Source organism: Prevotellamassilia timonensis (genome assembly GCF_900106785.1).
In the GTDB taxonomy this organism is placed as follows: domain Bacteria; phylum Bacteroidota; class Bacteroidia; order Bacteroidales; family Bacteroidaceae; genus Alloprevotella; species Alloprevotella timonensis.
On sequence record NZ_LT629844.1, the window covers coordinates 294,728 to 407,773 of the forward strand.

Here is a 113,046-nt window from a genome sequence, read left to right on the forward strand (position 1 = left end):
CAAGATGCAATCAGGCAAGCGTCCGGCTGGCAATCCTGGCGACTTTGACTATGCGCACTACCTGTTGACGCATGGATTAAGTGGTAGTTGCTACGTATGGCGTGGCAAGTGTGAACTGTTAGGTGATGATGCACAAGCAAGCATAAGTTGGCAATCTCGCCTGTTGCGCTGGCGTCACAAGTTGGCAGTAGCTTACGAACCTTATTTTGACAAGGGACAACAAAGTCTGTTAGCTGCATTAACTTTGGGCGATAAGACTATGCTTGATGAAGACACACGTCAATTATTCTCAAATTTGGGCGTGAGCCATGTGCTTGCGTTATCGGGACTGCACCTCGGCATATTACTGAGTTTGTTCAATATGTTGTGCTTGCGTCACTTGCGTCGTACCCACTTGCGCATAATAGCGTCCATTTTCATCGTATTTGCCATGTGGGCATTCGCCTTCTTGACCGGAGCCCCCTTATCGCTGTTGCGTGCAGTGTGCATGTTCACTTGTATGCAAATAAGCATTTGCTTGCAGCGGTCGAGTGCTTCCACCCTCAACAGTTTGTCCTTAGCCGCCATCATATTGCTTTTGGCAGACCCCATGTCGCTGTTCGATGTTGGTTTTCAATTATCCTTTATGGCGGTAGCCGGTATTGTGTTTGTTGGGCGTTATGTTTGGCAGCGTTATCCTTTGTCGCTTTATAATGTGGGCACAATGCTGCAAGTTTATCAGCAACCGCGTCCCAAGGGCATGTCATACGCCACGTATGCAAAACAATACTGTTTGCCTTGGTTGCAGTTGCAGAGCACCAAAGTATGTTGGAATTTCTTTCGCCACATACTCGTGCCGTTTGTTTGTGTCTCGTTAAGTGCACAATGGGCCACAGCGCCACTTGTGCTTTATTACTTCCATACCCTTTCCCCCTATGCCTGGTTAGCCAACTTTGTAGTCATACCATCAGCCTATGTGCTGCTTGGCGGAGCATTGTTATTCTTCGCCCTTCCCTTCGCGGTTGTACAGCACGTATTAGCTTCGATCATGTCGTGTACAATCAACGCCATGACGTCAGCCCTGACCAGTATGCAGGTATGGCCTTTTTCCACACTCACATTCTATCCCACACCATATACACTGTTGGCAATATGGCTCGTGCCCGTATTAGTCTACGCGTTTGCCGCGGCACGTCGTCGGCGGTTGAGGTTGCGTGTGTTGTGCAGCGTGTTCCTTGTCCTAACGTTAAGTGTCGTTACCGAAGTGTACAGAGTAGGCACCGACAAGCGTGTGTCACCCCAAATATGGGTATATGCCAATAAGCAAGCCACCTTGGTGCATTTCATAGTTTCGGCGCAAGAGTCATATCTTGTGTCAACCCTGCCGCCGCAGGCCATTAGCAAAATGGTTGGGCAATTAAATCGCAATTACTGGCAACCACATCACATTGCGCCACCCGAACAGATAGTGAGTTCAGATGCGCGTACCAAGTTTTTTCAGAAAAAAGGCAACAGCTGTCTGTTGGGCAGCAAACGTATTATGCTTTGTGCCACATCAGTAGCGTTAACATGCAGCCGTCCGGCCAATCCATACCCACTTGACCTGTTAATCGTATCGCGTGGTTGTATCGACAGTTTCGAAGCCATGCAGTCCTATTTTACGCCAGGCCAAGTCGTGTTAGCCTCCTCCCTGCCGTTGTGGCAACGCAGTGCATGGCGCACAGCCTGTCAGCGCGCGGGCGTACCCTGTCATGATGTGGCCGAGAGCGGAGCGTACAATTTCGTTGTACGGTAGCGAACTGCAAATACAGCATAGCACGCCCCTTGTCAGATGCCCAATTCACATTCCAGCATGGTACGATAAAAAGCCGTTTTCTTCTCCAAGGCCAGAGGATAGGCCCGGCTGCTGCTTGGCATGCGGTAGAGCCGCATATTCCTCCCTTCAAATTCAAAATCGACGTATTGTCCCACCTTGGGCTCCGCCACCGCAAAGTGCGCTCGTAGCGTGTCCGTAGCCTTTTGTCCTGTAGTCACGATGGCATGGCAGTGTGGCAACTGGTGTAAAAGTCCGTCAATGTCGGTATGTTCCACCACCTCCAGAAATTTGTCCGAAGCATTGTCTTGCAAACGGTTAACGGCGCATGCAGTATCATAAAGAGCCACGCCCTTTTCGCGCAAGAAAGTCTCAAGCAGCGGTTTATTAAAGCGCTTGTGCGCTGTGTCAACAAAGTAATCCTTATTGTCAAAGAAAACGAGTCCGAATATGCGCCACATGTCATTCTGCATATTCGGGTAGAAGAAGTCTATTGACCAGCGTTTCTTAGGCGGTGGAAAACTGCCCAACATCAGAATGTGAGCGTTCTCAGGCAAAAAAGGTTGAAGAGGGTGACGTTCCACTGATTGAAAAAATTAAAGTATAAAGCACCCGAGCAACGTATAGTAAGTTGCACACAGGTACTTTATACTCATTGTTGTATAAATATAAGTAAGCCGGTTAATTAGTCGTTCTCCTTCAGGTAACGATCCACCTCGATGCCCGCTTTGCAGCCACTTGCGGCTGCGGTGATAGCCTGTCGGTAGTGAGGGTCAGCCACATCGCCAGCTGCAAACACACCCGGAATGCCTGTGCGTGGCGAGTCACCCTCAGTCATGATATAACCAGTTTCGTCAGTTTTAACCCAAGGCTTGAACAAGTCGCTGTTAGGCTTGTGCCCGATGGCCAGGAAGAAACCATCAATGTTGATGTCATACGTGCGCTCATCAGCCTCGCCTTTACGGTAAACCACGTGTGCGCCTTCTACGCCATCTTCGCCAAAAAGACCGAGCGTGTTAGTCTCAAACAACACCTCAATTTTGGGATTGTTCAGTACACGGTCCTGCATGGCTTTAGACGCACGCAGGTAAGGCTTGCGCACAATGAGGTAAACTTTGCTGGCCAGTCCGGCAAGGTAAGTAGCCTCCTCGCACGCCGTATCGCCGCCGCCCACTACGGCCACCACCTTTTTGCGGTAGAAAAAGCCGTCGCACGTAGCACATGCGCTCACCCCCTGTCCTTGATATTTCTTTTCGTCGCTCAAGCCAAGGTATTTGGCCGAAGCACCGGTAGCAATAACCAGTGTGCGGCATTTAACCACCGTGTCATCGTCGAACCACAAAGTGTAGGGCGATTGGCTGAGGTCCACTTTGGTAGCTGTGGCAGTGCGTATGTCAGCGCCAAATCGTTCAGCCTGTTTGCGCATGCTGTCCATCAGTTCGTTAGCGTCAATGCCATCGGCAAATCCCGGAAAGTTCTCCACTTCCGTGGTAATAGTAAGTTGTCCGCCCGGCTGCAGTCCTTCATAAATGATAGGTTGCAGTCCGGCTCTTCCGGTATAAATGGCTGCTGTATAGCCCGCGGGGCCAGAGCCTAAAATAATACACTGCTCTATTTTAGCGTTCTCAGTGTTAGTAGTCATTGTGGTTATTATAATGAATTGTTTCGAGTAAAAGTTTGTGCGTTATCTCAAATCTACCACTTCAATGCCAGGGTGATCCTTACTGTTAAATCGGAAGGTAGCATCGCCCCAGTGCTTGTGTGTCCTCAGGCTTCCCACCCGAATGCGAGTCCATTCGCCGTGGTTGTCCTTCATACGTATGGAGTAGGGCAGTTGCGTATGTTTGTCAATGACGGCAATGATCAGTTGAATGCCCATACCCTTGTTTTGTGCAATCATGCGCACCTCGTGGCAAGCCTTGCCGTGGTAGGTCGTGTTGGCCAGTTTAAGGTTATAGCCATGTTTGTAAAGGTTGACAAAGGTATACGGATTAACCTGCTGCAGTTCAGCTGCGGTAGGGTTACTCACGTTCACCTCGTCGCTGCCGTGCAGCAAAGTCCACTGCGTGCGGCCGTCAAACCACGTAGTCAGTGCGTTCGAAGCAATTTTGAATTTATTGCCCTGCACCAAAATGTGTCCGTTAGCCGTGCCAGCCTCATGTTGTCCTTTGAATTGTGTGCCTTCAAATGTAGTCTCAATGCCGCCACTATTCTTAAGTTTATTAGCTGTTTGGTCAAGCACTTGTCGTGCTGTCTGTGCAAAGCTTGTAGCGCCGATGGCACATGCGGCGCATATAGTCATGAATACGCGTTTAATCTTCATCATGTATGTTCGTATTAAGGTTGACAGGCGCCCCTCTGTATAAAATACGTGCAGCCTATCTTTTGCAAAGATAGTGCAAGGTGAGTGCAAAGATGCAAGTTTACTTGCGATCTTTGCCGAGGTGCAGCCTATCTTCTGCAAAGATAGTGCAAACAGAGAGCAGAACGTCAAGCTTGCTTGAACGTTATGCCGAGGTGCAGCCTATCTTCTGCAAATATAATGTTTTATTTGTAAATAGCCCTCCATTTGCCATTCTATAACAAAGCTCCAAAGTTTTCTTTGGTGTATTTGTATTTAATAATATCAAATTGTATTAAATTATACCTTAATATTACATTTAGCTAACCAAACAAAGTGGGTCTTAGGATAAAAGTGTTATCTTTGTAGCGTCTATACCTATGCCGGAAGCCCTAATGGGCAGAGGTCGGGCAGACATATATACATATAAGGCGTAACTGTACGCTTTGGTTTTGACTTGTTAGAACTTCGCAAACTCTTAACTGTTCGTCAAAGACAAAGCAACGGGAACGCCTCATGGGGTGTATTATATACAACTCTCATTGGCTTCGGACAATTCTGTTGTTCGTTGTCAAGAGTGTTTTCTGTATACTTACACTGGCGTGGGGCTTTCGGCGTTGTATCAGCGTTGTACATTGAAAGACGATATTTCTTATTTGTTACCTACTTGATTATCAGCAGGTACAGGAAAACTCAAACGTAAGCATCATTTTATTGGGTGACAAGAAAGAACCAACAAAATGAAAAACAAATCTTGTGCAACAAATTTTGCTACCCAACAACCATTTTCCCTGTTACTTTTACTTCAAGAACCATTTTTACTGGCGGAAAGAAAAAAGATGTGTTACTTGTCTATGGCTACCAACCAAAGCCAATACACAAATATAAATTCATTCATCTTAGGATATATATACTAATGGATTGGATGAACTGAACGAATTGCGGAGCGATAGCCCAATCGTGCCATGTGCAGTATTGGGTTGTCGCTCTCTTTCTTTCCGCCAGTAAGAACTCTTGTATGATTTCTGTTACTTTCCACTTGTAATCGCTTGTTTCAAGTCGTTCTTGTCTCTTTTTATCCTCATATCTCAACTTTTCTAATTGTTACTCCGTTACCTGAATCTTCATCACCATTTCTGGGCTTTGATAAATTTGGTTGCAAAGGTAATGTCTGTACCCATATTCCTTGCAAGGTCAGTGCCTATGGTCTCTTGCTAAAATCTCCACCTTGCAGGTTGTATTTTAGCAGAGAACCTTGCAGGAAAAGCACAGACACCTTTTGAGGCAACAAAATTTAAATCAATCCCGAAATTGCAGATGCAAAATTAGGGAATAAAAAAATGAAGACTTATGGCAAACATTTGTGACACTCAGTACAAGGTGATGGGCGAACGCAAGGCGGTAGCCGACCTTTGGAACACGCTCCAAACAATGGAGGTGAACACCAAGAACGTACATCTCTACAAGTTGGCGGAACACTATGGCATCGACTATGAGAAGATGGGCATATCGGTAAGAGGATATATCTATTGGGCAGAGTTTGAGGCAGACGAGGACATCTGCTTGTTGTCCTTTGACACCGAAAGTGCATGGTCTGCCTGTGAGGAGTTCTTTGATGAATTGAACAAAGTTCTTGGTGGAGAACTTTCCGTCAGTTATCGTGAGATAGAATGTGGATGCGACATTTTCTATGTCCATGACGAGCAAGGCTTCTTCCCAGAGGAATGCTGTGTGAGTTCTTCGGGTGAGCCTTTCGAGGATGCTTGTGAGGATATCTTTAACACTTGCCAAGATGCTATTGCCAAGTGGTGTGAGAAGATGGGTATCTCGCAAGGTGACAGAACCGAAGATGAAATGATGGACTTCATCAACGGCTATGAGTATGAGAACGAGGACACCTATTATTATATAAACAAGTTCACGTTTGACTGATGGAAAGATTTGAGACGATAGAGAAAATCCCCACATGGGCATTATGCTACATCATCAATGGCGACCCTACGGGATTGAGTGATGAAGACATCAAGATGGTTGATGGCTTCATGCAGAAATGGCAAGTGGAGATTGTTTCTCCACTCAGCCAAGATGGAAACGCATCATTCTCACACTATCCTGCCTTTGGACTACCTGCCGAGGTTGAGGATTGCAAGGTGATTTATCATTCGGAGAACCCACAAACTTTATAGAGCTATGTTTGAATACGAAGAATTGACCGACATTATCGGTTGCAGTTGCACACTGCTGATACCCTACAGAGGACGCACAGAAGGTTTCGTGGTTGCAGACTATGGTGAGGACATCGTAGTGAAATTGCGCAATGGCAAGGAAATTGTAGAAAGACGTGATGACGTTCTTGTCTATGACTGACGAAAAGGATGCTTGGTGAAGGTTATACTCGCCAGGCATCTTTTTTCTTTCCGCCAGTAAAAGCCCTTTTGTATGTAACGGCAAACTCCCTTCATCGTTTGCCGATAAACTTTTATATGGCTATGCTTTGATGGTTGTATTCGCCAAATGGCGACCTGCCTCTTTGTATGAGATAAAATCTGCGACTACGCCTTTCTTGGAGCTTTTCGTGCAATGAAGCCTTTTGTCTGAGGATGGATCTTGTTTGCAGCATTGCGATTGTAGTTGGTTGCTCATGCTTACCTTCCTCTACAAATAGGAGTAGCCTTCGAAGCTGGTTCTCCTTCTGCTTGTCTTTGTCAATATGCTCATGCGACCACCCTCCATGCAGAAAAGTGTATTGCCTGTTGGTTTACCATTGTTTATGACGGCACACGACATGGAAACGTGTTTTGCATTGGTGATGGTTACTGCAAATGATTGAGCCATACGATGCTGTTACGGTATTCTTGCGTCCTTTTTTGAATTACCGATTTTTTGAAGCCACTATTTTTCCTATGCAAAGGTAGCGTGATGCTTCGACAGATGGAATCCGTCTTGTGCGGTCGCTTCGCTGTGACCAATAAAATAGCCGATAATCTTCCTTTTTCTCCTCACCGCCAACAGAAAACGAGTATTATAGTCGATTTTCATGGTGCTGCCCTCATGTGCCACATCCCTGCTCTTGGATTGCATGTAAAAATTAAGTTTCACTTCAAAAAGTAATTCAATATGAAAAAGATCGAGAACACTTTCGTTGTAACAGGATTCGTAGGCAACAACGCAGAAATCCGTCAGTTCACCAACGCTTCTGTAGCACGTTTCTCATTGGCAGTCAGCCGTCAGGAGAAGAATGGTGAGGAAACCAACAGAGTATCAGCTTTCATGAACATGGAGGCATGGCGCAAGAACGAGCATGTTGATTCTTTCGACAAGCTGCAGAAGGGAACCATGCTCACCGTCGAGGGCTACTTCAAGCCAGACGAGTGGGTTGATCAGCAAGGCACCAAGCACAACCGCATCGTCTTCATCGCAAACAAGTTCTATCCTACACCAGACAAGGAGGAAGCTCCAGCGGCAGAGCCTGAAAAGCCTACCAAGAAAGGCAAGAAATAGGATTTCTTCATTCTCTCCAATAAACAAAGCGGCTTCGGTCGCTTTTGTTTTGCTCATACAACCATGTTTACTTTTATAGCCACTATTAGCAAGTTTACTCTTATAACCGCATGCGTACTGCTATTATAAGCGTCAAGCCGTCTTCCCTTTTTATTACTTTTCCCCACCCATCTGCGAAACCGCACCAACAGTTCGTCAAAGCGACATTCTTTATTTATCGGGAGTAAGATCCCGAAAGATGAAGAATGACCATTTGCCGAAGGACAAGCACGAACAGAATGGCATTGGCGAACGGCATCCGTAACGCAACCGTCACTTACATGCTGTCTACCAATGCCATCCCTTTCGTTAAGTTGCTTGTCTGGCTATTGCGCAGTTTCACTCCCACCCATATCTTTTATATTCGCTTCTTGTCTTCCTTTTATAATCCATGGTTTACCCTTTTATAGCCGTCACAAAGATTTTATGCCAAAAGGCTCCTTGACTGTGGCGACCAACTGTCGCTACTGCAATAAGCCACATGGCATGAAGGCAGGAGCGGAAACACACTCGGCATGGATGCCAAGAGAGTTTCCCAATTACTCCTGCCGCATCTTTGTTCCGTCCTTCTGTTATAATCGGCAAGCCATTCTCTCTTTATAGCACTTCGTCCCTCCCTTGCGGAATTGCACCAATGGCGCAGTTCCACACCCACCCTTTTCTAGTTGTAATCTTATGTAGTAGCACTTATAGCCATTTCATTTCGTCCATCGTCTTTGCCGCTTCGGATATTTTCCGCAAAGGTACCAGTTGCATGGCAAATGCCAAATTGGGCCTCATGGATGCTTTTCAAAAAATCTTCCTCTATGTGCCTTGCATATAGAGCGTATTTTTCGCTTCCGATTTGTCTTTTTGCCTTCCAACTCCTTTGCGTGGCGGAAAAATATCCCTTGGGCAAGCCGAAAGGCTTCCGAAAATAGGGAAAATAAATAATCGAGTTTAACGCAAATAATTTTCCGACTATGGCAAGAATGATAGACGACAACACCAAGAGACAGCTGAGCAAGAGGATGGATTTCTTCTTGAAGTATTTTCCTGTGAGGGTTCGCAATGTGGGCGAGGACGCAGTGGCTGCACGCCAACTGATTTGGGCGTTCAAGGATGCAAGGGACAACGCTTTTGAGAAGGTGGCGCAAATGACCGCAGCACATCTTATCAAAGTTTGTGGTGAGAAGATAAAGGACATCGTGTTTGTATGTGTGCCAGCCAGCACCCAAGCCAAGAACGAGAGTCGATACATGGCTTTCTGTAATCGTGTGAGCGAGCTTTGCGGCATCATCAACGGCTATTCGCACATATCCGTTTCAGGCGACCGCTTGGCAGTACACGAGCACCGCCATGACAAGGAAAAGAGCATCACTAAGACACAAGTGATTGAGTTTGATGAAGCCTACTTCAAAGGCAAGGACATCTATGTTTTTGATGATGTGGTAACGACCGGCGCAAGCTATGCCATTTTTGCCAATCAGTTGGAAATGTTTGGCGGAAACGTATTAGGCGGTCTTTTCTTGGGACGCACACACTATAAATATGCAAAGTGATATGGATAAGACAAAGTACATCAAAGCCAATTCCGTGGCTTTTTCGGGACATCGCACGATAGCGGAAGACCGCAAGGACGAGATAAGGAAGAAACTGAGGGGCAAGATAAGGCTGCTCTATGCTATGGGCATCACCAATTTCTATTGTGGCATGGCACTCGGTTTCGATATGTTGGCAGCCGAGGAGGTGATTTCATTGAAAGTGGAACTTCCCAATCTGAAACTTATTGCCGTCATTCCCTATGACGGTCAGAACGAGAGGTGGAGCGCAAGGGAGCAAGACCGCTATTGGGATATTCTTGACAAAGCGGACGATGCTATCCTTTTGAGTAAGTACTATTTCAATGGATGCTTGCTCAGACGAAATGATTATATGCTTTCTCATTCGTGCGGACTGATTGCTTTCTTCGACGGCAAGCCCAAGGGTGGCACGTTCTACACTTGCCGAAAAGCCAAGTCGATGGGGATGGACATCATCAATCTGTACAAGTCACAAGTATAACAAACGAAAACTATAGCGTATGGACGACATCGTATCTTTGTTCGTGGTGTTCTTCGTGTTCAAGGCTTTAGGCGGAACGCTTAAAAGCCTTTTTCACGGAGACAAACGGAATGATTTCAGAAGAGACAGATAAGGAATTGCCTTATCTGCCAAGTATTATGGGCAAGCCATACTGCAAGCATCAGTTGCAGTATGGCTCATCATTTATCTATATTGCACAAAAATCTAATTCGTTCAATAAGGTTTTGTATGTTTTGCGGAACTTACTAATGGTAATATTTTTGATATTGCCTGGCTTGTTGCTTGTTATCAATTCATTCAGTAAAGCCGTGTCAGCTATGGCTGATTTCATTGCATCTATGCTCTTCTTATATCCGCATACCAATTTTGCGCCTGTAATAGACTTGAAGTGCTCAACTTCAGAGGTGTTAGCGAGTGTTTTACAGCAACTAAAGTGAACTATTTTATCACGGAAGAAATCCCCGGCTATATCTGCCAATTCTTGTAAATCAACATTTCCATTCTCTCCCTCTAAACTTATAGAATGAAACCAACCATGACAAGCTATATAAACAATGTCTATTTTATTCCATTCACGTTTGTTCCTGTTGAAATACTCTATGTAGAGTTTCAAATCCTCTTTTGTCAAAATGTGCCTATAAATAGCATCGCATTTATGATATTCTTTCAACATTCTAAGAATAGGCTCGCTATTCAAATCAAAGCGTTCAGGCTTTTTGTGGGTATTGAATTTCCATTCTCCCTCAAAACAAAGTATATTCTTCATAAAATCACCTTTTATATTTCACTTTCATTCTTTGGCTTCCTCTTGCCGAGCGGTCCGCTGAATTTTCCACGGTTCAGCTTCACCCCATACTTGTTGAGTATGCGGAACACCGAGCTGCGGCTCCTGAAGCCGCTGACCTTCCAGATGTCATCGATAGTGTAGTTGTTGTTATACATATTGACGATATTCCTCTCACGGTCAATGCCTTTCTTTGGAGTTGAACTCTTGGCAGGTTTGATACCCGACTTTATATATTCCACATGGGTAGCAGCCTTGCGCAAGGCAACTATCTCTTCGGACAACGAACCGAACATGAAAAGCACATCGGCGATTGATGTACTTGGAAACAACTCCCCCTTTGAGTCAATCTTATCCTGAATGGATATTATCCTTATCACCTTCACCCTGCAAAACTCCAGGAACATCGCTAATTCCCGAACACCACGCAGCGCATTACTGAACTTCGAGATGACCAGTTCGTCACCTCGTTCCAGACAATCCATGAGCTGCTTCCATTCCGGGCGTGTCTTCTCTTGGCTTGCACTATCTTCTATGATACGGCAGCAGCCATACTTCTCCATCCAAGCCCGGTCAAAGGTGAATGTGTCATACTGCTCCGAGTTAAATATGTAACCTACTTTTGCCATAGCTATTATACACTGATTTGTAATTTGCCGACAAAGATACTTATATTCCATCAAAGTATAATCATACTCTGATAATTATTATAGTTAATTAAAGATTGATGTACTGCACTTTCTTGGATATATTATCATTTCATATCATGCTATAAAGTATGAATGAAAATAAAACATAAAGTTTGATTTAGTTTGAATGAATACCCGATAAATAGTCGTAAATTCGCACTGCAAATTTCAAACAAAGTCCGAAATGGAAAGTATAAATATTATCATATCTGCGGCAAAAAGCCGATTGAGGGTGAAGTGCAAACAATCTTGCACTTCAAGTTTTCGCATATCATACTTTGAAGGTAGAAAGCATATGTCCATGTTGTCTGCCATCATACTTGCCATTCTTTTGCTGGCATCCTGTTCAAAAAATGCCAGTGAATCATCTTTCCATGATGCAAGGGAGGCATTGGATGCGCAAAAGGAGTTCCTTTCAAGGATGAAATCAGACAAGGATTTGTCTATGGAACACCTTGCCGACAAAATATCCAAATGGCGTACTTTAGAAGACTCGGTTTCTGTTTGTCTGATGCGAGACACCATCAAAAAGGCACATTCGTTTCCGATGGAAGAATTTTCCAATGTCCATGACTCCATCCGTGACGAGTTTATGCGCATAGCTACCGCCAAGCGAAGGACATTTAAGGATGTGCTCCTGTTGAAGATGAACGCCTCCCCTTATAAAAGTAAGAAGGAAACGGACAGCCTTTCCTTGGTGGCTTCAAAGTTTTTTGAGAGTATGGACACCATACCATTATATAATAAAGGTGACAAGACAAGGATCTTGACCACCTATCATTTCTTCTTGGAGAAGGTGAAGAAGGAAGGCATTGCCAACCAATCACAGTTCCTCGCCTTTCTGAAAACGGAGGATAGGCTGTTCAGGACATTTCTATCTCATCTATACGAGATGAGCGACGTGTCGGTTTCGCATATAACAAGTGGAACAGAAGATGTGTGCAAGATGATTGCTCAATCTTCAAGGAAAGGAAACTTACCGGCAAGGGATGCCGTGGCATATATGGCGGTTCGTACCAATCGAAGAATCATCGCCAATGCGCAGACTTGCGTTGCTGATATTAAGAGTGGAAAGGTTACTTCCGCTGAACAACGGACTGCCTATTTTTGGATGATACTGCAACCATTCCTGTCCATTGATGACTTCGGAATGGCGATGCTTTCAGAGAATCAGCGAAAGGATTTGGTGCAACTGTCAATAGATGCCTTAGGCACAATCGCCTGTCTTAGCCGTTCCTTGCAGATGGACAAGAATATGACAGACGGGTTACCAGATATGTTCATCAAGCTATACATTTCTTCATTATAAACACAATAGTTATGCTGCATAAATTTCTCAACGACTTCCTGGCACTTGCACCATTGCAGTTGCCAGAGCTTATCAACCAGGAGCGCATGGAACAGCCAGTCTATGAAGACGGCTATGTCCTGCTTGACTTCAAATTGGAAAAGCCTTGTCCTCTCGAAGAGGTGATGAACCTGTTCGAAGACCAGATGGAACTGGTCATCCTTTACCACAAGGTGACTTCCATACATACAGAGTTCGGACAGTTCTGCTGTGCCTTCTCCAACCCTAATTTCGGGCGGATGTACAAGATGAATGCCAGTACGGATGCCAATGGAAATGTCCACTCCGTCATGGTGACAATCTATGAGTCCTTGGAGTTCATGTACGGTGACTTGTGCCACGAAATGGAACTGCAAGCGAGGACAGGCTTCTTCAAGTACAAGCGTGACAAGGCGGACATGCTGATGTGTTTCATGTGACATTACGTTCCATTTATGAGCGACATGCAGCTTCAGAACATCGTGGACATCATCCACAAATGCCACACATGGATAGACGTTGGCAGTTCGTTCCATTGGAAAGACACCGCAGTTTCACGGCATGGCATGGTGCTGACCGTCTGCTGTCGGTGTATTACCCTTCGGGCCTGTCATTCCAACAATGATTATGTCCGTGGGCAAGAGTGGCATATTCCCCTGCTTGACATTGACCGAAGTGCCAAGATTCTTATGAGAAAGGATGCTGGTTTCAAGAAACGCCTTGCTTCAAATGCTTTGACAATGGCGGATGTCGAGCGACTTTTCATGGAAGTCACCTATGGAATTATTGAGTTGGAGCTATTCGAAGGTTATTGACCGTTTTACATTACAATTTGATCTATGATATTCAAGATTATCTTTCTTTTCTTCCCTATGTTTCTTCTCTTGGCATCAACGATGTGCTACAGGAAGAACAATCGGATGATGCAGGGATTTTATCTCCGCATGGTGTTTTCGCATAATTTTCGAAAACTGTACACATTGCTGTTGCTGATGGCAATATTGATGTTCAGTTTCGTGGCATATCAAGTACAGCCCAACGAGATTGGTGCTCATGTAACGGCACTGTTGGCATTGTTGCTGTTCAAGTTCTCTTATGCAGACAATCTGCTGCATAGGTTGCATGACAACAGAAAATCACGTGCCATCGCTTTTACAGCCTCATTGGTGTTCATGTTCACTCCCCATTTGTACACATTGGGGGTGATGGTAGGCTTGCTCTTGGTGGCATCCATCTACTATCCGTCCTCAAAGGTCATCTTCAAGGCACAGTGTCCTGACAGTGGCAGACACTTGGCGCAATGTCATGAGGACATCGTAAACTTCTACTTTTAGTCCATTCTTGGAAAATGCCACTTGGTACTGGCACATTCTACAACACTCAGTCTAAAATGAGAATCATTATTTCACAATATCAACAAGACATTTTCAATGAAACATATACCAAAGGAAAATATAAAGGTAAGTCTCTCTGTCGGCTTCCTGGCATCTCTCCAGGACCGACATAACGAGCGGTATTCCAAACACGAAGCGTTCTGCTATCTGCTGGACAAGGCTTGTGAGCACTACATGCCGAAAGCCGTAAGCAAGGAAGTGGCAGACGAATTGAAAGATTTTCAGTTTATCACAACCAAAACTCAACTTGCGGAGGACTGGCATTGGCATCGTGCCACCGTGCGTCAGTTCCTCGAAAAATTAACGGAACATGGGCTGATACACTGCAAGGAGTTTGAAACGAAATACACCATCATCACGATGATTGGCATGAAGGACGGTAACGTTCCAACAATGCGAAATAACATATTGGAACCAATCATCCGTTTCACAATGGACAGTTGGTTCAATGGCACTTCCACCACAGAAGAGACAGCCGTTGTATGTAGGCAGATTATAAAGGGTGCGGTAGCATTATCGCAAGAAAACAACTCTGCTTCTACATCATCTGACAACCAACTTTCATCTGATGATATTGCCACTTGTATGATTGGCAGACTCGTGGATAGCATCTCACTCATAGGTGAGAAAGAACGCAGCAAACACCAGTTGTGTAAAGCAATCTTTAACTTCTTTGCTCATGTCCTCAATCGAGACTGGCTCCAGTTGTTCCTTCTGATAAAGGAACTGCCCGACATCGCCAGTCATGGAAAGGCTGCTTCCGTCAAATTGAACACAGCTGAAGACATGAGCCTTTTCCAATCCCTGTGTTCCGCTTATAAGGTTTGCTGTCCTACCTCAACAGTTGAGACAGCTGCTAAGCCAGTTGTAACCGCCAAGGCGGACAACCATAAGTAGAGTTCATTCTGTTCCATTATAGCTGCCTTACGGACATTCTCCTTTTAAGACCTCACGGTTCGGTACTGGCATATCGCACTCATCGTGGCTTGCCTTTTTTAGCGCATCGGGCTTGCCCGCTGTTCACGAATTTAGGGAGTGTGGTAACTCATTACCCCTACGACCTAAAAGTCTTCGGGAGAGTGTCCGCCAAGGCAGCAAGCTGGGACACTGTTTTTACTGACACATATAAGCATATCAGAGATATGGAAAGAATAGCAAAGCAGGTTTTGAACGTCAGGGGACGTAAGGGATGCGCCGCCGCTCTCAGCCGCGAATATCAGCGCAACTGGAGCGACCGGGCTTGGCAGGTAGCTATTGCCAAAGGTAACTATGACCTCGGCAGACAGCATCTGAACTTTCAGATTTCCAAGGGAGGCAAGATAGCACCTATCGACAAGAGCAAGTCCATCCCACAGATGATGGCTGAGAACTTGGCTGTTCGTGGCATCAAGGACAAAAATGAGGGATTGGCTGAGCCACGTTTCAGAACGGTGGCGGACTTCATCTTCAGCGGTTCACAATGGAAGATGCGTGAGCTTGCCTTCGGTGACCAAGAGGTAGTCTTCAAGCCCGGCGACAACAAGGAGAATTATGCCGTCAAGCGTATGCCTGAGATTGAGCAATGGGCGACGGACATTTATAATTTTGTCGCAGGAAAGTATGGTGAGGAGAATATCGTTGCCTTCTATGTACACTTGGACGAGACTTCACCACACATCCATTGCGTTCTTCTGCCAATCAAGGACGGCAAGTTTGCCTTCAAAGAAATCTTCGCAGGTGCCAACAATCGGGAATATAGTCAACGTACATCGAAACTTCATGACGAGTTGGCGATGGTAAATGAGCCTTGGGGACTGGTGCGTGGAACGAGCCAAACGGAGACTCGGCAACGACACAGACCTACGGAGGAATACCGCAAGCACCTGTCCGAGGAATGTTCTTCAAAGGAAGAGGAACTGGACAACCTTAGCAAGGCTGTAAGTGATCTTCGGGTGGAAATAGCACTGGCAGAACGTCGTGTGAAAGGTCTCTCTTCCATGGTGGAACATCTGGAAGAAGAGAAACATCAGAAGATGTTGGAGATTGACAAGTTGAAGATGCAGATTGCCAACAAGGAAGGAGATAGTTCCATCTTGTCGCAGAAGTTGGAAAAATTACAAAATGAGTTGGCTTCCGTTGATGAGAAACTGGCAGACAAGAAAGACAAGCTCGCTGTAGCTGACCGGCAGTTGGATGAGTTGAACAAAGACATGGAGTTTGTCAAGGAGAGGACAGAGACGCTTCGACGGGATGCCATGCAGTTCTCTCGTGAAGCTCAGACTGGTGCTGGTACACTTATCAAGACAGCTATGTTGGAAAGCATGGTCACTGACTACCGTTCCAAGATGGCATCGTTGCCACCTGAAACCAAAGTCGCATTTGACGGCTCGCCATTGGAAACCATAGCCGAGCACACTGCCGAAGTTCTGCATTGTGCCACATTGTTGTATCTTGGCTACATCGACCAAGCCACGACATTCGCCGAAGGGCAAGGTGGCGGAGGCGGTGGCAGCAATGACATGAAATGGGGGCGCAACGATGACGAGGATGACAGGCGTTGGGCGCACCGTTGCCTTGCGATGGCAAACAGGATGATGCGACCGAAAGGCAGCAAGAGTAGAAAGCGTTAATAGAAAGAATAATCGACAAATTGAAATTTATGATTAGAAAAGCAATATTTATGATGGCATTGTGCGTGTGCGGACAATTACACGCCAATGCAGAGACTATGGATGATGGCACGGATGATTTGGTACCGTCTGGCATAAATGAGGATATGCTCCGACAGATAGAGCCTACATACCTCAAAGAGGTAGCTGTACCTTCTGCATGGTCTTCCAACTGGTTCGTTGGTATGTCTGGTGGCATATCAACCTTTGTAGGAAAGCCGCATGGTACAGGGAACTTGTTCGACAGGATGAAACCTTCCCTAGCAATAGAGGCAGGAAAATGGTTCACGCCAGAGATTGGTGGTCGATTTAGTTTCCAAGGTTTTCAGTTCAAGGATGCCAGCAAGAATGTCCGTGATTACAAGATGTTTCATGCGGATTTTCTTTGGAATGTGACCAACAGTTTTGTCAAAGACCATGCCACCACACAAAGATGGGGATTCATTCCGTATGCTGGTTGCGGTATTATCCATAACGAGGATAACGGCAAGAGTCCGTTTGTCATCAACTATGGTGTGATTGGACAATATCGTTTAACAAAGCGTTTAGCGGTAAACATGGAATTGGGTGGCGCAACCACATTCCGTGACTTTGATGGTGTGGGCGCATCCAACAAGTTTGGTGACAATTTGTTCACCTTGTCTGCCGGACTGACTTTCAATATCGGGAAGGTCGGTTGGAAGAAGGTTGTAGATGCCGCTCCTTATATCAACCAGAACAAATGGCTGGCAGATTACACCAAAGATTTGTTGGCTCGCAACCAAAAGTTAAGCAAAGCTCATGCGGAGGATGCCAATGCCATCGCTGAAATGAGAAAGATCTTGGAGATTGAAGGATTGCTGAAAGCCTATGCCGACCGCCTGACATATTATGCGGATAGTACGGAGTATCGCATATACCCGAAAAACAACTACAGCGGTTTGAACTCGCTCCGTGCAAGATTGGCTCACAAGGATTGGAATGGCATGGGGAAGCCAAAAACAAGCCGCTCTCTGGAGTATAGTTTCTCCGTTTCTGATTCTGTTTCTTGGAACAAATACGTTGCAGAAATGGCAGGTGGAACCAAGTGCATCGGTTCGCCAGTGTTCTTCTTTTTCAAGATTGGAACCACGCAGTTGGCTGACGTTTCACAGATGGTAAATTTGGATGAGCTTGCTCGTGTAGCAAAGGCTTATCATCTCAAAATTTTCGTTGTTGGTGCTGCCGACAGTGCCACAGGAAACGATGGCATCAACAATCCTCTCAGCAAGTCAAGAGCGGATTATATCACGCAACAGCTTGTGGCAAGAGGCATTGACAAGTCCATGATAATATCAAAAAGTAAGGGCGGTATTGATAAGTATTCACCAATTGCAGTCAACCGTCATACGGCTGTCAGACTATTTGCACAGTAAATATGTTTTACTATCATTCATACGATAAGCGGTAATCTGCAAAACAATGATTATCAAAAGAAAGAGTCCGTTCGTGATGAATGGGCTCTTTCTGCTATTGGTTGTTTTGTTCTTTCTTCTGTCGCAATATCTTGTTTATGACAGTGATGACTTGCTCTTGTATATAAGCTTTGAACATCGTGTCATCCTTTATGGCAAAGTCCAACTGTTCATATACTACAGTATTGACAGAACTTCTGAGTTGTTTTAACTTGTCATTTACTGGTATCTGTCGATGGGCTTGCCAATAGAACGTAACTTCATCTTGCACTATCGCTTTCAACACCATTTTCTGTTCACGGCTGAGTTTCTTGAAAGTCTTGTTTTCTCGTTCTTCGTTGTTGCCATATAAAATAGTATCGATATATTCATCGGCATCAACGATCTCAAACTCATTGTCCCCGAAAGGCAAGTCCAAAATCTTCTTGTTGCTTTTCTTCATCTCACCCATGCACTCCTTACAGATGTGTTGGACATGACCTTTCCCCGAAAATGACTCGTTCGACTTGTATTCACCACAAATCTTACAGTAATGTCCTTTATGCTTCTTCTTTGCCATATCTCTTATCTTATCAAGGGTTATGCAACTGTATGAGAATGCAGGATGCATCATCTTCCAAGTATTCTATACGACTTGGCAATTTGTTTTCTACTATAACAGATTCTATGCAATCCTTGGATTGATAAAATCCATCTGTACATAAAAACAACAAGTCCATGTCTGATATTTTCGTTTCTTGAATGGATATAGGGTTGCGGAAACCTCTTCCATTCACACAACGAGTCAGAAAGGTACAATTATCACCTTCCTTCTGGTGGTCTTCAGTAAGTTGATGTATACCTTTTTCTTTTTTGTAATATAGACGAACATTTCCTTGCCATGCGTAATAGGCAGTATCATCTTTTATGTATAAGACGGTAACTGCTGCTCCCATTTTGCAACAAAGAGTCTTGCATTTATCTGCAACTGCAATGTCTGCTTGCTCAAAAGCCTTTGCTAACAGCTCTCTTATATCCACAGAATTATGTTCTGCCAATATTTTATAAATACTTTGTGCAACAGTGGCAGCTGCGATCTCACCATATTGTAAGCCACCCATACCATCGGCAAGGATAGCGATGCAACTCCCATCTTGTAATTGTTTGCACAAGATAAAATCCTGGTTTGTATCACATAAGCCTTTTTGACTACAATAATTTATATCTATCATTATAAATCCCTTTCTTCTGTAGCAGAGCGAAACACTTCTGAAATGACTTGCCATGTTCTCCTTACTTGGTCATAATTCAAACCCGATTGTGAATTGAGAGTTTGGCTTATCAAATAGCTTCTCTCCTCCAACTGCAATTCCTCGTCAATTTTGTCTGCATAATATACAAGTTGGTCTCGGTTCAATAACTTTGCCAAATCGTTTGCCAGCCAATAGCCACCAGCTACATATTCGTCAAAATCTTCCCAATCATACACTTCCATATACGCTTCTCGATCCAAGTTTGCCATAAGGTAGTTGTCCAATATGAACGACATATCCTCTGCATCCTTGTTTGTGGTTAGATGTCTGTCCATCCAAGCATTGAACTTCAGCAAGAATAATCCATGCAAAGAAGCTATCTTTACAGTGAATCTGTCATCAATACTAACTGTTATAGCATCAGAAAGCACTTCGTCAAACCCTTTTACGGACATGGCAATTGTTTCTTCGGGTGGCCAATAGATGTTGTCATCTTCCTTGGCGACATATCCGTATGGAACAACATCTATCTCATAGTCACCATAATAGAAGCGTTGGTGTTTTGCCTTGTCCTTCTCGAAACCATCCGCAATCAAACTATTTTTGATTTTGTCAAATTCCTGCCAGTTTGGAACAGCTATAGCCAGATCCAAGTCTCTTGTCTTTCTACGTGATGACGTGTTCAGCATCTGCTGCATGACTATATCTCTAGCGGTGGCTCCTATGATAAAGAAGTCGTGATCCATTCTACGGAAACTATCTGTAAGTTTCTCCAACAAATCCACAAGAAATGGATTGTTTATCTTTTCACTCGAAATCTTCAAGCTCATTCTTTAATATGCGTTGCGCAGCCTCCAAGCAGCGACTATTGCCACTACCCATCAAGTCTGCATAGATTAATATAGCAGGAACAGTTCTGTTGTCTGTTTCCCAATTCCAAAATTTGTTGTACAGATGAATTTCCCCATTTGCATCTTGCTTGACGACACCTGTTCGTATAAGATGTGCTGCAGGTATTTCCGTGTATATGTCGAAAATTCCTGGTTGTAAGTAGCCATCCGTCAAGTTTGCGGCAGGCTCTCCTCCCCATGACATGCCCTTTGGCAATGCTATGTTTTTCCACTCATTTCTATTCGCTTCTGTTCGAAATGCCATTGCGCCTACCAGCAATTTGGGTTTCAATACTTCATTGTAATTGCTAACCCATAAGTCAAGCAGTTGTTTTTTGTCTTTTATTATGCGACCGTTTTTAGTGTCACAAACAAAACCACGTCTTGCAAGTTCATCCAAAACGTTTTTCACGCTTCCCAAAGATACACCAATTTGCTCTTTTATCTCTCGATAAGGCTTCTTTATATTGTCTGCATTTTGCAACAGATAAAACACGACCTTCAATCCTGCATCTTGAAACACGGGATAGGTTTTCACCTTGGACTCTGTATTTTTCCTTCCTTGATTAAATATTTGGAAAATCAAGTTCCCTGCCTTTGTATATCTGACAAGGCAGTTTCCTGCACAGTCCAGATAGTTGATGCCTCTGTTTGCCAATTCTGTTGATACCTGTGGCGTGACATATTGCGTAACAAGCAAGATTTGCTGCTTGTCATTGTTCATAGTTTGCATAGTAGCTAATGTCGGATTTAATGTGGCCTTGGTTATGTTTTCCCTTACATGACACACAAAATCTACATTCATGATCTTAACAGTGACATCATTTTCATTGGTACAATTTACTTTGACGGCTGTTGTTGACACAACATCCCCCACAGGAAGGCTTGCTCTAAGAGCATCCAATGCTTGGTTTATTATGATATTGTTTGCCATCATTTTATATTATTTGTTCAATATATCAGTTGTGTTCAATTTGATTGAACACTGCAAAGATAATGAACAAAACTTAAACGAACGAACTTTTTGTTCAATATTTCATCTTGTTCAATACTATTTAACATAGTGCGAAGATTGAACAGAGATATTTTCAGAAATACAATTCCCGAAAAGTGACACAAATGACAAAAAACGGGAATGCCCGAACTGTATATGTCGGTTCAAATAAATCTCTATTATCAAAAAGTGGTAATTTTACCACTTTTCGTCACTAGAATATTCCCATACCCTTCATCCTCCCTTGTTTTTCCTTAGCAAATTTAGTTCAGCCCACCAGACTGTCAAGTACCGCCTTGCTATTGGCTGGTTATTTCCTTAGCAGCCTTCCGCCAATCAAAGATTTGGGTATTCCAATGAAATAATCACCCAATTCCTTGTCTTGTCTGCCTCCATGCCCGAACTCTTGATTGCACGTAAAATCAATTCCCTCGATGAAGTCGTAAAGGCTTCGAGAATAGGGAAGAAAAAGAAGTTTCACAATTTAATCCGAACAGATATGAACGATATGATTAACGAAAGAGACAAGGAGTTTGCCAATGAGTTTTCACGCTTCGTGAACGGCAAGATGTGTTCCGCATCCAAGGTGGGTGCAGAGTTTGCCAATGACCACCGCTTTCTTGTAAACGAGAAGTTCAAGGTGATGATGGCTTTCATGGAGCAGTTGGCAATAAACTATCAGAAGGGCTATTATGACCTTCGCAATGAATGGGCTTGCACTTTGGCACATGCAGCCATTGAAGCCTTGCGTGAGCAGCAGCTCTACTATCCATCTTCATCAGAGTATTCACCCAATAAATAATGCAGTTATGACAAGCAGATTGATTACACCACAGTTGGCGGAGCAGTTCAAGCAATATCCGCTTTATTCACAGGACGGCAAGAAGAAGGATGCCATTTGCCAATGCGTCTTCTTCATCGGCAAAGTCCGTTGGTATGTATTGGAAGGTCAGCCGGAAGGCAATGACTTCACGCTGTTCTCTATCGTTGTCGGTCTTGCCGATACAGAATATGGCTATGCTTCCATCAAGGAAATGGAAAGTATCAGCGTGGATGTCGGACATAACCTTCCCAAGATACCGATATTGCAGGACAAGAGCTTCAAGCCTTGCCCAATCGGAAACATTCCCGACGAGAGATTGCAGTCGTTTCTGTCTGACATATATGACAGGGAAGAAGTTTAAACCATTCATCAGCCGTAGGCTTCTTGCCTATGGCTGCTAAAAATCAAACTATATGATACAGCAAAAGATAACGGAGATAGCCGAAATATTAGGATGGAGCGTTGATTTCTCCGAGCCACAAAATGGCAAGACAGATGTAAACTTCGCCAAATATACTTCCTGTGGTCAAGATTTCAATTTCAGCGTGGAACTTGAAGACGATGATATGGAAGCCTTCATCGACAATATCCATGAGTATTATGAGAACTTTGATGTTGACGAGGAAGCGTACATTTGGATTGGCTCAGACGGTCACGGCAAAAATGGTGCACCTTACCACATTGCCGATATAGTCAAAGACATGGAGGAAGCCGAAGTAATGATGGCTGACCTTTACGAGGCATTCAAACAATATTATTCACAGTTAGAACTTCAAGCCGTATGACAATAGAACAATATCTTTACCGCTTATGTCGAAACATTCTCAAAGAGCGTTTCGACTGGCGCAAATACCTTACCACCCAAAGCTATTTCGGCAGAGACCTTTGCGTCACTCCGCTCCATGTCTCCTATGGACAAATCGGCTATACCATCCATTTCCCTTGTTCTCGTGACCCGATGCCCGAACTCGCATATGATTGGGAAATGAACGAACTCACCATCGATGAGGAAAATTGGCAGAAATGGCTTGCTGACGAAGATGAGGAAGATGATGACAGCGAAGATGCCACACCCGAATAATGAAAAAATCCAGGATGCTTACACATTGATATATATATATGTGCGCATCTTGGATTTTTGCTTTTTTGCTACAAATAGCCTTATTATCGGCGGAACACAGACCTTGCGACCTTTTCTTCTTCTGCCTCAGTTTGCTCACTATCATTTGATGATGCGGATTGCTTCATGTCCTTCGCATCCTTGTTTTCTTCCGATACTGAAGCTGCAACATCCTCACTCTGTTGTTCCTTCATTTCCAAAGACACTTCGTCTATTCTCTGCGTGAGAATAGACGTTGCCTTTTTCACATCCATCAAGGTGGTCTTGATGAAACTTGGCGACTCCTTCAGACTGCCGAGCCACGATTTCAGATAGGCGGCACTGTCTTCCTTCAGATTCTTGGTCATGCCATACTTCTGGCACACCAATGCACTGCCCAACTCTGCAACCAGTTCCTCACGTGCATATTCATCGGAACCGAAGCCCGACTGCGGTTTGAGACGGTTCAACTGATTTTCCGCTCCTGTCGAGTGAACCATCTCATGGAACGCTGTTCCATACCACGACTCACCATCCTTGAACTGTGACTTTTCAGGAATGGTTATCTGGTTGCGGGAAATGGAGTAGAACGCATTGTCCTGGTGTTCGATATTGATGGGACAAATCCATCTCTGCTCCTTGAACATCCGGTCAACAGCAGGAAACGAATACATGTCACCTTCCTTCACCAATGCCTTCTCTGGCTTGTTCTCTGCTTCCAACTTGGCATACAATTCAGGTCTTGCCGCCTTCAGATTGGTCTGTGCCACATTGAACACCTGGTACACATTCAACTTCGGATAGACATTATACTCCTTCTGCTCCTCAGCACTCATTCGCTTGTAGTCGTCATAGGGTATCTTTTCTTTTGTCTCCTTGTGTACAATGGTGAAACTTGTCAGCATCACGGGAAAACTCTTCTCTCCCTTATTGATGCCAACCTTGGGCAACGGCTCGCCATTGGCATCCACCATCTGCTTCTTGTTACCTTGCTTGTCGGTCTGATAGTTCAAACCCACTGCACGGTTAAAGGTGCAGAACACTGGCAACTCGTAGCCTTTCTTCTCGCAGAGCATGGTGAGCAACAAGGCATTCATGCCGTTATACTCTCTGCCAGACAGGTTCTTCGGCCAACTCAATGTACCTTCCGTAAACCAAGGCTTTTGCCATCCGTCCTTGCTTCCCAACGACTCGATTTTCTCTATCATCATGTTGGCGAAGGTGTCCAAGGCTCTGTCTTCAGCATTCTTTCCATCGCCATTATTCTGTGGACTCTTATTGTAATATGCCATACTTGCTAATTGTTAGGATGATACGGTTTCTTCTCCCACTGGTTCAACTCCGCCACCTTGCAGCCTAAGTTGAGTCTGTCGTTATACACCGAGATTTCCAACTCGCCCTTTGCCTCGATGGTGGCTTTCGACTGCAGCCATTCTTCCTTTTCTTCCGAGAACCGGACAAAGCGCACCCATGTAAAGGCAAATTCTTCTCCAATCTTCTCTGCACTGAAAGCAGAAAACATCAGGAAAGCCTTACCATTTTTGCCTTTCTTCATATCAATGTCCTTACCGACCTTGCCTTTGAATTCCATGTCGCCCACGATGCCATCCTTGCTTTCCGATACGGGAGACAGGTTCACTTCCGATACCTTCAAGTTGAAATACAGGTTGTCGTCTTTCTTCTTGAAGGTCAACACACCTTTCAACTCAATGCGGTTGCCCACGACAATACCTTCCGAATCGTCACCATCCATGATGCAACTGACAATCACGGTCTTGTTGATACCACTTTTGGCTGGCACCACCACATCCACGGAATATGTCGTAAAAGGCATTCCGTCCTTCCCATTGCGAACCACTGCAGCCTTGCTGACGGTTCCGCACACACTTACGTTACATTTAATCATAGCTCAAATACTTTTTTATTCGTTTTCAATCGACCAAGATGTGGAACCTCCAAGTATCTTACTTTCTTTGCATTGTCTGACTTTGACCTTCTTGCTGTTCCAGGACTTGCTCATAGTTTTGCGATGCCTGTTGCGTCAGCACGATAGTATTCACCATTCCAGCGATGCGCATTTTCTTGGCATCATTGCTCAGGTTGGTATCACCCAACACTTGCGACAATCTACAGAACTCCGCATTGGTCAGCTCTCTCGTCACTTTGGTAGTGCCATTGTCCGCTTGCAACACAGCCTTTCCATTGTCGCCAACGCTCAGCACGCACTCCTTCATAGTCGGCATCAACGGTTTCAAGTCCACCTGCCTCTTGCTTACAGCTTCTGAGATTTGCGCTTTTTGCTCTTCCTCGCTTTTACTGTCTATTTGCACAGCGAGGGCAAGCAGACTGCTATACATGGTAGTCACCAATCCCATTATCGGGTCTGCACTTGACAATCCTGTGCTTGCGTCCTCGGATGAAAGCAGTTTCTTCATCCAATCGTCAGGTGACAGACTCGTGTCCACTGCCGAACTATTTTCCTTGTATTTTGCCAACAGGTCATTGCCGTTATACAATGCTTGTTGCTTCAGATTGCCTTTCTGCGCTATCTCCGCCAAGTACGATGCAGGATCCACGTCCCTTGTCTTGCCGTCTGCCGATATGGTCTTCACCCCGAAATGCAGATGCTCACCTGTGGTTCGCGTTCCAGTATTGCCAGATACACCCAACTTCTGTCCTGCTTTTACCTCATCACCCACCTTCACGACGATACTGTCCAAGTGCATATAGGTGGTTTGCACCTTGCTTCCATCCGATCTTGCGTATTCCACTGTCACAGACTTGCCACCGCCAGTATTGGCATTGTGGTTCACAGCTACCACCTTGCCACCATTCTCGGTTGCCAACACATCATCATGCTTGGCTCTGATGTCAATGCCCTTGTGCATCTGCTGTTTGCTTTTGTCCATAGGGTCTTGACGCATACCGAATGGAGAAGTGACAAACAAGAACTCGTCCCTTTTCACAGGGAATGAGTATTTGTCGTTGGTTGTTTGAGATGCTGTTTGCTTCTTTTCGTCATTATTGGATGTCGATACCGAAGACGATACCGTTGCTGAAGTCCTTGCATTCTGTTCTACGCCGAACTTCTTGTCCTCTGCCCTCATTTCTTGCATCACCTGTTGGTCATACTTCTGTAATCCATTAATCTCGATAATCTTTTGCAAACTGGCAGCATATCCTCCATTGGTGGCATAACCGCCTCGCTCAATACCTTTTGTCCATCCCTTGTAGTCGTCGGGAGAGAGTTTGAAGCATTGGCTGTAGCGGCTGCTGTTCTTCAATATCTTGGAATGGTGTTCGTATGAGTCACCCACCGTGGCATACTTGCAGAACTTCTCATTCGGCTTGTCATCGGTATAGACAAGATAATCGCCACCGTTCTTCAGCCAACTTTTCGAAGCCTTCACGCCAAAATGGTTGTTGCCCAACTGCGACAGTTCACTCTGTCCATTACGGCTTTCTAAGATGCCTTGCGCCAAGGTGATGGAAGCAGGGATGCCATATCGCTTCATTTGTTCCATCGCCTCGGCAGCATATCTTTCTGCATATTGCTGATTCTTGCTCATGTCTTTATATCCTCATTATTATCGTTTCATACCGCCAGAACGCTGCTGTTCCTCAGTATTTTGCTCCTCTTGCTTCTGCTTGGGTGCCTCCAACTGGTCACAGATAGCCACTCGTTCTCCAACTCGGATAAGCTTGGGCAGATAGGTGTCCAAGGCATGATGTGGAAAGCCAGCCATGTAGGGACCTGCTTGGGTGTTTCTCTTTGTCAATGTAATCCCCAACACTTCCGCTCCTCGCTTGGCATCCTGTTCATACATCTCATAAAAATCACCTACACGAAACAGCAGCAAAGCATCTGGATGCTTGGCTTTCAACTCCTTCCATTGCTTCATGATGGGAGAGTCCTTGGTCTCTTCCTTCTGCTTACCCTTTGTTTCTTCCTTCTTTTCCACAGTAGCGTTATTATCTCTTTGAACAGTCGCATCCTTCTCTTCCCTAATATCTGTCTTTTCCTCAGAAGATGCTTGCTTATTCTCTTCCTCGTGATACTCTCGATGTCCTTCCTCATTCTTATCGGTGGAGACTTGCGTTTCTTGCTTCACCTCGGTTTCATCAACTTGCTTTTCAGATGCAGTCTGCTCTTGTGTCTGTCCTTTCTGCAGGATGTCAGCAAACAAGGTTGCTGCAAGATGTTTCTTATACTCGTTTTTGTCTTCGGCAATCCACATCCGTTGCCATTGGCTTGGCGATACCACACGAGGCTGCAACTTGTCTGCGCCATCAATGGTGGCTGCACACAGAATGACATCGTTCTTTGCCTTGAACACGTTCACTTTCTGTATGCGGTTCATGTCCACCTCGTTGTGCTGACCGCTGCCGAACAAGTCCACCTTCAGATCAGGCTTTGTCTCTGCCATCGCATAGTATTTCTGTGCCAGTTCCATTCTCAGACTGTCCATCGTGTCCTGCGCCTGTTTCAGCGTGGTGAAGAAGCGGTTTAAGTCCGCCTTGTCGGGATAGATGGAAAAAGCCTTCTGTCCTTCGGGCTTGATATACATCGCCCAACGCTTGTTGTCATCCTGCACCATCTGTATGCGGTCGAAGCCCACCTGCTTGCTCTGGCTCACGGCATCACTCACGTCTATCTTGGATATGTCTTCCAATTGCCAGTTCTTCAGTCTTGCAACGGTGATGTCCTTTCCTGCGAAATAACTGTCATCAGGATGGTAGCCTAATGCACCATCGGGATTGTAGAACTTGACAGACAGAAAACCTTCCTTCTGCAAGGCATGTTCAATGCGCTGCTTGCTCATACCCGACACTTCATTGTTCACTTCCAATGATGCTCCTGCTGGCAACACCACATCGGCACTCTTGTTTTCCTTGTCTCTTACAATCACCACAAACTTCTGCTCGCTGTCAGGATGCTTGGCTATCTCATCTGCCACAAAGTAGTGTTTGGGCATCTGCGCTTGCATCTCGGTGGTCTGCTGCTCGTTCTTCAAGGATGAATATTCTATTTTCTCGCCACGCTCTGCCTTGCGGATAACGTCCAAGGCATTGTTCACATCACTCTCTATGGCATCTATCAGACATGGATTTTCTTTCAGTTCACGGTTCCAGTAGTCCACCAGTCCCATATTCTCCTTGGAAATCTTGGCTGGCATACCCATTTTCATCATCTTGATGCCCGAAGCCAGTTCCACAACCAGTTTCTCTTGCTTCACGGCATCCTCCGATGGCGCAATGCCGTTTTTCATCACCATGCCTTCCCTTGCCAGTCGCTGTTGATGTCCTGTAGCACTCACCACTTGGCGCAGCATTTCCTGCACATAATCGCTATAATGCTCAAAGTTTTCTTGCTTTGGCATATACACAGCATCTTTTTCTGTGTCATAGTGTGCCACTCCGCTTCCGTCTTTGCGCACCGCCATCAGGTTTTCCTTCATCTTCTGGATGAAGTCATTTACTTGGCTACGCAATGCCTTGTCTTCATTCGCACCGACATTTTCCTTCACCACCTCTTCATATTTTTCTTTGTCTTTCAATAGCAACATGGTTTGGTCGATGTTGAACAGCACTCGTATCTCCCGATTATGGATGCCCTTGTACTGTGTCTGATCGGTAGCCGACAATTCCTGGTAGTCCTTTCTACTGATGATGTCCTCTGGATTATGTCGGTTCACATACTTGTTCCACGCATACCAGTTGAACGGCACACCTCTCTCATGCGCCATCACAGACTCGTCTCGCTTCTTGGCTTCGCTAAATAACGTGTAAAGATTTGTAGAAAATCCGTTCTTGTCGGAGTTCAATCCCATCACGAGGGCATTGAACGGACTCACTGCCGCTCCCTTTGGGTAAAACCGTGGATATTGCTTTCCTTGCTCATTCAGCCAGACACCCTTGTTGTCGGCTGCTTTCGACAGGGCCTCGGTAATCAGTGACACTTGACGCTCTGCCGCATTCTTCTCTTGTGGACTTTTCTCTTTCATTGTATGATTGTTTTACGTTTTCTTTTATTATCTTGAACGTTGAATAACTTCTCGCTGCTCTGCGTTTTCCATCGCCTCGTTTCTCACACTTCTCACTTCTTGCTCGCCATAGTTGTGTTCTGCCATCTGTCTCATCTGGTCACTCTTGGCAAGCACGGCATTGGCAAGGGTGTTGAGTGGTAAGGCTCCTGCTTGATATGCTCCAACCACATGCTCTGGCAGTTGGATGGTGTATGGCACTCGGTCGATGGTTGCCACCAAGCAATTGCCTTGCAGCACAGGGTTGGCTATTCGGGGATTCAACGGTTCGTCTGGATAGGACTTATATTGCACTGCTTGTGATGTTGTATTATCGTATGATACAGCATTTCCATCATTGCTTTCCCGTTTGTTTGCCAATGCTTCATGTCCAGCCTTGTTCAGCAGATTGGCACCGCCCATACCGATGAGCGTCATCTTCAGCAATGGATTTTTCACAAACATTCCTGCAAGAATGGCGGCTATCGGCATCATGTTGTCCTTCAAGCCTAATGATTGCGTCTTGCCAGTGAACAGTCCAACAAGGATGTCGGGCAACATGGCTATCACATAGCCGAGGTTATTGCCGATGTCGCTGAAACCATTCAGTCCGAAGTTCTTCAACAGCCCTTCCCAACCGTTGCTGTTATCATTTTCAGGTTGGTCTTGAAGTTCTTCCTCTGATTGCGCTTGCTGTTGTTCATCAGTTTCTGTTTGTTGCGCCTCTGCCTCTTTCTTTTCTTGGATGATGCGCTCTGCCTCTGCAACCTTGGCTGCGTCGTGCTTGGCTTTCTCTTCCAGATAGGCATCTTCCTTGCCGGGTGCCACTATCAGCGGTACATTCTTGTATTTCGGATCGTTCCGTTTCTCTTGCTCTTTTTGGAAAGGAAACTTAAAACTGTTGTCTGTCCATGCCATAGGCGTAAATGCTTTTTGTGGAATATGTATCTTATTATGGAGTTTGCTGTTGAGCGTCTTGAAATAGCCATTGTCGGTGGCATTCACTTTCTTGGCTTGTGAGCGAAAACCAGTGAAGGCATTGCCGTTTTGTCCGAACACACCCTTGCTGATGCTCAGTTCCATCACTTGCTCTTTCCGCTGTTCTGCGTTTCCCTTCTTGGAATCGAGGATATAGCCCAATGCCATGTCGCTCCCCACCAAAGTTGCCAATGACTTCCAACTACCGATACCGCCCATAGTCACGGCATCCACTACCGAGGCGGTAGCCCTTCCAGCAAACTTCTCCGTCTTGCTTGGCTTATAGGCTTTCTCGCCACGAGCTTCTATCTCTGCCGTCAATGGTGACTTCATCAGTTCTTCTTGCAGTCCCCAGATGCTGTTTTGTGCTGCCTTTCGCAAGATGTAGTCCATCGTTGACTTGGGTGTATTGTCCTTGACGAGCTTCCCAATCATCAGGTCTTCCATCCTTTGTGCAACGTATGCGTATGCCAAATCCTCGCCACAGGCTTTCGACAAAGCGTCATATTTGCTTCGTCCAATTTCCTTCACCACGGCATTGCGCCACTCGCCAGCAAGAAGAGCCAAATCCTTCACGATGTTTTTGTCCTTCCATATCTTCTGGTTGCACATCGCTAGATAGTCCTCCGTGGTTTTGCTGTTCCATTTGCCTGTTTGCTTTAGAACAAACTCGGTGTTGTCGGCATACGGATTGGCAGAAGCAAGCACTCCTGCCAAACTGCTCTGGTATCTGCCTCTTTCCTCCAGTTGCTTGTGAGTCAAGTCATCTCGCACCTGTTTCATCACAGGTGCCAGCTTGCCGTCAAAATATCCTTGAAGGCAATACTCCAGTTCGGCAAAGCGTGTAGGGTTCTTGATAGTACTCATTATAGCGTTACGTTTAGTTGACCTAATATCTGTTCTCTTGTCTGCTCGATGGCTTGGTGATACACTTCCATCTGTTTTGGAAAGTATTCCTCCAGCCAAGAGTCCTTCTCTATTCTGTCATGGATGAAGAGGATGGCTTGCTGCAGTTCTATCTCCACGGAGCATTCTCCTTCCTCTCGGTTATTGAACCACGCCTTTGTCCACCATCTCACTCCTGCACGGTCGGGATAGACGCTCACCAACCTTGGAATATCAAAGCTCTGCACATCGATGTCCAGTTCAGCAAGCGGGTCGATGATGCCACTCGTCCTTATGGCTTCGTCATGGAGTTTTTTTTTAGAACTTCGCTCAATGTGGACAGATAGATGCCATGCCGCAATGCCAGATAGTTCAAGAAATCCGCAATCAGCAAGTTCTGCACCTTGCAAGCCAAGGGCATAGCTCTCTGCCCGATGCCTAACGGATTGCTGATGGATGGCATAGCTTCATAGAAATAGTGTTTCGCCGCTGACAAGGTAAAGATGTTCCTTAGCGACTGCTCTGCATGTTGCGGTGTCACATACATACCTTTATACAGGTCTTCCATATACGATGGCATGAAGCGCAGCATCAATTCTTCTATCTCTTTCTGGTCTTTGTCATACTGTGTGGCTATATTCATGTCGTAGGTCTCAAACTCAGGAAAACCTGTCTTACCGGTCTGTTCCATTGCCTTCACATTGCCATATAGCATGGTCAGAAAATCAATCGGATTGATTTCCTTGCCGTCAAACTTCACCTCGAAATGCAGTCTGTCACCGCTCAATGCCACGATGTTTCCTGCCTTCACGGTTTGTCCGAAGTTCACGAACACGTTGGCAAGGTGGGCGTAGGTCACTTCATATTTGCCGTAGCGTACCACTTGGTAGATGCCGTGTGTCGCATCATTGCCAATGCCCGATACCGTTCCGCTTGCCAAGGCTGACAGCAGATAGTGATTTGCCTCAAAGTCCAATCCGTGATGGAAGAACACCATTCCTGTTACAGGATGCTTCTGTTTTCCATAGCCAAGTGTCAGTTCCACATCCTTGCCTCGCTCCTCAAAGGGCATGCAAAAGCCGCTTTTTGATTGCAGCATCATTTCTTCTGTATATCTCATGTTGTTGTCGTTTTTATGTTTATCGTTTCATGCCGCCACTGCGTGTGGTCGTTTCTGCTTCGTTCGCATTTCTTCCTTGACCGCCATCACCACTGACAATGTTCTTGATATTGGAATTGTTGCCGATGAGCATCATGCCGAGCATGGCTCCTGCTATCTTGCCAAGCCATCCGAAACGTCCGAAAGTGAGGAACGCTGCTGTTACCAGTCCTGCAAGGCTCAGTCCCGACACGTTTCCTTTCACTAAGTTCTTGAAGAAGTTGCCGAACATCTCCAGTCCGTTGCCTCCGAAGATGCCACGGAAGAAGTTGCTCATTCCGCTCCACTTGCTGTTGATGTCGCCCATGGCACCATTCACAGCATCCACAGCTTCTCCAGCCTTGTTCTTCAGTCCTTTCACGTCTTCCACAGCTTCGGATATTTTCTCCGTGGTGTCTTTTCCTACCACCACATCACTGGCTATCTCCACCATGCTCTTGTCGTTGACAAGGTTCTGCCATGCCACATATCCTGCTGCGCTGCCCACAGCGGCTGTTTTCATCGCACTTCCTGCGCCTTTTAGTGCTTGGGTGGGATGCACAGCCGTATTGCTTGCAGATTTCAGTCCTTGCTTGGCGACACTACCTGCACCTTTCAAGGCACTGCCGCCATACTTTGCTATCTTTGCCCATATACTCATAGTCGTATCTTTTTATTGTTATTTGATCTTTCCGTTTCGCTTCCATCTGTTCATGCAGTCCTTCACGATGGTTTTCTTGTCAGCCTTGTCGTGGCTACCTTCCTCTATCTCTGCCCAGATGTCCGCCATCGAGGTGTACTTCACCGCCTTGGTCAGCCGTTGCAGCTTTTTGTTCATTACCTTCAGCTTGGGGCGGATGCCGAAAACGATTTCCACTCGTTCTTTCTCGGTTATCTTGTTGCCTGACAAGCATACAAGCCTGATGTCATTTACTATCTCCACGCTGCCCATAATCAACTCCCGATAGATCTTGTTGCGCTTGGCTGACAGTGTCACAGCAAGGGCATTGCTCGGATGTTTATCCAGTTGTTTGGTGAATCCTCCCAAGTTATCCACCAGTCGGTCTATCTCGTGATAGAAGCCATATACCTGTGCAGCATACACCACGATGGAGCGGAACGAGTCCAAGTAGTTGTTGAACTCTCGTTGCAGATTGGTGGTTCCTTCCACTTCCTCTTTCAACCATATATGACCAGTGGTCTGCATCAGCATCACCTTCTCCTGGTTCTTCAACTCCTTTTCAGCCTTGTCTGTATATGCGTATATCATTCCTGCCAACACAGGGTCGTTCTGGGCTTGCACCTTGCAGACGGAAAGCAACATTATGCCAAAGCAAAATATCCATGTTCTCATACTCAAATGTTTTTATATTATTATGGTGTACTGACTTTGGCAGCTCTCTGCCACCGCCCCAATGCTTGCGTAGCAATCTCACCATTACTTCTGTCTATCATCCCTGCCGTGACATTGTTCCACACATCACTCATTGTATAGTAGCGGATGCTCAGATACAGTTTGTTGAGCTTCTTTTGGAAAGCAGATAGTTTGTCGTTTAATGCCCACAAGGTCTTGGAGCGGTCTGCTCCTGTCAGCATATTCTCTGTGCCACCATTCGCCACGGCATCGTTCAATAGATTGAAAACCGATACCAATTCCGTTGCCGTCTCGATATACAGGTTATTCATACTCATGCTTGCCACAATGCCCTGCGGATTATTGGCAATAGCTGTCTTCAACTTGGCGAGCGTGATGAAAATCTTCACGCCATCATCATACAGATGGGTACATGCTTTCAGCGAAGAGGCATAGCCGTTCACTGATTTCAAGTAGCTGTTGTATTTCTTCTCCCATTTGTGTATCTGGTTAAACTCAGCAGCCATTGTATTCTGCAACAACGCCGTCTTGGTCTGTCCGTTGATTTGCTTTTCAATCTCACTGTTGATAAGTTCATTGCCTTCTGCCAATGCCATCCATTCCAAGGGATTGGATGACACCAATTGTGCCTTGGCTTCCGATGCCGTTGCTATGCCGATAATTGCCATCAACCATATCTTACCTATTTGTAATCTCATAGATGCTCCTCCTGCGTTTGCTGGTTTCTACTCGTTCTCTGATAGTTGTTACCAAGTTTTCCTTCATCGGTACTCCGATAATGTCAAGCCTTGGTGTCGTTCTGTCTCCAGAATATATGCACACGGTTTTCAATCGGAATAGTTGCTGCATGAAAGTTTGACTTTCGTTGAAATCCACCACACGGTATAGTTCCTGATAATCTACTTCACGATGAAACACGCCATGCTCAAACACTAATTGTTCGTTACTGATGATGTACCGCATCCTGCATAGATAGACCATTCGATATGCCAAACATAGGGAAAGCAAGAGCGAGAGGACAAACACCAAAGTGGAGAGAACGGCATCATCAATACCTGCATATACAAAGCCTACGCTTATAAGCACAAGCAAGTGCAGCTCGTTGATGACGAACTGCATCCAATGGGGCTTGATGATGATGTTTCTATACCGATATGTCTGCTGCATAGTTCTCCTTTTTGATAATGACACCATGCTTCATCTGCGGAAGCCCGATGTCTGTTCCTCTTTTTCCTCCTGTTTGGCTTGCTCTTGTTGCCTCTCAGCCTCTTGCGCCTTGGCGAACTCGAAATAGTCGAAGTCTATCTCTCCTTGGTCTATCAACCGTTGGTCTCGTTTGCCAAGCAAGGCATCGTTCCAGTCTTTGTATTGTCCCAAAGGATGAAAGGCTTGCACCGTGAAGTCTGTAAATCCCATTTCCTTAGCGATTGCTTTGAAGTTCTTCACAAAGCCACGTCCTGCCTCGTCTTTGTCAAAGCCCAAATAATGGTTCGCTTTTCGGGTCTCTTCCAGCATTCCCTTTATTTGCCCCTTTGTCGGTGTACCTCCGGTCGAGACATACACGTTCTTCACTGGATTGATTTGGTACTCTGCCATAGCATCGTAGGCACTCTCGAACCATAGAATATTTGTGGCTTCTTTCAATGGCTTACCGGTCAGGTTGGCTATCCACAATCCTTCACTGCTGTTGCTTCCTTCCGCCTTGCCCTTGTATGCCTTGCCGTCCTCTCGTCTCGGTCTGCCTCGCTCTTCCAATCCAACGATGCTGTCCGGCTTGGACGGCAAGGATAGTGGAAAGGCGAGATTGGCAAAGCTCAATCCGTCATTTCGACGCTTGGTCGCCAAGAAGAAATGCTTGTGAAAGGCGAACTGGGTCCCCATGTTGATGCCTCTTTCCTTGAAATAAGGATAGTGTTTCCGTTGGGTGTCCTTTTCCCTTGGGTTGAAACGCAAGATGTCATAGTCTGACAGGTTGAAGGGCTTGGCTTCTCGCTTGGGTTCTGCCACTCTGCTTTCACGCACATCAATGGGATTATTCAACAGTCTGTTGCATACCACATTCACCAGTCTGTCCAATGACATCCCTGGCTTATAGTCGTCAAACAGTGTCGGATGCTCCTTGATGAAACCTATCACGTTGTAGTTCTTCTGCTCTGGTGGCTGAAAACAGCACTTGCCATTGCCTGTGACAATAAACTTGTCGCCTCTCACTCGCTGTCCATAACTGTCCACCTTTACATACGACGGATAGCGCAAGCCATCTCGTTTGTTCAACTGATAGCCTGCGTCCACCAGCAGCTCCTGTATGTTCAGACGCTGTAAGAAATCATTATATGTCAGTTCGTTGTTTGCCATAAGCGTATTCCGTTATAGTCCTTTCCCAATGTGAGGATGCAATACTTCTTGGTTCATGGCAGCCTCAAAGTTTCTCGCCGCCACATCCATTGGCGTATCTACTCCTGGCTTGAAGTAGGGACGAGGTGGCGCAGGTGCTGCACCATGATGGTGGTCAACTATCACTACAGGTGCGCCATGTGGACGATGTAGCTCACTGCCTACTTCGGCAGCAACACCCAATCCTGCTAACAGTGCAGCTCCAATCTTGGTTCCCAAACTGGTGCGGTCTTTCATATCAACCTCACCGAATATCTTGGAAAAAAGTTTCATGCGATGGTAGTCATCCACTGCCATGAACTTGTCATACTGCTTCTGCGTTATCTCGTGGCTTACTCGCTCACCGTTGATGATGGCTGTCATGCGGAATTTGCCTTCTTGCTCCGCTGGCTCCACTCGTATCTCACCAACAGTTACTTCTCTGCCATGCATGACTTCACGGAACCACCCCTTGCTCTCGTCCAAGTCCTGCCCATCCACAATACCTACTTTATTGTTCATAGGTTCTTGCTGCACTTGCAGTGGCTCAACGGTAGATTGCAACTGCATCCTGCCGTCCAACTCCTGTTGCACCTCTGGACGCAAACCGATATGGATGCGCTCCTTGCTGTTGAGCATATCCATCGTTATCTTGTCGGTGAAATCGTCCTTGATGACATTATTCAATATATCCAGTCGTTTGGCTACAGATACTTGCTTGACAGAATTGTTGGTCAATGCCTTCAATTCATCGTCGGTCAAGTCATACACCATATCACTTTTGGTGCTTTCTGATTGGATGGTGAGTGTCTTTGCCTTCTCATCGATGATGATACCGTGTGAAGACAGGCATTCCTGCCATTGATCGTTGGAGAAATATACAGGTGAGCTTATCAGTTCCTTGTAGGGTTTGGCTGGCTCTTTGCTTCTTGGACGTGTCTCTACAGGTGTCATCACGGCTTGCAGGTTTTGTAATACATCTGCTTGTGATGCTACTTGTTGCTGTCCTTTATAGTAAAAGCCATAGCCTCCAGAGGTTAGCTCTCCTGGTTTCAGCCTTCTGTCTGGTCTTTCCGCTACCATTGGTGCTCCTGCATAGAACATCTGTCCTCCGACTCTGCGTAGATGATAGCCGTCCTGCATTCTCGGTGTCCAACCTAAAAACTCTGGACTCCATCCTAACCGTCCGTATTCTCCAGTACCAATCCTATATCCATGCAGTCCCATAGCCACTCTTCCATTGGCATTTCTTGCATGGGCAAGGTTTCTCGGCATATAGAAGTCTTTGCCGATGATGCTGGTAAAGACATTGTACGCCTTCTTGTTGGCAGAGTTGGTTCCCCAATCGGTCAATGCCAACATCTGTTTCTCGGTGAGGTTATAGGTCAGCAGTGGGGAGTCATGTCCCTGTACCACTAACTGATAACCGTCACCGTTGGCTATGATATGGGCTTGCATGCCATTGCGCATCAAGATGTCACGCATCTCTGGCTGCAAGTCCATCTGTCTTGGATTCAAGTTCTTTCTTATCGCCATAGCATGATTGTATTAAGCGTTCTCTTTTTCCATTCCTTGCTCTAACAGTTCGTCTTTGTACTTCACAAACTGTTCCGCACTCTCGTTGCCGATGCACAGGGCGTGTTCCTTGCAGTATTCCTCATACTCGTTCTGCCATTCCTCACTGAAATGGTTCACATAATCAAGCCAACCATATTCGCCGCTCTGCATCTTCTCTACGAGAATGTCTTCTGTATAATAAGGTCCTTTTCTCATTTCTTCCCTAAGTTTGATGTTTCACTTTACTTTCTTGCAACGACAGAAGCATGTCTTCCTGCTGCTTTTTTCTGCTCATTCCACAGTTCTTCGGTATATTCCTCCTCTGGAACATAGTCAAGATTACCGTCATCATCCATTACCCAACAGCCATAGATGCCGAAGGTGTATTTGTCCCACTCTCGCTTGCCCTCCTTGCGCCACTGTTCACCATCACCGTTGGCGAAGCGGATGCCAGTATCACTCTTCAGGTCGATGCCTACGGTCACAGGCTCGTCTTCTACGGCAAATGTCAGTGCCTCGCCATTTTGGATGCTCTTTAGTTCTGTTCCTCCAAGACAGAGTTCGTCAGATAGCACCTGCAAGTTTCTACCAATCACTGGTGTCGGCACTGCCATAACCTGATTGGTCTCTCTGTCAATCTGTACAAAAGCCTTGACATGTGTGCCATCTGGTATATCCACATCTGCCACCACAGCCTTGCCCTGCTTCAACAGTTCCTGCTGCTCCTTGGTGAATTTGTCCAATGGGGCATACTTCAACACAGGATAGAACATCACATCCACGTTTCCATCTGCCATTCTTACCAAGGCGAATCGGGTTCTGCTCTTGATACTGTAACCCTCGTTTACTTCCATGCTCACAGGCAATACTGGCGATGGACGACCATTGCTGATGTCATCCAAGGCATGCATCGGCAGGTCTTCTATCATCTCATGGGTAAGACCGAACTTTGCAAGTGTCTGATACGGCACTTCGCTTTCTTCAAATGAGTTTCTTTTCATATTCTGATTATATTTTGAATGATACTTTGCATATAGCCATGCAAAGATAGCCCAAGAGTAATGAATACAAGAAAGCCTACGTTCTTCTGCCCAATCTTTTCCATTTTATTATGATTATATCATCATTTCATACTCTCAATCATACTTTAATCTTATTTTATGTTATACTTTTACTGCATCGTGTATCACTCTTGATTTCTTTCCCTAACTTTGCACTATGAATAGGAAAATAATGGCATTATGGGCAATAAGTTGTCTGGCGGTATCGAGTGCGAAGGCGCAGTTCAATACCGTCAGCGATAACGCATGCCGTTACAAAGTCAAGAAAGTGGAGGAGATGTTTCTGCCTCCTGCAAATAATCAGGTAGATTTCGTCACGGCAAATCTGCCACAACAGGAAACAGATTCTGTGGATAACAAACAAAAACAGTGGACAAGTAGCTATCCAAGCTTCACTTATCCACTGAAATCAATCAAAGTCACCAGTCCTTATGGCTATCGTCGTGACCCTTTTACAGGTAAACTATCATGGCACAACGGTTTGGATCTTCGTGCGAAGAACGAACCTGCCTATGCTATGATGGATGGTATTGTCGAAAAGGTAGGGTATGACAATCGTTCTGGTAACTATGTTACATTGCGGCATGGCAATTACCACGTCAGCTATTGTCATTTGTCTTCTATCATAGTTCGTAAAGGAGAATATGTTTATCCCGGTATCATTGTTGGAGTCACTGGCAATACCGGTCGTAGTACTGGCAGTCATCTCCACCTTACATGCAAAAAGGGTGGCAGGAGTATCAATCCTACCATCCTTTTGAAAATTATTGAGAGTATATAACTTTTAAGAACGAAAAAACTTTTTTATCATTGTTGTACAATAAACCACGTATATATATGTGATAGATGGTATTTATTTTATGTAATCCATATAAATATGTAGTGCAGAAAAATTTTCTGTAGAAAGTAAAGACAGCAAAGAAAATAGTATGGTTAAAATAATTCCTATCATTGATAGGGTTAATGATTGTGTGTTGCGGTTGTTCTCTTCAGTTAACTTATTTTTTGTGATTATTATAGAATCTGCAATAATCGAGAGATGGCGAATAACAGCCTCTTGCTTTGATACGTCTAATTTTTTGGAAGAATTATGTAAAAACATGAGGGAATCTCGTTCCTTTCCTGTAACATTCATAAGATACTCAACGTCCTTTTCTTCTTCCAATATGGGCTTGACAATAGAGTAAACCTTTTGGCAACGCTCTTTTATTATCTGAGACAAATCTTGATTGTTTATTGATTCTATGCACACTTCGCAAATAACATTCAATAAATCTATAAATGTGTCTTTTTTACTTGTATAGTTTGTATAGAATCTGAATAAATCATTTCTTGTATTGTATCGTCCTTGATAGATGGCGATTATTAAATTTTGAGGTTTGTCTAATTCTTTATTCTGTGTTTTTTCATTCGAGTTTTTCGATGAAAAAGGAAATATATAGATGAAACATATGATGAAAGAAACAAAAATCGCAAGCCCAAATGCATTTATATAGGAAATCACATTAGGTTTTGTTCTTGCTAGTGTTGTGTATAAAAATAAAAACAACATTGAAATTAATATTGTTATACAAGATCTTACTATATTAGGCTGAGTATTAAAACACCAGGTTATCATAACGGAAAATATAAAAATGCCAATCCACGAACAAACAGTATATCCCAATAGAAATAAATTTACTATTCCCAATGTTTGTAAAACTGTAAATACAACAAAAGCAGCAAATGCGATAATTATCGCATTTGCAAGTGTTATGGTTCTTTCTTTTTTTATTTTATTTAATATATCGAATTTCGGTAACAGCATGGTATGTCCTTAATTTTTTTCGTATATTATTAGCTAGGGTGTCCAGTTCTACGTTCCTAAAAACGTAGTATCAAACGCCCTTGTCATTGTTAATATAACGTTCTAATATTTAACGCTTTAGCAAGCAAAATAGTTCTTTGAAAATTTGTATAAGTCGTTAGTTTTTAGTAACTTAGTAGCATAATTAAGCAACTAAAAACAATGAAAAAGTTTGATTCAAAACCCAATAAAGAAACCTTAGAAGAGGAAGTTAAACGTCTTCGTAAAGAGAATGCCAAACTTAAATCTCAAAAAGAGGCCGACAAGGCTAAACTTGAAGAGGTAAGGAAGGAACTTAAAAAAAAAGACGTAAAGACCGTGACTGTGACCGAAGAACAAAAGAAATTGTTATCGACCCTATTCCCGGACATAGATTCTCTCTTCTGATTGTTCAACTTTGCGTATTGATTTACATTCGTACCAACTGCGGCCTTCGCACTGTAGTGAAGATTCTTGAGATTTTCAATGAAGCACTTGAAGGCAAATGTGGAAAGATACCATCTTATAATACCGTAGAGAACTGGATGAAGAAGTTAGGCCTATCTACTTATGAGAATGACAGCAAACCTACTGATAAGAAGTTTGCATGTATCATTGACGAAAGCATTATGGTTAATCGAGAGAAACTTCTTCTGATTCTAGGTATTCCTGCCAATCATCTCGGACGTCCCATTAAGCATGAAGACGTTACTGTTATCGGCATGAAATCCAGTGGTGGCTTTAAAGGGGATGACATCAAGCAAGAGATTGAAAAATCCATTGAAGGAATTGGGGCTAAGCCTGAATATATCATCAGCGACCAAGCTCATAATCTTACAAATGGAATTAAGCAATCAGGTTTGCTGCACCATATCGATATCAGTCATGCCATGGGCACATGCTTTAAGCATGCTTATGGCAAACAACCTGATTTTATGAACTTTACTGCACTTCTTGGGAAAATCAGATTGCAATATCAACTTACAGATAAAGCATATCTTTTACCTCCCAATATGCGTAGTATCGCCAGATTCATGAATTTCCATTCATGGGTTGATTGGGGCAACAAAATGCTTGAAAGTTTCGATAAACTCCCAGAGAAAATGCAGGAGGCGTATGCCTTCATTCTTGATTACAAGGAGCTATTGGTTGAATTGAAAGTCGCTGTATGTGCTGTAGAGTATATAGAAGCCGTCTGTAAAACAGAGGGATTCAATCTTGCGACCTGTAACAAGTGCAAGAAATATATCATGCAGCACGTCATCGGTAATGCAAACAACCGCAGAGCTATGCTTGGAATCGAGATTTTAGAGTACCTCAAGGAGCATGAAGCGAAGTTGAATGCTTCTTATGAATCACGCAACATCTCTTCTGATATCATTGAATCAACCTTTGGTGTATTCAAGCAAAAGAAGTCGCCAAACAAATTGTATGGCATTACTCCTTTTGTCCTGTTTATACCGTTACACGCAAAACTCGAGAACAAATCTGCTACTAAATCATTTAATTTCAAAGAGCGCTTATGTAATGTTAAACTAAAGGACATTGATGCTTTTGCAAAAGAGCATATGTCCATAAACTGGGTTACAGAACGTACCAAACAGCTCAGAAAAGTGAGCTAATTTAGGAACGTAAAACTGGACACCCTAATTATTAGCTCATTTTTTGTTTGCCTAAAATAATAAGGCTATTTCTGCAAGATAGTTATTTTCTTTACTTCTCCTAAACATCCAACCTCTATCTCGCCAATTCTTTTTTGGGAGGTATTATTTTTTGTAGACTCTACGACAATCTCATCATAATTATTTCTTGAAACGATTACCCATTTAGGAAATGCAAGCAATTCCCAATCTCTATTACAAGTTATTTTTACTTTTTTATATTCACCACCTTTACTTTTAAATGAAAGGAACTTATCACTTAAAGATATTGTAGTACAAATTGTATTAGGCAATGATGAAAGTGAATCGTTAAGTGCCTCAGATTTCTTGCACAAATCTACTATAGACGACCATTCTGGTATCATTTTCTTTATTTCAGAAATTAATTTTTTGAAGTCTCCTATAATATTAGTTCTTTTATTATAACACTCTACAGACGTTGATAATTTATCACCGCAATACAAACGAAGTATAGTGTTTTCATCTGTTAAATCATAATTATAAGGTTCTACTTTTTTTAGCCTGTAATTATTGACAGTTTCCTTTAGCTTTTCAAATGAAGATTCATGATATTCGAAAGTACTTCTATATAGAATGGTATCTATATTATAGACTTTTATCTCTATCGTTTTTTTTGTAAATATAATCATATAAGATTGAGATATCGAATTGTCTATAATTTCCAAAGTAAGTTTTGTAGTAGATGAATCACATTTTACGGAATCAACGGCTGGAGCATTATTGTGATTCTGCAGATGAGTCCTTGCTACATCAAGTATCTGGTTACGATTCAATTTGTTTTGTCCCAAACAGTTAATAGACATAATAAAGCAATATACAAGTACTAACCATTTGATTCTTTTGCGATATTTCATATATAGCTGTGTCATTATTTAAGATAATTTATACTAGTTGGTTGTATTTATCCTCCAACATATATAACATCATATGAATCATTCCATATTTCTTTAATAAAATTATTTATATCAGAAGAATTAATTTGATATTTTTGCATAGGAGTTTTTGCATTAGCCAGTTTGCACATGACGCATAAGTATTCACCACCTCCATATTCAAAAGCTATAATACGGTAACCTTCGTCCCATTTTATTTTGATTTTTTCTTTTATTCCAATTGCTGGACGTTGGTTCAACGATTGCTTCAACAGACCTTCGGTTTCCATATACTTTTTAAGTAATTCCACTTGCTGTTCTTGTAGCGGAACAAGCCTTCTTTTCCGTCCCTTGCCAAATAATGACACATAATATGGCTTAACCAAATGCAGGTCTGTCGGTGTCAGATCTATGAGTTCCTGAACTCTGGCTCCACTGTCATACAGTAACGCTATCAAGGCAAGATCACGAAGTCCGTTTCTCGTATTTACTGGTATTAACGACAACAATAGTCTTATTCCGTCAATAGACAGATAACTTACTGACTGCTTTTCGCAATGTTTCGATTTTATAGATAATATGGATTGCCATTGGTCCAAATGGAAGATGTCAGTATACAGCATATACTTACAAAAAGTATGGAATGCAGCGAGCTTTTGATTGCGTGTTGATGTACCGCATCCTTTGTTTTCTTCCGTCCAATGTAAAAAATCCGAAACATTGTTTCGTGTCAGATGTTCCAGCGATATCCTGTCTGCCTTAATGCATCTTGTTTTTTCCATAAAATCTATGAATGACAAGAATGTATTTCCATATGCCCTTATGGTGTTATGGCTCAGACCTCGTTCTCCGGACAGATAACTTGTAAAAAAGCGAGTCAGATACTTTGCAAAATCATCTTTCATAGGCTACAGGATTATTGGGTAAAGCGGGGTATAAAAAACTTGTAATGGAACTTTCCAGTTTCAGTACATCCGGATACATCTCTTGTGTCAGCCGCACATAGGTTTCCGTATCGGACAGCTTCTTATGTCCAAGAAAAACGGAAAGAATAGGAAGCGTACAATATATATCCGCCCCGTTTCTTACTTGGTGCATCAACGAATGTACGGCAAATGTATGCCTTAGATCATGTACTCTGGGTCCTTTTTTAGCACAATGCGGAATACTGCATTTTCTTAATATAATTCTGAACCACGCATAAACCCTGCTCTGGTTCAGAGGCAATCCGGATGGAGAAATAAAAAATGGAGACTCCATGGCATTTACATGGGGTAAAGGCAGCCTGTTCCTCGCTTCCACATATTGGCTTAACATCTGGTGCAATGACGGATAGACAGGTATCAGGCGTTGGCGCTGGTTCTTGGTTTTCCTTATCGTGATCACTCTTTTCTCGAGATTTATATCTTGGTTCAACAATGACGTGGCTTCACTCACACGCATCCCTGTACCATACAGCAGGCGAAGAATGGCAGGTATAGAAAAAAGACGGCTGTCCATATTTCCGTGATCGCTGGCCACAAGAGAATCACACACTGTAAAAATGGAAAGCACTTGTTCGTGCGTGAAGATGTATGGTACATACGTATTGGCTTTGCTCTTTGGAATTCGAGGTACATAACAAGGAAAACCTATGTTATTCATATACTTTGCAAACTGTGCCAATATAGAATATTTGCTACAAATCGTTTTATAGCTGTTATTAATCAAAGTATGTCCCCATTTGTCTATCAGTACACTTGTGATAAAAGGAGTCCGTACCTTTTCTTCGATGAAGAACCGATCGAGTAACCCTAAAACACTTTCAAAATATTTCCTTGAAAAACCCAGAGCTTCTTTTGCATCCACAAACTTTTGCATATATGGAGCGAATACGCTCATAAATTTACATTTTTCCATAAAAGATACCTCCTTTCTGTTCGTAAAAAGCGGGATTGACAAGCGGTACGTCAAGGGCACATTTCATCAGGCTTGACAAATCTACCCTTAAATATTCCATTGTACTCAAGGAACTCTCGTGTCCCAATGATTCAGATATGACTGGCAGCGAAACACCGTTGGCAAGCAGTCTGCTGGCGAGAGAATGACGCATAGCATGAGGACCGAACTTACGTTTGGATATATCAACGCCTGATTCTCTCATAATTCTTGATATTACACCGTTTATTCCCCAACGGAACATTGGACGATAAGGTGGACGTGCCGATAAGAATATTTCCGAATGCCCGGAAATCGGTCTGCCATAACGCAGATAATTGACTATGGCTTCACCGACATCAGTAAGCAACGGAAGCTCTATCGATTTTTTTGTTTTGTATTGGATGAATGCAATGACATTGTGATCCCAATCCAAATGGTTAAACTCCAATCTGCAAATATCCGAAGCGCGTAAACCGAGCCGTGTGGCAAGAAGCAATATTGCATAATCACGTTTCCCTACCGGACCTGATTGTTCAACCGACGACTCTATTTGTTTGACTTCTTCGGCACTATATATGGAAGGCAGTTTTTCCCGTTTGGGATAACGGTTGCGAGAAAGAACATATTCAAAATCTGTCTGAATATATTCTTTACCTGCCAGGAATCGGAGAAACAGCCGTATAGAAGAATATCTGTCCCTGGCGTTTCTACTCGTACTCAGAAAGGTCACGATTTCATCTTCTCCAATATCGCAAAGTTTTGATTTTGACTTGGTTTCCAAAAATTCAATAAAATAACTCAAATTACGGCGATGTTTTAAAACCGTAATATCATTACGCCGACTATTTACCAGCTCTTCCAGAAAAAGATGTGCAGCTTCTCCAATCTCTCCGGGCAAAGGATGTTCTTCTATTGGTACTATCCTTTTTGGAATAATACCTGTATCCAAATAAGCGGAAAGGATATGCACACTACGGGTAAGTACCCGCTTGGAGAATGGGGTTAAATTCGAAAGAATTGATTTTAGGTAACATTCTCCGGCTTCAGTCGAGTAGAACACGATGTCTTTTTCCTGTAGATAAGGCAACAGGTATTCCGACCATTTCTTCTGGTGTAAAGTAATGCAGGCTTCCGAATACCCAAGAAACCGCAAGTGTTCTGTACATTCTTGTATCAGAACATGAATGTTTTTCTTTTTGTTGTTGGACATATTTATTGATTTTAACGGGTGGTTTGTTCCAGCCCTATGCGAAATTACCATTATATTATCCAAACAACATTATCAAAAGTAATATTGAAAATCAATTTATTGGAAATTAAGATGAGAATTTCCAATCACATGCCCACGAGATAAAAAAGGGACCGCAGCAAAACATAAATCAAGCCCGCTTCAGTTTCCTATATTGGCAAATGTTGCCAAAATCCCGTATATTTGTGGGAAAACAGGCTCTAACGCCTAATTAAATTAAAAGCTTATGAAAACTGTAGCAGGGCTTGATGTGCACAAAGATAGTGTATATCTCTGTATTTTGCGAGAAAACGGGGAGAAAATAGAACGCGTATACGGCGTTTTGACTCCACAACTCGATTCCATGCGCGATTTTATGGCAGAAAACGAAGTCAGCGAAGTCGCAATGGAAAGCACAAGTGTGTATTGGATTCCCATCTGGCGCGTACTTGTTGATTCATTTGAACTCAAGTTGGTTAATCCTTACTTTATTAAGCAACTTCCTGGGCGTAAAAGTGATGTCAAGGATGCTCAATGGATTGCGGAATGCGTCATGAAGGAACTAATTCGTGGAAGCTTTATTCCACCTCCTTTAATCCAACAACTCCGCTTGTACGACAGACGAATATTCGAGTTGAATGCGGAATTAGTAAGAAAGTATTCCAAGATTGATGCGATATTGCAGCGCTGTAATATTCGTTTGAGTAACTATGTGTCCAATACAGATTGCAAGAGTTACAAAAATGTTGTCAAGCGTATATCTGAAGGTGTAACTTCACCGCAAGAACTACTTATGCTCGTACACAAACGCATTATAAACAAGCATGGCGAGGATACGATACTGGCAGCACTTACAGGTGTCGTTTCCGAAGCTGAAATAGACATGCTTGCACAATATGTTGCAGAATCAGCCTTATTGGAGGATAACAAGAACAAATGCATTGAAAAAATGCGGGAAATCTGCAACAGGGAGTTTGAGGAACAGATGAAGAACCTTCAGACAATCCCAGGTGTAAGCGAGCGTTCCGCCCTGACAGTCCTTGCCGAGATAGGTCCAGACGTAAATGCGTTCCCGAGTGCCAAACATCTCGTCTCTTGGTGCGGTTTCAACCCAAGAAATGACGAAAGTAACAAGAAAATCAAATCGAACAAGATTACTCACGGGAACAGATTCATCAGAATTGCCAGTGTTCAATGCGCATGGGCTGCATCAAGAACGAAAGATTGTTACTTCTCTAAGTTTTACGCATTTCACACACAAGTGAGGAAGAAATTCAAGTTGAAAGTAGTGGTAGCTGTGGCCAGAAAAATACTTGTGTGCATTTGGCACATTCTGAAATTCAATGTTTCATACAAGGACTTTGAACCCCAAAAGTCTGTTGCTAAAGATTGTACTCAGCTTGCTTAGTGCAAGCTGTAACAATAAGTTTCCATTGCAAGGCTATTAAGTTTCTGGTAGTTCGACTCCGTCCTTGTAAATTAGCCAAAGCCTTGGATACTTGTGGATGCCCACGTATAGCTTCGAGCTAGAAGAGAAAAATACCTTTTTACATACGTGTCGTCTCTTCAATTTTGGAGAGACTGGATATTTGCGCTGTATAGAAAACGAATATTGGGATTTCGTGTGTTACTTAGGATACTCATAATCCTTTTTTAGAGAAAACTTATAGTTGTTATTGCTTTGGATAATCTTTTACTTTGGATAATCGCGCCCGCTGTCGCAAGCATTGATAATCTCGGTAACGTCGCTGCGGTGCATAAGGTCTTTGAGAATGGAAAACTGCTGCTCCTTGCCGCTGGCAACAATAAACTGCCACTCCTGCGGGACAATGGGAAGATCGTCGTACTTCCATTTACGGAATTGTTCATTGTAGGTCGCCGCGTCTGCAAGGCTAATCAAATGCCCGATACACCACGACACAAGGTAGCCGCCGCCCTCAAAATATCCGCTGCGCTTTTCATTCGCGCCCATAACGGCGGCAATCGCCGCCCCGACGCTCGGTTTTTCTGCAATTACAAGTTTCATAGATTATCGTCCTCCTGCTCGGTCTGTTCGGTTTCGACTACTTCCGTTTCCTCGTCGTCCTCGTCAAAATCAAGGTCGTCAAGGCTGCTGCTGCCTTTCGCCGCGTCCTTTTTGGGCTTCAAAATCTTAAAGTAGTAGAACGCGCCGCCGCCCGCTGCGGCAACAAGCAGCACGACAAGCAGAATACCCATGCCGCCGCCTTTTTCTTCTTCCGGCGGCTGCTCGGTTTCTTCCGGCTCCGGCTCGGCTTCCACACCCGCGCACTCGCTCATGTTGACGCTGCAAACCGGGCAAGCGGTGTTGACGCTTCCGGCAACGCATTTATCGGTGCAGCTACAAACGGGGGCTTCGGTCTGCCCGTCCTCCATAAGGGCGGTTAAATCCGCTTCGTCCACTTGGTTAAGGAAATGGACGGTATTTTCCCCGTCCTCGGCGCGGTCAATGATGATGTAAAAATAGTTGCCACTTTTGGTAACGACGGTGATAAACTGCTTGTCGCCGGACGCTTCACCCGTTATATCGTCCACAAGGGACATATTCCCGTCCGGGGTAAGGGGCTGCGGCTCATAGCCGCCCGTCGTTTCTTCCGGCTCGGTTTCCGGCGCGGGGGTTTCCTCGGTTACGGGGGTAGGCGTGTCGTCGCTTTCATCGCCACCGCCCGCATAAGCGGTAACAGAAAAGCCGCACATGATAACCAGTGCGGCAAGCAATACGGTAAACTTTCGGATTATCTTTTTATTCTTCATTGTCGTTGTCCTCCTGTTCGGCGGGGTAAGTGGCTTCCGGCTGCGGCAAGGTGATTTCGCCGCTGGCGTAAGCGGAGAGGAACGCGGCAAGCTGCGTCCCGTCAAGGTGTACCGCCTTTACCATTTGCACGATCTGCGCGTTTTCTTCCTCGACTTTCTGCGCTTCAAGGTCTTTCAGCTTCTTTTGCTGTTCAAGGATTTTTGCCCTCGTTTTCTCAATATCCCTTTCGATACGGTCAAGTTTCGTGTTCGCCATAGTCATTTACTCCTTTCCAAACTGTTCTTTCCATGAATAGCTGCGCCCCAATCCCTTAACGGTTTTAAGATAGGGCATAGCGTTTTCTTCCAAAGTCGCCGCCCGGTTAAATAGATCGGGATAGTGTTCTTTGAGATATAAAATCTCTTGTTTCTTCATGCTCGGACAAAAGAAACAGGACGATTTACCCGGCTGCGGCAATCCTGCCGCTTTGATTTCCCGGATACAATCGTCCCTGTTCCAGCCCCATTCTTCAATGAGGGGGTAGCGGTTATGATATTTTTTGTCGGCTTCGTTGTACTTGCGGGAATGTTCATACCGTTTCACTTCTCCCGCGTCATAGCCGATATAGCGGTTGACTTTCTCGCCGCGCTGCCATACTTCGCGGCAAGGCGCATAGTGGTTGCAAAACTTTTCCTGCGGTGCGATTTTGTGTTTCTGCGAACAACGCTTATGCCCGTAGGCAATCGACGGGAGCGTATGAGAGCGCAAGCACTCGGTTTCAAGAGATAGGCGGTTGCCGTAGCGGTCAACATACTGCACAACGGTAATCTGCGGCATACCGTGTTCCGCAAGCCATTGATTGATTATCTCGATAAATTGATAGGTATGCGGGTGTTCCGCGCCCGTATCGGCAAAGGTGATAAGGTCAATCGGGATTTTGTGCTTGTATAGGCCAATAAGTAAGGCGGCACTATTCGTGCCGCCGCCAAAAGATACAATATTCATTTTTCAACTCCTTTTAATTGTAATTTAACCGCCCGTAGGCGTAAAAGTGGGATTGCCAATAGCTGGTGTCCAGCTTTGAATACTGGATAGGGTCGCCACAATGCAGCATGACGGGGCTTCCGTCCCCGTCCTCGCCCACATGAATCCCCACATGGGAAACGCCGGGGGTGTCGTATGTACCCGTAAAGAACACCAAATCCCCCGGCTGCGGGTTAGAAACAGGGGTTGAGATGTTGTAAAGCCCTTGCGCCCCAAGTCTGCCCGTATTGTATAGGCCGCTGTTCGTCAACACATAACTCACAAAGCCGCTGCAATCAAAAGAGGTTTCCGGGGTGCTGCCGCCCCACACATAGGGAAAACCGACGTATTTATCTGCTTCCTCCATGAGCCGCGCAAACTTTTCATCGGAACCCAGCAGCGCGGCGGGTACTTCATAATCGGCGGGCGGGGTTTCATAGTATTTAGACACATAGCCGGATTGCGGGAAAAGGTCGGGTCTGTTTCCCAGCGACGACATATACATAGCGTACATGGATAGCTGTTCTTCGCCCATGATGTAAACGGGGACATGGGAGAGGTTGAAGTTTTCCAAATCCACATGAAGAATGTAATAGTTATAGGGGACTTCAACCGTATAGGGGTTGCCCTCGCTGTCCGTCCTTGTTTCGGTGCGGTAGCGTACCTGTACTTCTTCCTCGACCGTCAAGATATACTGTTTCTCAAAGAGCATTTCAAGGGTGCTTTGCACTTCATCGAGTGTAAACACGCCCTCATGCCACGCGGAAAGGATAGAAATTAGCACATAGGGGTCATGCTCGATCTCGTCCGCGTTTACCCGGTATTCGTCATAGCCGGGGTATTCGCTTTCGATATTGTCCAGCATATCTTGTAACTCGGCTTCCATAGCGGCATACGCGCTTTCCGCGCCCGTTATATCCGCGTCCTCGGAGAGATAGGACGACGCAATCAAGCCGCTGCCGCTGTTGCCGCCAAAGAGGGAGCAAGAGGACAGCCCGCCGAAAAGCAGCAGCACGATAAAGGCAATCCCGCCCACAATCAAGCAGCCTTTCCAATGCCGGACAACAAAGAACGTCGCCCGTTTGGTTTCCTGCGCGGTTTTCTTCGCCGCCTTTGCGGTGGCTTCAGCGGTTTTTTTCGCTTTGCCGCCCGCTTTCAGCGTTTTTGCATACTGCTTTTTAATGCGCTGCTTCTGCCAAAAACGGGAAATGGGGTTGGAGTGCGCAAGCGCGGGGTTATCGTGCAACGCCTTTTGATAGAGAAAATCTGCGTTTGCCTTTACCGCTTGTTTTTCCGCTGCCGCCGCTGCCCGGTAGGGTTTCAGCTTATGGCGGCGTATGCCGCCCTTAACTGCCCGCGCCGCCATGCCGCCCGCTTTCTCTCCGGCAAGTTCTACCCGGTGCCCGCTTTCCACACCGACGTTTTCTTTCTCTACCTCGTAGATTTTCCCATGTACGGTACTGTTTAACTCCTGTGCCGGACGGGATAAGGGGTTATGCCGCAACTTGCCGTTTGGGGGCTTATCCGTCTTTTCAAAGGAAAGGCGCGTCTTTGCCTTGCCTTTCGCTTCGTCAAAAACGCGCTCTTTCTTGATTTTGGTCTGCTTGGGGATAGCCGCCCGCGCTGCGTCTAAACAGTCTGCCGCCTTATCCGATTTCTTGATCGCTTTTTGAAGTTCCGGCGTTGCCCGTTCCGCTTCGGAAAACTGCAAGCGGGAAGAATGGGTTTTAGGCTGCGTCGCGTCAAGGGCTTTTTTCTCCGCGCCTTTTGCTGCGTGTCGCTCAATCTCTGCGCCGATATGCTGCACAACCTTTTCCGCTGCCACCCCTGCGGGGGCTGAATAGTTTTCTTCCTGCGGCCTTTCGCTGATACTGGACGTTTCGCCCGTCGTGAGGTTTTCCGCAACCGCACCGTCGCGGGTCATTTTTTGCGTTACCTTGTCGGGGGCTTTCAGTTCCTTGCTCAATCTTCATCACCTCCAATCCGCTGTTTTGCAAGTTCGCAATAGTCGGGGTTTAACTCAATGCCGATATAGCGGCGGTTAAGCCGTTTTGCTACCATGCCCGTCGTGCCGCTGCCGAAAAAGGGGTCAAGGAGTGCCGCTGCCGAAAAAGGGGTCAAGGACAATCCCGCCGATGGGACAGCCCGCCAAAATGCACGTTTCCGCAAGTTTCGGCGGGAACGCTGCGAAATGCCCGCCATGATAGCCGACATTGTTAATCTGCCAAACGTTGCGGCGGCTGCGGACGGGAGAAATCAACTCGTCGGCGTATGCGCCCTTTTCGCGGGGGCGGTTGATTTTCTGCGGTTGGTTTTGCCCCGGAACAGTAACGTTATACTTATTTCCTTTGCTAACTCCGCTTTTCAGCCGCCCCGCCGTTGTGGGGGCTATCGGCTCGGCTACTGCTTGCCAATCGTAATAATACTTCTTTGACTTGGTAAGCAGAAACACATATTCATAGCAGCGGGTCGGCCTGTCCCGCGTGCTTTCCGGCATGGGGTTTGTTTTGTGCCAAATGATAGAACTGCGCAAATACCAACCGTCGCCCCGCAAGGCGAGGGCTACAAGCCACGGAATACCAATTAAATCTTTGGGCTTGCAGCCGGGGGCGCGGTGGTTAAACGCCACTTGCTGCCCGTTCCTGCCTTTGGGGTATTTGGGGTCTTGGTGGTCGGCTTTGCTGCCTGTGCCGCAATAAGTGTCCGCGATATTCAGCCAACAAGTACCCTCCGGCGTAAGCACCCGCTTTACCTCATGGAATACCGCCGTAATACGGGAAACATATTCCTCCGGCGTTGCTTCCCGTCCGATCTGCCCGTCTGCGCCGTAGTCCCGCAAGGCATAGTAGGGTGGGGACGTTACGCAACAATCAACTGCATTTTCCGGCAAGGTTTGAAGCACCTGCAAGCTGTCGCCGCAATAGATTTTGTCCATTTCTATCCTCATGCCGACACCTCGCCGGGTTTGGTCGTCATTACACGATAGAGTTCCGTATCTTGCGGGAAACGGTCAATAAAGGGCAAAATCACGTTGCCATAGAAGATAAGCCCCTCGCCCGCGTCGGAATGGGTTACATAGGTCATTTGCTGCTGCGAAATGTTAAGCTGCTTTGCAAGGATTTCCCTGTCGCCCTGGGCTTGGTTGAGCATATACACAAAATCGCTGTTTTCAAAAATGTTCTCCACCTCGCGGGACGATAACAAATCTTTCACGTTTTGGGTGATACCTGTCGGAATACCGCCCCATTTTCTAAAACGCTTCCAAATCTCAACGCTGTACGCTGCGGTCTGTTCCTCTTTGAGCAGCAAATGAAACTCGTCGATATAGTACCGCGTCGCCTTGCCTTCGCTGCGGTTTATGGTAACTCTGTTCCAAACTTGATCTTGGACAATGAGCATACCGAGTTTTCGTAGCTGGGTGCCGAGTTCTTTAATATCAAAGCAGACAAGGCGGTTGTGAATGTCAACGTTTGTTTGGTGGTTAAACACGTTCAAACTGCCATTTACATAGAGTTCCAATGCCGACGCGATACGCTGCGCTTCCTTTTCCGGCTGCTTCTTGATTTCATTGTAGAGGTCGCCCAAAATCGGCATATTCTCCGGCTTCGGGTCTGCAAGGTAGCTGCGGTACACGCTGATAACGGCGCGGTCAATCAAAGTCTTTTCAACCGCTTCCAGCCCGTTTTTGCCGCCCATAATCAACTCGCAAAAGGAAAGGATAAAATCGCTCTTTAAGGCTATGGGCGTGTCGCCCTCGCTGTAATTGAGGTTTATATCCATCGGGTTAATGTACTGCGTGCTGTTCTGCGAAACCTTGATAACCTGCCCTTTCAGCCGTTCCACAAGGGGGTAATATTCCGCTTCCGGGTCGCAAATGATAATATCGTCTGCGGTAATGAGAAAAGCGTTGGTGATCTCGCGCTTTGCCGAAAAACTCTTGCCGCTGCCGGGTGTGCCGAGTATCAAGCCGTTAGGGTTCTTCAGCCTTTTCCTGTCGCACAAAATCATGTTATTCGATAATGCGTTTAAGCCGTAATACAACGCTTCGCCGCTTTGGAACAGCTCTTGTACCGTAAAGGGGACGAAAATGGCGGTGCTGGAAGTCGTCAAGCCCCGCTGGATTTGGATTAGGTTTTCGCCCAATGGGATAGAGGACATAAGCCCCTGTTCCTGCCGGTAGTCAAGGCGGGTGAGCATACAGTTGTATTTCTGTGCGATACTTGCGGCCTGAAATACGTCGTTGTCCAATTTCTGCTTTGTGTCTGCCACATTCAAAACTAACAGCGTAAGCAAAAACATTCGCTCGTTCCGGCTCTGCAAATCCCGCAAAAGGTTTTTCGCTTCGCCGCCGTAGGTGGCAAGGTCGGACGGAATTATATCCATATCGTAGCCGCTGCGGATTGCCTTTTTCTGTTCCTCGATTTTCATACGGTCAAGGTCGGTGATTTTCCGCTTGATCGTCTTGATCGCTTCGTTGTGGTCGATACTCTGAATGTGCAGATTGACGACAATCCCGTTTTCCGCTTCCATGAAGTCGGCAAGCATACGGTCTGAAAGTTCCGGCGCGGCAATCTGCAAAAAGGAAACCGCGCCAAACTTCCCGCCCATTTGAAACATTCGCCCGTCGCCAAAACGGAAAGAGGACGGGGCAATAAAGTCTTTGACGGAAAGGCCGCTTACGGGTAGCCATTCCCACGCAAAGTTGAAGCGTTCCCCGTCCGGGTGGAAAAGCCCATGCAGCACTTCAAGCCGCTGCTTCCCGTCCAATACCCGCGCCGCCGCGCCGATCACCTTAAAATGGTTGAGGGTGTCCGTTTCGATACGGGCAAGCCGCGCCCGCGCCGATTTAATATCTTTTGCTTCAATGGTAAAGGTGAGAAACTTTGTCTTGATAAGCCCGTTGTTGCCGCGTTCAAGCTGTGTTTGCAGCATTTCGGTGTATTCGGCTCTGATACTGTCAAAGTCGTCATTCTGTGGGGCAATCGTGATACTGCTCTTGAAATCCTCCTTGTTCGCATGGCGGCTGATTAAGGAAAGCTGCACACTGATAGAAGCGTCAAAAGAGTTATACATATCGCAAAGGGCTTCAAAAATGGCGGTCTTGTCGTCCGGCTGCGCAAGCTGATAGTTAATATCTTCAAACTCAATGCACTTGGAATACCGCCCGTTTGCAAGGCGGCAAATCCCGTCCTTATACATTCGTTCAAACGGTATGCTGTCCTGCGCCGTATGGGGCTTCCCGTCGCCCTTTGACTGCCGGATAAGCGCGTCGATCTGTTTCTTTTCCTGCCGCGTAAGTTTACGCTTTTTGTTTTGGGTCTTTCCCTTTTCCTTTGACAATCGCCCGTACCTCCTTATCTAATCGCTCCTGCCGCGCAAGGGCGGTATAAAAATTGTTGGTCTGATAAGGTCGCTCTTTGGGGCGAAGAAACTTCACTTCCACAAATTGCCGTATAATCACTTCCAGCGGTTGCCCGTTCTTCTCGTACATAGCGAGTAGGAACATGGGCAGCATGGCAAGCACCATGCACAAAGCCGCCGTTGTCGTTCCCGCGCTGTCCTTTGTCAAAAAGAATAGCGGTAGCCCGATAGCCACCGCCGCGCCGAAACAGAGTAATTGTCTTTTGGTAAGGTTGAACATTACCTTGCTCTTGATTTTGGTTAAATCCTTTGGGACGGTTACATACGCCATTTCAAACCTCCTTTCCGGCAAACCGTATGTCGCTTTTGATTTCATTTCCCCATACGTCCCAACCAGGGGTATGCTGCCTTGCAAACAGTTCAATACGCGGTAGGTCGCCCATAAGGGCAAGTATCTTTTCCCGCGTTATATCCGGCTTTTTGCTGTGCTGCTCAACAGGGGAAATAATAAATTGATGTACCTTGTTTGATTGTCGCTTCGGGTGTCCTTTGGTAGCAAGCAAGCAGATTTCCGCATTTCCTCGCGTCCAAAAGCCCAAGCCATAAAACCAAGTGGGCGATTTCCGATTTTGCTTTAACCATACAAAGGCAACGGATTTATAGGTAAATCCCCAAGCCTTGATTAACTGCAACGCTTCTTTAAGCTGCGGGAACGTCGCCCATAGGAATAAAATACAGTCCTTATCCGCAATTTCTTTGACGGGTAAAGCGCAAAGTTCCTCAATACTCATAGTGGGATAGTGCTTTTCCGCTGCGCCCTGTACCTTGCTTCTCGCGTATCTCCAAGGGGGATCGGCGTAAATGATTTTGTATTTCTTCATCTGCACCCCCTTAATGCGCGCTGAATACGGATTTTGCAAGGCTTCCCGTTTTGAAAAGCGTAAAACACAAGAGGACGGTATAGCCCATGCAAGACCAGATCGCGCCGGATATGTCATCGGTTGCTGCGATTGTCTGTATCAAAACCGCATAAATACCGACGCACACAAGAATTAGAAAAGCCTGAAAACCGAGGGCAAGCAAGGATTTTAAGTAGTTCTGTCCCATGCCGCCCCATTCACGATTTACCATTGTCGCAACGGGGATAGGGGCGATACTCGTTACAAGGTATATTTCAATCATGCGCCCGTACACCACCAGCATGATACAGATAGACAACGCTTTCATGGTAAGCCCCACAAAGAGTGATTGAAACCATAGCCCCAAAAGCCCGCCGACGCTCATAGCGTCCAGCTTTGCTTCTATATCGGTGATAACGGTTGCAATATCTATGCTTGTGTCGGATATGATAACGCCCGCGCTGTCGTTGACGACGCTCTGTGTAATGTCAAATACGCCCATGACGATGTTCCAAGTATTTGTTACCAGCAGCACCGCAACAAAGGTTTTGAAAATCCACTTGAAGAAAATCCAAGTGTCGAGATCGTGCAGATTGTTTTTCTCAATTACAAGCTGGATTAGTTCGTAGCACATGACAAAGGTAATGATAACGCCCGCAATCGGCACAATGACGTTTTCCGATAGGCTGCGTATCATATTGAATATGCCCGCGTTCCACCCGGCGGGGGTTGTGCCGACTTGCGTTGCGATTTCTCCAACCTCTGTATTTACGCTGTCGAACAGCCCGGAGAGATTAGAGAGTATTCCGTCTGTCAAAATGCCGCGAAACCAATCTTCAATCATCTGCCATATCAAAAGCTAATCCCTCCTTTCCCGCGCCCTCCCGCGTGAAGCGGGAGAGCGCGGCGGGTAGTGTTAGTTTGTGGCATTATCCAAACAGGCCGGAGAGCAGCGGGACAAGGGTAAGGCCGATAAGGGCAACGCCGCCGCCCGCCATCAACTGTTTCATGCCCTGCGACTTCGCGCCGGGGTTATCGTTGCCGTACCCCTCCATGAGGTTAATGCCGCCCCAAATGCCAAGTCCTGCGCCAAGCGCGATTACCAAAGTCTGCAATACGTCAACTGCGCTGTTGAAAAAATCCATATAAACCTCGCTTTCTGCCGCTAAAACGGCTCAAAAAATGTTGTTGGAAATAAAAATGCCGCCGTTTTTATTCGGCGGCTGCGTCCTCGTCGGACAAATCTATTTCGTATATGTCAAAGGGTTCGTCGGGCTTTACGATTGCCGGACGGGTGGACATATACCGTTCAACGTCAAAAGCGTTTTTCTTGTCGAAGTCGGAAAGGTATTTGTAGTTCGGGTGCTGCGTTATATCGTACTTATCGCTGAAAAAGGGGCGCACGCCGCGCAACTGCAAAATACATTTTCCTCCGTCCATAACTGCGATTTCGTCCTGTGTCATCAACTCCTTTCCCAATTTCTGATAATTGAGGCCATGAGAAACCTGCGTGCCGCGATTTTCGGAAGTGTTGAAACTGTCGATTGTTTCACGTCCCAAGTTCTCCGAAATATCCTTTGCATTTTTCCCGCGCCCTCCCAAAAACAAGGTGCTGTCGGCATTGTCAAGTATGATTTCTGCCGCGTCCTTGTAAATGGCTTTTAGCTGGCTCTGCGATTGCAGAATGATAGAAGCCGAGATTTCCCGGCTGCGGATTGTGGCAATCAATTTTTCAAACTGCGGGATTTGTCCAATGTTTGCAAACTCGTCTAACAGGCAGCGAACATGAACCGGCAGCTTGCCGCCGTATTCGTCGTCGGCCTTGTCGCACAAGAGATTAAATAACTGCGATTGCAGCATAGCGATAACAAAATTAAACGTGCTGTCCGTATCGCTCATAATCAAAAACAAAGCTGTTTTTCTGTCGCCTAACGTGTCAAGTTCTAATTCGTCGTAGGACATAAGATCGCGCAATTCCTTTATATCAAAAGGAGCGAGCCTCGCACCGCAAGAAATGAGGATTGATTTTGCGGTTTTGCCCGCCGCCAATTTATATTTTCGGTACTGCTTCACCGCGAAATGGTCGGGGTCGCGTTCTTCCAAGTCGGCAAACAGCAAATCGACGGGGCTTTGATATTCCTCGTCGTCCTCGCGGGCTTCGCTGGCGTTGATAAGTTCCAACAGGGTAATAAAGTTCATTTCCTCGGCGGGGGCTTCGTACCAGATGTAGCCCACCAACGCGCAATACAAAAGCCGTTCTGCCTTTACCCAAAAATCCTCCGCGCTTTTTTCTCCCTCACCTTTGGTATTCGCTATCAACGTATTTACCAGCTTCAAAATATCTTTCTCGCTGCGGATATACACAAAGGGGTTGTAGTGCATAGATTTTTTGAAGTTAATCGTATTCAGTACCTTAATGCGGTAGCCCGCCCGTTGCAGCAGCTTCCCGCACTCAATCAAAACCGTACCTTTCGGGTCGGTTAAGACGTAAGAGGAATGAAGCTGCATTAGATTAGGTTTGACAAAAAATCTTGTTTTTCCGCTGCCGCTGCCGCCGATCACGACGACGTTCTTATTTCTCGCGTACTTCGGCTGCTTCGGGCGGCTGTTCATGGTAAGCCGTTCCGTCTGCGTCAAAATGATGTTGTTTTGGAAATCCGGGTCTATGTAGGGCTTTATATCTTCGGCGTTTCCCCATCGGGCAGAGCCGTACTCCGCGCCCTTGCGGTATTTCTTCGCGTTTTTCCCTTTGACATAGACTATCAAGCGGATAATCACCGCACCGACAATGCCGACAAGCAAATCCAACGGGTAAACGCTCGGCAAGGCGTTTTCAAAGGCTGCGGAAAATCCTTGTGTGATATTCAGTATCTTTGCAGAAATATCCGCGCCGGGGGCAAGCCGCACCGCCTGTCCGACTTTATCAAAGAGATAGACAAAGAACACATAGGGGATATTCGGAAGTATCAGCTTTTTGTAGTTGATCTGCTTCATATCTCGCGCCCCCTGTCCATTTTCTTTACCTTGTCGCGGGCGGCGTTAAGCTGCTTCGCCTTGTCCTTTGCAGCGGCAAGGGCTTTGCGGATAGAGGGCTTTTTCTCCCGGTTCAGCTTCTTTGCGGAAAACTCTTGAAACGCTGCGGTCATAACGTCCGCGTCCCGGCCTTTGAAAAACACAAGGTAACGGGTCTGCTCGCCCTTAACCTTTTTTAGCGAAAAATCTATGTTGTATTTCTTCGCCGTACTCTCAAAGGCTTTAATATTGCTGTCGGTGATCTCGATGTTGGAAACACCCGCGTTCTGCTTCATAAGCTGCCGCATGGTCTGTTTCCCATGCGCGGGTTTGCTTTTCTGCTCCAAAAACTTTTGGATTGCTTTCTGTAACGCCTGTTCGGTAAGCCGCGCCGCGCCTTTTCCCACTTTGACGTATAGGGCAATCGTTTTTTGGGTTACTTCCTCCTGCAAGGTATCAACTCCTTTCCCGGTAAAGTGCGGCTATGCTCATTCGCCGCCGTATAAGTCGTGATTGACAAGGGCGGTATAGTAGCTGTCAATGGTACTCGGCGCGTTGAACAGCACCGCTTTTAGATACTGCTTGATGTTGCGCACTTTGGTTGTGTTCTCCCTCATGCAATCCAAAACAAACTCAATATGGCTGCTGTTCAGCTTCAAAAACTTGGATTTCACCAATTCGGCGGGGTAGTCGTCCCCGGCAATACGGATTGTCTTTCGGGCTGTGCAGACGGTTTCCAGCATAAGGTCAACAATCTCGTCCAAACGGTCTTTGTCAATTTTGCAGTTTTGAATGAGATGGTCGTATTCGATATTGTCCTTGATAATCTCCCTGTAAATCTCTACTGCGCTATTGCTTTTCGCTTCCGTTCTTTTCCTTTCCGGCGGCGTAGCCGCTTCGCCATGCGCAAAGGGCAAGGGGTTTAGGGAATGGAAAGGAATGGAATCGGTACTTGATAAATCAGTAATTGATTGTTCTTTACTTAATATATCTTTATTTAATTGCGTTGGATTTTCCAACGTAGGTTTTTCCTGCGTAGGTTTTTCCAACGTTGGATTATCCAATGTTGGATTTTCCAATGTAGGTAAATCCAATATAGGCGGCTGTCCGCCGCTGGTAGCTGCTTCCGGCTCTCGCGGCTGCGGCTGCTCGTATATGACGTAATCTGCGCCCCGCAAGCGTCCCTTTTCGTCGCGCTCCCGGCTGCGCACGATATATCCGGCTTTTTCGAGTTCCTTTACCGCTTCGCGGATTGCGTCGATCTTCTCCCGGTTGATATGGGATAAGCCCGCAAGGGTATAATCCCAATCTTCGGGCAGCGAAAGCATTTGCGACAACAAGCCCTTTGCCTTTAAGGACAATTCCTTGTTTCGCAAGTGGTGGTTGCTCATAACGGTATATCCCGTATTTCGCTCCACTCTGAAAACTGCCATATTTCCTCACTTCCTCTCTTGGTATGCGTGGACAATTAGAAAGCCGTTTTCGGCTGTTTTGGTATTGCAATATGCCCTTTGCCGTTTTCGCGTCTGCAAAGCCGCATGGCACAAGGGCTTTTGCCCGTCTATTTGTCCATGCTGGCGTGCGTTTTCCGCGTCCTTTTGCCGGGGCAATAGGGACACTCTTTGAAAACGCAAAACTCATATTTCCACCCGGGGCGGTAGAAACGGCAAGTGCCGCAATCTTCATCATCTCCGGCACAACCGGATTGATAGCGGTCAAATCCCGGCTTCTGCTGCATGAGCAATTCAAACGCCCGCTGCTTGCCCTTTGTGAAATACATTCCGGCTGCACCTCCTTTCCTGCGGGCATAAAAAAACGGCGTTACTTTCTCCCCCAAAGGGGTTAAGGTAACGCCGTTTGTGTGCGTATTCAGTTTTTAACACATTCCCTGTCTATCCGCTGTCCGCAAAACCATTGATTTTATTAGCTTTTTGCCGCTATCGCTATCACACCTCATTATTTGCTGGGGTTAGATAGCGATACTTTTTACATCTACCATGTTGCGGCGGTCATGGTTGACAACTTGCGTCGGCTCCTGCTCGGTATCAACCTGTCCGACAAAGCTATAATGGATTTCGATTTTCCGGGTGTTGGTTTCCCGGTCTAATTCATGTATCAAAATACGGTCGATAAACTCATGGACGTTTTCATAGGTCAATTCCTGTATGTCGCTGTATTTCCCGACAATCTGAATAAACCTTGATATATCCCTTTTTCGCTCGGTAACGGTTGCGATCTGCTGTTGTAACTCGTCTATCCTTGCGGCAAGGGATTTCTTTTCGTCCTCATAGCCGGAAGTTAGAAACACAAACCGTTCATCTGTCAGTCTGCCTAATGCGTTGTCCTCATACAGCTTGCGGAAAAGCGTGTCAAGTTCGGTCATACGCGCCTGTGCTTTGAAAAGTTCCTTTTGCTGCTGCGCTAATGCCTTTCTCGCTTCCATGTCGCCGTACTCGGTAGCTTTACAGATAAAGTCCTGTTCGTGTTCCTTAACATACCGCAAAACCCGCCGCATATCTTCCAGCACTAAATCAAGAAGTACGTTTTTGCGGATATAATGAGAGGTACACTCGCTGCCTGTCCTTGCCCTGTTGCGCCATGCGCCGCAAGAATAGGAAAACTTGCGCGGCTCGATATTTACGCCCTGTTGGTAATACATCTTATGTCTGCAACCAGCGCAAAACAGCAAGCCGGAAAAAATATCAATCTCCGCTGCTTTTGTCGGGCGGTGGCGGGTAGCAATCCGCTTTTGCGCAAGTTCAAAGGTTTCCTCGTCAACAAGCGGCTCATGGGTGTTTGGGAAGAAATAGCGTTGTTCTTCTTCGTTCTTCCGGGTCTTTTTCGACTTGTAGGATACCTTGTGAGTTTTCGCGGTTATGGTATGCCCTAAATATTCCTGCCTTGCTAATATGTCATAGAGCGTTTTGTCCGGCCAAGTATAGGGGGCGATCATTGCCCGCTGATACCGCGCCTGTCCTGTACGCTGATAGCGCAACGCTCCAATCGTCAAGACTTTGTTTTCCGCAAGCCATTTTTGGATTTCGCACATACGCACGCCGCTAACAAACATAGCGAAAACCTGTTTGACAATCGGCGCGGTTTCCGGGTCGGGTATAAGGTGGTGGCGGTTGTTCGGGTCTGGGATATAGCCGTATGGATATTCCCCGTTGACGCGCTCGCCTTTTTGCGCCTGTGCCTGTTTAACTGCGCGGATTTTCTTGCTTGTGTCGCGGGCGTAAAACTCGTTAAACCAGTTCCGCAAGGGGGTAAACTCGTTATCCTCCCGCGCTGTGTCAACTCCGTCGTTGATCGCGATATAGCGTACTCCGTTTTCGGGAAATACAATCTCTATGAGTTCGCCCGTTTTCAGATAGTTTCTGCCAAGACGGGAAAGGTCTTTGGTAATGACCGTCGCCACTCGTCCGGCTTCCACTTCCTGCAACATCGCTTGCAGCCCCTCGCGCTCAAAACTCACGCCGGAAAATCCGTCGTCCACAAAAAACTTTGTGTTCAAAAAATGGTGTTCGTCCGCATAGCGTTGAAGTATCATTTTTTGGTGCTGTATGCTTCCGCTTTCTCCGGCTTGCATATCCTCTTGACTTAAACGGCAGTAAAGGGCGGTGATTTTATTCGACTGTAACATTAGTCCTCCTTTCCGACAGCCGAATAAACAGGTATAATGTGTTGCTATCATTATACCATATCCCGCCGCCTAATGCACTACTCGGACGCTAAAAATCCCGGATTTCCGGGCTTTTTCTGCAAATCCTTTACAATGAGTTTCTCAATCTTTTTATGGATTGTATCGGTTGCCTTTTCACTCGGCAACGCTTGAACAAGATAGGTGATTTTCCCTATTTTGCGTTCGGTTGTAATTGTCTGTTTTTTATCCATTAGAAAAACCTCCTTTTCCTGTATGGATAAACTATATTCGTCAAAAGGCAAAAACGGGCGGTTGTTAGCTGCAACCTCACGGGAGTTTCACCCCGGCCCATGCTTATGGGTGCGCCGCGCAATACTTTGAGGGTGTTCAACGCGGGAGTATCATTGTGCCGCCTTGTATGTCGTCGCCCACAAGCTGCTAAACCTGTTTTACGGCGCGGTAGTTCTCGCTCGGCTTTTCCCCTATGGGGAAAAGCTGTCATGGCGTACCCGCCGACTGGCTCGGTACAGACGGAATGTACCCGTTTGCCTGTTATGCTGCGCACCAAAGGCCGCTTTCTTTGTCAAAGAACAATAGGCTTTGTCGGCCTGCAAAAGCACATCAACAGCGGATATGCTTTTGCGGAACGACAAATAGCCCATAACGGGAAGCGTGGAAAGGGGACACGCTCCCCGCATGGGCTAAAAGATTATCCTACATGAAAAGCAAGGGTGCGGGTAATAAGGCGCACTTGCAGCCTGTTACGCATTTCCTCGTCCACATAGGAATAGGTATTGCCCGCGTCGTCTTTCAGCGTGCGGGTACAAAGTTTCGCTATGTAACCCTCGTAGTGCTTCAAGATCGCGCACATGGCGGTTGTGTCGCCGTTTGCCGCTGCGGAAATGACAGGGAACGGCAACAGATTTTCAGACTTCCTAACGGTATTCATCATCTGCTTTTCCCTCCAAATACTGTTTGATTTTCGCAAGCGCGGATTTCCTGTGCCGGAAAACCGTCGTGCGTACAACATTCAGCAGTTCGCCAATTTCCGCGTCGCTCATATCCAAGAAGTAGGACAAAAGGATAATGTCGCGTTTCCTTTCTGGCAAAGCGTTAAGGGCTTCGGCAAGCAGTTCATTTTTGACGAGTACATCAAAGCCGGACACTTGAAAACGGAAATAATCGCTTTCGTATTCGTCCGTTGTGAAAAGCTGCGCGAGTTCGCTTTCGCTCAAATCCGAAAAAGTAACTTCGCGTGCTGCGCGTTTCGCAAGAGTGCGGCGGTGGCTTTTCGCTTCGCCGACCAAAGTTTTCTTTGCTAATGCGTCGTACTGATGTTGTATTCTTTCCTTGTCGGAAGAAGATAGCTCCATAGAGTTCACCTCCTTCCCGCGTGGAGTAGAGGACGGGAGTTAAGGGCTTGTCCTCTCTGCCCCTTTCGCTCCGTACCCGTTCGGGAGATGGCTCTTGAGTGCGCTTTTCAGAAAAAAGTTGAAAAAAGCAAAATGCGCCCGTCCGCAAGACGCGGACGGGCGCAAAGGAAATGTAAGCAGTAGCTAAATGTATTGACAGTTCACATTCATAGCCGGAATATCCCGCTTGCGGAGCATAGCTTTTTTTGACCGCAAAGCATTAGGCGGGTTACAGTAAATAAAAATGGACACGGCGATACCTCCCCGATACCGCCGTATCCTTAAAAAAGGGCGACTTTAATACACTACCCGCAATCCATTCTATAATAGGGAACAGCGGCTTTTGCGCAATATTAAATTAAAAAGCCGATAACACATAGTTTTTTTGACCTAATGCGTTATCGGCTCTGCGTCTATGCGTCTGGCACTTTTAATCATTTTTTTTTGAATTTATTATATGTGTTAGCTAACTGTCCACAAGCCGCGTTAATCTTTCTGCCATGAGAAACTCTTATAGTAACTTCAAGTCCTGCTTGCTCTAATTGATGTTTGAATGCAACTATTTCCCGTTTCTGTGGTGCTTTAATTCTTGAATTGCTTGTTGGGTTGTATTGTAACACGTTAATCGGCGCACCCGACAAACCCTGTGGAGTAGGCCGTGCAGATGCTAACCCAAAACTGTTGCTAAACGATACATGAAGAATGGTATGTCTATGACTCCTTTTACTTGTGCACGAAAGCATTTGATCTTTGAGTTCAACGATTCAGCTGAAGCGTTAGTCTTACGTCCGTCAAAGTAGTTCAGGATTTCATCCTCATAGAATCTGATGGTATCGCGTACGGACTTGATTTCACGCAGAGTGCAGGAAGCCACTTTCTCATACCACCCCTTGAAATTCTGTTTGGCAGTCTCCTTTGTGAGTTTCTTGTTTCTGAATATGGCTCTAAGGGAGTTGATCAGATTGTATGCTTCTTCAAGTTTTGGGTAGAGTGCGAAAAGTATCTTCGCACGCTTTTTCTGCGTTGCGCTCCACTTCTCTCGGCTCATGGACAATTGCTTGCGACATCGTGTCTGTGCCTCTACAAGAGTCTCGCCATTTTCAAGCCTTTTGGGTTCAAAGCGAGTGTTCAGCCTCATAGGCTTTCTTCCGCGCTTGCTCTTCTTCCAGTTCTTCCCATGCCTTTTCCTCATTCGCTCGCGGTAAGCCTTTCTCTGCGCTGCCAGATTTTCGAGGTATTTGCGAAACTCTGCCTTCTGTCTGTTCGCCTCCTTTACGGCTTTTCGTTTCAGGCGCAGGCGTATCTCTTCGCAGCCCTCTCCACCGCGTTTTACGACATGGAAGCAGTCACGTATGACTGTGGCTTTAGGGAATGCCTCTCGGGCTATGACACGCATGCAATCTGAGAGATCCATCGTGATATTCTCAACCATTTCACGCTTATCTGCAGGTAGTTGCATGAGAACCTTCAGTACGTCAGCAGGATTCGTTCCCTTGACTACTGCTATGATTGCACCCTTGCGACCATGGGCATCCTTGTTGTGAACGATAGTGTACAGTTCGCCCTGGAGGGAGGTCTCGTCTATGCCTTGCTCCTTACCTACGTTTTGCGGAATAAGAATCCACTTGGATGCGTGATCCTTCTGCTCCCACGTCTCGAAGTTACTCAGGGCGTCCTTGTATCTTTTGGCAAACGTGGAGCTGTTAATCATGTACGTATAACCAATCTGACGAGCGGTTATCGTCTCAGAGTCCATTCGCCCTCTTTAAAAAAAGCGCGAAGTCCTTCGCGTATCGAGTGCCCTTATGCTTCAGTTCAAACTCCTTGTCAAGGTCAACACTTCTTGTTGTGCCATCCGGCATTGTCCAACGCCTTCTTCGTATGTGAAGTACCGCCTTCTTGTCTCGGGCTGGATAGTCAAGTAAACATGATTCTTCCCCAAAACCATTGCTCACGGAATCCTTCATGTCTGGTGTGCGATTGTCGCGCTCATCCAGATAGATGTGAAGCTCTGTTGTGTAAAGAACATCCTTGTCCAGAGTACGCTGTGTTGCAAAGTCTGTCACCTCGAAATATTTAAGAACTCCTTCGGGGAGGAAATATGAGGCGAGGCCCTCATACATATTTTTATTGCCATTCTGATTCATAGTGCAAAGGTACTACTTTTGGGCAATCATGTATCGTTTGGCAACTCAGTTTTTGGGTTAGCATCTGCACAGCCCTCCACAGGGTTTGTCGGGTGCGCCTTTTGGGCGCACCCGACAAACCCTGTGGAGTAGGCCGTGCAGATGCTAACCCAAAACTGTTGCTAAACGATACATGAAGAATGGTATGTCTATGACTCCTTTTACTTGTGCACGAAAGCATTTGATCTTTGAGTTCAACGATTCAGCTGAAGCGTTAGTCTTACGTCCGTCAAAGTAGTTCAGGATTTCATCCTCATAGAATCTGATGGTATCGCGTACGGACTTGATTTCACGCAGAGTGCAGGAAGCCACTTTCTCATACCACCCCTTGAAATTCTGTTTGGCAGTCTCCTTTGTGAGTTTCTTGTTTCTGAATATGGCTCTAAGGGAGTTGATCAGATTGTATGCTTCTTCAAGTTTTGGGTAGAGTGCGAAAAGTATCTTCGCACGCTTTTTCTGCGTTGCGCTCCACTTCTCTCGGCTCATGGACAATTGCTTGCGACATCGTGTCTGTGCCTCTACAAGAGTCTCGCCATTTTCAAGCCTTTTGGGTTCAAAGCGAGTGTTCAGCCTCATAGGCTTTCTTCCGCGCTTGCTCTTCTTCCAGTTCTTCCCATGCCTTTTCCTCATTCGCTCGCGGTAAGCCTTTCTCTGCGCTGCCAGATTTTCGAGGTATTTGCGAAACTCTGCCTTCTGTCTGTTCGCCTCCTTTACGGCTTTTCGTTTCAGGCGCAGGCGTATCTCTTCGCAGCCCTCTCCACCGCGTTTTACGACATGGAAGCAGTCACGTATGACTGTGGCTTTAGGGAATGCCTCTCGGGCTATGACACGCATGCAATCTGAGAGATCCATCGTGATATTCTCAACCATTTCACGCTTATCTGCAGGTAGTTGCATGAGAACCTTCAGTACGTCAGCAGGATTCGTTCCCTTGACTACTGCTATGATTGCACCCTTGCGACCATGGGCATCCTTGTTGTGAACGATAGTGTACAGTTCGCCCTGGAGGGAGGTCTCGTCTATGCCTTGCTCCTTACCTACGTTTTGCGGAATAAGAATCCACTTGGATGCGTGATCCTTCTGCTCCCACGTCTCGAAGTTACTCAGGGCGTCCTTGTATCTTTTGGCAAACGTGGAGCTGTTAATCATGTACGTATAACCAATCTGACGAGCGGTTATCGTCTCAGAGTCCATTCGCCCTCTTTAAAAAAAGCGCGAAGTCCTTCGCGTATCGAGTGCCCTTATGCTTCAGTTCAAACTCCTTGTCAAGGTCAACACTTCTTGTTGTGCCATCCGGCATTGTCCAACGCCTTCTTCGTATGTGAAGTACCGCCTTCTTGTCTCGGGCTGGATAGTCAAGTAAACATGATTCTTCCCCAAAACCATTGCTCACGGAATCCTTCATGTCTGGTGTGCGATTGTCGCGCTCATCCAGATAGATGTGAAGCTCTGTTGTGTAAAGAACATCCTTGTCCAGAGTACGCTGTGTTGCAAAGTCTGTCACCTCGAAATATTTAAGAACTCCTTCGGGGAGGAAATATGAGGCGAGGCCCTCATACATATTTTTATTGCCATTCTGATTCATAGTGCAAAGGTACTACTTTTGGGCAATCATGTATCGTTTGGCAACTCAGTTTTTGGGTTAGCATCTGCACAGCCCTCCACAGGGTTTGTCGGGTGCGCCTATTTTTGCTGTTTTATAATATCCCATGCTTTCTTTGCTTTATTGTAATCGTTTAGGACATTATTAAACAACTGGGTGTATTCTACTGAAGGTCTCTGTTCTATATTGGTATTATGACCATTATTATTTTGAGGAAGTTGGTTTATCACCCCAGAATTTATAGGAGAATTGTTTTGTGTTTGAGTTCCTTGATTTTGAGTTGTGTTATTTGAACTTCCTGTATTCGTTTGTCTTGCACCATGAGTTGTTGTTTGGTTTCGTCGATGATCTCTATTTCTTCCATTTTGGTGATTGTTGTTAGCCTGAGAACTGCTATGTGAGCTTGAAGAGTCATCATTGATATTGGTGTCACTTTCATCCGTTTCTTTGTTAGGAATTTCGACATTAAATTCAAAATTAGAATTCCCTTCAGTTTGTGTTTTTACAAAAGAAAAGTACAACACTATCCCTAAGACACATATAGAAACAATGCCGATAATATAGATGTAAGGAGACTTTAGAATTTTCGAACTGAGAGAATCCTTACTATTTACAATAGGAACTTTTTTGTCTCTATTCTTGCTCTGTTTTTTTACCACTCTCGGATATCCATCAGGTCTACCTTTTGCAGGTTTGCCTCCATCGGACACACATAATATATCTATAGTTACATTATCTGTCCAACCTGTAGCTTGTCCTTTTTCCCACAATGCTTCTAATGAATCTTTAGAAGAAGTACAGGTACTCTCAACAGTCTCGTTTATCTCAGAATCTGTGAGTAATCCACATAACCCATCACTGCAAAGAATAAATACATCACGTTGGTAAATATCATATACTCGCAATTCTGGAGTTGCAGTTTCACCATTATCTCCAAGTGATTTCGTTATAATATTGCCATCTGGATGATTGAACGCTTCTTCTTCTGATATTTTGCCTTCATCAACTAAAGATTGTACATAAGAGTGGTCATGAGATAGACGAACTAACTCATTATTTGGATTGAATCTGTATATTCTGCTATCACCATACCATCCGCAATATGCTTTACCATTTAATAGCCATAGTAGAACAATAGTACTACCTAGTCCTTCAGCTTCTTTGTGTTCTTTTGCATATTGCTTAATTGAATTATCTGCGTCGATGATTGACTCCTTGATAAAATCCAAAATGTCAACTTCGTTGCTTAATATTTCGTTAGGAACACTAGAAAAATGTTTCTTTATACTTTCAACGACAAGCATAGATGCGATTTCACCAGCGTTCATTCCTCCCATGCCATCTGCTACAACAAGAAGCGTTCCTTTTTCAGACAATTCTATGTCTGTATCGTTTCCTATTTTGGGACTCGAGTCTGAATTCAAAAGTGATAAGTCTGGACATATCCAATAGTTATCTTGATTTTGAGCTCGCCCTGCTCTATCACACTTTGCTGCGACATTAAATATAATTCGGCTCATATCTTTTATTTTTTTTGTTTAAAAATTCATTTACATATTGAGATATGCCAGCTTCTAACGAAGTAAACTCTTTTGTATAACCAACCGATCTTAACTTCGTCAAATTAGCCTCTGTGAAATTTTGGTAATGTTTTTTAAGTTTCTCGGGCATATCTATATAATGGATTTTACATTCTATATGACAGGCTTTTTTAATTGATTCTACGACTTCCAAAAAGCTACTTGCACATCCTGTTCCTACATTGAAGAGTCCTATAATTTCCTGATGTTCCAGCATCCAAATAATGACATCTACACAATCTCTAACGTATACAAAGTCTCTTTTTTGTTGTCCGTCTTTGAAATCTGCGCAATTAGATTTGAATAAGTTTACAGTATTGTTTTGGAGCATCTGCAAGAAAAAATGAAATATAACGCTTGCTTGTAAACCTTTGTGATATTCGTTAGGTCCATATACGTTGAAAAATTTCAATCCAACTGATAATGATTTGTTTTTATTCACATATCTATCATATGAAATATATTTGTCGACATAATTTTTACTCCATGCATATGGATTTAATGGAGATAGCTGATTTAAGTATTCTATGTCATCAGAATCTATATATCCTTTTCCCCCATCTCCATAGGTAGAAGCAGAAGATGCATATATGAATCGAATGTGATTATTTTTACAAAACTCATACAATCTAATCGTTAATTTGATGTTATTTTCAACAATAGAATCTACATTATTTTCTGTAGTAGAGGAAATACCTCCAAGATGAATAATGGCTTTTATTTTTTGAACATTAGATTCTATAAATGAATCTATATCTTGAGGGGAAACAAGATATGGGAATATACGTTTTGATATATTCCTCCATTTATCTTCAACCCCGAATGAGTCAACGGCAACAAGACCTTTATATTGTCTTAGCTCTAATTCTGCAAGCAAATTTGAACCTATAAAACCTGTAGCACCTGTTACAATAATCATAGTTTTATTTTATCTATTATTTTTGTTGATGATAGGTTATATACAAATGGGATGCTAAAAACCTGTCCTCCATTTTTTGTGACAAAATCAGCTCCTATAATCTCTTTAAATTTATAATCTCCGCCTTTTACCAACACATTTGGTTTTATTGCTTCTATAAGTTGCAATGGAGTATCATCGTCAAAGACAACTATATAGTCAATATATTGGATTGAAGACAATACTTTTATTCTTTGATTAAGTGTATTAACTGGGCGACTATTACCTTTTAATCTTCTTATGGAAGAGTCTGAGTTTAATCCTACAACAAGAATATCACCTTTTTCTTTTGCCTTTTGCAATAAGTCTATATGCCCTGCGTGAATAACATCGAAACATCCATTTGTAAAGACAACTTTCTTTCCTTTTGTCTTCTTGATAATTTCATGTACATTCAATACTTTTATGTACCCATTTAGAACTTCGTCTAATTCTACAATAGAATTTCCAAAACGCCCAACCTTAATATTCGCAGCTTTATTGGCAAAGTATAAAATTCTATCAAATGACATGTCTTTATACTTGGATAAATAAGAAATATATGCTGTTACTATATCTCCAGCTCCAGTAACATCAAAAACGAGATGCTTTTGGCAGCTATGTTTTATGATATTATTTTTTTCATCAACAGCAATGATACCTTCTTCACCACACGTCATAATTAATCGCTCTGTATTTAATACACTTCTTAATTTTTGTAAAGAACTATCACTAATCCATATTTCAGACAATTTATCTAAAAGTTTATGTATTTCCTTTTTGTTGCCTTTAACAATAGTTGCTCCTTTATATTTTTTCAAGTCATTCTCCTTGATATCTATAATGACATTAATGCCATTTCTTTGTCCATAACGGATAATGTCTTGACACATTTGCGTGGTAATAACGCCTTTATTATAATCAGATATTACAATGTTGCATATTTGGTTCCGAGTCAGATAATTCATAATTTTATATCTATCTTCGTCACTATAGGACACAAAAGTTTCTCGATCTGTACGAAACATTTGCTGATGAAGGTCATTTACGAATCTTGTTTTGCACGTGGTATCGGTATTATATGTTGATAAAAAATCGACCTCTAGACCTTCTTGCTTTAGTATTTTCTTAAACATTTTACCATTTTCATCGTTTCCAATTATTCCAAACAAAATTACATTAGCTCCTAACCTTTTTAGTTGTTTTGCAACATTTGCAGCTCCTCCTAATTGATATTCGCATGTAGTTTGTTTCAAAATAGGGCAACCTGATTCAGGCGAGACTCTTTCGACTATACCAAAAACATATTTGTCTAACATGAGATCGCCAATAACAATAGTTTTCATTTGTAATTCTCCGGTATCCATATTATTGAACAAGTATGAATTTAGCATTAATTCTATTAGCGAATAATCTATCTGCAAAGGAATCTCCAACAACAATTGTTTTTGAAAAATCAATATCAGGAAAATCTCTTTTTATGTTTTCTGCCATTCCTGTATTAGGTTTTCTTGTTTTGTCCGTATCGTCTATACCTTTACTGTAATAGACTTTATCTATAGACCCCCCAAGCTTCTTGATTTCACTCAACATACATTCATGTAATGTTAACAATTCATTCTCGGTCATAATACCTTTTCCTATTCCTGCTTGATTCGTTGTTATGAAAATCCTATCAAAACATTCCGAGAGTAATTTAATGTTAGATTTAAAGCCATCAGTAAAAACAAACTCAGAAAAAGATGAAATATAGCCATTGGGTTTTGTTATATTGACAACGCCATCACGATCAAGTATAAGGAACTTATAACCATTTTTGAATTCATTTTTTATTTGCTCCCACTCATTGACTGTTTTTAAATCTACTATTTCCTCTACCAGTTCACACACTATATGAGATATGATATCATGGCACTCTTGGATAATCTGTACATCATTGCTTGGAATCATTATTATTTCTTCTGCTAACAAATCAATATCATGTACGCATTGTCCTGTGAAAACTATTGATTTTATATTAGAATTCTTACACACATTCAATGCTTCTATGATATTCCTTGATTTACATGATGTTGTAAATGCAATAAACACATCTTTCGTTGTACCAATGCCTTCTATTTGCCGAGAGAAAATTCTTTCAAATCCAAAATCATTTCCTATACAAGTTAATAGAGATGCATTGGAACTCAACGATAATGAGGGAAAAGGTGTTCTGCTATTTTTTAAACGCCCCATCATTTCTGAGGAAAAATGTTCTGATTGAGAAGCTGAACCACCATTTCCAGCTGTGATTATTTTTCCTCCGAGTTTTAGGCATTCAGCCAAGATTTGTGCAGATTTTAATATTTTATTTTGAATTCCAACATTTTGAATGATTGTATTCAAAATAGCTCTACGTTGCTCTAACTTTTTATTTATTTTTACTAGTAATTCCATTGGAATCGAAGAAATTAAATAGACATTAGAAATGCACTCGGTATATACGCTGTAACTACAGTTACCAATTCGTCCACAACCACTCCAACTCTTTGCTGTCCCTGCCATCTTGCGACTCTGCCAATCACTCCCTTAAACGCACCATCAATAACCTTTACCAACTGTCCTTTCTCGAACTTTGGCACTTCACCTAATGACACGATGGTATTGTCCGCATCGGCTGCACAGATGATTTTTAGACTTTCCATCTGATAGTTGGGAACTATCAATGGAGTTTTAGCAATTCTACGCCCAATATGGATGTGGCGATAATAAAAACGAAGGAATGGGAGGTTTACGTTGTCGTAAACGAAAGATTTGAGTTGTTCTTCGGTACCGTAGGCGAAGAAGATGTTTGGTAAACGTGACTCGGTAACAACTTTGCGCTTACCTTTTATAAGTTTTACAGTATCTGTAGTAGGATAGAAAGCCGTGACACCTTTGGCTGTCATGTAGTCGTATGCTTTTTTCTCTCTACCATAGGTGGTGCGTAAAGCATACCAATGAGGAATCTCTTCCTCCTTTTGTACTTTAGATTTACTTAATATATGGACACTTCTGGTGGACACCCCTGTTTGTGAACTCTCAGCGGAAACAGTGCTTTGAGCTTCGGGGAGGGCGTTGGAGGTAAGTCCAGCGCAAGGAGGGAATTCACCACCTCCTGGGGTGTGCACATCTTCTGATGTCCATTCATCGACTTTCATATCGGTGCTAACTTTTTTCTAGACAGAAATCCGTTAAATTGCGACAGAAAAAAAGCGTGGAATCGTCCTGTTGTCTATTCCACGAACCGAGGCTCTAGCAATTGCCTATTATTGTCGAACAGACAACGTCAGAGCCCACGCCGATATGAAAATCGCTACCGCAAAGAGACCTATATAACACATTTGACTGCGCCCGAAAGGGTACAATCTATGCTTACAAGGTCTCCACGGGATTGATATAATCACACCCGGGACATCTACCGTTGACCACGTTCAAGACAATAATATTACCGTGAATTTGCTAGATTTCGGTCCGTCTTAAACACAGCGTCGATAAACGCCTTCCATTATGTCTGGATTGTCTTCCCACCCAAAGCCCGCTTTCGTATAGATATGTCATGGTTGACTTCACTACACTCAGCACGGCGTAGGCTGCCGACTCGGTTATCATGAAAGAACTCGTCTTACAGCGACAACTGCGGTCTGGCTATACAATCCGAGTGCAAAAATACGAAAATTTATTGAGAAAAGACAAGAAATGACAGGAAATATAAATACCACAATACAAATTTAAGACTATTTAAGTCTAATTGCTTTAATATCTCGGAATTTTTGTATATACAAATGCTGTTCTTATGCAATTTTTGTATGTTATTAGGCCAATATACTTGAAGTGCCGATGAAGTATAGCTTCGACAGGCTATGGAGTGCCACTTCGATGGTTGATGAAGTAATATTTCGTTTTTATGGGATGTATAATAGTTGAAGTTCTGTCATTCTTCGCCTTTTGATGGACGGAATGCATTTGCCTCTCCATCTGCAAAAGTCAAGGTAATCTTTTTCTATGTCACGCAATCCTCGTTCAATCTTTTGCAGGAGACGGCTCTTCGGAAATCTTTTGTTCCCTAATATTTTGTAGGGGCCGACATTATAGGCAAGTACGGCAAGGAGTAGTGAGTCCTTGCCATACTTACGAAACATGGCACATAACTTGGTGAGGTCTGAGCGTAGCAGGGAGTCGGCTTGCTGATAGGTGAGATTATTCTTGAACTTCTCATGCGGCAAAATCCGATGTCCCCATCCGATATAGGGATAGTTGCGCTTAATATCGTGCCATCCCTCATAATACTTGATGCAGCGCACGGCTCGTTCAAAGGGTGGTAATGCAAAGATGCCCAAGTCGCTTTGGCTTGGGCTATCGTTTGTAGGTGTTTTGTTCTGTGCCACTATGCTTTGGCACAGAAACAAGAGCATTAGGGTAATATATATTCTTATCTTTTTCGTCATGGATGTTGTTTTTGTTTTGCATTTGGAGTGTCATTGGCTTGTCACTTGGCATTCTTCTTGTTGAATATCTCTGCTATCATGGCTTTCACGTCCTCACCAACTTGCACGAAGTTTTTATAGAGGATGCGCTCACGCTCATCACGGCTCTTGAAGGTGTAGAACTTGGGCAGTGGCATATACTCGCTTTCCTCTTTCTTGATGTCTGCCATATTGAAGTCGGTCTTGCAATAGAACTTACTGGTCTTGAACTCGTCGCTTTCCTGTATGTTCATACTGCCATTCATGCCGGTCTTGGTTGCCACAAAGTCCCTTGCCGTCTGACCGCAGATCCATCCTGTCGGCATGTCCGAGATTTTACTGGCTGGTACAAGACTGTCCATATTCTCATTCAGGTTGATGCTCGTCTTGTCTCTATCGATGGTCACGCCTTTCTTCAGTTGCACCACCTTTCCAAAAATGTCAGAGGATAGCCATTCCAGAGTTTCCTTGCTTCGTGCCGAACCGCTCACCACATTGCCTACGGTGGTGATGATCTTTTGCATACCCACCTTTCCGTAGTCTGCTTCCAACTGTGGCAGTTCCTGGAATCCCAAGGCTACGCTCACCTTGTTGCTTCGGGCTGTACCTATCAGTCGGTCTATCTTATGGAAGTAGAGTGTAGGCAACTCGTCCACGATGATGCTCACAGGGATGTTCTTGCCTTGCCCTGTGTTCACTCGTGTCACCAGTCGGTTGAGGATTAGGGCATTCAATGCTCCGATGATGCTCTCCATTTCTGGGTCATTGGCTATCAGCAGATAGCTCGGATTCTTCGGGTCACTGACCTTCAGGTCGAAGTCATCTCCATCTTTATGAAATATCCAATAGCTTTCCTTGGTAGCAAGGCGTGAGGTATAGACACGCAGTGTACCTATCATACCCTCCAACTGCTCCATTGCCTTGTTCTTCAAGGCGGTTTGGAATGGTCCTAGCAACGGTGCTACCTCATTGTCGGTCTCCAGCACATTGAAGATGGTCTGGTAACTCTCGTTCAGGAAACTCAGAATATGGGGCATATCGCTGTACTTGCCCAACCAATAGGCTGGCTCTACTTCTTCTCCTGCATGGTTAAACACCTTACCGGTCGGCTTCATCTGCATGGTCTTCGGATCAAGTACTTTTTCTGCTATCAGTATCTTACCATCCTTGTCGTATGGCTCTTTGCCATAGTTGATGAAGAAGTAGATACAGGCGGCGAGGAAGTTGACGGCTGAGGTCTGGAAGAACTGGTCGCTGCCGCCACCGCCTTCCTTCTTTCCTTTTTGCAGGGATTCAAGTAATGTCTCTGCGGTCTCGCTCGCTGCTGCCAAGTTATTGATATACTTCTGCTGTATCGGGTTCACTCGCTTGGAGTATTCCACATCCACGAAGTTGATGATGTTGAACTTACAGCCTTCTGGTAGTTTACCCAACTGTTGGTTCTTCTTATAGTGGTAGTACAGTTTGGTTGCCAAGGTAGGGAACTTGTAGTCGTAAACGACCATGGCAAAACCTTTTGCACTGTGCTGACGGATGAACGGCTCTATAATAGAAAAAGTCTTACCGCTACCAGGCGTACCAACTACCCAAGTGCCACGGAATGGGTTTACGATGTTCACCCATCCCTTGCGGAACTTGCCCTTATAGTAGTAGCGCATAGGAATATTCACGCTGTACTTGTTGTATTCCTCCTTCTGGCACTGCTCAAAACTCTCGTTTTCAAAGTTGAAGCGGTCTTTCATCAGCCCTTCTTTCAGGAACTTCGAGATGTTATCCAAGGCGATATGCACCAGTACTGTTCCGATGATGGTTGCCACCATATATAGGATGATGTTCAATCTTAGGGCATAGAGACAAGTGTCAATTGCATAGCCGAAGAGCCACACGGACAATATCAGCAGCAGCACGCCACTCACCAGTGGGTACAGCACCTGTCTTCGGGCATCAAACTCCAGATGCTTCTTGTTTCTCGTGCCTACACAGGTGATGCACACCAAGAGGAATGTCACCACCTTGCTATACACCAGGTTCCCGTCATGGTAGATAAACCACTGCTTGATACGGTCGTGCAGGTCACACACCACACCGCCAAAGCCGTCTATCGCCCTTGGGTCTATGGCATACTCAAAGAACTCCATCAACACGGATATGTAGATGACTGCCCTGAATATCTTGTAAAATCCTTGTAGCTCCTTGCTTTCTTCCATTGGATATGATTGCTATTTTAGAAAAATCGGATTGAATGAGTCGGCTGACAACACATCGCTATAGTTTATCTTCAGTGATATGGTGCGACCGCTGATTTGGTTCTCCGTCATTTCTATTGTCAACTTCTTGTCATTCGGGAATGTCATTTTCCGAATGACAAGCACATTGCGGTAGCCATAGCGGAAACGCTTGGTCTGCTCCAACGTGAAGACTGGATGTAACTCTACCATCTGCGAGTTGGTAGCCTTGGCGGTTTTCTTATCCGTCAACTTCAATCGTATTTGGTCTATATCAAATGGAATGTCAGTCTTGTTCTCCACGGAGAAATCCAGGAAGAAATAGTCGCCCGACGAATAGATGTTGTTCAGTCGCATCACCATTTTATGGGCTTTGGTCTTCACATTGTTCACATGGGCTTCCGAACTCCAAATCTCACGAGCATAGCGAGCCATGTCAGTAGAGGACAAGGTTACCGCTGGATTGTTATATGCATTCTTTTCTATCTGTTGTATCTCCTTATCCGTCACTGCCTCTTGCAATCTTGTTGTATAGAGCAGCGCATACTGGGTACGGTAGCGTTCTGTCACAATGGTAACGATGGCAAGCACTTCACCATCTTCATGCAGTCCCTCCTTGGGTTTCAAACGCACAGTATTGTTGATGGGTTGGTCTCCTGCTATCTTGTCAGTGGATATGTCCACAAAGCGGATGGGTTCGCTTGCCGTAATGACTGTTGTCACTTGCTCGTTCACAGTCAGCTGCTCCATCTCCTGGTAGGTGCAGGGCTGATAGCTCTCCGCACTGGTCTGTTGTGCCATCATCGGAGTGGCACTTATTGCACACATCATGAGTGCGCCAATGGTCTTCTTGATATTCATATTCGTATTCTTTGAATGTTGATGTTTACTTGCTCTTGGTGTCTTTGCTGTTTATCAAGTACACAAAGGTTCCGTATTTCAATTTTACCTTGTTCTTCTTGATAGCCTTGCCTATGGCATTACTTGTTTTCTGATAGGCATTCTGCATGGTCTGCATGCCCCATTGCGAAAAACTGCTGCCTGTATTGGTGGTGTTCATATCCACATTGCCGGTCACGGCTCCGCTTGCCACATCCTTGCTGGTCTCTCTAAACTGGCTGCTTGGCACATACAAACCTTCCATGCCGTCTGTGTCATAGAGTGATAGGTTGATTTTCACTATCTCATCATCCACCAGCACACTTTTTACCGTTCCTTTCACTCGTTGTGAACTGAAACCGCTCATGGTGGCATACAGGTATGCGCCTTTCTTCACTATCATCTCACCGATTTCCACATCATCTAACAGTCTCAAACGTACACGACTTCCATCCACGGCTTTCACATTCTCGTCAATGATAGCCTTTATCAGTGTCGGCTCTTTCTCATTCACTGCCAAGGTATTGAAGTAATCCGATGATGTCTTCACCTTTTTCACAACTTCACTTGGCTTATCATTCTCGTCAGTTTCCTTTCGGGCATTTTCATTCACCTTGATTTTACCCTCAATATTGATACCGCCCTTGGCTGTAGCTGTTGTTTCATCGGATGCTGTTGCTGAAGTCGATGAGTTCTGTTGCGTAGCTTGCTGTCCCTTCAGTCTTGCTTCGGCAAGTGCCTTGTTCAGTTCCGCCAACGCTTCATTCTCTCTTTGTCGCTCATGGGCTTCTTGTGCTTCTCTCTGTTTTTCCATTTCTGCTTGCCTCTTGGCTTCGGCATCCAACTGTTGCAGTTCTGCATCCGAATACTTGCTTTGGTATTCTTCTTTTTCTTGCTCATTGTCTCGGTCTATATTCTCCACGGCACTATGGTCTTCTATCTTGCCGTAGGCGTTCAACATGTTCTCATACTTGCCTCCAATACCGTCACCGCCCTTGATATGAGCTTGTGGAAGGTTCGGATTCAGATATTCTGTGGTCTGCATATTGGCATCCTTCTTCTCCGCCACCTTGGTATCAAAGAGGTCGAAGATAAAGTAGGATGCACCGAGCAGTGGAAGATAGACAATCGCAGGTAGCATGTACTTGGGTTGTCTGAAATTGATTCTTTCTGTCAGCTTCATCGTTATTTGTCTTTATGAGGATGGCGTGCATCCTCATTGGTCCTTACTATGTTCTTTGCATTCCCCATATTCTGATGGCGAGCCTTTATCAGCGAGTCCTGTCTCTCCGTGGCGGTGCGTTGCTCTCCCTGATAGTGATAAGCTCTTGCCATGCGATAGATGTTGAAACTGAAACTCACACCTACAAAACCGAACACGATGACCAGGAACATTGTCTTATGCAAGTCGGCAAATTTCTGCACCTTGGCTGCAGCCTTGTCGATTCTGCACATCCTGGCAAACTTTCTTCCAGCTCTCACGTCTCGCTCATAGCGTTCCTTGTATTTGGGATCGTCCTTGTCAGGCATCTTCTCCCCAATGAGCATCTGCTTAAATCCTTTTGTGTTCATCGTTATTTTTTTTACCTTTTTACTTCTTTATCCTTTTACCTTTAATAGTTCGACTTTGTCTTCTGGTCAATATCCTTGTTGAGCAAGGTTCTCCAGTTCACTATCAGCAATCCATGTGGGTTGTTGTCAGTCCTCGGAACTCGTTTCAACTGTCCTGCCGTCACCAGTTCACGGGTCAGCACATTGGTTCTGCGCTCGATGCGCTGTCTGCCGTAGTAGGTAAACTCCATCTTCTCCTTGTTGAACTTGATACTGTCACAGAAGATGCTGAACACGGCACTCGTTCCCATGATGTTGGAGTAGAACCCCTTTTCTTTCAGCGTATTGTACTGCGCCAATCCTGTCTCATCCACCAGATACATGGCTTTCTCCATCGTGTATTTGATGTACTTGTCATCTGGTGCCAATGTGAAGAAATAATGATGGAACATCTCGATATGGCTCTTTGCTTCCACATCCAATGTCTCATCCATCGTCGTACGCTGCACCAAAATTGGTACATTGCCGTCCAACACATAGATTTTGTTCTGTGCATCCACCACCATATTTTTCGCCGTCCAGATGCTACTGATACTTATCAGCACGCATCCAACCAGAAACAGGCTACAGATGATAGTCACCAACTTCACCTTATTCTCTAAATTCTTGATTACCATTGCTATAATATTTTTTACCTTTTTCACTCTTTTACTTTTTTACCTTTATCAGTGCATCACATGGGCAAGTGTCCCCTGTGCCGACATTTTGGCTTGCTGTGCCACACCCTCACCGAAATTTCTGGTAGAGAAAGCGGTATCGCCCTCTGGTATCATCCATGCCGCAAGGTCCGGAACCAAGTTTAGGCACTTCAATGCCACGATACTTGCTGCCATCAGATACCCTGCCGAGAAGAACGAGTTTTGCAAATATGCCGCCATCGTCTGTTCACTGGCGGTAATAGCCGTCAGGTTCTCCACCTGTATGCAGAGCACAATGTCGAAAAGTAGCAGTACGTAGAATCCTACGAAGTAGAGCATGGCTCCATAGAAATGCACGGTCAGATACCTCGTCAGCCACTTCGCCCAACTGCTTTCCCATTTCGGCAGTAGCGAGAACGCCCATTGTATCGGTCCAAATATCGTCAGCATTCCCAACAGTATCTGTTGACAATAGATGGTGCTCCACCAACCGATACGGAAGACGATCAATGCTATCAGCATTACTATCTTGTCGATGTTCACTACGGCTCCTGCAGTCAGTGAGGTAAACCACAGCTTGGCTGCGTCCTTTTCCATATTGGTCACTTCATCCACACCTGTCTGCTCCATGGTCGATTCCACCAGATTCGGGTCTGTTGTTCCCTTATGGGCAATGTCTGCCTGGGCTTGTACGTTGGTGTACATCGTGTCTCTGGTGTAGATGAGCTGCTGAACTTCCGTAAACTTGTCCTCTATCTGTGTGGCTTCCGCCTCATATAGGTCATGGGTATAACTTCCAATGGAGTTTGGTATGTAACTCAGAAAGTCCAGTACGCACCAATTGCTGCCACTGTTCGTCATGCCTGTATCGGCAGGTGGGTACCACCAACAGAGGATGATGCTTATCACCAATGGCTTGAAAAGTTTCATCACATCCAGTGGCTCATGCTTCACCATCATCTTGTAGGCCATGTTCGCTGCCACCACGATAGAGAAGAGGGCTGCGAGTGCCATACACATTTGAACGACCCACCAAAAAGGCCCATTCGAGCCTGTGAAAGTAGCGTCGCACAGGAACTCGTTGGTCTGGAAAATCACGTCATCAATCTCTTCTTCCAAGATGTTGATACCGAAGTCTGATAATATGCTGCTGTTGTCTGCCATAACTCCTTATCTATTTATTTTCAAATCATTGTCATCCTCGTTCGAACCGTTATTACTGCCAGAAGATGTGTTGTTTCTCACTGCCATTCCTGCCTCTCGCCATTTGCTGGATGCACTGCTGATGATACTTCGTTTGTTGGCGGTCTGGTAGTTGCCGTTTGCTGTCAACAATTCCTTGGTCTTGCTGGCATTCGACATCTGCACCAGTTGCTTCACAAGTGTCTCGTTCTGTTTTGCCACATCTGCATAAATCTGTAGGTACATCTTCTTACGCTTGGCATTGGGCATATAGGCATCCTTGGTGGCTTTGATGGCTGTCTCATAGACATGATAGTATTCTGTCCAGCGTTGCTTGTCACCGATGGATCCGCCTACAGGCAGGATGCGGTCGATGTTGCTCTTGAAGGCATTCATCTTGCTGTTAATTTTGCTTCCTTCCACTTTCCAGGCGAGGTCAATCTGACGGTCTGCCATATTCAACGCCTCAATCTCTGCTCTTTTGGTCAGGGCAGAGTCGATGGCTTCGGCATATTCCACTTGATTGTAGGCTCCGATTCCTGCCGTTGTACGAAAACCAAGTTTGTTCTTACTCGCAGCCGACTTCTTGTAACTGCTGTGCAGTAACTGATAGTACAATTCTGGTGACAGACTACCACTACCGATTTCCATCACCGTTATCTGGTTCTTTTTCGAACTGTCATGATTGTATGTTACACCACTTTGGGCATTGCCGCTGATAGCGACTCCCAACATCAACATGATGGTTCCTATTCTTGTTTTCTTTCTATCCATGCCTATACATTATTATATATGGGATTATAAATTCTTCGTTCTCTCAATATCCGAGTTTACCTGCCACTCGCCACCGACCGAAGGCATCTTCCAGTATTTGCTGCTTGCTTTTGGTTCGGTAAACCTTTTCTTTCCAATAGCCGATGCGCACTTGGATATATCGCCACGACTCAAAGTAGCTTTTGTTCAGATGCTTCTCTATATTGTCAAGCGAGGTGTTGATGCTTTCCAACACCACAAGAAGGTCTGCCGTAGAACACGCTGCCGCTCCTGAGGCATACAGCACCAAGTCGCTCACGCTTTTGTAGAGGTATTCGCCTTCATTTGCGATATTCTCTATGGCTCGTCGGTTGATGCCTATCAATATGGTATCGGCAAGCGAGATGCGCTTTCGTTTGATGACTTTTTTGTTGTAGTCATCCAACAGCTTCTTATAGTCCGATATTCTGTCGCTCACACCCTCGTAGGTGGAGTACACGTTCAGACTGGTCCGTAAACTCTGATACAGCACATCTATCACATCAAATGCCCTGGTGTACTTGTCAAGGTCAACATTCAGTTCCTTGTATGCCTTGGTCTCGTCCTTACTGTAACTGTGCAATAGTTTATTACTGTATTCCAACGTGCTTCGTGCGAGCAACAGGCTCCGCTGTTTCTTGTGGTCATTGATGTAGGCTTCTACGCTGGCAACATCAAATCCCCATTGGGCGAATGTTTTAGAGGGGAGGGCGAGGAGCAAGATTGCTATCAGCAATGTTCTCACAATATCCATTCGTCGCTTCTTGCTCACTGGCCCTGCAACCCTCTCCGCTGCATCAGCCTTGTATTCTTTTCTATTTCTCATTTTCATTGTCTTCATCATTAAACTTGCCATGATAGTCATCTGAGTGTTTGGTGTCGGCAGCTTTTCTTAACCAACGTTTCTTGCATTTTTCCACAAGACTCAATCGTCGTCCTTCGTCAGCATTGATATGTGGAGCGATGTCCATCAGCACGTCGATGATGTTGCGTTTGTAGTGCATCATCTTCTCCAACGATACCAAGTCTGCGTATATCTTGGTGATTCTGCTGTCCACCTCCCTAGCTATCTCTAACCTGTCACTCGACCATAGCAGATGATAGGTATCATCCGTGCTGTTGTCATCTGCAGGTGCGCTCTTGGCATATTCGGTGGTTATCTTGCACGATGGATATTCCTGTGCTATTTCCGATATGCGCTTGTTCACCTCGTCCGCCTTTTCCTGCTCGGTCTTGCTTGGGTCAAGCGTTATCACATCCACTACCGAGGTGTTGGTGTATTCCGATGTCAGCTCCCAACTAATCTGCAGAATAGCTCTGTGTATCTTGATGCCGAGGAAGTATTTCGGCTTTCGGGCTATCTTCAATGTTGCCTTGAAGGTAATGATGCCGTTGATGTTGGGCATAGTGGCTTTTCTGATGTAAGCATAGCCGCTCCATGTTCCTTCCTCTTGCCAAGTCAGGTTATAGGCACTCTTGCAGTCGTTCATAATGGCTGGTATGCGATAGTAGTCATCCGTCGCCACGTCATTGTCCTTTCCTGCCTCTGCCTTGGCTTCCTCTATTTTCCTTTGTTTCTGTTGCCATGTGGCAAGTTCTTTGTTCAGTTGTTCGATGGAAGCCATGTTCTTGTTGTATTGCTCCCGATACTTGGCTGCATCTTCCACACTTGCATTGGCGATTTGCTTGACAAGTGACTTGTTCTCGGCTTCCAACTGACTGATTTGAGATTGCAGAGAGGCTATCTTGGCATTGGCTTCCTGCTCTTGTTTATACAAGTCCGAGAGGTCAAGGTTGTTCTCTGTCACAGATGTTGTCATGGCGCATTTCTTGCTGTGGTCATTCAGCGAACCGCCACAACTCTTGCATTTGTATTGTGTGGTGCCTTGCCCCAACTGCACACCGTCGCTGCATGTCACACTGATGGTCACGCTCTCGCATCCCTTCAGTTTGGCGGCATCGGTTGCCTGATAGTAGTTGCGTGCATCACTGCCTATATAATAGGTATAGCCTTCCTCGTTGTCATTCCATTCGCTCAACCGGGCTTGCAGTTGTGCCTTGAAGGTGTTCAAGTCCATCGAATAGGAGTCAAAGACTGCCTCATACACTTCTTCTGTCCTGTTCCAACTCTTGTCCACCTGTATCTCGTAGGCGTATGCCTTCTGTTTCTGTCCTTTTTTCTTGCTACTGATGATGTAGCTGTTCAACCAATAGCTGATACTGTAGGTAAAGCCATCATTCTGGTTGTTGAGCTGTTGCACCCTTGTTCTTGACCATCCGGCATGATTCTCCGAGTTTTGCAGGATGGATTCCTTTTGGCTATTGTTGGGATAGAAGTTGGCATCCTTGGTGTTGATTCTGTACCAGTGGTCGCCTTTCAAGATGCTGTTGTCATCGGTGGGCGGTACATAGTCGCACAGTTTTTCTCGTCCTTGGTCTCGTCGGGCGATATACCATCTTTGCGTGTAGTAGTTTCCTGCCGTCTCATCCAGATAGTCCGTCATCCATGAGGTGAGGTTATAGTTGGCAAGAGAGAAAAGTCCTGCCACGTTTTCCTTGCCTCCAATCATGCCCAAGAGGGTGTTGCCTACGCTCTTGTCGAGACTTTTGAACAGCGAGGAATAGTTATCCACAATATCGATGGCTGCACCGAGCTTGCCTTGGAAGAGGTCATTGAACTGGCTGCTCTGCAACAGGGTATTCCCGATATTGTTCATTCCTGCTCCTGCAAGGTTGGCTCCTGCCTTATACAGATTGTCGATGTCGGATTTCAGATTGTCCACCGTAAAATTGCCTGGCACCTTCGACAAATCGTCCAATATCTTCTTCCAATCCACGTTGCCAATCTCTGAAAGTTTCAGTATGGCAGCTATCTCCTGGTTGATTTGTAGAAAGGCGATGTCCGAGAATGTGAGGGTGCTGTTTGTTACCACACTCTCAAACTGCATGCACAGGTTCTTGGTGTCGTCACATATCTTCATCAGATAGGTTCCCCAATACAGGGCAGTCTGTGGACTTTTCAGCATCATTCCTGCCACCGTCCATATCTTCGGCATGATTTTGCCCGACACCATGTTGTAGATACGGCGGTAATAGTAGTTCTCTGTGCTACTGTTCCAGATGCCCAACTCCGTCATTGCCTTGCGCTCCAGAAACTTGGAGGTGTAGATACCGGCACTAGCCACTTCTGCTGCATTATAGTGCTTCAAGATGTTCTGCACCTGCTCGTTATAGTATGCCTCTGCCACGGCTTCCGTTCCGTATGCAGCTGCCATAGCAGCCACCGTCTGCTTGTCATAGTTCACGCTGTAGTACTGTGCGTCAGCCTTTGCCAACACACAGACTATCAGCATTATGATGGATAGAAGTCGTTTCATCTTTGATTACTTTTTATTTTTGTTCCCTAAATTCAGTACTTTCCCTGCCTGATTTACCTTTTGAGCAAAAGCGAGGCTCTTGCTGATACCACTTGCATCCCAATCCCTGCAATAGGCTTCGATAGCTTGTTGGTGGTTGCATTTCAACTCTCGCTTGTATAGCTTTAATGCTTCCTTCTCCGCTCGTTCCGTGGTGTAGGTCATATAGCACTCATGCGGTTCTTCCACACCATACACATTACTGGTCTGTCCTCGCCTGATAAAGACCTCACGGAAGAAACTGCGTCCTTCCTTATTCTCCAAACGGTTAATGGTGAAGATTTTCTTGCAGTCCACATCGGTCAAACCGAGTATAGCCTTGATGGTGTCAAAGCGTTCCTTGAACTTGCTTTGGTCGAGCAGCATCACCACATCAGAGTTGTTGATGATGGCTTCCTTAACTATCTCACTTCCGATGATGTCCTGTATCTCCTGTGTCACCACACCCACGCTTGCCCAGAATTTTCTGGCGGTCTTATACAGATATTTTATGTATTCCGCCATCATGGGCGAGGCGATGGCTTTCCATGCCTCCTCGATGATGAGCATCTTTCGGTTCTTTTTGATGCGCATCTTCTGCAGGAACACGTCCATGATGATGAGCGTCACCAGTGGAAAAAGCAGTGGATCATCCTTGATACTGTCGATTTCGAAGACGATGAAGGTCTCATCAAACAGACTGCTGTCCATATTCTCATTCAGTGTCACATCGTGGCTGCCTCCTTTATAGAAGTCCTTCAACAGATAGTTGTAGGATGACAGGTCTATGCCATGCAGACCGTTCTCCTCGCATATCTTCGGCAGTCGCTCAGTACTGAACTCATAGAAAGTGTTGAAACAGAGGTAGCTCACTCTCTTGGTGGTGAAATAGGCATCGTAATACTCGTTGATGACTTGTTCTATCAGTCTGTCTTCGGTCTTGATCACTGTGCCTTGACTTCCTTTCCATATCAGCATCACCAGGTTCTTCAGGAATCCCAACTTCTCGATGTTCCATTCCTCTCTCTTGATTTTGAAAGGGTTCATCGTGATAGGATGTTCTTCTGTGTAGGATATGTATTTGCCTCCAAAGTATTCACATAGTCCCTCATATGAGTTTCCTGTATCTACCAGCACGATGTCGGTGTCCTGCTCATGGGCTTGGCGCACCATCGAGTTGACATAAAAGCTCTTGCCGCTTCCCGAAGGACCGAGGACAAAGAAGTTGCTGTTGTCGGTCAGTTTGTTTCGCCCTTCTTTTCCTGATATGTCGATGGCTACTGGCACTCCTTGGCGGTCGGTATAATAGACCTTGAAGGGTGTGTCCTCGCTATGCACAATCTTTTCTTTGTACATCAGGCAGGTGGCAGCATCGCCCAACGTCATAAATCTGTCATAGTCGTCATTCATCCCATAGCAGTTGCCGGGGAATGAGTTGACGAACAGTTCCAACTGGTTATAGGCTCGTTTCGAGATATGGATGCCCATCCTGCCAAAGGCATTCTCCAGATGGTTGGTACACTTCTGTATGTCCGTATCTGGCTTCACCGTCACGATCAGATTATAGTGGGTATATACCAGCTGCTTGTTTTCTCTCGCTATCACCTCCTGCACTCGCTTGATGTCCTCTACGGCTATCAGATTGCTTGGGTTCGGCATGCTGGCATGGCGGTTCTTCTTTTTGTCGAGCAGGGCAAGCTCACGCTTCTGATTCGGCACAAAGATGATTTGGTTATACACCACACTCTCCACTCCTGGTATGCTGTCCACCAAGGCTACCAGATCCACTGGCATGCTGGTGTTGTTCACCTCGATATTGGTGAATGGTCGTATTTGTGTCGGCAAGTTGGCGCAATCCACATCTACAAGACTATATACCTTACAGCGTCTGTCACCCATACCTATCATCTCGTCATCCACCTTGAATCCTGTCATGCTCACCATCTTGTCCCGGAAGTTCATGGCAAAGAAACGGTCAACATACAGACTTGCTTCTTGTTTGTTCAGAAACTCTGACTTGATACCGGCATCCTTCAGCTGGTCTTGCACCTTTCTGATTTTCACTAAGAAATCTCGCCATTTCTTGTTGTCGAAAGACATCAGACGGCTTTTCTTGTTTTCCTGCGTAATAGTCAGATAGGTCATGCTGTCCGTATATTCTCTTCCGTTGAAATAGCGGAAGTAGGATCCTGACAGGAACTCATGGCCTTTGTCACTCTCATCCTTGAACTGTTTTCTGGTAAAAATGTCCTGCTTGTGCAGGGCATAGCCTTCACCCAGAGTCTGTGCGATGGCAGCAAACAGATTGGTGAACTCATAATAGCTGTCTATATTGGCAGAATACTTCTGCACAGGATTCTCCATTTTCAGAATGGCAGAATATTCTCCTGTCTTGGTATAGAGCACACCGATACCATCCGTGTCTTCTACGGAGAAGTAGATGTCCTGAAAGATTTTCTTCCGCTTGCCACCAGTACCAAAGGCATAGACCGATATGGCCATGCCAATGCAGGTTGCCACGAAAAATAAGATTACATATAGTACCATACTCGTTTATTCTTCTGTTTCTTCGGATGATTGATGATTTCCCCTCATACTGGATGATTTGGTGTCATGCTCTTGATAAGAGGTATTGGAGCTTTCTTCGTCATAAAGGGTTGATACACTATCTTTTGCAGTGGAATCCATCCTGCTTGTTGGTGTTTCCACGGTTGCAGGATGTTCTTCTGCATCTCTCGCCCAAGCAGCTCTTGCTTTATCTGCACTCCTCATGGCATCCAATGTGGGTGGCTTGTAGGTCTTATCCTTGCAAGCGGCCAGCAATGTCACTGCCAATGCCGTTATTATAATATTCTTTCCTTTCATGCTCACAACTGTAATTTAGTAGCGAAGATGCAATGTTTTCTGCTGAAACAAATAATGGTAGACCCACACCCTTGGGGGAGAATGAGCCTACCAGTCGTTCACTTTCTACTTGTCATCCACATCTTGGTCATGTCGATACTTTTTTGTTTCACATTTTTATATGCGCTTGCTGTAGGCATAGATAAACACTCCTTGGTCGTTCTTCTTGGTATGCAGTCCCTTCCGTTGCTTGAACATGATGAGACCTGTACCCGTAGTGATTGCCACGACCAGCACGATCAGTCCTGCAATGATACCCATCAGACAGTAGGCGGCAATGAAGCCGATGATGGCTCCTCCTGCCGTGGCTGCTGCCCAATAGATATACCGCCCTTGTATTCCCATGAATTCAAGGGGCTTCTGGAGTCCCTTGAACAGTGGGTAATCGGGGTAGCGGATTTCCTGCTCTTCTCTTGCCATTCTTCACGTCGTTTCTCACTTACTGAATATGCACGGAATAACTCTCACTCGTTAGTTGGTCACACCGAAGAACAATGGCAATGCCTGTGCTGCTGCCACGAGGAAGATACATGCTCCTACAATCATCATGATCTTTTTCTTGACATCCTGCTCCTCGTTGTTCATGGCGATGTAAACGCTGATAGCACCCACTACGGCTACAACACCTGCAATGGCATAGCAGAGTTTGACCACGATAGGCACATACTTGGCAATTTCCTCCGTCACTGTTGTAAGTGCGGTGGTACCTGCCGTGTAGTCACCTGCCGAGTTTTGCGCCATGGCAATGCCACCGCCCACAAGGAGCATCAATGCCAATGTCTTCAAGCGTCCTGAAGAGAGAACGCTCTTGGCGGTCTTCTTCAAATAGTTCGTTGTTTTCTTAAACATTCTTTCTTGTTTTACTTGTTAATGATTCGTTTGGCAACACCTTATTATAATTATATAGAAAAGTGTTGTCGCTTTCACATGATATACTCTTCTGCAGTTGAGTCTTAAATCTGGTAGCCAAAGAATGCCGGGAACAGGATGGATGCACCTATCATAAACAGACAGGCTCCTATCAGCGTCAGTATGGACTTGGTGACTCCATCTTCCCCGGTGTTCATCTTGATATATATCTGCAAAGCGGATATAATCACCATCACGGCAGCGACAGCGTATGTCAGATACAGCACATACAGCATCATCGTCACCACATAATCGTGCATTCCTGCCAGTGCGTCTGCTCCCCAGCTATAGTCCACATTACCGCATTTGGCTGATGCAGACAGGGGGAGCAGCGCAAAGACAAAGGAACTTACTACATTCTTTATGATATGGCTAAATTTCATCCTTGATTGGTATTGTTTTGATGTTTGGTTGTCCTGGCTTTGTCTCGCCTTGTTTCAATAGGCTCTCCGTGAAGTCGTCCTGCCATAGTCCGTCTATCCATATGGGAGAAGTGGACTCCATCTGCCCATCCATCTTTTCCTGCAACGACTCGGCTGCGTTCTTCGGCTTCTGTTGGTTGACATTATTTCCTTCGTCTTCATCAACATCATCTTCTCTGCCGGAAGAATCCGTTTCTGGAGAATAACCACTCATTCCGTTGTTCTCTGTTCCCATGCCATAGCCCTCATCGTATGATGTGCCGTCTTGGAAACTCGTGTCGTATTGCTTGTCGGCAACGCTAAAGCCACCATCGCTTTCGTTGATGGCTACAGCAGCTTCCTTTTCCGTTATGTTGCTGATGTCAAACACTTCCTCATTGCTTTTGGCTTCTTCCTTCTTACCATACAGGTCTCTTGTTATCATCACCGCATAGTAAATAGCGTATGCAATGGTAAGGCTGATGGCGAATATCAAAAATGGACTCATATAATACTTTGTTTTATTGATGATTTATACTCTATGCAGTGGCAAAAGTGCCAGTTGCGAGTGCAAAGTAAAGAGTAAAATCCGACATAAAAGAATTTTGTAAAGTATGACCATCAAAGTTTAAGATATATTCAAATTATAATCATATATCATACTCTCAATCATACTTTAATCAGCTTCTTCTGTTAGTTTTCGCATATTTCTTCCTTATACTTAGACGGATGTTTTTAAGTATAGAATACCTTATCTGTTTAAATCTTGTAATATGTACTTGTTTAATACGTAATATAACATAAAACAGAGGTATTCGTACAGATATTTTGATTTTATGTACGTTTAGTGTTAAAAATGAGTTAATGTTTCAATATGTTTGCCGCATTGGATTTTATTTTATTACTTTTGTATTCAAAAAATAATAATAACATGTATAACAAGCCATATGTCATCAGATATATTAAGAATTATAGAAGGAGGATTGAATAACGATAGGAGAAAAATCATAAGTTACTCCAATCGTTTAGCTACTCGTCTTGAAGCCGAGGGCGACATTCAATTGGCTCGTTGCATCAAAGAGCAAATTCAAAACTCTAACACAAGAAGTTCTGCAACAGCTGATGCCATGCGTATGTTACCTTTAGATTCGGACAGCAAATTGCAAATAGTAGAAGTAATTCCCGAAGACTCAACACGTACCAATATTGTCCTTTCTGATAATGTCGGAAGGCAAGTAGGTGAATTCATTGAGTTGGTGAGGCACAGTGACGAACTGGAACAGGCAGGGGTTAATATGCCTAAGTCCATGCTTCTTTACGGAGCACCTGGTTGTGGTAAGACCTCTATAGCTCACTATGTCAGTGAAAACACCAATTTACCATTGGTGGTAGCAAGATTGGATGGAATTGTTTCATCACTTCTTGGTAGTACAGCAAAGAACTTAAGAAAAATATTCAGCTATGCTAGTAGCATGCCATGCATCTTGTTTCTTGACGAATTTGATGCTATAGCCAAGGCACGTGACGACAATCACGAGCTGGGAGAACTGAAGCGTGTCATCAACAGCTTGCTTCAAAACATTGACTCCATGCCAACTTCTTGCGTTCTGATTGCAGCAACAAACCATCCCGAATTGTTAGACAAGGCCGTTTGGAGACGCTTCACAACAAAAATTGAAGTCGGAATGCCTGATGACGAAGCAAGAAAAAAAATAATTTTGGACTTAACATCTGGGTTCAATTGTCCTTTTGTAGAGGATGGACAAAAGATGAAAACGGTTTGTGACTTAACAAAAAAAATGTCTCCCTCTGACATCTCTACGATATTTAACAAACTAAAAGTGAAGGGCGTTATCAATGGAAGCAAAGCTATTGAATATGAGGACTTACTTGTTACTATCTTTGAGTTCGAAGGAAAAGACGAAGCACAAGATAAACTCATCATGTTCCTTAACACAAACGGAGTTAGTCAAGCCAAGATTGTACAAAAACTAAATATTAGTGCAAGATTGGTCAGAAATGTATTATCTAAAAAATAGTGAATTATGGCAAAAGAATATCCTATACAAAATGTATCTTTTAGGGGAGAAACAGACAATTTCTTGACGGAAGCTGGTGGTGGCAGTGAATTACCAAAGTGGGTTAATGATACTGCTATTTCCGTTAATGCAGAAAGGGTTTACGATCAATTGGAGTTGTTCTCAGAATTATTCTCTGATGCAAATAGAACGATGCCTGTGCTTACAGAGATTACACTGAACAAAAAAGCAACAGCTAAATCTCATCGTCCAGCAGTGCGAAAAATGATGGATGTAAACTCTAAACGAAATGTCCTAGGAGTCACATCGGTAGGTAAAATCTTGGTAAAGATTGATACCGCCAATGATTTGAAGAAAATGGAGCGAGGTTTTAAGGTGGTAAATACAGCCAATCTGCCGAAAGACAAAAAGATTGGTTTGTCTGCAATAGAAAACATTTCTCGATACAAGGCTGTTGTTGATGATAGCATTCAAGAAAATGACCGTCTCAAACTGCAGTTGGTTGATTATCTGAATAGTGAGTACAATCATCGTTCTCGTATTGCTTTGAGTATAAAATGCAAGGAATTTGGAGTTGAATTAGAAGAGCTGAATTATGCTAGTAGCTTACGCTTGTTTTCCTTGGAACATGTGTCAGAGGAAGCACTTCAGGCTATTGCATCCATGGATTGTGTCTTGGCGGTTAGAAAAATGCCTACAATAGAATTTGAAACTGCCCCAGACGAAGACAACTCCAGCATCGAAGTGATGACACCATTGGAAGGCGCAACATATCCTGTGGTAGGCTTGTTGGATTCTGGTGTTGGCGATAATGATTACCTGCGTCCTTGGATGATTGATGATGAAGATAATATCGCTGATTTGGAAGATGAAGACATAAACAGAAGTCATGGAACTGCTGTTGCAAGTGTCATCAACTATGGTGATTTTCTTGAAAATAAAGATTTGACGAAATGTGGACCTTGTAAAATAAAGAGTTGTATTGTCAATACAGACAGAACCCAAATATACGAAAACGAGTTGGTAGCCAACATTCAAAATGCTATCGCTAAACATCCAGATATAAAAATCTGGAATCTCTCGCAAGGTACAACAAAAACGATAGATAATGACAGATATTCCGACTTGGGCATCGCATTGGACAGCTTGCAGAAAGACAACAGAATCTTGATTTGCAAATCTGCAGGTAATGTTGATCCAAGAGCAGAAAATCAAAGAATTACTGATGGCGCCGATTCTTTGCTTAGTCTCGTTGTAGGATCTATAGCTCATAAGAAAACTACCAATAATGATGCTAAAGAAAATGACAGAAGTCCTTTTTCTCGCATTGGTCCTGGTGTTGAAAATGCAGTAAAGCCAGATTTGGTGCACTATGGCGGCAATATGGATACACATCTGTCCCTGTTTTCAGAATGGGGAAGACAGTTTTGCCGCTGGAGTGGAACTAGTTTTTCTACTCCGCGAATTACAGCTTTGGCTGCTAATCTTAATCAGATGATTGGAGGTGAATGCAATCCCTTGCTTTTGAAAGCATTGCTTGTTCACAACTCTGATTACCCTGTAGGTTTATCGAAAACGCCAGAAGAACTTCGCAGGGAAATGGGGTTCGGTTTGCCATCTGTTATTACAGATATGCTTAACAACGATGCTGATGAGTGCACTATGGTTTTTCATCAGACTTTACAGAAAGGAACAAATATTGTTTCTTTGGATTTTCCATACCCACAAAGTTTGGTTGAAAACGGTTATTTCATCGGTGAAATTACATTGTCAATGGCTGTGAATCCTGTAATTAATGCGGGGCAAGGTTGTGAGTATTGCCAAAGTCAAGTGGATGTTCTATTGGAAACTTATGACCATGTTGAACATGTTCAATTGGGCGAAGGTATGATGCGCAATGAGTCAAGAACATCAAAAGATGCCGTTAATGTACTCAATGCATCGATTTATAGCTCAAAAGCTTTCAAAAAGGAGTTCGCAGAAGAACGTATGCTGATTGAACAGGGAGATAAATATCAACCTATCAAGAAGTATTATGTTGATCTTTCCAAGATGACTGACACTAACAGGAGAAAGGCATTGGGAGAAAACAGAAAATGGGCACTGAAACTCACTGGACTCTACCGTGATGCAGCTGTACAAGCTTTGGAGAGAGACGGAGAAGTACTTTCGCAAGACGTTGTTGTCGTTGTGACAATAAAAGACCCTAGACATCGTGGCACTATATATACCGAATGTCTCGATTTACTAGAACAAAGAGGATATGTACACAACGATATCAATATTCATAATGATATTAGAGTTGATAATTAATGATCGTACTTTATTATGGCTACATATGATTTTTCAAACGCCATTCCCTATGTGCCCACTCATGTTGGAGAACTGATAAACGACGAGCTTGTTGCGTCGGGACTGTCTGTAGAGCAATTGTCAGAAAAAGCTAATATCGAATTGATAGCTTTAAATGAAACAATTTCTGGGAAAAGACAACTATCCACAGAAATGGCTTTACAGATAGAATCAGTTATGGGGATTCCTGCTTCATTGCTTCTGAACATCCAAATTCAATACAACAGTTTTCTGCGGAGAAAATGAATATTCTCCGTAGAAAACTATCGTTTTTCAAACTTTCCCATATCACCTTACCAAAACAGATATGCTATATAATACACCAACAGCATCCCAAGCAGGAACACTGCCACACTGCATCCTATCTTCAATCGTTCCAATACCTCGTCTTGCTCCAGCCCCTTGCTATGTTTGATGATGACAACGATTGATACTATATCTATCAACAATACAGCATATATCATGGCTGGCAGATAGTGAATATGATCCACCATCCACCAGTGTATATCCGCTATATCGTCATATTCCACTTTTGCTTCCCTCATGCTTTCTTTCTCCCTATTAGACAATCGTTTACATCCTTATAATCTTTGCTTATGAAAAGGGCATAAAAAAAGCCCTCCGAAACGGAGAGCTTGGCAAATTCTTGGTGAACTGTTATTTTTCCATGTATTGTTTCAGTTCCTGTGTGATATATGTCCAAACTTCTTGGAAGGTTAGTGGCTCCTTGAATTTGATTTTCTTCAAATAACTATTCCACATAATATTTCGTTTGGCATCTGTCGCAAAAGAATCCTCGAAAAGGCTATATTCCGTAGAGATGGCGGTGCCTCTATTCTCAAACGTGGCTGTGATGGCTTCTTGCAATGTGTCCAAGTCAATATTTCCTGCTTTTAGTATTCTGTACACATCAAAGAAGTCTTTCATGCGGCTGTTCTCTGTCGCATGGTCTATCATTGCCTGATACTTTTCAGCCACCACGGTCTCTAAAGAGTAAGCCAAGATGTCAACTTCTGGTAATGTGTCCAGCAACACCGGATAAGAAAGGTCAACGGGTGCAGGAGTTATGATGTCGCCAAAGCCTACATCCATGGAAATAACTTGGCTTGCCGTGTCAAGTCCTACCTTGACATGCACTCGCACACCATTATATTCTTTTTTGAGAGTGATTTCTTCTACGCTAATGCTGTCCTTTTCAAAGACAACTCCGTCTTCCGGACATTCTATGTCGCATAAATTTCTGAATGTCTCCTTGATATTGTCCAACTCACGGCTAATCTGTTGACCAAGGAAATCTATGTCCAATGTTGGTCTTGCTTTCAAATGCTCATGGGCATACAGTAATGCACCACCTTTCAATATAAAGCGTTCTTTGTATGGACTTACCGACAGACGGTACAACAGACGCTCCTGAAAGTATCGTGTCAATATCGATTGGTAGAAGACATTCTCTTCTTTCGATATATTAAGCAGTTTCGCTCTTACCGAGCGAGCATAATTCTTCGTTGTCATATTTATTATTTTATAGTTCCATTTGTAGATATGTTCCCAATGTTTTGGCAACTCTCAGTTGTGAGGCATATTTCATCAGTTTGCTGACATTACGATCTCTGCGTTTCAGATATTCCTTTATAATCTCCGTACAGACATCTATGCCGATTTTGTTTCTATACTTTACTGCATCACAGACACATTTCTCCACGTCATATATCCTCACCTTGAAACCCTCAATCTCTGTATTCGTAATTCCAAGGTTAAAGGCGGTATCACTCCAATGGTATAGTGTAATTGGGGGATAATCTGGAAGGGTGATTTTTCGGCCTCTTTTTATTGCAAGACAATATTCTTGTGGTACCTGTGTAGTCAACTGATAATGTGACCAAGCGGAATACAGACACAACACACCACCAGGAACAACCTTTTCCACATCAAGCATTTGACTTGCCAAATGGTCATCGGTTGCATACACACCTCTTTTTATTCTGGTGAGTTCGCCATTCTTGGCGGCTTGCAATACTTTATAGTATGCAGCTCTTCCTGCCATATCTTTTGCAGAGATATAGCCTTCAGATTTTGGATTTGTCATACGCTTTTCCATGATTTGCATCTTTAATTCTGTACAAAGTTACTACATATTTTCAAAAATGTAGTATGTTTGTACGGAAATCTACGCAAAAATCACGCAAAATATAGTTTTCTACGGAGAATATTGACTTTCTCCGTAGAAAATTATCGTTTTATACATCCTCTTTATGCGGAATAATGGATTTTCTGCCGATAAGATAATCATTGACATCCTTGTATTCTGCATATCTTATGGATTCGTTGATTGCCCTGTTTTGATAACAGTCCATGATTGTATGGGCAGCCACCGTTCCTGCTTGGTCATTATCAAGATAACAATGGATAGCAGTGTAACACGCCAATCGTTCCATGCATTTCCCAAGGCTACTGATGGAGTTCAGTAAAATATAATCACATGGCTCTTGTATGCAAATCACATTGTCGCCTCGCTTTTCCAAAGTCTTGTACGAAAGAAAGTCCATAAACCCCTCGAAGATGCAGCATCTGTCCTGCACTCCAACTTGCTGTGAATGTATCAAGGATATGTCTTTCTCGCCCAAACAACCTTTATAATATGGGTTACGCAGTTCATACCCATCCCGGTTATTTGGAAAGGCTATGCCAAAATACCGCTTGCCCTTAAACGTGTACCAGATCTCCTTGCAATAGCGTTTACCCATGTCCGCATCCACATGGCGTGAACGCAGATACGACATAAGCACAGGGTAGGACAAGTCTTGGATATGTACCTTGTCCATTTTGTTTGTCTCTACTTGTGTCGGTATGGGAGGTTTTGCCTTTGTGGACTTTGGGTTGTTCATGTCCGCTGTTATATGCTGCAATGCAGCACCCACATCATCCGTATTGTAGAGAAGTTGGGCAAGAGCAATGATGTTGCCACCCTTGCCAAGAGCAAAGTCATACCATTGGTTTCGGCTGAAGTTCACCTTGAACGATGGCTTTGTCTCCGCATGCAATGGCGACAGATAATAAGATGTGGACTTGCTGCATCGTTTGGGCTGATGTCCCAATGCGCTCAGATAGTCCGTGAGTTTGATTTCCTTTGCTTGTTGTATGTTCATCTTTCATTCATTTTTTGTTCATTCGTGCGCTTATTATATATACACCAGAGTGAATGAACGGTTTTGTGAAGTCATTTTGTAGTTAAATATGATGCCACTTCACAAAATCCGTCCGTTCTACTATTATATATACACCGAGGTGAATGAAGTGGTTTTTGAAGTGATTTTCGCTTCATCCTCACTTCTTCACCTCCTGCTCTTCAAGCAGCGGAAGCGAAGGATAATCCTTCATTCTGCAATACTCGTTATTGCCACACTTCACCACCAGTTTGCTCTTCAATAGGAAGGTCAGCAACTTTGACATCACTGTTCTACCTCTGGCAAAACCAATAGTTGTATATCCTTTCGTCAATGCGTTTATCACATTCTCATAACCTGACACCACTTTCTTGCCGAAAGCCATTCCAAGTGCCTTGTCATGCTGCTCATCGGTAATGTCGGCTATTGTCATCTTAGGCTGTTTGGCTGTGGTAGAGTCAACCACATAGTCTTTGGCAATCTCTGGCAATCCCTCCTTATTTATTTGAAACGCAAAAGGGACAAAGTCCTTGTCTCGGATGTTGAGCGGTTTCACTTCACTCACATTCGCCATCGAATTGCTCTTACTTATCACCAGTACCGTCTCTGCCTTGTTGCTGAGTTCCGTGCCAATGTGACCTCTTACATTGTCATCACCCTTATTCAGGTGCAAGACGCAATGGATGTGCAGGTCATAGCGGCTTGACCACTGCATCAGTTTGTTGATGATATGGACGGACTCGCTCGGATTGTTGATGTCGAGCATCAAGTCCCTTATGCCGTCAATGATGACCAAGCCAAAGCCCTTTTGCGTCTGCAAGGCATATTCTATCAGTCGCAGTCTGAGGTTGGGACTGTACTCTCGCAGTCCGAAGAACACAAGGTTCTCACTGTTCATGTTGTCGGGCAATCCTGCAAGCCGGAGGATGCGCTGCATCACGCTGTGACAGTGGAAACGGCTCTGCTCCGTATCAACGTAGAGTATCTTACGCTTGTCATCGGGTAGTTTTGCCGTATATTGCAGCACCTTTCCGTTAGCAAGCGAGGCAGCAACCAAAGCGGACACGTTGAACGTCTTTCGGCTCTTCGCCTTGCCTGTGGAGGCACTGAAGTTGCCAAGCGTGGCTATGGTCGAGTTGTCCACCCATATTATCTGTGGCGGTGTCTGGTAGGTCTCATCCGCATGGATAAGCGATGCCTTCAGCAACTTTTCCAACAAATCAGCATTGTCCGCTGCGCCTTCAAAGAGGCTCATGTCGTTCATGTCTTCCATCGTCATCTGCTCTTCAAGGGTTTGTTCATCACATAGCGTATGGCATCCTGCTCATACACGTCTTTTGTTTTCACAGGGTGCTTCTTGATCCATTCCACCAGTTCTTCCTTGCTGAAATAGATGGTCTTGCCGTTTGGCTTGTAATGGGGAATGGCAAAGGTACGTGTCAGTTTGTAAAGCTGACTCTTTGAAGCGTCAAGGAATACGCTTGCCTCGTCAAGGGTGAGCACGTCTTTTCCTGCAAAGAGCCATTTCTCCAAGCACTTGATGCGGTTCAGCACATCCTCCACTGGTCCAAGCAGCTTGAATGCTTCTTCCATTTGTTGAATGCGCTCGGCAAGTCTCATTGGTGTCATATCTGCCAGTTCTTGTTCTGTCAACTCGTGTTTATCCACGTCTATCGTTGGCGGTAGGATAGTGCCATCCTTTGGTGGATTGTTTGCCTGATTTGTTGTCTGTCCAATCATTGTCGTAATTTTATTTATCGTTACACATAACGAGGTCGCCCTCCATAACCAGGTTTCTGATTACGGAGGGCAAAGGTAAGGGCGTTTCTGCCCAATCGGATGGAAGTGCGCTTGACTGTCAACCGACTATCAAGCCAACTGTCAAGGTTTTCATCTGTCAGATGATGCCCTTGCTGTCATTTTTACCGCAATCTGCTATTTCTTGCACTTTCTTGCGGATAGTCTCATAGATACTGGAGTTGGTACTTTTGGCATCACTAGTTGCTGAGGACAGTTTGGTTGTTGTAAGTGGCTTGTCTGTTGATGAAGACAGGATGAGTTTATGCTTGGCAATGACCGATTGCCATTGCTTGCAAATCAAGTTCTTGCTGCAGAGCATGTCAAAGAAGAATGCCACACGTCTGTTGCTTCTCGCCTTTAGCTGCTTGCAGACTTGGCACGAGAAGAGTTTTCGCATATCCTCTTCCGACACATCGGTTGAGAACAAATGAACCTCATTGGCATGGCGCGCAATGAGGTTCAACTGAGTAGAATCAAAGTAACATTGAAAGTCCTGTTTCGGTTTGGTTTCTTGTGCTGTTTGTAATATTGACGGTGGTTTACCATGGAGATACTGACCGTTTGGAGGCGGCTCCGTGGTGTTGAACTTGTGATGAAGAGCCTTATAGTCATGATACTCGAAATCCACTTTGGTAAAGAATATGACTACCAAGTCCTCACGTTCTTCAAGAAACTCCTCCATGATGTAGAAGTTCTTCTTGTGCTCGTTCTTGCCTGCCGCATACTGGCAGTCCGTATAGGAATGGCTGTTGAGAAAGTCCTTTTTATAGCGGTGATACAGTTTACCGCATCCTATTACTTCCGTCTGATAGCACTCATGGGCTTCCTTGAAGAACAGCCACAATTTGTTGGTACCACAAATGCCACCTGCACCGTTAGCGAAGGTGCATTCATTGCATTGGGGTAAAAAGAGAGAACGAGGAGTCGTCTCGTCCTTGGTTGTTTGATGTATTGTTATGTTCCATTTTTATTCTTCGAACGCACTGTCCAATAGGGAAACAGCCTCGTCCTTTTTCTTATTGATGATTTTTGCGTAAATTTGTGTCGTACGCACCTCCGTATGACCGAGAAGTTTGCTTGTAGTGTATAGGTCTGCGCCCATGGTCAGCTCCATCGTGGCGAACGTGTGTCTTAAGCAATGCACAATTTAAGCAAAAGCAACGGAAAGTGAAGATGAGAGAAATGAACTGTAAGTGGTTGAGAATGAGCAATATTTCATAATTCTGCCAATTGGCTGCAAAGCAAAGCCGAGCAGGATATTGAGTTATTTCAGTTACCAAACCGTTAGCGGTCAGTTACCGAAACCAACACTGCTAACGAGGTGAAAAACAAATAGTTTGTCACCAGTGTTTGTTGCACTGTTCTGCACAACTTTCAATGACAGAGAATGCTTACTGATTGATTATTTTTGCAAACTAAAAAAGTAAGCAGATGAAAGTTGAAAAATTCAAGGTGCTGCTCTACCTCAAAAAGAGCAGATTGGACAAGAACGGTAAGGCTCCCATCATGGGACGCATCACCCTCAACCGAACAATGGCGCAGTTCGGTTGCAAGTTGTCATGTACGCCAAAGTTATGGAATCCACGTGAGAGCAGACTTGACGGCAAGAGCAAGGAGGCTGTGGAAGTGAACGCCAAGATTGACAAGCTGTTGCTGGCAATAAACTCAGCCTACGAGTCACTTGTGGAGCGCAAGACGGATTTTGACGCAAAGGCGATAAAGGATCTGTTTCAATGTAGTGCAGACACTCAGATGACCTTGTTGAAGCAGCTTGACGCCATCATTGCGGACATTGAGTCAAGAATCGGCATCGACTACAAGAAAGGCACGCTGCCAAACTACCAGTACACTCGCCTGACATTGGGATTGTTCGTCAAGAAGCGTTATGGAACTGACGATGTGGCATTCGGTGAGCTTGACGAGCAGTTTATCCGTGAGTACATGGACTTTTGCTTGGACGAGAGAGGTCTTGCACTTGATACAGTCCGCCACTATCTCGCCATATTGAAGAAGACCTGCCGAATAGCTTTCAAGGCAGGACACTCCGAGCGTTATCATTTCATGCACTTCAAGCTACCTCAAAAGAAAGAGAATCCACCAAAGGCATTGACACGTGAGGACTTCTTGAAAATTCGTGACCTCGAAATACCAGAGCGAAGAAAATCGTTGGCTTTGACCCGTGACCTTTTTCTTTTCGCTTGCTATACAGGCACGGCTTATGCCGATACTGTTTCCATCACGGAAGAAAACCTCTTTCGTGATGAGGAGGGCAGCCTTTGGCTGAAATACCACAGAAAGAAGAACAAGATGCTTGCACGTGTGAAGCTGCTGCCAGAAGCAATTGCGATGTTGGAGAAATACAAAGACCCGACAAGACCTACTCTTTTACCGCCACAGGAATTTCGAGTGCTGAGAGGTAACATGAAAAGTCTCCGAGTACTATCTGGCATAAGTATGGATTTGGTCTATCATGTTGGACGGCACAGTTTCGCATCGCTCGTTACGCTCGAAGAAGGTGTTCCGATAGAGACTATCAGCAGAATGCTTGGTCACAACAACATTCAGACCACGCAAATCTATGCACGTGTCACCCCGAAAAAGCTATTTGAGGATATGGACAAGTTCATCGAAGCCAACAAGGACTTCAAGTTTGTCCTGTAATATTTTCACAAAATAAGAAAGGAACATAACAATGAGAAGTACATACAAGCAGTTTTATTATATCAACCGTGGCAGAGTAAAGGCAGACGGAACCACATCTATATTTTGCCGTATCACGATTGACGGCAAAGTGTCAGCCATAGCAACAGGTCTTTACTGTGCTCCCGAAGAATGGGACACGAAAAAAGGTGAAGCCAAGAATGCAAGAGTGAACGGACAACTCCAAGCGTTTAGACTAAGAATTGACGAAGCCTACGAGCAGGCAACAAAGGAAAAGGGCATCGTTACCGCCGAGATTCTGAAGAATGTTATTGTTGATGCAAATACTATCCCGATGACATTGCTTGCCACTGGCGAGGAGGAGCGTAAACGCCTTAGACTGCGCTCTATCCGTATTAACTCAACATCTTCTTATCGCCAATCTAAGACATCGCAACTAAACTTGCGAGAGTTCATCGGGTTACGAGGAATGAATGACATGGCATTTGAAGATTTGACTGAGGAATTTGGCAAATCTTATAAGTTGTTCTTGATTGGCAAAGGGTATAGTGCATCCAATACGAACCATAATCTTTGTTGGCTGCAACGCTTGGTTTATATCGCTGTTGACAGAGGTCTGCTGAAATTCAATCCATTGGAAGATGTCGGATATGAAAAGAAAGGCTCACCAAAGCGTAGACATATATCCAGAAATGATTTGCTGCTCATCATGGAGACTCCTATGGAGGATAAGGCTTTGGAGTTGGCACGAAGAATGTTTGTTTTCTCCAGCCTTACAGGTTTGGCTTATGTCGATTTACGTAACCTGTATCCACACCATATCGGGATGACGGCAGACGGTAGAAAATACATCCGTGAGAAAAGAGCAAAGACCAACAACGAAGCGTTCATTCCCTTGCACCCGATAGCTGAACAAATAATGTCGCTATACAATATAGCGGATGATAGCAAACCTGTTTTCCCTCTTTCTTCACGTGATTCCATGTGGTTTGAATTTCATTCACTCGGTGTGGCTTTGGGTATCAATGAGAACCTTACCGCACACGTTGCAAGACATACATTCGGAGTAAACATGGTTACTTCGGGCATATCAATGGAAAGCATCGCCAAGATGATGGGGCATTCCAACCTGCGAAGCACCCAGGTCTATGCCGTCATCACCGATGACAAGATATCCAAGGATATGGATAAGCTGATGCAGCGCAGAGAAACAAAAGAAACTGACCAGAATAAAAATAAGGAGGACGGGAAATGAACAGAGGGATAATAACAATCAGCGAGAGCGGAACGGTATCCATGCCGACCGATACTGTATGGATGACCATGCAGGAGATTGCCGACATGTATAATGTATTCGGCTACTATGTGCGCAAGGCTGTCAAGGCTGTATTCAAGGACGGCATTCTGAAAGAGCAGGGTGTACGCCGTCATGTCAGGAAGAACGACCGCATCAGCTATGATGTGTATAGCCTTGAACTCGTCATTGCGGTAGCCTTCCGTATTGACAGCATTGAGAGCAGAGCCTTTCGGGAGTTCATCATGCAGTCCGTCATCGGCAGACAGACAAGCCGCACCAAACTGGTCTGTATCTTTACAGAGAATGCAATGGCATAGACCTGCCATAAAGCAACGTTCCTTGGAGGCTTTGCGCCTCCAGCCACTTGGGCGAACCACCGCAGTGTGTTTTAGCATGGTATTAGATTTTATACAGACCATACGGAGAACACTCGGCAAACACGACCAACTCGGTATAGCCAATAAAACGAGGCGACAACCTATAACAACCACGCTCGGTAAGTTATACGTTGTCGCCTTGTTCATTTCACACACTCATCAAGGACATTCTCCTACACACCTTTCATTCTGTACGCCTCACGATAGTTAGCCATCAGAATCTTCTGAATGTCGGACTCGCGGTAGAGTATCTTTCCGCCAAGCTGGATATACGGGATGACACCGTTGTTTCGGTAGTCCTGCAGGGTTCTTCGGCTCAGTTGCAGCCTGGCACAAAGTTCCTTGTCCGTCATGAAGCGCTCACCGCCAAGCATGGGGCGGTAGTTCATCACGGCACGTTCAAAATTGTCAACCATTCGGTTGAGGTGGTTCACGATGTGGTTCATCCACTCGCTGTTTCTTGTCATTACTTCATTGCTCATAGTTGTCTCGTTTTATTGTTGATACTTACGTTACTCGGTTTACTTGCTGCATTGGATTAAGTGGCTGTTGTATATTGACAGCCTAACCTGTGCGCTTGCGAAAGCGCATGTCCTTTTTCTTGTCCTCCACTACTGCTACGATAGCCATCACGTCCTCCGGCTTGTAGTAGGTCTTGTGGCTGATTTGCGTATAAGCCAAAGTTCCGTTGTCCCGAAGCGTCTGCACTGTCCGTGGGCAGATGTTGAGCGTCTGACACACGTCCTGCGTGTCGAGCCACTTGTTCATGGTCTTGTCCTCACTGCGCTCACGGATTCTGTCCATGCGCTTCACGAAGTTCTCCAACTGGGCATCAAGATAGTTGAATGCCTCTTCCTCGAATACGATGAATCCCATACTTTTCTTTTTTCTAAGTTAATACTATGTTTATCGCAAAGCTCCACGCATATGCTGTGCTCCACGTTTGTGAGTGCAAAGATAAGGCACGGCAATCTAAAAACAAGCGTTTTCAATTTCTGTGGCAGTATGTTGCCGGGGTTTGCCGACTTCAACGCCAAAAACAACAAGAAAAACTTGCACGACTGCAACGAATACATGAACAATGATGAGTTGAGAAATACGTTGAAGTTCTCACAACTATCTCGGTATGCAAATAAGCAAGCCACAACTAAATTGCCACGTTACACCCAATCAGTTGCATGGCTGCACTCAGTACACTTACTTTGCACCCGACAATCGGTCAATGGTGCAAACCGTGACCACTATATTAACAAATAAAACAGCATAAGCTATGGCAAGAACAAAAGAAACGAAAATGTTTCCTGAACAGCAGGAGAAAATGACACAGGAGGTGATGGCTTCGCTTCACCCATCCACTTATGGTAAAGACTATGCCCAAAAACATAGCTCTTTCTTTGAAGAGGTGGAGAACTCCGATTTAGAAGTTGTGACAGAGAATGTGGCTGCAACAACCTCCAACATGGAGGACGAGCTTACGAACGAGGTTCAATCGCCACCGAATCCGCAGAAGCGCATCAGTGGCAAGCAGCGCAAGGCGACATTAGAGGAGTATCAGCAGACCTTCCTCCAAGTTCCAAGGATTGACGACCGCAAGCCAGTCTTCGTCAGTTCCGATGTACGAGACCGTCTTGATCGAGTCGTCCGCATCCTTGGAGGGAGGCGCATGAGCGTATCGGGCATCATCGAGAACATCGTGCGCCACCACCTAAGCCTTTATGAAGAGGACTTCGAGGCTTGGCGCAAATTGTGAGAATTAAGGTCTGCGACCTTGGGCGTGGATAGCTGAAAGGCAGTAGTTCCAACTAACGTGTTCTGAGAGGGAGCGAGGTTATGTTTTGGGAACCCCAAAACGCCTCGCTCCACCATGAGGGCGGAGATATTTTGCTCCCAACGGTCGCAGAAAGTGAGTGTACCAACTGTAAACAGTATATCGAATGACAAGCATACATGAACAGGACAAGAAAAAGGGCGGAAGACCGCCCACAGGCAGGGTTCGCAAGCTGTCGAAGTCTGTCACGGTGAAGTTCTCGAAGCCAAGCTACGAGGCACTGAGGCTGAGGGCGAGAAAAGCCAACCGCAAGTTGGCGGAGTACATCCGTGAGTCCGCCTTGAACGGCGAGGTGGTCAGCGGACACAATGCAGAGACGGTAGCCATCGCCAAGAATCTCATTGGCATGGCGAACAACCTCAACCAACTTACCAAGCTGTCGCATCAGAGAGGTTTCCAGGAAACCCATGTGTATGTGGTGGACTTGTTGAAGAGATTGAAAACCGTCCTTGTCGAGTATCGGCAAGGAAATTCCAAACCTAATCCAAGCGGAATGAACAGAAGGGAGGATACACCATGATAGGCAAGCTAAAGAAAGGCAGCTCATTTGGTGGTTGCATCCGCTATGTTACAGGCAAGGACGAGGCGAAAATCATCGCCTCGGATGGTGTGTTACTCGGCAAGAATACCGAAATGGCGCAAAGTTTCGAGCTACAAAGGCAACTAAATCCAAGTATTAAGAAGCCTGTTGGACATATAGCTTTGAGCTTCAAGCCCGAGGACAAGCCACGCTTGACGGATGAGTTCATGGCTAAGATAGCCCTTGAATACATGCAGATGATGGGTATCACCGATACCCAATTTCTCATCGTAAGGCATCACAATACGCACAATCCACATTGCCATATTGTGTACAACCGCATCAATAACGATGGCAAGCTCATATCAGACAGGAATGATTACAGGCGTAATGAGCAGGTGACCAAGGCTCTAAAATCCAAGTATGGACTGACTTACGGAACGGACAAGAGCAAGACTAACACTCGCAAATTACGCAATGCGGAACGTGCCAAATACGAGATTCACAATGCTGTTAAGGACGCATTGAAAATGGCAGATAGTTGGGAAAAGCTCAGAAGCGAACTTGCAAAACGAGGTGTTCACTTGGAGTTTGTCTATAAGGACAAGGAGCGGAGCAAGGTTCAAGGCATCCGTTTTTGCAAGGATGGATATAGCTTCAAGGGTACGCAGATTAGCCGAGACTATAGCTTTGGCAAACTGAATGCAAGATTTGAGGGAACAGAGAACCATGTATCAGCAAGAGCCATTTCTACTCAACAATATGAGCAAGGTAGTTTCAAGGACGAGCTGTTGCCATTCATGTCGGAGAGCAGCCAGAACCCATGGAATGGTATTTCTTCCATAGGACTTTTTGCTTCTGCCAATGCACAGACCTTTGAGCAATTCCCAGAGGATGAATCATCCAAGAAGAAAAAGAAGAAACGCAGAAGAGGCTTTAGCCTTTGATGCAAGTTACAAACCATTCAAACAACATAAGAAAGATGAAAGAAGAACTATTGGAAGCCATCTACGGCACAGTTGAGAGATTGGAGCAGAAAGTCGATGAACTTTCTGCCTCACCAAAGAATACAGAGGTAGGAAGTACTCCTGTTCCTGTAAGTGTTGATACGAGCATACTTGAAAAAGCCATACTTGCTATGGCTGCAAAAGAAGGGGAAGCTATTGACAAATTGGCAAGATTAAGAGAGGCAATTTGCATCTTTACCGACCTTACCAAGAAAGAAGCAAGCAACGGCGAACAGCGAAGCAAAGTCTTGTTTGACACAGTTAAGCAGTTGAAGCAAGAGCAAGATGCTACTTCACAAGTAGTACACGAAAAGCTACATGCTATGGTCAACACGCCTCAGAAGAAGATTGTTATCCACCGCTTTGAACCTACCTCCAAGTATGTTCTTCTTTTCATCGGTAGCTTGGTTCTATCTCTCGTTATTTCCATTTGGGGCAACCTCACCCAATGGCGAGAGCACCAAAATTGGGAGGAAGCAGACTTGAAGTATCGAGCATTGCGAATGGTACTGCCATCTGATGACCCGAATATTCGCTACATAGAAAAACACTTTTCAGTACAACGTGATGATGATACTATTAATAATGTTAGAAATCGTGTCGCTGTTTATGAGGATTCTATCCGCCGACATTATGAAATGATTGAAATGGCTGCTTACAAGGATAGCCTTGCAAAACAATTAAACAAAGAAGCTAACGACATAAAAGAAAGGCTTAAAAAGTAAAAGAGCCTATGCCTATTTTCTTCATTCTTACAATGTAATAGATTCTTAATGTTGATGCAATGATACTGTAACTAAAAAGCCGTACTTTTGCAGCCGAAGTATCCTGAATCATTCAGACTCATTCGATACTACGATGAAGAAGATGATCGTGAGTTTACTTTTCTGACGAATGCAAAGCATCTTTCTGCGTTGGATGTCGCGAATCTATATAAAAAAGATGGTTGGTCGAGCTGTTTTTCAAATGGCTAAAGCAGCATCTTAAGATAAAGAGCTTCTGGGGCACAACGGAGAATGCTGTACGCATACAGATTAGTGTTGCCATTATCACTTATTGTCTCGTGGCTATTGTTCACCATGATATACAATTGAAACGCTCAACATATGAAGTTTTGCAGATTCTAAGCATTTCATTGACGGACAAAACCCACCTAAGAGATCTATTTGATAAGACTATTTTCAACGATGTCAAAGAACTCGATTATTCCCTCTTTAAGGGACTAATGTCTTAAATTATATAATAAGGGGTAGACATATATATATAATATGCATACCTCTTATTATATGGTTTTGTATATGTTTGTTATACAAAATACGAATTTGTAAGTACAAACCGTTTATTATGTTGGTTATATTTCACTTTGTTAAAAATAACGCTTTATATGTGTCAAATTAACACATTGCATTGATTAACAAAAATATTTTGATTGACACATTTTGATGAAATAGTTTTTTTATTACTTTTGCAAATGAAAACTTACATGACTTGGCTTTAATAGACCTCGACCAAGCTGTGCTATTATTGTAGAGGTTGCATAAGGAGTAAAAAAATGAAGAAGTTTTTCATGGGCATGATTGCCGTTATTGTGTGTGGTACTGCATTTGCAGGAAACTTAAATGAGATTAAGGCTTCAGCAGTATCAGATGATGATCTTAGCTCATCTACACCAGACAAGATTGTATCTACTTTCTATGGTTCAAAGGCTTCAACTAACGCAAACAATCCTTGCAAGGGAGCAACTATCAGAAAGTGCGGAACCATAGAGTCAAGTTTGGTGTCATTTGAAGACCAAACTTTGGTGATGCAGCAGGTAAAGGATGCTGATGGTAACACATTATTTACAAACAATTTCTTTGCTCCATCTTCCGTGTCAGAAACAAAGGCAAATATTAAGCTTGAAACAATGAAATTGGGTGGAACGTTCAAGGCAAATGTGGCAGAATGAAAATAAGGCATATTTTAGCACTCCTTTTCTTTATGTTTTGCACGACCATATTTGCACAGGGGCGTGATTATATAAATGAAATGGAGCAGAACGACTTGCAAATCAGACAGAAGCCTAACACTGAAGGGCTTCTGTCTGATTATTTGCATTCAGCAAACATTAAGGAAGATACAATTTTTGCAATTCTTTATAGTCCTGCTGAATGTTTTAGATGTGAAGCTGCAATTCCTGCATTTTATGATAAACTGAAACGCAATAATCCGAACAACAAGTTATTACTAATAACTGCATATGGGGATTCTAAAACAGCAAGTTGGTATAATTCTAAAAACAACTATAAGGCTGATTATTACATTTATGATACGAAATCAGTTTATAGCAACATCTTCAGTTTCAACTCTGAAGGAATGTACGGATTGTATATACTCAAATTAGTTCCAAAAGAAGGCGTGTTCGTCACAGGTGGACAATATACGGTCTTAGGGGCAGAGTTTGTGAAGCAGTTGGTACTTTGTAAAAAGAGAATTGCTCCTCACATGTATGAATTGGATAAGAAAGACTCATATAAAGAGGTGTCAGACCAGATTGCGATGATAAATGTTCCTATGCCGAAATGGAAACAAACGGACATTGAGGTCAACACGAAAGATGGAGTAGAAATATCATCAATATATGATATTCCCAAAATAGAGAATGGACACCTTTTTTTTAACGACATGCTGAACAATGGTATAATGCTGTTTAATAAAGAAAATGGTTTGTTTAAATTCAAGCGACTCTTCCAAGCAGACGAAGCGGAGAAAAAGAAATTTGTTTCCGTGCCAGATAAGGATTTCAGAAACTTAGTAAAACAAGGACAAGTCTTTTACATAGCATTGTCTGCAAATATGTTGGACTCTTCTCATATCGGAATTTCCTATTCCCTGCCAAAGATTCTTCGAGAAAAAGTAGGCAACGAATGGAACTTTAGCTTTTACAATGCCCCTGCTGTCTTGATACGAGACATCAACAATTATACGTCAGGCAAGATGATTTCACCAGATTTCGATTTGGAACATTCCAAGTATTTCTATCTTCACTTTGTGTTCGACTTGTTCAATAACAAATTATGGACAGGAAGCGAAAAGTTGACATGGCCTATGGATGGATTTGAGAAAGAGGATATTGTAGGACAGAAAGATTTAGACCCTTTTAATGGCAGCTTTTATAAGACCTTCAATCCAATAATAGCTTCTTTTCGTATCAATGACGGAAAGTGTGATGGACATTACGGCAAATTAGAGCGTATTCAAGAAAATAGCAGAACAGGCTATTATTATCTTAATAATGTATTCGCACATGAAGGAAAAACTTTCTTGTATGGAAATGGTTACACAGGAAAACTGTATGTGACAGATAGCCTTCATCTTGACAAATATAAGGTTTACATGGTGTTTGACACAGATACAGTTCCTATGATTGCACCAGACTCCACAAAATTTTATACGCATGAATATGGAAATCTGTATAGTTCTTACTTCACAAAGTGCATCACAACTGTAAAAATGGATAAAAGGAACATCTATTGTCTTTTAAAGCATGGTATGCCAAGGACAGACAACTTCCAAAAGGACAGATATTCCTTTGTCATCGTAAATAGAAAAAATGGGAAGACCAAGGAATATCCACTTCCGTCTGTAGCTCCTACAGAATACAAATGTTTAGGATATGGAATAAATGCGCAAGAAAAGCATTTCAACCCATTTATGTTTGTCAAGAAAGAAGATGGTAAGTACATAATAAGGATGTTGGAAATCTAAGCGTCATTATCGTGTGGATATTTTTTATCAATAAAGCCGTATCTCGCCCCAAACAAGTCTTGATACGGCTTTATTCTATTTAATTCATAGGATTATGACAAATAATAGAAATCTATAAGTGTAAGTGTTTGCATCCGTATCACGGAATGAATATCCATTGTAGGATATTTTTTCCTGTAATCGTCTGTCAAGTCTTCATATAAGTACCATTGAGTTCTTTTGCCCTCTTGGCTGATAGAAAAAGCAACATCATATTGAGCAATTATAGTGTCTTTTTTATCCGTCATTAAATGAAATGTCCAATGTTCATAACTTGGAAGAGTCTTTTGGTCTGTTTTGATAAAGCTATATTTTTCAGACAATTCTATGGAGGAAGTTGTTTCTATATAGGCTTTCCACTGTTCTTCTCTTGCACTATTGAGGAGTGAAACAGTTCTTTCAGCCGACAAAGCAGACGACAATTTCCTCATGTAAAAATAGTAAACATCAGATGGCAAAGCAGGAGGATTGTCTTCTAATTCCTTTTTTATCTTTTCTGCATTAAAAGGTGCATCGACATAAACCTCAGTTTTCACAGACCAATAACTCTCAGATACATAGGGAGTAAATTTCGGTTGGTCAGGAACCTCATCATTCACCTTGTCACAAGCTGTTATCGTGTAAACACACAATAAGCATAATATATATTTTAGAAAAATACGTTCCATATTCGACTCAGACTAAAAGATATTTTGAATTTGGTTACAAATTTACAAAAAAAATCATAAACATGAATTTTTAAAGTCGCATTGTAAGGAAGCAAAATGCTTTTTAACACTTTCCATGTTTATAATGCCGAATATGAAACTTGTAAGCACTTAATAAGATGGCAACTTTGCTTTTGTGAAGAACAATTATGTTCTTTTCAAAATTTAATAATCTATAAAAACAAAGCAAAATACATTGCTTTTCATATTTTTGATTTATCTTTGCACTTGTAATTGAAGCGTTCTTTGTATATCGCAAAGTTGTAAAAGATAAAGAAGATTGCTCGTTTCTAAATCGTTAGCAGTTACATTATTTAAAGTGTTTAACTCGCTGATATTCAATCAATAAAAGATTTTATTGTGACTCGAGACATGGTAGGTCACATGTTTGCTGATACCTGCCGCACGGCTCCATTCCGGGATGCAGTCGTAGTTCTTGCTTGGCAGTGTTGGAAACACCTTGTCCTCGTCACTCGCAGATCCACGCTCAGGCATCCAACGAAGGGCTTGCTTGTTAAGAGGAAGATAGAGAGGCTGCTTGGTCTTGTACTGCAATATCTCAACTCGTGTCTTGTCACCCTCGGTGATGATGTTCTTCCACTTCAAACTCTTCACGTCACTGATACGGAGTCCGCAGAAGCATGAAAACAGGAACGCCGCCTTGATATCCTCACGCTTGCAAGGGGTGTCAATCAGTCTCTTCACCTCGTCAACGGTCAGGTACTCTCGCTTGGTACCGCCACCTTTCAGAACATCCATGCGAAGACGCAATACGGGATTGTCGTCCATTATCTCTTCCTCAATAGCCATGTTGAAGGCTGCTTTGAGGCATTTGAGATAGTTCATCACCGTGGACTTGGACGGATGGGTGTGCTTGTAGGTGATATAGTCGTTCAACAAGAACACCATGAAACCATTGCAGTATTCCTTGGTCATCTCTGCGAGTGTCACGTTTGGCGAGTGTTCTCTCACTGCATTCAGCACGCTGTTCACCCAGTTTCGGGCAGATTGTCTTCCTCGCTCCACTTGTGCGTCACGGAATATCTCCAACCAATCCACAAGTCGCATTTTGATTCTCGACTTGTCTTTGAGCCCTGCGATACCGTTAGTGATGCTCATGATGCGTTGTGCCTTGATGGCATAGACTGCTTGCATCGTCTGCTTGTTCTGCTCCCTGGCAGCTGCGTCAACCTCTGGTATGAGATAAAGGCGCAGATAATCATAGGTACGGCGACCGTTGACATTGATGGATAGATAGACCGACTTGTTGCCGTTGGCAAGTTCCTTGAAGCGGATTCTCACAGGCTCCTTGGTCTTGGAATTTCTCTTGCGCTCAGTCTCTGCAACGGCAATCTCTGTCTTCACCTTCTTAGTGGCAAGATACTCCTTGTATTTGTCCACGTTGGCATCTGGATCTTCTCCATGCGGCTTGTAGCCTCTTCTGCCGACACGCTTCTCAAAGGTTCCGTCCTTCAATGCCTTCATGCGTTCCTTGGCCTTTTTCTCAGCTTCTTTCCAGATTTCCTTGTGTTTCTCCTCGCTGTCATCCTTACGAAGATAAAGACCAACTGACTCATAGGCACGTTGTCCCTTACCATAATATATATCAAGGAAGAGGGAACGGTCTCCATTGCGCATCTTGCGACTACGGACTATCACAGAACTGGTGTATTCCTCAACTTTCTCCACTTGGTTCAGCTCGTCAGAAGGATC

General features: G+C 44.4%; 119 protein-coding genes and 3 pseudogenes (2 of these 122 only partly in view). 36 read left to right on the forward strand and 86 right to left on the reverse strand.

Features of this window, described 5'->3' with window-relative positions:
* A protein-coding gene (locus BQ5453_RS06685) for a ComEC/Rec2 family competence protein (RefSeq protein ID WP_071122613.1) crosses the window boundary here: on the forward strand, nt 1-1,774 show its 3' portion. It extends 416 nt beyond the left edge of the window; the window shows 1,774 of its 2,190 coding nt (coding positions 417-2,190); its start codon lies off the left edge, out of view; the stop codon is at nt 1,772-1,774.
* Between the two features lie 32 nt (nt 1,775-1,806).
* On the opposite strand, the gene BQ5453_RS06690 is transcribed toward BQ5453_RS06685, so the two are convergent.
* The 3 genes from BQ5453_RS06690 to BQ5453_RS06700 all read right to left on the reverse strand — a co-directional run bounded on the left by BQ5453_RS06690 (nt 1,807) and on the right by BQ5453_RS06700 (nt 4,118).
* Nucleotides 1,807-2,325 (reverse strand): uracil-DNA glycosylase family protein, encoded by a 519-nt coding sequence (locus BQ5453_RS06690; RefSeq protein ID WP_235860063.1) that lies wholly within the window; start codon nt 2,323-2,325, stop codon nt 1,807-1,809.
* A gap of 152 nt (nt 2,326-2,477) precedes the next feature.
* On the reverse strand, nt 2,478-3,434 hold the full coding sequence (trxB, locus tag BQ5453_RS06695) for a thioredoxin-disulfide reductase (protein WP_022101537.1): 957 nt from the start codon (nt 3,432-3,434) through the stop codon (nt 2,478-2,480).
* A gap of 42 nt (nt 3,435-3,476) precedes the next feature.
* Nucleotides 3,477-4,118, reverse strand: coding sequence for an outer membrane lipoprotein periplasmic chaperone LolA1 (locus BQ5453_RS06700; RefSeq protein WP_083361144.1), 642 nt, complete (start codon nt 4,116-4,118; stop codon nt 3,477-3,479).
* A gap of 1,365 nt (nt 4,119-5,483) precedes the next feature.
* Here BQ5453_RS06700 and BQ5453_RS06705 point away from each other — a divergent pair.
* From BQ5453_RS06705 to BQ5453_RS06715, 3 genes are read left to right on the forward strand one after another with little or no spacing between them, the layout of a single operon-like run.
* On the forward strand, nt 5,484-6,065 hold the full coding sequence (locus BQ5453_RS06705; RefSeq protein ID WP_022121709.1) for a hypothetical protein: 582 nt from the start codon (nt 5,484-5,486) through the stop codon (nt 6,063-6,065).
* Entirely contained in the window at nt 6,065-6,319 is a 255-nt protein-coding gene (locus BQ5453_RS06710; protein WP_010537207.1) for a DUF6926 domain-containing protein, read from the forward strand. Before BQ5453_RS06705 ends, BQ5453_RS06710 begins: the two co-directional genes overlap by 1 nt.
* A 4-nt stretch (nt 6,320-6,323) precedes the next feature.
* Nucleotides 6,324-6,500, forward strand: coding sequence for a hypothetical protein (locus BQ5453_RS06715; RefSeq protein ID WP_010537206.1), 177 nt, complete (start codon nt 6,324-6,326; stop codon nt 6,498-6,500).
* 288 nt (nt 6,501-6,788) lie between these two features.
* On the opposite strand, the gene BQ5453_RS14085 is transcribed toward BQ5453_RS06715, so the two are convergent.
* Nucleotides 6,789-6,968, reverse strand: a complete 180-nt coding sequence (locus tag BQ5453_RS14085) for a hypothetical protein (protein ID WP_022121710.1) — start codon at nt 6,966-6,968, stop codon at nt 6,789-6,791.
* Nucleotides 6,969-7,250: 282 nt separating this feature from the next.
* Between BQ5453_RS14085 and BQ5453_RS06725 the strand changes: the two genes are divergently transcribed.
* The 3 genes from BQ5453_RS06725 (at nt 7,251) to BQ5453_RS06740 (ending at nt 9,716) form a co-directional block, all read left to right on the forward strand.
* Nucleotides 7,251-7,634, forward strand: coding sequence for a single-stranded DNA-binding protein (locus tag BQ5453_RS06725; RefSeq protein ID WP_022121712.1), 384 nt, complete (start codon nt 7,251-7,253; stop codon nt 7,632-7,634).
* Nucleotides 7,635-8,635: 1,001 nt separating this feature from the next.
* Complete coding sequence (locus BQ5453_RS06735; protein WP_022121713.1) at nt 8,636-9,214, forward strand: hypothetical protein; 579 nt, start codon at nt 8,636-8,638, stop codon at nt 9,212-9,214.
* 1 nt (nt 9,215) lies between these two features.
* Complete coding sequence (locus BQ5453_RS06740) at nt 9,216-9,716, forward strand: SLOG family protein (protein WP_022121714.1); 501 nt, start codon at nt 9,216-9,218, stop codon at nt 9,714-9,716.
* Nucleotides 9,717-9,924: 208 nt separating this feature from the next.
* Here the strand turns inward: BQ5453_RS06740 and BQ5453_RS06745 are convergent, their stop codons facing one another.
* Nucleotides 9,925-10,503: a DUF6642 family protein gene (locus BQ5453_RS06745; protein ID WP_022121716.1), complete on the reverse strand. Its 579-nt coding sequence runs from the start codon at nt 10,501-10,503 to the stop codon at nt 9,925-9,927.
* Nucleotides 10,504-10,514: 11 nt separating this feature from the next.
* A complete protein-coding gene (locus tag BQ5453_RS06750; protein ID WP_022121717.1) occupies nt 10,515-11,150 on the reverse strand; it encodes a recombinase family protein in 636 nt (211 codons plus the stop codon).
* Between the two features lie 244 nt (nt 11,151-11,394).
* Here BQ5453_RS06750 and BQ5453_RS06755 point away from each other — a divergent pair, with 244 nt between their 5' ends.
* The 7 genes from BQ5453_RS06755 (at nt 11,395) to BQ5453_RS06785 (ending at nt 17,973) form a co-directional block, all read left to right on the forward strand.
* Entirely contained in the window at nt 11,395-12,519 is a 1,125-nt protein-coding gene (locus BQ5453_RS06755) for a hypothetical protein (protein ID WP_143033324.1), read from the forward strand.
* 11 nt (nt 12,520-12,530) lie between these two features.
* A complete protein-coding gene (locus BQ5453_RS06760; RefSeq protein ID WP_022121719.1) occupies nt 12,531-12,977 on the forward strand; it encodes a hypothetical protein in 447 nt (148 codons plus the stop codon).
* 15 nt (nt 12,978-12,992) lie between these two features.
* Nucleotides 12,993-13,352: a hypothetical protein gene (locus tag BQ5453_RS06765; RefSeq protein WP_022121720.1), complete on the forward strand. Its 360-nt coding sequence runs from the start codon at nt 12,993-12,995 to the stop codon at nt 13,350-13,352.
* A 105-nt stretch (nt 13,353-13,457) separates the two neighbouring features.
* Nucleotides 13,458-13,871, forward strand: coding sequence for a hypothetical protein (locus BQ5453_RS06770; RefSeq protein ID WP_071122617.1), 414 nt, complete (start codon nt 13,458-13,460; stop codon nt 13,869-13,871).
* A 96-nt stretch (nt 13,872-13,967) separates the two neighbouring features.
* Nucleotides 13,968-14,828 (forward strand): hypothetical protein, encoded by an 861-nt coding sequence (locus tag BQ5453_RS14385; RefSeq protein WP_022121722.1) that lies wholly within the window; start codon nt 13,968-13,970, stop codon nt 14,826-14,828.
* Nucleotides 14,829-15,073: 245 nt separating this feature from the next.
* Entirely contained in the window at nt 15,074-16,540 is a 1,467-nt protein-coding gene (gene mobV, locus BQ5453_RS06780) for a MobV family relaxase (protein ID WP_071122618.1), read from the forward strand.
* 29 nt (nt 16,541-16,569) lie between these two features.
* Complete coding sequence (locus BQ5453_RS06785; RefSeq protein ID WP_071122619.1) at nt 16,570-17,973, forward strand: OmpA family protein; 1,404 nt, start codon at nt 16,570-16,572, stop codon at nt 17,971-17,973.
* A gap of 94 nt (nt 17,974-18,067) precedes the next feature.
* Here BQ5453_RS06785 and BQ5453_RS14455 read toward each other — a convergent pair whose 3' ends face one another.
* The 4 genes from BQ5453_RS14455 to BQ5453_RS06805 are packed head-to-tail and all read right to left on the reverse strand — an operon-like array spanning nt 18,068 to nt 21,071.
* Nucleotides 18,068-18,571: a hypothetical protein gene (locus BQ5453_RS14455; RefSeq protein WP_071122620.1), complete on the reverse strand. Its 504-nt coding sequence runs from the start codon at nt 18,569-18,571 to the stop codon at nt 18,068-18,070.
* 13 nt (nt 18,572-18,584) lie between these two features.
* Nucleotides 18,585-19,223 (reverse strand): PP2C family protein-serine/threonine phosphatase, encoded by a 639-nt coding sequence (locus BQ5453_RS06795; protein ID WP_161942404.1) that lies wholly within the window; start codon nt 19,221-19,223, stop codon nt 18,585-18,587.
* On the reverse strand, nt 19,223-20,074 hold the full coding sequence (locus BQ5453_RS06800) for a nucleotidyl transferase AbiEii/AbiGii toxin family protein (protein ID WP_071122621.1): 852 nt from the start codon (nt 20,072-20,074) through the stop codon (nt 19,223-19,225). The genes BQ5453_RS06795 and BQ5453_RS06800 overlap by 1 nt, the downstream gene beginning before the upstream one ends.
* On the reverse strand, nt 20,052-21,071 hold the full coding sequence (locus BQ5453_RS06805) for a type IV toxin-antitoxin system AbiEi family antitoxin (protein WP_071122622.1): 1,020 nt from the start codon (nt 21,069-21,071) through the stop codon (nt 20,052-20,054). Before BQ5453_RS06805 ends, BQ5453_RS06800 begins: the two co-directional genes overlap by 23 nt.
* A gap of 556 nt (nt 21,072-21,627) precedes the next feature.
* Here BQ5453_RS06805 and BQ5453_RS06810 point away from each other — a divergent pair.
* Genes BQ5453_RS06810 through BQ5453_RS06825 form a run of 4 tightly spaced genes read left to right on the forward strand, consistent with a single transcriptional unit; the run spans nt 21,628 to nt 23,032 of the window.
* Nucleotides 21,628-21,930 (forward strand): hypothetical protein, encoded by a 303-nt coding sequence (locus BQ5453_RS06810; RefSeq protein WP_022121729.1) that lies wholly within the window; start codon nt 21,628-21,630, stop codon nt 21,928-21,930.
* A gap of 7 nt (nt 21,931-21,937) precedes the next feature.
* Nucleotides 21,938-22,312, forward strand: coding sequence for a DUF2958 domain-containing protein (locus BQ5453_RS06815; RefSeq protein ID WP_071122623.1), 375 nt, complete (start codon nt 21,938-21,940; stop codon nt 22,310-22,312).
* A 52-nt stretch (nt 22,313-22,364) separates the two neighbouring features.
* Nucleotides 22,365-22,736 (forward strand): hypothetical protein, encoded by a 372-nt coding sequence (locus BQ5453_RS06820; protein WP_071122624.1) that lies wholly within the window; start codon nt 22,365-22,367, stop codon nt 22,734-22,736.
* Nucleotides 22,733-23,032 carry a hypothetical protein gene (locus BQ5453_RS06825; RefSeq protein ID WP_071122625.1) on the forward strand — a complete coding sequence of 100 codons (300 nt, stop codon included), beginning with the start codon at nt 22,733-22,735 and terminating at the stop codon, nt 23,030-23,032. The genes BQ5453_RS06820 and BQ5453_RS06825 overlap by 4 nt, the downstream gene beginning before the upstream one ends.
* A 110-nt stretch (nt 23,033-23,142) precedes the next feature.
* Here the strand turns inward: BQ5453_RS06825 and BQ5453_RS06830 are convergent.
* The 15 genes and pseudogenes from BQ5453_RS06830 to BQ5453_RS06900 all read right to left on the reverse strand — a co-directional run.
* Nucleotides 23,143-24,342, reverse strand: a pseudogene (locus BQ5453_RS06830) (ArdC family protein); the annotation flags it as partial.
* 5 nt (nt 24,343-24,347) lie between these two features.
* Nucleotides 24,348-24,956, reverse strand: a complete 609-nt coding sequence (locus BQ5453_RS06835) for a hypothetical protein (RefSeq protein WP_071122627.1) — start codon at nt 24,954-24,956, stop codon at nt 24,348-24,350.
* A gap of 58 nt (nt 24,957-25,014) precedes the next feature.
* On the reverse strand, nt 25,015-26,619 hold the full coding sequence (locus BQ5453_RS06840; protein WP_071122628.1) for a glucosaminidase domain-containing protein: 1,605 nt from the start codon (nt 26,617-26,619) through the stop codon (nt 25,015-25,017).
* An 18-nt stretch (nt 26,620-26,637) separates the two neighbouring features.
* A complete protein-coding gene (locus BQ5453_RS06845; RefSeq protein ID WP_071122629.1) occupies nt 26,638-29,055 on the reverse strand; it encodes a MutS N-terminal domain-containing protein in 2,418 nt (805 codons plus the stop codon).
* Between the two features lie 27 nt (nt 29,056-29,082).
* On the reverse strand, nt 29,083-30,918 hold the full coding sequence (locus BQ5453_RS06850; RefSeq protein ID WP_071122630.1) for a hypothetical protein: 1,836 nt from the start codon (nt 30,916-30,918) through the stop codon (nt 29,083-29,085).
* Nucleotides 30,918-31,217: a hypothetical protein gene (locus BQ5453_RS14565; RefSeq protein WP_074027658.1), complete on the reverse strand. Its 300-nt coding sequence runs from the start codon at nt 31,215-31,217 to the stop codon at nt 30,918-30,920. The genes BQ5453_RS06850 and BQ5453_RS14565 overlap by 1 nt, the downstream gene beginning before the upstream one ends.
* A gap of 11 nt (nt 31,218-31,228) precedes the next feature.
* Nucleotides 31,229-32,056, reverse strand: a complete 828-nt coding sequence (locus BQ5453_RS06860; RefSeq protein WP_071122631.1) for a M23 family metallopeptidase — start codon at nt 32,054-32,056, stop codon at nt 31,229-31,231.
* 19 nt (nt 32,057-32,075) lie between these two features.
* The gene (locus BQ5453_RS06865; RefSeq protein ID WP_071122632.1) at nt 32,076-32,735 is read right to left on the reverse strand and encodes a hypothetical protein; all 660 of its coding nucleotides are present in this window, start codon (nt 32,733-32,735) and stop codon (nt 32,076-32,078) included.
* Nucleotides 32,736-32,753: 18 nt separating this feature from the next.
* Nucleotides 32,754-33,428 (reverse strand): hypothetical protein, encoded by a 675-nt coding sequence (locus BQ5453_RS06870; RefSeq protein WP_071122633.1) that lies wholly within the window; start codon nt 33,426-33,428, stop codon nt 32,754-32,756.
* A gap of 20 nt (nt 33,429-33,448) precedes the next feature.
* Complete coding sequence (locus tag BQ5453_RS06875; protein WP_071122634.1) at nt 33,449-34,147, reverse strand: hypothetical protein; 699 nt, start codon at nt 34,145-34,147, stop codon at nt 33,449-33,451.
* On the reverse strand, nt 34,128-34,616 hold the full coding sequence (locus tag BQ5453_RS06880; protein WP_071122635.1) for a PH domain-containing protein: 489 nt from the start codon (nt 34,614-34,616) through the stop codon (nt 34,128-34,130). The genes BQ5453_RS06875 and BQ5453_RS06880 overlap by 20 nt, the downstream gene beginning before the upstream one ends.
* Before the next feature lie 30 nt (nt 34,617-34,646).
* Nucleotides 34,647-35,804, reverse strand: a complete 1,158-nt coding sequence (locus tag BQ5453_RS06885; protein WP_071122636.1) for a toprim domain-containing protein — start codon at nt 35,802-35,804, stop codon at nt 34,647-34,649.
* Nucleotides 35,805-35,816: 12 nt separating this feature from the next.
* Entirely contained in the window at nt 35,817-37,358 is a 1,542-nt protein-coding gene (locus BQ5453_RS06890) for a hypothetical protein (RefSeq protein ID WP_071122637.1), read from the reverse strand.
* Nucleotides 37,359-37,370: 12 nt separating this feature from the next.
* A complete protein-coding gene (locus BQ5453_RS06895; RefSeq protein ID WP_071122638.1) occupies nt 37,371-37,595 on the reverse strand; it encodes a hypothetical protein in 225 nt (74 codons plus the stop codon).
* 26 nt (nt 37,596-37,621) lie between these two features.
* The gene (locus BQ5453_RS06900; protein ID WP_071122639.1) at nt 37,622-38,380 is read right to left on the reverse strand and encodes a DUF4099 domain-containing protein; all 759 of its coding nucleotides are present in this window, start codon (nt 38,378-38,380) and stop codon (nt 37,622-37,624) included.
* Nucleotides 38,381-38,612: 232 nt separating this feature from the next.
* On the opposite strand from BQ5453_RS06900, the gene BQ5453_RS06905 reads away from it, so the two are divergent.
* Nucleotides 38,613-39,221, forward strand: a complete 609-nt coding sequence (locus BQ5453_RS06905; protein ID WP_083361179.1) for a M23 family metallopeptidase — start codon at nt 38,613-38,615, stop codon at nt 39,219-39,221.
* Nucleotides 39,222-39,293: 72 nt separating this feature from the next.
* Here BQ5453_RS06905 and BQ5453_RS06910 read toward each other — a convergent pair whose 3' ends face one another.
* Nucleotides 39,294-40,247, reverse strand: a complete 954-nt coding sequence (locus BQ5453_RS06910; RefSeq protein ID WP_071122641.1) for a hypothetical protein — start codon at nt 40,245-40,247, stop codon at nt 39,294-39,296.
* Nucleotides 40,248-40,448: 201 nt separating this feature from the next.
* Between BQ5453_RS06910 and BQ5453_RS14460 the strand changes: the two genes are divergently transcribed.
* Entirely contained in the window at nt 40,449-40,673 is a 225-nt protein-coding gene (locus BQ5453_RS14460) for a hypothetical protein (RefSeq protein ID WP_071122302.1), read from the forward strand.
* 56 nt (nt 40,674-40,729) lie between these two features.
* On the forward strand, nt 40,730-41,887 hold the full coding sequence (locus tag BQ5453_RS06920) for a hypothetical protein (RefSeq protein ID WP_235860024.1): 1,158 nt from the start codon (nt 40,730-40,732) through the stop codon (nt 41,885-41,887).
* 65 nt (nt 41,888-41,952) lie between these two features.
* Here BQ5453_RS06920 and BQ5453_RS06925 read toward each other — a convergent pair whose 3' ends face one another.
* The 4 genes from BQ5453_RS06925 to BQ5453_RS06940 form a co-directional block, all read right to left on the reverse strand.
* Nucleotides 41,953-42,576 (reverse strand): BACON domain-containing protein, encoded by a 624-nt coding sequence (locus BQ5453_RS06925; protein ID WP_143033328.1) that lies wholly within the window; start codon nt 42,574-42,576, stop codon nt 41,953-41,955.
* A 272-nt stretch (nt 42,577-42,848) separates the two neighbouring features.
* Nucleotides 42,849-43,724: a tyrosine-type recombinase/integrase gene (locus tag BQ5453_RS06930; RefSeq protein ID WP_074027647.1), complete on the reverse strand. Its 876-nt coding sequence runs from the start codon at nt 43,722-43,724 to the stop codon at nt 42,849-42,851.
* Nucleotides 43,714-44,718, reverse strand: a complete 1,005-nt coding sequence (locus tag BQ5453_RS06935) for a tyrosine-type recombinase/integrase (protein WP_017141835.1) — start codon at nt 44,716-44,718, stop codon at nt 43,714-43,716. The genes BQ5453_RS06930 and BQ5453_RS06935 overlap by 11 nt, the downstream gene beginning before the upstream one ends.
* Nucleotides 44,705-45,949 (reverse strand): site-specific integrase, encoded by a 1,245-nt coding sequence (locus BQ5453_RS06940; protein WP_005801711.1) that lies wholly within the window; start codon nt 45,947-45,949, stop codon nt 44,705-44,707. Before BQ5453_RS06940 ends, BQ5453_RS06935 begins: the two co-directional genes overlap by 14 nt.
* A 265-nt stretch (nt 45,950-46,214) precedes the next feature.
* On the opposite strand from BQ5453_RS06940, the gene BQ5453_RS06945 reads away from it, so the two are divergent.
* Nucleotides 46,215-47,375 carry an IS110 family RNA-guided transposase gene (locus BQ5453_RS06945; protein WP_071122046.1) on the forward strand — a complete coding sequence of 387 codons (1,161 nt, stop codon included), beginning with the start codon at nt 46,215-46,217 and terminating at the stop codon, nt 47,373-47,375.
* A 285-nt stretch (nt 47,376-47,660) separates the two neighbouring features.
* On the opposite strand, the gene BQ5453_RS06950 is transcribed toward BQ5453_RS06945, so the two are convergent.
* The 15 genes from BQ5453_RS06950 to BQ5453_RS07015 form a co-directional block, all read right to left on the reverse strand.
* On the reverse strand, nt 47,661-47,993 hold the full coding sequence (locus BQ5453_RS06950) for a toprim domain-containing protein (RefSeq protein ID WP_005801714.1): 333 nt from the start codon (nt 47,991-47,993) through the stop codon (nt 47,661-47,663).
* Nucleotides 47,990-48,739, reverse strand: a complete 750-nt coding sequence (locus BQ5453_RS06955) for a DUF4366 domain-containing protein (RefSeq protein WP_002584964.1) — start codon at nt 48,737-48,739, stop codon at nt 47,990-47,992. The genes BQ5453_RS06950 and BQ5453_RS06955 overlap by 4 nt, the downstream gene beginning before the upstream one ends.
* Nucleotides 48,729-48,995 (reverse strand): DUF4315 family protein, encoded by a 267-nt coding sequence (locus BQ5453_RS06960; protein WP_002584965.1) that lies wholly within the window; start codon nt 48,993-48,995, stop codon nt 48,729-48,731. Before BQ5453_RS06960 ends, BQ5453_RS06955 begins: the two co-directional genes overlap by 11 nt.
* 6 nt (nt 48,996-49,001) lie before the next feature.
* On the reverse strand, nt 49,002-49,724 hold the full coding sequence (locus BQ5453_RS06965) for a phosphoadenosine phosphosulfate reductase domain-containing protein (protein ID WP_002604475.1): 723 nt from the start codon (nt 49,722-49,724) through the stop codon (nt 49,002-49,004).
* Between the two features lie 13 nt (nt 49,725-49,737).
* Complete coding sequence (locus tag BQ5453_RS06970) at nt 49,738-51,708, reverse strand: C40 family peptidase (protein ID WP_071122644.1); 1,971 nt, start codon at nt 51,706-51,708, stop codon at nt 49,738-49,740.
* Nucleotides 51,705-51,944, reverse strand: a complete 240-nt coding sequence (locus BQ5453_RS14780; RefSeq protein WP_458692637.1) for a DNA methyltransferase — start codon at nt 51,942-51,944, stop codon at nt 51,705-51,707. Before BQ5453_RS14780 ends, BQ5453_RS06970 begins: the two co-directional genes overlap by 4 nt.
* Nucleotides 51,832-52,677, reverse strand: a complete 846-nt coding sequence (locus tag BQ5453_RS14575; RefSeq protein ID WP_235860045.1) for a DNA-methyltransferase — start codon at nt 52,675-52,677, stop codon at nt 51,832-51,834. The genes BQ5453_RS14780 and BQ5453_RS14575 overlap by 113 nt, the downstream gene beginning before the upstream one ends.
* 8 nt (nt 52,678-52,685) lie before the next feature.
* Complete coding sequence (locus BQ5453_RS06980; protein ID WP_002604478.1) at nt 52,686-55,082, reverse strand: VirB4-like conjugal transfer ATPase, CD1110 family; 2,397 nt, start codon at nt 55,080-55,082, stop codon at nt 52,686-52,688.
* A complete protein-coding gene (locus BQ5453_RS06985; RefSeq protein ID WP_232305647.1) occupies nt 55,042-55,479 on the reverse strand; it encodes a PrgI family protein in 438 nt (145 codons plus the stop codon). Before BQ5453_RS06985 ends, BQ5453_RS06980 begins: the two co-directional genes overlap by 41 nt.
* A complete protein-coding gene (locus BQ5453_RS06990) occupies nt 55,436-55,984 on the reverse strand; it encodes an MT-A70 family methyltransferase (protein ID WP_002604480.1) in 549 nt (182 codons plus the stop codon). The genes BQ5453_RS06985 and BQ5453_RS06990 overlap by 44 nt, the downstream gene beginning before the upstream one ends.
* A gap of 10 nt (nt 55,985-55,994) precedes the next feature.
* Nucleotides 55,995-56,846 (reverse strand): VirB6/TrbL-like conjugal transfer protein, CD1112 family, encoded by an 852-nt coding sequence (locus BQ5453_RS06995; protein ID WP_003502113.1) that lies wholly within the window; start codon nt 56,844-56,846, stop codon nt 55,995-55,997.
* Between the two features lie 85 nt (nt 56,847-56,931).
* A complete protein-coding gene (locus BQ5453_RS07000; RefSeq protein WP_002604482.1) occupies nt 56,932-57,147 on the reverse strand; it encodes a Maff2 family mobile element protein in 216 nt (71 codons plus the stop codon).
* A 67-nt stretch (nt 57,148-57,214) separates the two neighbouring features.
* Complete coding sequence (locus tag BQ5453_RS07005) at nt 57,215-58,996, reverse strand: VirD4-like conjugal transfer protein, CD1115 family (RefSeq protein WP_002604483.1); 1,782 nt, start codon at nt 58,994-58,996, stop codon at nt 57,215-57,217.
* Entirely contained in the window at nt 58,993-59,466 is a 474-nt protein-coding gene (locus BQ5453_RS07010; RefSeq protein WP_002604484.1) for a PcfB family protein, read from the reverse strand. The genes BQ5453_RS07005 and BQ5453_RS07010 overlap by 4 nt, the downstream gene beginning before the upstream one ends.
* A gap of 36 nt (nt 59,467-59,502) precedes the next feature.
* The gene (locus BQ5453_RS07015; protein WP_441056734.1) at nt 59,503-60,405 is read right to left on the reverse strand and encodes a DUF6017 domain-containing protein; all 903 of its coding nucleotides are present in this window, start codon (nt 60,403-60,405) and stop codon (nt 59,503-59,505) included.
* Nucleotides 60,406-60,470: 65 nt separating this feature from the next.
* Between BQ5453_RS07015 and BQ5453_RS14470 the strand changes: the two genes are divergently transcribed.
* Nucleotides 60,471-60,860, forward strand: a complete 390-nt coding sequence (locus tag BQ5453_RS14470) for a hypothetical protein (protein WP_173018957.1) — start codon at nt 60,471-60,473, stop codon at nt 60,858-60,860.
* Nucleotides 60,861-60,983: 123 nt separating this feature from the next.
* Here the strand turns inward: BQ5453_RS14470 and BQ5453_RS07025 are convergent, their stop codons facing one another.
* From BQ5453_RS07025 to BQ5453_RS07165, 29 genes are all read right to left on the reverse strand, one after another.
* A complete protein-coding gene (locus BQ5453_RS07025; protein ID WP_002604471.1) occupies nt 60,984-62,657 on the reverse strand; it encodes a recombinase family protein in 1,674 nt (557 codons plus the stop codon).
* Between the two features lie 77 nt (nt 62,658-62,734).
* Complete coding sequence (locus tag BQ5453_RS07030) at nt 62,735-62,908, reverse strand: transposon-encoded TnpW family protein (RefSeq protein WP_002604472.1); 174 nt, start codon at nt 62,906-62,908, stop codon at nt 62,735-62,737.
* 458 nt (nt 62,909-63,366) lie between these two features.
* Nucleotides 63,367-63,609 (reverse strand): helix-turn-helix domain-containing protein, encoded by a 243-nt coding sequence (locus BQ5453_RS07035; protein WP_002604473.1) that lies wholly within the window; start codon nt 63,607-63,609, stop codon nt 63,367-63,369.
* A complete protein-coding gene (locus tag BQ5453_RS07040; RefSeq protein WP_002604474.1) occupies nt 63,593-64,030 on the reverse strand; it encodes a sigma-70 family RNA polymerase sigma factor in 438 nt (145 codons plus the stop codon). Before BQ5453_RS07040 ends, BQ5453_RS07035 begins: the two co-directional genes overlap by 17 nt.
* A gap of 706 nt (nt 64,031-64,736) precedes the next feature.
* Nucleotides 64,737-65,780, reverse strand: a complete 1,044-nt coding sequence (locus tag BQ5453_RS07045; RefSeq protein ID WP_074027632.1) for a transposase — start codon at nt 65,778-65,780, stop codon at nt 64,737-64,739.
* Between the two features lie 34 nt (nt 65,781-65,814).
* Entirely contained in the window at nt 65,815-66,192 is a 378-nt protein-coding gene (locus tag BQ5453_RS07050; RefSeq protein WP_143033257.1) for an ISAon1 family transposase N-terminal region protein, read from the reverse strand.
* 168 nt (nt 66,193-66,360) lie between these two features.
* Nucleotides 66,361-67,404: a transposase gene (locus BQ5453_RS07055; protein ID WP_074027632.1), complete on the reverse strand. Its 1,044-nt coding sequence runs from the start codon at nt 67,402-67,404 to the stop codon at nt 66,361-66,363.
* Between the two features lie 34 nt (nt 67,405-67,438).
* A complete protein-coding gene (locus tag BQ5453_RS07060; protein ID WP_143033257.1) occupies nt 67,439-67,816 on the reverse strand; it encodes an ISAon1 family transposase N-terminal region protein in 378 nt (125 codons plus the stop codon).
* Between the two features lie 122 nt (nt 67,817-67,938).
* Complete coding sequence (locus tag BQ5453_RS07065) at nt 67,939-69,378, reverse strand: PP2C family protein-serine/threonine phosphatase (protein ID WP_071122645.1); 1,440 nt, start codon at nt 69,376-69,378, stop codon at nt 67,939-67,941.
* Complete coding sequence (gene rfaD / locus BQ5453_RS07070) at nt 69,359-70,357, reverse strand: ADP-glyceromanno-heptose 6-epimerase (RefSeq protein ID WP_071122646.1); 999 nt, start codon at nt 70,355-70,357, stop codon at nt 69,359-69,361. Before rfaD ends, BQ5453_RS07065 begins: the two co-directional genes overlap by 20 nt.
* Nucleotides 70,354-71,742, reverse strand: a complete 1,389-nt coding sequence (gene rfaE2, locus BQ5453_RS07075; RefSeq protein WP_071122912.1) for a D-glycero-beta-D-manno-heptose 1-phosphate adenylyltransferase — start codon at nt 71,740-71,742, stop codon at nt 70,354-70,356. Before rfaE2 ends, rfaD begins: the two co-directional genes overlap by 4 nt.
* Before the next feature lies 1 nt (nt 71,743).
* The gene (locus tag BQ5453_RS07080) at nt 71,744-72,811 is read right to left on the reverse strand and encodes an HAD-IIIA family hydrolase (RefSeq protein WP_071122647.1); all 1,068 of its coding nucleotides are present in this window, start codon (nt 72,809-72,811) and stop codon (nt 71,744-71,746) included.
* A gap of 14 nt (nt 72,812-72,825) precedes the next feature.
* Entirely contained in the window at nt 72,826-73,554 is a 729-nt protein-coding gene (locus BQ5453_RS07085) for a UpxY family transcription antiterminator (protein ID WP_071122648.1), read from the reverse strand.
* 744 nt (nt 73,555-74,298) lie between these two features.
* A complete protein-coding gene (locus BQ5453_RS07090; RefSeq protein WP_071122649.1) occupies nt 74,299-74,841 on the reverse strand; it encodes a glycoside hydrolase family protein in 543 nt (180 codons plus the stop codon).
* Between the two features lie 41 nt (nt 74,842-74,882).
* Entirely contained in the window at nt 74,883-77,066 is a 2,184-nt protein-coding gene (locus BQ5453_RS07095) for a type IV secretory system conjugative DNA transfer family protein (RefSeq protein ID WP_071122650.1), read from the reverse strand.
* A gap of 12 nt (nt 77,067-77,078) precedes the next feature.
* Nucleotides 77,079-77,945: a conjugative transposon protein TraN gene (traN, locus tag BQ5453_RS07100; protein WP_074027648.1), complete on the reverse strand. Its 867-nt coding sequence runs from the start codon at nt 77,943-77,945 to the stop codon at nt 77,079-77,081.
* Nucleotides 77,946-77,970: 25 nt separating this feature from the next.
* On the reverse strand, nt 77,971-79,146 hold the full coding sequence (gene traM / locus BQ5453_RS07105; RefSeq protein WP_071122651.1) for a conjugative transposon protein TraM: 1,176 nt from the start codon (nt 79,144-79,146) through the stop codon (nt 77,971-77,973).
* Between the two features lie 2 nt (nt 79,147-79,148).
* Nucleotides 79,149-79,535: a hypothetical protein gene (locus BQ5453_RS07110; protein ID WP_071122652.1), complete on the reverse strand. Its 387-nt coding sequence runs from the start codon at nt 79,533-79,535 to the stop codon at nt 79,149-79,151.
* Between the two features lie 41 nt (nt 79,536-79,576).
* The gene (gene traK, locus BQ5453_RS07115; protein WP_010537146.1) at nt 79,577-80,191 is read right to left on the reverse strand and encodes a conjugative transposon protein TraK; all 615 of its coding nucleotides are present in this window, start codon (nt 80,189-80,191) and stop codon (nt 79,577-79,579) included.
* Nucleotides 80,192-80,239: 48 nt separating this feature from the next.
* On the reverse strand, nt 80,240-81,376 hold the full coding sequence (locus tag BQ5453_RS07120) for a hypothetical protein (protein WP_071122653.1): 1,137 nt from the start codon (nt 81,374-81,376) through the stop codon (nt 80,240-80,242).
* A 6-nt stretch (nt 81,377-81,382) separates the two neighbouring features.
* Nucleotides 81,383-82,168 carry a DUF5045 domain-containing protein gene (locus tag BQ5453_RS07125; RefSeq protein WP_071122654.1) on the reverse strand — a complete coding sequence of 262 codons (786 nt, stop codon included), beginning with the start codon at nt 82,166-82,168 and terminating at the stop codon, nt 81,383-81,385.
* Nucleotides 82,169-82,211: 43 nt separating this feature from the next.
* Nucleotides 82,212-82,934, reverse strand: coding sequence for a hypothetical protein (locus tag BQ5453_RS07130; RefSeq protein WP_071122914.1), 723 nt, complete (start codon nt 82,932-82,934; stop codon nt 82,212-82,214).
* A 67-nt stretch (nt 82,935-83,001) separates the two neighbouring features.
* Entirely contained in the window at nt 83,002-85,563 is a 2,562-nt protein-coding gene (locus BQ5453_RS07135; protein WP_228114913.1) for a hypothetical protein, read from the reverse strand.
* Between the two features lie 6 nt (nt 85,564-85,569).
* Nucleotides 85,570-88,128, reverse strand: a complete 2,559-nt coding sequence (locus BQ5453_RS07140) for a TraG family conjugative transposon ATPase (RefSeq protein ID WP_071122656.1) — start codon at nt 88,126-88,128, stop codon at nt 85,570-85,572.
* A 6-nt stretch (nt 88,129-88,134) separates the two neighbouring features.
* Nucleotides 88,135-88,446: a hypothetical protein gene (locus tag BQ5453_RS07145; RefSeq protein ID WP_071122657.1), complete on the reverse strand. Its 312-nt coding sequence runs from the start codon at nt 88,444-88,446 to the stop codon at nt 88,135-88,137.
* 156 nt (nt 88,447-88,602) lie between these two features.
* On the reverse strand, nt 88,603-88,905 hold the full coding sequence (locus BQ5453_RS07150; protein ID WP_071122658.1) for a DUF4133 domain-containing protein: 303 nt from the start codon (nt 88,903-88,905) through the stop codon (nt 88,603-88,605).
* Nucleotides 88,906-88,956: 51 nt separating this feature from the next.
* Nucleotides 88,957-89,334: a DUF4134 domain-containing protein gene (locus BQ5453_RS07155; protein WP_010537138.1), complete on the reverse strand. Its 378-nt coding sequence runs from the start codon at nt 89,332-89,334 to the stop codon at nt 88,957-88,959.
* 104 nt (nt 89,335-89,438) lie between these two features.
* Nucleotides 89,439-89,777, reverse strand: coding sequence for a DUF4134 domain-containing protein (locus tag BQ5453_RS07160; RefSeq protein ID WP_010537137.1), 339 nt, complete (start codon nt 89,775-89,777; stop codon nt 89,439-89,441).
* Nucleotides 89,767-90,303 carry a hypothetical protein gene (locus tag BQ5453_RS07165; protein WP_143033329.1) on the reverse strand — a complete coding sequence of 179 codons (537 nt, stop codon included), beginning with the start codon at nt 90,301-90,303 and terminating at the stop codon, nt 89,767-89,769. The genes BQ5453_RS07160 and BQ5453_RS07165 overlap by 11 nt, the downstream gene beginning before the upstream one ends.
* 439 nt (nt 90,304-90,742) lie before the next feature.
* Here BQ5453_RS07165 and BQ5453_RS07170 point away from each other — a divergent pair, with 439 nt between their 5' ends.
* The 3 genes from BQ5453_RS07170 to BQ5453_RS07180 are packed head-to-tail and all read left to right on the forward strand — an operon-like array spanning nt 90,743 to nt 94,432.
* Entirely contained in the window at nt 90,743-91,834 is a 1,092-nt protein-coding gene (locus BQ5453_RS07170; protein WP_071122660.1) for an AAA family ATPase, read from the forward strand.
* Nucleotides 91,835-91,840: 6 nt separating this feature from the next.
* Nucleotides 91,841-94,147: a S8 family peptidase gene (locus BQ5453_RS07175; RefSeq protein ID WP_071122661.1), complete on the forward strand. Its 2,307-nt coding sequence runs from the start codon at nt 91,841-91,843 to the stop codon at nt 94,145-94,147.
* Nucleotides 94,148-94,162: 15 nt separating this feature from the next.
* Nucleotides 94,163-94,432, forward strand: coding sequence for a helix-turn-helix transcriptional regulator (locus tag BQ5453_RS07180; protein ID WP_071122662.1), 270 nt, complete (start codon nt 94,163-94,165; stop codon nt 94,430-94,432).
* 47 nt (nt 94,433-94,479) lie between these two features.
* Here BQ5453_RS07180 and BQ5453_RS07185 read toward each other — a convergent pair whose 3' ends face one another.
* The 8 genes and pseudogenes from BQ5453_RS07185 to BQ5453_RS13780 all read right to left on the reverse strand — a co-directional run.
* Nucleotides 94,480-94,731, reverse strand: a complete 252-nt coding sequence (locus BQ5453_RS07185; RefSeq protein WP_071122663.1) for a hypothetical protein — start codon at nt 94,729-94,731, stop codon at nt 94,480-94,482.
* Between the two features lie 112 nt (nt 94,732-94,843).
* Entirely contained in the window at nt 94,844-95,698 is an 855-nt protein-coding gene (locus BQ5453_RS07190; protein WP_022328238.1) for a nucleotidyl transferase AbiEii/AbiGii toxin family protein, read from the reverse strand.
* A 10-nt stretch (nt 95,699-95,708) separates the two neighbouring features.
* Nucleotides 95,709-96,293 carry a type IV toxin-antitoxin system AbiEi family antitoxin domain-containing protein gene (locus BQ5453_RS07195; protein ID WP_010537134.1) on the reverse strand — a complete coding sequence of 195 codons (585 nt, stop codon included), beginning with the start codon at nt 96,291-96,293 and terminating at the stop codon, nt 95,709-95,711.
* A gap of 130 nt (nt 96,294-96,423) precedes the next feature.
* Nucleotides 96,424-97,332: a toprim domain-containing protein gene (locus BQ5453_RS07200; RefSeq protein WP_022328236.1), complete on the reverse strand. Its 909-nt coding sequence runs from the start codon at nt 97,330-97,332 to the stop codon at nt 96,424-96,426.
* A gap of 178 nt (nt 97,333-97,510) precedes the next feature.
* Nucleotides 97,511-98,623 (reverse strand): AAA family ATPase, encoded by a 1,113-nt coding sequence (locus tag BQ5453_RS07205; protein ID WP_071122664.1) that lies wholly within the window; start codon nt 98,621-98,623, stop codon nt 97,511-97,513.
* A gap of 2 nt (nt 98,624-98,625) precedes the next feature.
* Complete coding sequence (locus BQ5453_RS07210; RefSeq protein ID WP_394365346.1) at nt 98,626-99,090, reverse strand: helix-turn-helix domain-containing protein; 465 nt, start codon at nt 99,088-99,090, stop codon at nt 98,626-98,628.
* A 157-nt stretch (nt 99,091-99,247) separates the two neighbouring features.
* Nucleotides 99,248-99,994 (reverse strand): hypothetical protein, encoded by a 747-nt coding sequence (locus BQ5453_RS07215; protein WP_071122665.1) that lies wholly within the window; start codon nt 99,992-99,994, stop codon nt 99,248-99,250.
* Between the two features lie 123 nt (nt 99,995-100,117).
* Nucleotides 100,118-100,291: pseudogene (locus BQ5453_RS13780) on the reverse strand (tyrosine-type recombinase/integrase); the annotation flags it as partial.
* 290 nt (nt 100,292-100,581) lie between these two features.
* On the opposite strand from BQ5453_RS13780, the gene BQ5453_RS07220 reads away from it, so the two are divergent.
* From BQ5453_RS07220 to BQ5453_RS07230, 3 genes are read left to right on the forward strand one after another with little or no spacing between them, the layout of a single operon-like run.
* Nucleotides 100,582-101,811 carry a site-specific integrase gene (locus BQ5453_RS07220; RefSeq protein ID WP_071122666.1) on the forward strand — a complete coding sequence of 410 codons (1,230 nt, stop codon included), beginning with the start codon at nt 100,582-100,584 and terminating at the stop codon, nt 101,809-101,811.
* 31 nt (nt 101,812-101,842) lie between these two features.
* Entirely contained in the window at nt 101,843-103,066 is a 1,224-nt protein-coding gene (locus tag BQ5453_RS07225; protein WP_071122667.1) for a site-specific integrase, read from the forward strand.
* Nucleotides 103,063-103,425, forward strand: a complete 363-nt coding sequence (locus BQ5453_RS07230; RefSeq protein WP_071122668.1) for a virulence RhuM family protein — start codon at nt 103,063-103,065, stop codon at nt 103,423-103,425. Before BQ5453_RS07225 ends, BQ5453_RS07230 begins: the two co-directional genes overlap by 4 nt.
* Nucleotides 103,426-103,658: 233 nt before the next feature.
* Here BQ5453_RS07230 and BQ5453_RS07235 read toward each other — a convergent pair whose 3' ends face one another.
* Both BQ5453_RS07235 and BQ5453_RS07240 read right to left on the reverse strand, forming a co-directional pair.
* The gene (locus tag BQ5453_RS07235) at nt 103,659-103,967 is read right to left on the reverse strand and encodes a helix-turn-helix domain-containing protein (protein WP_008628594.1); all 309 of its coding nucleotides are present in this window, start codon (nt 103,965-103,967) and stop codon (nt 103,659-103,661) included.
* 82 nt (nt 103,968-104,049) lie between these two features.
* Complete coding sequence (locus BQ5453_RS07240; protein ID WP_008656559.1) at nt 104,050-104,361, reverse strand: helix-turn-helix domain-containing protein; 312 nt, start codon at nt 104,359-104,361, stop codon at nt 104,050-104,052.
* Nucleotides 104,362-104,755: 394 nt separating this feature from the next.
* Here BQ5453_RS07240 and BQ5453_RS07250 point away from each other — a divergent pair, with 394 nt between their 5' ends.
* From BQ5453_RS07250 to BQ5453_RS07280, 7 genes and pseudogenes are all read left to right on the forward strand, one after another.
* The gene (locus BQ5453_RS07250; RefSeq protein WP_071122670.1) at nt 104,756-105,235 is read left to right on the forward strand and encodes a DUF3408 domain-containing protein; all 480 of its coding nucleotides are present in this window, start codon (nt 104,756-104,758) and stop codon (nt 105,233-105,235) included.
* Nucleotides 105,236-105,419: 184 nt separating this feature from the next.
* Nucleotides 105,420-105,833 (forward strand): plasmid mobilization protein, encoded by a 414-nt coding sequence (locus tag BQ5453_RS07255; protein ID WP_071122671.1) that lies wholly within the window; start codon nt 105,420-105,422, stop codon nt 105,831-105,833.
* On the forward strand, nt 105,830-106,780 hold the full coding sequence (locus BQ5453_RS07260) for a relaxase/mobilization nuclease domain-containing protein (protein WP_071122672.1): 951 nt from the start codon (nt 105,830-105,832) through the stop codon (nt 106,778-106,780). The genes BQ5453_RS07255 and BQ5453_RS07260 overlap by 4 nt, the downstream gene beginning before the upstream one ends.
* Nucleotides 106,781-106,815: 35 nt before the next feature.
* Nucleotides 106,816-107,565 carry a hypothetical protein gene (locus tag BQ5453_RS07265; protein ID WP_071122916.1) on the forward strand — a complete coding sequence of 250 codons (750 nt, stop codon included), beginning with the start codon at nt 106,816-106,818 and terminating at the stop codon, nt 107,563-107,565.
* Nucleotides 107,566-107,664: 99 nt separating this feature from the next.
* Nucleotides 107,665-108,074 (forward strand): annotated as a pseudogene (locus BQ5453_RS07270) (transposase); the annotation flags it as partial.
* A 318-nt stretch (nt 108,075-108,392) separates the two neighbouring features.
* On the forward strand, nt 108,393-108,788 hold the full coding sequence (locus tag BQ5453_RS07275; RefSeq protein ID WP_071122673.1) for a hypothetical protein: 396 nt from the start codon (nt 108,393-108,395) through the stop codon (nt 108,786-108,788).
* A gap of 80 nt (nt 108,789-108,868) precedes the next feature.
* The gene (locus tag BQ5453_RS07280) at nt 108,869-110,587 is read left to right on the forward strand and encodes a hypothetical protein (RefSeq protein ID WP_071122674.1); all 1,719 of its coding nucleotides are present in this window, start codon (nt 108,869-108,871) and stop codon (nt 110,585-110,587) included.
* A 92-nt stretch (nt 110,588-110,679) separates the two neighbouring features.
* On the opposite strand, the gene BQ5453_RS07285 is transcribed toward BQ5453_RS07280, so the two are convergent.
* Both BQ5453_RS07285 and BQ5453_RS14580 read right to left on the reverse strand, forming a co-directional pair.
* The gene (locus BQ5453_RS07285; RefSeq protein WP_071122675.1) at nt 110,680-111,294 is read right to left on the reverse strand and encodes a hypothetical protein; all 615 of its coding nucleotides are present in this window, start codon (nt 111,292-111,294) and stop codon (nt 110,680-110,682) included.
* 381 nt (nt 111,295-111,675) lie between these two features.
* Nucleotides 111,676-113,046, reverse strand: partial view of a tyrosine-type recombinase/integrase gene (locus BQ5453_RS14580; protein ID WP_083361150.1) — the 3' portion only. Its footprint extends 705 nt past the window's final position; the window shows 1,371 of its 2,076 coding nt (coding positions 706-2,076); its start codon lies beyond the right edge, outside the window — the gene reads right to left on this strand; it ends in the stop codon at nt 111,676-111,678.

Excerpts from the sequence above, each read along its gene's own strand:
- BQ5453_RS06785 (WP_071122619.1), top strand. The coding sequence starts at position 16,570 with ATGATTAGAAAAGCAATATTTATGATGGCATTGTGCGTGTGCGGACAA.
- BQ5453_RS07125 (WP_071122654.1), bottom strand. The coding sequence starts at position 82,168 with ATGGATAGAAAGAAAACAAGAATAGGAACCATCATGTTGATGTTGGGA.
- BQ5453_RS07180 (WP_071122662.1), top strand. The coding sequence starts at position 94,163 with ATGGCTACATATGATTTTTCAAACGCCATTCCCTATGTGCCCACTCAT.
- BQ5453_RS06705 (WP_022121709.1), top strand. The coding sequence starts at position 5,484 with ATGGCAAACATTTGTGACACTCAGTACAAGGTGATGGGCGAACGCAAG.
- BQ5453_RS14455 (WP_071122620.1), bottom strand. The coding sequence starts at position 18,571 with ATGGCAAAGAAGAAGCATAAAGGACATTACTGTAAGATTTGTGGTGAA.
- BQ5453_RS07280 (WP_071122674.1), top strand. The coding sequence starts at position 108,869 with ATGGAGCAGAACGACTTGCAAATCAGACAGAAGCCTAACACTGAAGGG.
- BQ5453_RS06810 (WP_022121729.1), top strand. The coding sequence starts at position 21,628 with ATGAACGATATGATTAACGAAAGAGACAAGGAGTTTGCCAATGAGTTT.
- BQ5453_RS07160 (WP_010537137.1), bottom strand. The coding sequence starts at position 89,777 with ATGAAATTTAGCCATATCATAAAGAATGTAGTAAGTTCCTTTGTCTTT.
- BQ5453_RS07235 (WP_008628594.1), bottom strand. The coding sequence starts at position 103,967 with ATGAGCAATGAAGTAATGACAAGAAACAGCGAGTGGATGAACCACATC.
- BQ5453_RS06950 (WP_005801714.1), bottom strand. The coding sequence starts at position 47,993 with ATGAAACTTGTAATTGCAGAAAAACCGAGCGTCGGGGCGGCGATTGCC.
- BQ5453_RS06840 (WP_071122628.1), bottom strand. The coding sequence starts at position 26,619 with ATGAGCAAGAATCAGCAATATGCAGAAAGATATGCTGCCGAGGCGATG.
- BQ5453_RS14085 (WP_022121710.1), bottom strand. The coding sequence starts at position 6,968 with ATGGCTCAATCATTTGCAGTAACCATCACCAATGCAAAACACGTTTCC.
- BQ5453_RS07145 (WP_071122657.1), bottom strand. The coding sequence starts at position 88,446 with ATGAAAGGAAAGAATATTATAATAACGGCATTGGCAGTGACATTGCTG.
- traN (WP_074027648.1), bottom strand. The coding sequence starts at position 77,945 with ATGAATATCAAGAAGACCATTGGCGCACTCATGATGTGTGCAATAAGT.
- BQ5453_RS14470 (WP_173018957.1), top strand. The coding sequence starts at position 60,471 with ATGCGTGGACAATTAGAAAGCCGTTTTCGGCTGTTTTGGTATTGCAAT.
- BQ5453_RS06800 (WP_071122621.1), bottom strand. The coding sequence starts at position 20,074 with ATGAGCTTGAAGATTTCGAGTGAAAAGATAAACAATCCATTTCTTGTG.
- BQ5453_RS06945 (WP_071122046.1), top strand. The coding sequence starts at position 46,215 with ATGAAAACTGTAGCAGGGCTTGATGTGCACAAAGATAGTGTATATCTC.
- BQ5453_RS06835 (WP_071122627.1), bottom strand. The coding sequence starts at position 24,956 with ATGATTAAATGTAACGTAAGTGTGTGCGGAACCGTCAGCAAGGCTGCA.
- BQ5453_RS07185 (WP_071122663.1), bottom strand. The coding sequence starts at position 94,731 with ATGAGGGAAGCAAAAGTGGAATATGACGATATAGCGGATATACACTGG.
- BQ5453_RS14575 (WP_235860045.1), bottom strand. The coding sequence starts at position 52,677 with ATGGACAAAATCTATTGCGGCGACAGCTTGCAGGTGCTTCAAACCTTG.
- BQ5453_RS06795 (WP_161942404.1), bottom strand. The coding sequence starts at position 19,223 with ATGATAGATATAAATTATTGTAGTCAAAAAGGCTTATGTGATACAAAC.
- BQ5453_RS06910 (WP_071122641.1), bottom strand. The coding sequence starts at position 40,247 with ATGCTGTTACCGAAATTCGATATATTAAATAAAATAAAAAAAGAAAGA.
- BQ5453_RS07205 (WP_071122664.1), bottom strand. The coding sequence starts at position 98,623 with ATGGAAGACATGAACGACATGAGCCTCTTTGAAGGCGCAGCGGACAAT.
- BQ5453_RS06765 (WP_022121720.1), top strand. The coding sequence starts at position 12,993 with ATGAGCGACATGCAGCTTCAGAACATCGTGGACATCATCCACAAATGC.
- BQ5453_RS06875 (WP_071122634.1), bottom strand. The coding sequence starts at position 34,147 with ATGAGATTACAAATAGGTAAGATATGGTTGATGGCAATTATCGGCATA.
- BQ5453_RS06715 (WP_010537206.1), top strand. The coding sequence starts at position 6,324 with ATGTTTGAATACGAAGAATTGACCGACATTATCGGTTGCAGTTGCACA.
- BQ5453_RS06990 (WP_002604480.1), bottom strand. The coding sequence starts at position 55,984 with ATGAAGAAATACAAAATCATTTACGCCGATCCCCCTTGGAGATACGCG.
- BQ5453_RS06885 (WP_071122636.1), bottom strand. The coding sequence starts at position 35,804 with ATGGCAAACAACGAACTGACATATAATGATTTCTTACAGCGTCTGAAC.
- BQ5453_RS06860 (WP_071122631.1), bottom strand. The coding sequence starts at position 32,056 with ATGAGATATACAGAAGAAATGATGCTGCAATCAAAAAGCGGCTTTTGC.
- BQ5453_RS07140 (WP_071122656.1), bottom strand. The coding sequence starts at position 88,128 with ATGGTACTATATGTAATCTTATTTTTCGTGGCAACCTGCATTGGCATG.
- BQ5453_RS07025 (WP_002604471.1), bottom strand. The coding sequence starts at position 62,657 with ATGTTACAGTCGAATAAAATCACCGCCCTTTACTGCCGTTTAAGTCAA.
- BQ5453_RS07080 (WP_071122647.1), bottom strand. The coding sequence starts at position 72,811 with ATGGAATTACTAGTAAAAATAAATAAAAAGTTAGAGCAACGTAGAGCT.
- BQ5453_RS06820 (WP_071122624.1), top strand. The coding sequence starts at position 22,365 with ATGATACAGCAAAAGATAACGGAGATAGCCGAAATATTAGGATGGAGC.
- BQ5453_RS07240 (WP_008656559.1), bottom strand. The coding sequence starts at position 104,361 with ATGGGATTCATCGTATTCGAGGAAGAGGCATTCAACTATCTTGATGCC.
- BQ5453_RS14780 (WP_458692637.1), bottom strand. The coding sequence starts at position 51,944 with ATGGCGGGCATTTCGCAGCGTTCCCGCCGAAACTTGCGGAAACGTGCA.
- BQ5453_RS07030 (WP_002604472.1), bottom strand. The coding sequence starts at position 62,908 with ATGGATAAAAAACAGACAATTACAACCGAACGCAAAATAGGGAAAATC.
- BQ5453_RS06940 (WP_005801711.1), bottom strand. The coding sequence starts at position 45,949 with ATGTCCAACAACAAAAAGAAAAACATTCATGTTCTGATACAAGAATGT.
- BQ5453_RS14385 (WP_022121722.1), top strand. The coding sequence starts at position 13,968 with ATGAAACATATACCAAAGGAAAATATAAAGGTAAGTCTCTCTGTCGGC.
- BQ5453_RS06750 (WP_022121717.1), bottom strand. The coding sequence starts at position 11,150 with ATGGCAAAAGTAGGTTACATATTTAACTCGGAGCAGTATGACACATTC.
- BQ5453_RS06825 (WP_071122625.1), top strand. The coding sequence starts at position 22,733 with ATGACAATAGAACAATATCTTTACCGCTTATGTCGAAACATTCTCAAA.
- BQ5453_RS07005 (WP_002604483.1), bottom strand. The coding sequence starts at position 58,996 with ATGAAGCAGATCAACTACAAAAAGCTGATACTTCCGAATATCCCCTAT.
- BQ5453_RS07055 (WP_074027632.1), bottom strand. The coding sequence starts at position 67,404 with ATGATTAACAGCTCCACGTTTGCCAAAAGATACAAGGACGCCCTGAGT.
- BQ5453_RS06725 (WP_022121712.1), top strand. The coding sequence starts at position 7,251 with ATGAAAAAGATCGAGAACACTTTCGTTGTAACAGGATTCGTAGGCAAC.
- BQ5453_RS06740 (WP_022121714.1), top strand. The coding sequence starts at position 9,216 with ATGGATAAGACAAAGTACATCAAAGCCAATTCCGTGGCTTTTTCGGGA.
- BQ5453_RS07165 (WP_143033329.1), bottom strand. The coding sequence starts at position 90,303 with ATGAGTCCATTTTTGATATTCGCCATCAGCCTTACCATTGCATACGCT.
- BQ5453_RS06955 (WP_002584964.1), bottom strand. The coding sequence starts at position 48,739 with ATGAAGAATAAAAAGATAATCCGAAAGTTTACCGTATTGCTTGCCGCA.
- BQ5453_RS06805 (WP_071122622.1), bottom strand. The coding sequence starts at position 21,071 with ATGATGGCAAACAATATCATAATAAACCAAGCATTGGATGCTCTTAGA.
- BQ5453_RS07260 (WP_071122672.1), top strand. The coding sequence starts at position 105,830 with ATGATAGGCAAGCTAAAGAAAGGCAGCTCATTTGGTGGTTGCATCCGC.
- BQ5453_RS07065 (WP_071122645.1), bottom strand. The coding sequence starts at position 69,378 with ATGAGCCGAATTATATTTAATGTCGCAGCAAAGTGTGATAGAGCAGGG.
- rfaD (WP_071122646.1), bottom strand. The coding sequence starts at position 70,357 with ATGATTATTGTAACAGGTGCTACAGGTTTTATAGGTTCAAATTTGCTT.
- BQ5453_RS07095 (WP_071122650.1), bottom strand. The coding sequence starts at position 77,066 with ATGGAAGAAAGCAAGGAGCTACAAGGATTTTACAAGATATTCAGGGCA.
- BQ5453_RS07200 (WP_022328236.1), bottom strand. The coding sequence starts at position 97,332 with ATGAACATACAACAAGCAAAGGAAATCAAACTCACGGACTATCTGAGC.
- BQ5453_RS14460 (WP_071122302.1), top strand. The coding sequence starts at position 40,449 with ATGAAAAAGTTTGATTCAAAACCCAATAAAGAAACCTTAGAAGAGGAA.
- BQ5453_RS07220 (WP_071122666.1), top strand. The coding sequence starts at position 100,582 with ATGAAAGTTGAAAAATTCAAGGTGCTGCTCTACCTCAAAAAGAGCAGA.
- BQ5453_RS06845 (WP_071122629.1), bottom strand. The coding sequence starts at position 29,055 with ATGAAAGAGAAAAGTCCACAAGAGAAGAATGCGGCAGAGCGTCAAGTG.
- BQ5453_RS07190 (WP_022328238.1), bottom strand. The coding sequence starts at position 95,698 with ATGACAACGAAGAATTATGCTCGCTCGGTAAGAGCGAAACTGCTTAAT.
- rfaE2 (WP_071122912.1), bottom strand. The coding sequence starts at position 71,742 with ATGGATACCGGAGAATTACAAATGAAAACTATTGTTATTGGCGATCTC.
- traK (WP_010537146.1), bottom strand. The coding sequence starts at position 80,191 with ATGGTAATCAAGAATTTAGAGAATAAGGTGAAGTTGGTGACTATCATC.
- BQ5453_RS06760 (WP_022121719.1), top strand. The coding sequence starts at position 12,531 with ATGCTGCATAAATTTCTCAACGACTTCCTGGCACTTGCACCATTGCAG.
- BQ5453_RS06735 (WP_022121713.1), top strand. The coding sequence starts at position 8,636 with ATGGCAAGAATGATAGACGACAACACCAAGAGACAGCTGAGCAAGAGG.
- BQ5453_RS06900 (WP_071122639.1), bottom strand. The coding sequence starts at position 38,380 with ATGAAAAGAAACTCATTTGAAGAAAGCGAAGTGCCGTATCAGACACTT.
- BQ5453_RS07085 (WP_071122648.1), bottom strand. The coding sequence starts at position 73,554 with ATGAAAGTCGATGAATGGACATCAGAAGATGTGCACACCCCAGGAGGT.
- BQ5453_RS07195 (WP_010537134.1), bottom strand. The coding sequence starts at position 96,293 with ATGCAAATCATGGAAAAGCGTATGACAAATCCAAAATCTGAAGGCTAT.
- BQ5453_RS07255 (WP_071122671.1), top strand. The coding sequence starts at position 105,420 with ATGACAAGCATACATGAACAGGACAAGAAAAAGGGCGGAAGACCGCCC.
- BQ5453_RS06690 (WP_235860063.1), bottom strand. The coding sequence starts at position 2,325 with ATGTTGGGCAGTTTTCCACCGCCTAAGAAACGCTGGTCAATAGACTTC.
- BQ5453_RS07090 (WP_071122649.1), bottom strand. The coding sequence starts at position 74,841 with ATGACGAAAAAGATAAGAATATATATTACCCTAATGCTCTTGTTTCTG.
- BQ5453_RS06745 (WP_022121716.1), bottom strand. The coding sequence starts at position 10,503 with ATGAAGAATATACTTTGTTTTGAGGGAGAATGGAAATTCAATACCCAC.
- BQ5453_RS06710 (WP_010537207.1), top strand. The coding sequence starts at position 6,065 with ATGGAAAGATTTGAGACGATAGAGAAAATCCCCACATGGGCATTATGC.
- BQ5453_RS06925 (WP_143033328.1), bottom strand. The coding sequence starts at position 42,576 with ATGATTATATTTACAAAAAAAACGATAGAGATAAAAGTCTATAATATA.
- BQ5453_RS07275 (WP_071122673.1), top strand. The coding sequence starts at position 108,393 with ATGAAGAAGTTTTTCATGGGCATGATTGCCGTTATTGTGTGTGGTACT.
- BQ5453_RS07110 (WP_071122652.1), bottom strand. The coding sequence starts at position 79,535 with ATGAACACAAAAGGATTTAAGCAGATGCTCATTGGGGAGAAGATGCCT.
- BQ5453_RS06865 (WP_071122632.1), bottom strand. The coding sequence starts at position 32,735 with ATGAGTATATGGGCAAAGATAGCAAAGTATGGCGGCAGTGCCTTGAAA.
- BQ5453_RS06985 (WP_232305647.1), bottom strand. The coding sequence starts at position 55,479 with ATGAAATCAAAAGCGACATACGGTTTGCCGGAAAGGAGGTTTGAAATG.
- BQ5453_RS07230 (WP_071122668.1), top strand. The coding sequence starts at position 103,063 with ATGAACAGAGGGATAATAACAATCAGCGAGAGCGGAACGGTATCCATG.
- BQ5453_RS07060 (WP_143033257.1), bottom strand. The coding sequence starts at position 67,816 with ATGTATGAGGGCCTCGCCTCATATTTCCTCCCCGAAGGAGTTCTTAAA.
- trxB (WP_022101537.1), bottom strand. The coding sequence starts at position 3,434 with ATGACTACTAACACTGAGAACGCTAAAATAGAGCAGTGTATTATTTTA.
- BQ5453_RS07170 (WP_071122660.1), top strand. The coding sequence starts at position 90,743 with ATGTCATCAGATATATTAAGAATTATAGAAGGAGGATTGAATAACGAT.
- BQ5453_RS07015 (WP_441056734.1), bottom strand. The coding sequence starts at position 60,405 with ATGAGCAACCACCACTTGCGAAACAAGGAATTGTCCTTAAAGGCAAAG.
- BQ5453_RS06850 (WP_071122630.1), bottom strand. The coding sequence starts at position 30,918 with ATGAGTACTATCAAGAACCCTACACGCTTTGCCGAACTGGAGTATTGC.
- BQ5453_RS06995 (WP_003502113.1), bottom strand. The coding sequence starts at position 56,846 with ATGATTGAAGATTGGTTTCGCGGCATTTTGACAGACGGAATACTCTCT.
- BQ5453_RS06960 (WP_002584965.1), bottom strand. The coding sequence starts at position 48,995 with ATGGCGAACACGAAACTTGACCGTATCGAAAGGGATATTGAGAAAACG.
- BQ5453_RS06870 (WP_071122633.1), bottom strand. The coding sequence starts at position 33,428 with ATGAGAACATGGATATTTTGCTTTGGCATAATGTTGCTTTCCGTCTGC.
- BQ5453_RS06890 (WP_071122637.1), bottom strand. The coding sequence starts at position 37,358 with ATGGCGATAAGAAAGAACTTGAATCCAAGACAGATGGACTTGCAGCCA.
- BQ5453_RS07045 (WP_074027632.1), bottom strand. The coding sequence starts at position 65,780 with ATGATTAACAGCTCCACGTTTGCCAAAAGATACAAGGACGCCCTGAGT.
- BQ5453_RS06815 (WP_071122623.1), top strand. The coding sequence starts at position 21,938 with ATGACAAGCAGATTGATTACACCACAGTTGGCGGAGCAGTTCAAGCAA.
- BQ5453_RS06895 (WP_071122638.1), bottom strand. The coding sequence starts at position 37,595 with ATGAGAAAAGGACCTTATTATACAGAAGACATTCTCGTAGAGAAGATG.
- BQ5453_RS06905 (WP_083361179.1), top strand. The coding sequence starts at position 38,613 with ATGGCATTATGGGCAATAAGTTGTCTGGCGGTATCGAGTGCGAAGGCG.
- BQ5453_RS07120 (WP_071122653.1), bottom strand. The coding sequence starts at position 81,376 with ATGGCAGACAACAGCAGCATATTATCAGACTTCGGTATCAACATCTTG.
- BQ5453_RS06965 (WP_002604475.1), bottom strand. The coding sequence starts at position 49,724 with ATGAATATTGTATCTTTTGGCGGCGGCACGAATAGTGCCGCCTTACTT.
- BQ5453_RS06880 (WP_071122635.1), bottom strand. The coding sequence starts at position 34,616 with ATGCAGCAGACATATCGGTATAGAAACATCATCATCAAGCCCCATTGG.
- BQ5453_RS06770 (WP_071122617.1), top strand. The coding sequence starts at position 13,458 with ATGATGCAGGGATTTTATCTCCGCATGGTGTTTTCGCATAATTTTCGA.
- BQ5453_RS07050 (WP_143033257.1), bottom strand. The coding sequence starts at position 66,192 with ATGTATGAGGGCCTCGCCTCATATTTCCTCCCCGAAGGAGTTCTTAAA.
- BQ5453_RS07000 (WP_002604482.1), bottom strand. The coding sequence starts at position 57,147 with ATGGATTTTTTCAACAGCGCAGTTGACGTATTGCAGACTTTGGTAATC.
- BQ5453_RS06935 (WP_017141835.1), bottom strand. The coding sequence starts at position 44,718 with ATGGAAAAATGTAAATTTATGAGCGTATTCGCTCCATATATGCAAAAG.
- BQ5453_RS07265 (WP_071122916.1), top strand. The coding sequence starts at position 106,816 with ATGAAAGAAGAACTATTGGAAGCCATCTACGGCACAGTTGAGAGATTG.
- BQ5453_RS07225 (WP_071122667.1), top strand. The coding sequence starts at position 101,843 with ATGAGAAGTACATACAAGCAGTTTTATTATATCAACCGTGGCAGAGTA.
- mobV (WP_071122618.1), top strand. The coding sequence starts at position 15,074 with ATGGAAAGAATAGCAAAGCAGGTTTTGAACGTCAGGGGACGTAAGGGA.
- BQ5453_RS07035 (WP_002604473.1), bottom strand. The coding sequence starts at position 63,609 with ATGATGAATACCGTTAGGAAGTCTGAAAATCTGTTGCCGTTCCCTGTC.
- BQ5453_RS07175 (WP_071122661.1), top strand. The coding sequence starts at position 91,841 with ATGGCAAAAGAATATCCTATACAAAATGTATCTTTTAGGGGAGAAACA.
- traM (WP_071122651.1), bottom strand. The coding sequence starts at position 79,146 with ATGAAGCTGACAGAAAGAATCAATTTCAGACAACCCAAGTACATGCTA.
- BQ5453_RS07155 (WP_010537138.1), bottom strand. The coding sequence starts at position 89,334 with ATGTTTAAGAAAACAACGAACTATTTGAAGAAGACCGCCAAGAGCGTT.
- BQ5453_RS07040 (WP_002604474.1), bottom strand. The coding sequence starts at position 64,030 with ATGGAGCTATCTTCTTCCGACAAGGAAAGAATACAACATCAGTACGAC.
- BQ5453_RS06700 (WP_083361144.1), bottom strand. The coding sequence starts at position 4,118 with ATGATGAAGATTAAACGCGTATTCATGACTATATGCGCCGCATGTGCC.
- BQ5453_RS07285 (WP_071122675.1), bottom strand. The coding sequence starts at position 111,294 with ATGGAACGTATTTTTCTAAAATATATATTATGCTTATTGTGTGTTTAC.
- BQ5453_RS07150 (WP_071122658.1), bottom strand. The coding sequence starts at position 88,905 with ATGGCAAGAGAAGAGCAGGAAATCCGCTACCCCGATTACCCACTGTTC.
- BQ5453_RS07250 (WP_071122670.1), top strand. The coding sequence starts at position 104,756 with ATGGCAAGAACAAAAGAAACGAAAATGTTTCCTGAACAGCAGGAGAAA.
- BQ5453_RS06755 (WP_143033324.1), top strand. The coding sequence starts at position 11,395 with ATGGAAAGTATAAATATTATCATATCTGCGGCAAAAAGCCGATTGAGG.
- BQ5453_RS07135 (WP_228114913.1), bottom strand. The coding sequence starts at position 85,563 with ATGAAACGACTTCTATCCATCATAATGCTGATAGTCTGTGTGTTGGCA.
- BQ5453_RS07210 (WP_394365346.1), bottom strand. The coding sequence starts at position 99,090 with ATGATTGGACAGACAACAAATCAGGCAAACAATCCACCAAAGGATGGC.
- BQ5453_RS06930 (WP_074027647.1), bottom strand. The coding sequence starts at position 43,724 with ATGAAAGATGATTTTGCAAAGTATCTGACTCGCTTTTTTACAAGTTAT.